This is a genomic window from Nannocystis sp. RBIL2 (genome assembly GCF_026626745.1).
Classification (GTDB): Bacteria; Myxococcota_A; Polyangia; order Nannocystales; family Nannocystaceae; genus Nannocystis.
Genome location: NZ_JAPNJW010000001.1, coordinates 979985 through 1095327, shown reverse-complemented (window position 1 = coordinate 1095327; position 115343 = coordinate 979985). Strand labels below are relative to the sequence as shown.

Genomic DNA, 115343 nt, shown 5'->3' with positions numbered 1-115343 from the left:
GGCGGCGGCGGCGGCGACCCCAGCGAAGGGCGCGAGCAAGCCGACGAAGGCGGGGCCGGCGAAGAAGGCGGCGAAGAAGGCCGCCAAGGTCGCGGGGCCGAAGGCGGCCGCGGGCAAGACCGAGGTCGCGGCGCCGCGCAAGGGCACCACGAAGGCCAAGAAGAGCGCGGCCAAGGGCGCGAAGGGGTCGAAGGGCAAGAAGTCGGGCAAGAGCTCCGACGACTCCAGTAGAAGCCCGGGCGGTTCGACGAAGAGCGGCCCGGTCGAGCGAGGCAGCGCGCCGGCGAAGGGCGCGAAGCAGGCGAAGGCGAAGCAGGCCGGCGGCAAGCCGTCGGCCGGCGGCGGTGATCCGGCCAAGCTGATCGCCACGATCGAGGCGGCCGCGCTCGCGGCCGGGGTCGAGCTGCCCAAGGGCGCCAGCCCGGCTGCGATCGCCCAGCTCGAGCAGACGCTCGGCCAGACGCTGCCCGACGAGGTCAAGGCCTGGTACCTCGCGCACGACGGCGGCGGCAGCCAGTTCGTGGTCGAGAGCCGCGAGCTGCTGTCCCTGGCGCGGATCGCCGACGAGTGGAAGATCTGGAAGGACCTGCTCGACAAGGGCGTGTTCGGCGACAACGCCCACAGCGACCCGGGCCCCGGCGTGCAGCAGAAGTGGTGGATCCCCGAGTGGGTGCCCGTCACCTACGACGGCTCCGGCAACCACGACGTGGTCGACCTGGCGCCCGCGAAGGGCGGCAGGGTCGGGCAGATCCTGTCGTTCTGGCACGACGAGGAGAGCCGCCGCGTGGTCGGCCGCGACTTCCTGTCGTGGCTCGCAAAGCAGCAGTGGGGCAGCGACTGAGCCGCTGGCTCGTGGGTGCCTGACCGAGAGCGCATGTCCTTCGGGGCATGCGCTCTCGAGCATGTCGTGAGGGGCATGCCCGCTCGGGCATGTCCGCTCGGGCATGTCGGTGCGTCAGCGCGAGCGGCGGGGGCGGGGGAGGGCGAGCAGCAGGAGCAGCCAGGCGCTCGTCGGCGCGGCGCTGCGGCAGCCGCAGCCGCCTTCGTCGCCGGACGCGTCGGCGTCGCCCGTGCTCGAGGCGGTGTCGCCGTCGGTGGAGGCGGTGGACGCTCCGGTGGTGCCGGTGTCGCCGGTGGTCTCCGTGCCGCTCGCCGACGGGTCGCCCTCGCTGCCCGTGTCGTCGCCCGTGTCGCTGCCGCTGGAGGTCGGCTCGTCGCCGGTGTCGCCGGTGGTCGGGCTCTCCGGCCCGGCGCAGGCGGGGTGCGGATCGTCGGCGCCGCACTGGTGCTCGTCGAGCAGCCAGACCTCGGGACCTGTCCCCTGGACCAGGATCGGTCGACCTGCCAGCGGCGTGCCTTCCGGCAGGCCGGTGATGGTGTCGGCCGGCATCACCGCGGCGGCGGCCGGATCGAAGCGCCAGGCGCCGACGATCTCGGGGGCGACGAGGCGGCGAAAGCCCTGATCGAGCAGCCACAGCGGGGCGGTGGTGCCCTCGGCGACGGCGAGCTGCGGCGGACCGTCGACGGTGGTGCCGATCGGGGTGCCGGCGATGTCGAGGTCGGCGACCTTCATCAGGTCGAAGTAGGTCGAGAAGTGCCACAGATCGAGGATCGAGGGTCCGGCGATGTGGCGCTTGACGCCGGCGACGACCGGCAGCGGCGGGCAGGCATAGGTGGCGGGCGAGCCCGACAGCTCGAGGTTGGGATCGCCGTTGGTGTCGATGCCGTAGGCGTGGACGATGTGCGGCTGACCGTCGAGACGGCTGAGCGGGAAGGCGCCGTGAAAGCCGTGCTGACACTGCTCGCCGCGACAGCCGACGGCGAGGACCTGGTTGGCGGTGACAGGGACGCCGACGGCGGTCGGGGAGCCGGCGGGGCCGTCGAAGTAGAGGTGGACGTCGATCGTGGTGGCGGGGGCGTCCGGATCCTGGGCCCAGCCGGCCACGCCGGCGCAGTCGGCAGTGACGGCGCCGACGGGCCCGGCGGCGTGGACGGCCGGCGCGAGGCCGACGAGGCCGAGGAGGACGAGGACCGAGCGGGTCATCGCGCTCACAGCAGGACGCCGTCGATCGTGGCGTTGCCGTCGTCGCCGAACACCGCGCCGTCGAAGCCGAAGCTGCCCTCGACGCCGTAGGCCCGGAGCAGCGTGACGTGCAGGTTGGTCAGCGGCGGCTGGGCGTCGACCGGGTAGGCGAGCTTGCGGTTGCCGGTGGCGAGCACGCCGGCGCCGCCGAACAGCATCGGGCAGTTGTGGCCGTGGTCGTGGCCGTTGCCCTCGCCCATGCTGGCGATCCCCAGGACGATGGTCTCGTCGAGCAGGCTGGCGCCGGTGGTGCCCGGGGTGTCGCGCAGCAGCCCGAGCATGGCGCCGAACTGCTGGCACTGCCAGGTCTCGACCTTCTCGAGCCGATCCTTGGCGGCCTGATCGCCGAAGTGCGACAGGGCGTGGTGACCTCCGGGGGCCGCGAGGAAGTCGTGCGAGCGGCAGCTCAGGCCGAACTCGATCATGAAGCTCATGATCCGCGTCTGGTCGCAGAGGAAGGCGAGGCGGATCAATTGGTGGAAGGCGTCGACGCGGCCGGCGTAGTCGAGCCCCGGCACCGGCGGCTGCGGATCGGCGGAGCACTCGGCGCCGCTGCTGGCGAGGCTGAGCTCGAGGTCGCGGAGGGCGTCGAAGTAGGCCTCGAGGGTGGTGCGGTCGACGCTGCCGAGCTGCTGCTGGAGGACGCGCGCGTCGTCGCGGACGAAGTCGATGACCGACTGCTTGGTCTGGCGCCGCAGGTCGGCCGGGGGCCCGGTGAGACCGTCGACGCCGGCGCCGAACAGGCGCTCGAAGGCGGCGCTCGGATCGATGGTGGCGACCAGCGGGGAGCCGGGGCCGGTCCACGAGATGCTCTGGGTGAAGGCGCACGAGGAGCCGCCGACGTCGCACGGGCCGGGCTCGCCGGCGCTCCACTGCAGCGACTTGAAGCGGGTGTCGGGCGCGAGCTGCTGCGCGAGCAGCTGGTCGAGCGAGACCCCGTTCTGACCGTTGCCGCTGAGGTCGACGATGTGCCGGCCGGTCATGATGGTGCCGGTGCCCATGGCGTGCGCGGCCCCGGGGCTGGCGATGGCGGCGTTGTTCGACAGGTTCTCGAACGCGAGGGCGCGGTCGGCGAACGGCTGCAGCGCCGACGACTGGGCCGGGAACACCAGCTGGTTGTCGACGAGCTGCGGCACCCACCACTCGGGCCGGCGACCGTTGGGGAAGTAATAGACGAGCAGGCGCGGCTTGGGCCCGGCGGCGCTGGCAGTGGCGGGGCGGAAGTACTCGAGCACGGGCAGGACGAGGCTCGCGGAGCCGACCCCGAGCAGCCAGCGACGGCGCGAGAATCGATGAGACACGGACATCACTTTTCTCCGAGAGCGGCCGGCGAGCGGAAGGCCGGGGTGTGGACGATGGCGTCGATCAGCTCGCCGAGGTTGTACTCCTCGGCCGTGGCGGTGACGGCGATCTCCTCGAGGAAGTCGGCGTCGTAGAGGGCGCCCGGCCGGCCGGCGGCGTAGGTGAACAGCTTGCGGGTGAGGCAGCCGACGAACACTTCGTTGTCGGCGTAGAGCGCGGCGAGCTCGGCGGCACCTTCGAAGGTGCGACCGTCGGGGAGCTCGCCGAGGTTGTCGAGGTTCGGATCGAAGACCGGCTGGGCGACGCCGTCGTACTCCTCGAGGCCGATGCCGAGGACGTCGAGGAGGGCGTGACAGCCGGCGCAGGTCGGATCGGAGCGGTGCTTCTCGAGGGCCTCGCGCACGGAGCCGGCGCCGCCGAGGTCGGGCGGCTCGAACACGAGGCCGGGCGGCGGCGGAGCGACGGGCGAGCAGAGGAGCTTCTCCGACAACCAGCGGCCGCGGCGGATCGGCGAGGAGTGCTCGGCGTCGGAGGTGGCGGTGAGCCAGGCGCCGAGCGTCAGCAGGCCGCGTCGCTCGTCGTCGCCGACGGGGATGCGCACGAGCTCGCTCGAGCCGACCGGCGGCAGGCCGTAGTGGGTGGCCAGGCGATCGTTGCGGTAGGCGAAGTCGGGATCGAGGAGCGCGGCGACCGGCAGGCCGTTGCTGAAGAAGTCGCCGAAGAACCGCTTGGACTCGGCGGTCATGGCGGCGCGCACGTCGTCGTCGAAGCCGGGGAACTTGTCGGGGCTGGGGCTGAAGCTCTGCAGGTGCCGCGTCGACAGCCACTGCTCGGCGAAGCCGTCGAGCAAGGCGCTGGCCTTGGGATCGTCGAGCATGAAGGCGACCGCCTCGGACAGGCCCTCGTCGGTGGCCAGCCGGCCCTCTGCGGCCATGTCGAACAGCCGCTGGTCGGGCATCGAGCTCCACAGGAAGTAGGACAGGCGGCTGGCGAGCACGTAGTCGTCGAGCCAACCATCGCTGTCGGCGTCGGCGGTGGTGCGGGCGCGGTAGAAGAACCGCGGCGACAGCATGACCGCGCGCATGACCAACCGCAGCGCCTCGTCGGCGGTCTCGCCCTGCTCGCGCAGGCGCGTGAAAAGGTCGACGAGGCCGACCTCGTCGGCGGCGGCGAGCGGGCGCCGCCAGGCGCGGAAGGCGAAGTTCTTGACGATGTGCGCGTAGCAGTCGAGGTCGCCCTCGCCCTGCGGCGCGCACACGTAGACGCGGTCGTGACCTGGCCCCGGGGCCAGCTCGAGCGAGCGCACGCCGAGGGCGGCGACGAAGATGTTATTAAAAGTGTTCTCGGCGGGGAGGTTGACCCAGTTGGTCGGAATGACCTCGATGGTGTGCACGCCGGGAGTGAGGTGGATCGGCTGGACGTGCTCGGCGGGGATCGCCGAGCTGCCCTGGACCGCGAACACCGGCAGCGAGACGCCGTTGACGCGCAGCCGGGCCTCTGCGGCCGGGGCCGGACCGCCGACGCCGGCGCCGGCGCGCAGGACGATCTGGGCCTCGGTGGCCGCGGGCACGCTGACCTGGACGCTGAGGACGTTGCCGCTGAGCGCCCACAGCTCGCCGATCGAGTAGCCGGGGGCGGGGACGGTCAGCGCGTCGCCGGTGAAGTCGGCGGCGAAGGCCGGGCGATCGGCGAGCGCGTCGGCGATGACGTCGCGCGCGGCAGTGTCGTAGGCGTCGAGCAGGGTGGCCGACATGTGCAGCTGGCTGGCCATGTTGTCGAAGCCGTTGGCCTCCGGATCGGGCCCGAAGGCGTCGGCGGGCCGCAGCTTGGTGCCCAGCAGGTCGCGCACGGTGTTGTTGTATTCGAGGCGGTTGAGCCGGTGCAGCGGTTGGACCGGCTGCTCGGGGCCGTCGTCGCCGGCGGTGGTGTCGTCGGTTCCGCTGGTGCTGTCGGCGGCGGTCGACGCGGTGCCGGTGCTGTCGCCGGTGGTGGCCGTGGAGGCCTGCGCGGGGCCGTCGTCGCGGTAACAGCCGATCGTCAGCAGGGCGCCGGACAGGACGCCGGCGAGGAGGATGGGTGGTGAAGGGCTCGCCGACGAACGATCGCGCGCGGGCCAGGACAGCAGAGCGAGTGGTGCAGGCATGGACGGCGCCGATGCGTAAGGATCGACCAGACGCGACCATAGCCAGGCTCTGCACGGGTGAGAAGAGCGAACCGCGGTTCACCCGAAGGACGGCGCGTCGGCGAGACGGTCCGCGGGTGCGGGCGGCGACCCGATCGATCTGCGGCGTGGCAGGAGGACGCGGAAGGGCGAGGTCGCACGGGGAGCGCTCGGCTGTCGTCCCCGACAGACGCGGGTGGCGCGGGACTGCCGCGTTACCGCGGTCTGCGCGGGCGCGGCTGTGGGCCCGCTGGGGGGTGCACGGGATGAGCTGGCCCGACGAACATGCGCGGCGGTGCCGGGCTGCGAGCCGGGAGCGCGGCAGCGGGTCGGTGCGTTCGCGTTCGCCGGTCATTGGCATGAGCTGGCCCGAAGGACATGCGCGGCGGCGCCGGGCCGGCCGCGGGAGCGCGACCGCGGGCGCGGACTCGTTCGCAGGCCGTCTGCGTGAGCTGGCCTGAAAGACATGCGAGGCGGCGCGGGGGAGCGGCGAGCCGATGGCGACCGGGCGCGGGTCCGCGAGAGTCACATGTCCCAGAGGACATGTGTGGATCACGCGGCCGACTTGCCGAGGCGGATCTCGACGTCCACGGGCGGCTCGGGGCGGGGGCGGCGGGCGGCCAGGCGGGCGCGGGCGCGGGCGACCAGCGGCGGGCCGACGACCGAGGCGGCGGTGGCGGTGGTGGCCGAGGCGGCGGCGATCCCGAGGCCGACAGGTCCGAGCGGGCGGCAGCCGAACAGGTGGCTGAGGCCGGGGGTCTCGACGATCGCGAGCATGACCGCGAGCGAGCCCAGGCCGGTGATGACGACCTCGCGACTCAGTTTGCCGGCGACGAGGGTCTGGCCGAGCTGGGTGCCGACGAGGGCGAGCAGGCCCACCGTGGAGGCGCCCCGGCGGCCGCCGGGCAGGAGGTGGGCGGCCATCCACGCCGCTCCGGCGCCGCCGGCGGTGGTGATGGCGCGCAGGGTGATGTCGCGGTCGAGGGCCTCGCCGAGGGCGACTTCTGGCCCTTCGGACAGGAGGTGGCGCAGGCTCTCGGGCGCGGGCGGACGCAAGGCGATCGCCATGGTCGGGGCGACGTCGGTGAGGAGGTTGACGAGGAGGAGCTGGCGGGCGTTGAGCGCGCTGCCGGCGAACAGGCCGGACAGCAGCGAGAAGCCGATCTCTCCGAGGTTGCCGCCGGTGAGGATGGCGACCGCGTCGCGCACCGCCGACCACATGGCCCGGCCCTCGGCGATGGCGTCGACGATGGTGTCGATGCGCTCGTCGACGACCAGCAGATCGGCGGCGTCGCGGGCGGCCAGCGTGGCGCGGGCGCCGAGAGCGATGCCGACGTCGGCCAGGCGGATCGCGGCGGCGTCGTTGGCCCCGTCGCCGGTCATGCCGACCACCCGCCCGGCCCGCTGCAGCGCCTTGACGATCCGCACCTTGTGCGCCGGGGTGGCGCGGGCGATCACGCCGATGTCGGGCAGGGCGGCGTCGAGTGCTTCATCGGACATGTCCTCGAGTTCAGGTCCGGTGAGGACGTCGCGCCCGCCGAGGAGGCCGAGCTGGTCGGCGATCCGGCGGGCGGTCCGCGGGTGATCGCCGGTGATCATGATGAGGTCGACGCGGGCCTCCTGCAGGCGGGTGATCGCCGCGGCCGCGGAGGCGCGCGGGGGATCGCTGAGGAGGATGAAGCCGCTGAAGCGCAGGCGATCGATGCGGGCGTCGTCGAGGTCGCGCTCCTCGCTGGCGGGCCGCTCGGCGATCGCCAGGACCCGCAGGCCCTCGCCCGCGAGCTCCTCGGCGCGCGTGAGCACGGCGTCGCGCTCGGCCCCGTCGAGGTCGCAGCGGCGCAGGACGACCTCGGGCGCGCCCTTGACGGTGAGGCGCAGGCCGGCGTCGGTGGTGCCGAGGACGGCGTGATAACCACGACCTGGCTCGAAGGGCATCTCGTGCAGGCGCTGCCAGCCGGGCACGTCGAGCTCGGGGACGACGCCGACGCCGGTGGCGCCGTCGACGATGGCGCGGTCGGTCGGGTGCGGCAGATGGCCGTTGGTGGGCGGCGAAGAGCGCAAGGCGGCGGCCAGCAAGGCGCGGGCCCAGTCGGGCGGCTCACCGTCGCCGAGGGCGGCGCTGCGCTCGGCGTCGGCGAGGCCGTGGAGGTGGATCTGGCCCTCGGTGAGGGTGCCGGTCTTGTCGGCGCAGAGGACGTCGAGCCGACCCAATGCCTCGACGGTCCGCGGGTTGCGGACGAGGGCGCCGCGCTGCGACAGCCGCCGCGAGGCCGCGAGCTGGGCGACCGTGGCGAGCAGCGGCAGGCCCTCGGGCACCGCGGCGATCGTCATGCTGATGCCGAGGTCGATGAGGCTGTGGATGTCCTGGTGGCGGAACAGGCCGGCGCCGACGAGCAAGGCGCCGCTGAGGCCGGCGATCGGCAAAGTGCTCTCGGTCAGCTTGCGCAGGCGGGCCTCGACGCCGGTCTCGGGGCTGAGCTCGCGCAGGGCGAACAGGCCGCGCCGCGCCTCGGTGTCGGGGCCGGTGGCGACGACGACGGCGCGCGCGACCCCGGCCGCGATCGCGGTGCCCTCGTACAGCATGCTGCTGCGATCGGCGATCGCGGCGGCGTAGGAGGGTGCGGGATCCTTGGCGATCGGCAGCGACTCGCCGGTGAGGCTCGACTCGTCGACCTCGAGGTCGTCGGCGGCGAGGAGGCGGCAGTCGGCCGGGACGACCTCGCCGGCGTGCAGCTCGACGAGGTCGCCCTCGACCAACTCGTCGGCGGCGATCGGGCGCTCGCGGCCGCCGCGGCGGGTGCGGACGGCCGGGCGCTCGCGGTCGGCGAGGGCGGCGATGGCCCCCTCGGCCTGGTAGCGCTCGGCGCCGCCGATGACCGCGTTGAAGCCGAACACCGCGGCGATCAGGCCGGCATCGAGGAACGAGCCGGTGACGGCCGAGAGCGCGGCGCCGGTGACGAGCACGGGGGTGAGCGGGTTGACGATCTCGTGGGCCACGGCGCGGGCGAGTCGGACCGGTCGCGAGGCCAGCCGCGGCGGCTCGTGCCGGCGCTCGGCGGCCAGCGAGTCGGGCAGGCCGGCCTCCTCGCTGGCGCCCAGGCGCGCGAGCACGAGGTCGGGGGCGAGCCGGTGCCAGGGGGTCGGATCGACCGCGGGCGGGGGCGGCCGCCTGGCCAAAAGGACAGCTCGCCGGAGGCCGTTGGCGAGGGCGACCACGCTGGCGGCGTAGGTGGCGAGCATGACCTGCTGCGGGCGGGTCTTCTTGAGCCCGCCGAGCGCGAGCGCGGCCCCCAGCGCGGCGCCGACACCGGCGAGGACGACGCTCTGCTCGGCGACCTGGCGGGCGACGACGCAGGCGTCGACGACGAAGGTGGCGTCGGCGAGGTCGTCGCGCAGGAGGATGTCGGCGGTCCACGGCGGGTGGGCGGGATCGAGGGCGAGGCCGAGGCCGACGTCGGCGGCGCCGAGGGCGACGCGATCGCGGGCCGACAGCACTGCGACGACGCGACCGTGGCGCTGCAGGCCGTCGACGGCGTCGGCCAGGTGCGCAGAGGCGATCCGTTCGTGCGCGGTGAGGACGCGCGCCAGCGCCGGGTCGTCGCAGGCGAGCACGAAGTGCAGGCGCGAGTGACGGATCGCGGCCAGCAGGGCGTCGGCGCCGCGGCGCAGCGCGGGCCGCAGATGGACCACCGCGACCGGCTCGCCGCGGTGCGCGAGCAGCAGGGAGTCGCCGGTCCAGCCGTCGACTGCGGCGCGCAGGGGGCCGCGCCAGTCGAGCGGGGCGAGCGCGGCGGGCGGGCCGATCGACCAGTCCTCATGGACATGTACCGAAGACCAGTCGTCCTCGCTGAACAACATGCCGGCGTGGTGGACGACCGGCTCGCGGGCGACGCCGGGCGCGGGAACGACCGCGGCCATGGTGCGGGCGTCGGTGAGGAGGGCGCCGGCGTCGACGACGAGGGTGTCGACGCGGTCGAGCAGGCGCACCGCGGCGTTGCGCAGGACCAGGCAGCGGCGCCGGCCGAGGGCGACGCCGAGCTCGGCGGCGAAGATCGTGCGGCCGTAGAAGGCGGCTTTCGGCAGGCCGCCGAACAGCGGAGTGAGGGCGGACTCGAGGTTGTGGGTGTCGGCGATGCCGACGACGAAGCCGCCGAGCGAGGCGAACAGGGCGTCGTCGGCGTAGCGCTCGATGATGCTGTCGGGCAGCGGCACCGGCCGCTCGCGCGCGGGCAGGGGAGCGAGCCGCGCGGGCGCGCCCCGGTCGCCGCACAGTTCGTGCTCGCGCTCGGTCCAGGCGGCGCAGCGCGATCGCTCGGCCCGCAGCTTGACGGTCTGCACGACCATGTCGACGAGCAGGCCGATCGGGCCGGCGCCGACGGCCTGGACGACCGCGTTGGTGATGCCGACGCCGACCTCGGTGGCGGCCGGGCCGAGCCGGTCGACCAGGAGCTTGCGCAGCCGCGGGGTGTTGTCGACGACGGTCATCAGCGCGGCGAGGTCGAAGCCGGCCCGGCTCGGGGCGAAGTCGACGAGCCGCAGGGCGCTGCCGAGGACCACGCCGAAGGCGTCGGCCCCGAGGTCGACGGCCTTGCGCAGGAGTGGCTCACGATCGCCGGGGTAGTCGGGGATGGTCTCGGCGAACGGGAGGTCGTGCAGGCCGAGCCGCAGCTCGATGGCGTCGACGATCCGCGCGAGGGTGTCGGGGGTCCACACGCCGGGGTCGTAGTCGACGATCGCGCGGCCGACGAGGCCGTTGATCCGCACGCCCCCGACGCCGCCGAGGCCCTCGAAGGTGGCCTCGACGGCGTCGGCGAACCGCTGGAAGTCGGCCTCGTCGAGCGCGCGCAGCTCGATGTGCGCCCGCACGCCGTCGGTCCAGGTCCGCCGGTGGCGATGACCGAACAGGTTGACCGCGGTGCGCAGCCACGAGGGCGGGCGCAGCGGCGGGATCGAGGCGAGGCGATCGAACAGGCCCACGCGCGAAAGATGGGCCGGGTGCGCGAAGACGCCGGAGAAAATGGCCGCGCGGCGAGGATGGCCGGTGGGTGCCCCGGCGGCGCCGGCGGCCGCGGCTCGCGTTCGCCCCGCGCGCGGCAGGCTCGGCGGGTCGGAGACAGCGAGCTCGAGCGAGGAGTTATCGCATGTCCGAAGGGACATGTCGATGTTCGTGGATTCGGAGGTTCGCTGGATACGAGGATGTCCTCCCGGACAGGTTCCTCGGATGCTGGGATGTCCTCGGGGCCAGGTGCATCTGTCCGCGAGGACATGCGCCGCTGCGGCGCGGGGTGCGAGGCTGACCTTCGGGACAGCCCGGTTCGGCAGTCTCTCGAGGATACGTCTCCAGTCGCGCGCGGCCTCCGGCCCGCGGGTGGGGGTTCAGGGCGACTCGTTGACAGGCCGCAGGGCCGCGGGAAACCATGTTCGCCATGGCGGCGAGACGGGCGCGGGCGAGGATGGCGTGGGTGTTCGGGCTGGCGGCGTGTGGCGGCGATCCGGCCGCGACGACCGACGGGACGACGAGCGAGGCGACGAGCAGCGACACTTCGACGATGACGGAGACGGGCGGCGAGCCGACCTCGACCGACTCGGCGCCGACCAGCGGGAGCTCGCCGGGAACCGGCAGCGAGACGGGCACGACGACGGCGGCGGAGACGACTCCGGACACCGGCGAGCCGACCACCGGGACGTCGACGACCGGCGATCCCGGCGTCGAGCTCGGGCCGCCGGTGCTGCGGATCAACGTCGGCGGCCCGGCCGTCGGCGAGTTCCTGGCCGACGACGGGCCCGAGTCGCCGTACCGCGCCAGCCCGGACACTCAGGTGTTCGCCGCCGACGCGGTGGTCGCCGGGCCGAGCGTGCCGGTCGATCTGCCGCTCGAGGTGCTGGCGACCGGGCGCGTCGAGCCGCCCGAGCTGGCCGGAGGGACAGGTCAGCTGCGCTACAGCGTGCCGGTCGAACCGGGCGCGTATCAGCTGCGGCTGCACTTCTCGGGGCCGTCGCAGGGGCCGGGCACGCGGCTGGCGCAGCTGTGGATCGACGGGGCGACGGTGGGCGAGCCGATCGACGTGTCGGCGCTGACCGCCGGCGACGCGAGCGGGTCGGTGACTGTCGAGATCACTGCCGACGCGTGGCTCGACGTCGAGCTGGTGCGCGTGCCGGGCAGCGAGATGCCGCTGCTGTCGGCGCTCGAGCTGTTCGGCGACGGGGGGCTGCGCGACGGGCCGGCGGGGGCGGTCCGGCACATCACGCCGGACGGCGGCGGCAGCGGCGACAGCGTCGACGACGCGGCCGGGCTCGGCCAGCTGGCGGCGCTGATCGCCGCGTCGGCGCCCGGCGACGAGGTGTGGATCCACGCCGGCGACTACGAGGCCGGGGGCGAAATTTTCATCTCCAGCGGCGGGACCGCGGAGGCGCCGATCGTGGTCCGCGGGGTCGGTACCGACTGGCACTCGCCGGGGCGGCCGCGCATCGTCGGCTCGCGCGCGAACCCGTGGACTGCCGAGGGGGCGATCGGCGGGACCGTGTTCCGCCTGACGGGCGGCGCCGACCACCTGCACTTCGTCAACCTCGGCTTCGCCGACCAGGGCAACGGCTGCTGGCGCGTGGCCCAGCCGATCGCGGGGCTGCGGCTCGACAACATCGTCGCCACCAACGTCCACCGCCTGCTCGAGAACTTCGTCGGCGGCAACGACACCGACGCGTCGATCACCGGCCTGGTGATGAAGGACGTGTCGGTCCGCGGCTACGCCCGCGCGGTGACGCGGCTGCAGTACGAGACGAACGAGGTGCTGCTCGAGGACGTGTTCGGCGACTCGGAGGCGCAGCCGTTCGAATCGTTCTCGACCGGGGTGACGCTGTACGAGACGGCCCACCACGTGACGCTGCGGCGGGCGGTGATGCTGAACCACCATCAAGTCGACGTCGAGGGCTACTGGAACGCCGACGGGTTCTCGACCGAGCGCGACAACCACGCGATCCGCTTCGAGGACACCTACGCGGCCGGCAACACCGACGGCGGCTACGACCTCAAGTCGAGCGACACGACGCTGCTGCGCGCGGTCGCGGTCGACAACAAGCGCAACTTCCGGCTGTGGGGCCAGATCGCCATGGAGCAGTGCGTCGGCCAGGGCCCGCACAAGCGCGGCGGCTCGGGCACGCAGGCGCAGGTCCACGGCAACCCGCAGGGGGTGTTCACGGTCACCGACTCGCGCTTCGTCGACGACGACCCTGTGACGATCGTGTTCGACCTCGACGACGACGCCGCCGGGACGGTGGTCGGCGGCTGCGTCGAGCACCACCCGGACGCGAGCTACCAGACGGTCGAGCCGGCCGCCAGCCTGTTGCTCACGGACGTGGCCGAGGGCTGCTGAGGCGCGGAGCGGCCTGAGCGTTTGGACATGTCCGCGAGGACATGCCCCTCCGGGCATCGACTCAGAGACATGTCCCGAGGGGCAGGCGCGTCAGACCTCGACGATGCGGCCCTGGACCGGGGCGAAGCAGCGCACCTTCAGGGCGTCGGCCTCGGCCCGCGGCTCGGAGGCCAGCGGGGCCTCGGAGATCAGCCAGACCTGGCCTTCGGGGAAGGCGGCGTCGGCGAGGCGCTTGCGGGCGTCGCCGGCGAGGGCGGCGAGCTGGTGGTCGTCGAGCTCGGCCCCGCGAGCGGCGCACAGGACGGCCAGCGCGGGGGCGGAGCGGTCGAGGCGGCGGCCGACGGCGAAGGAGGCGATGCTGAGGCCGCCGAGGGTGTAGCCGGCGATCGCCCGCACCGAGGCTGCCGGCGCAGGCTGACCCTCGGCCTTGGCCGGACGCGCGCCCGCCATCAGCGCCATGGCTGCGGCGAACAGGCCGACCATGCCGCCGAACTTGAGGCCGAGCGCGGCCTTGCGCGGGACCCGGGCGCGCACCTCGTCGACGGCCGGCGCGACGGACTTCGGTTCACCCTCGACTCGGACGCCCGCCTGCGAATAGAGCCACGGGACGCAACGATCGCCGGAGAAGGTCTTGGACATGACAACAGGTCTAGCAGGTGGGAGACGGCAGCTGACCTTTCTTGCGCGATAGCACGTCGCGGGGGCTGACTCGCAGTCGGCGAGCGCAGCGGCCGAGGCTGCTGTGCGGGCAGCGAGGTCCTCGCCGGCCGCCTCCCCGGCGCGAGGTCCCGCGCTTGCCGGCCTCAGCGGCCGGCGAGCGCGTGCTCGATGCTCTGATGACAGCGGACCTCGGACAGGTCGACGCCGGCGTCGACGATCGCGCGGGCCAGCGGCGGGCGCACGCCGCTGAGCGCGGCGGAGACGCCCTGGAGGCGCAGGACGCGGACGATCCGCAGCACCCCGGCGGCGACCTCGGCGTCGTCGACGGCGGCGCCGGTGAGGTCGAGGACGACCCGGTCGACGCGGTCGCGGCCGGTGTGATCGAGCAGGGCGGCGAGGGCGACGTCGGCGCGCTGGCGGTCGAGGGCGCCGATCAGCGGCAAGGCGAGGACGCGGGCGCCGACGCGGACGACGGGCGCGGCCAGGCGCAGCAGGGTGTCGGTCTGCGCGGCGATCTGCTGCCGGTTGCGCTCGAGCTCGGCGAGGTGGGCGCGGCGCTCGGTGATGTCGGTCTGGGTGACGAGCAGCGCGGGCGCGCCGGTGACCGGATCGAGGCTGCGGCGGAGCGCGGTGTCGTACCAGCGCGCGCCGGTGGTGGTGCGCACCGCGACGTCGAGGCGCACGGGCTCGGCCGCGAGGCGACGGCGCAGCTCGGGCGCCTGGGACGGATCGACGAAGCTGGCGGCGAAGGCGTCGCCGTGGCCGACGTCGCCGAGCGCCGCCACTGCCGCGGGGTTGCGCATGAGCACCTCGCCCGCGTCGCCGTAGAGCGAGACGAGCTCGCCGAGGTAGCGCAGCGCTTCGATGCCGCGGCGATCCTGCAGCTCGGCCTCGGCGTCGCCCAGCACGCGGGCCTCGACCAGCATGCCGAGCCGGACCGACTCACCGGGGCCGTCGGCGATCCGGATGGCCTGCTGGCGACACTCGGCGACGAACGGTTTGGCGTGATCGGGGTAGAGGGTCCAGCGATCGACGGCCCGCTCGCCGCGCTCCAAGCGGCGCTGGAGCTGCTCGAGGCGCAGCCGCGAGGTCGGCGACGGGCCCGGTCCTGCCGCGCTGGCGGCCAGCAGCTGCGCGCGGTCGACTGCGCCCCACATCGGCACGCAGGCGAGGTTGGCCCACCACTGGTGGCCGCGCTCGAGATCGACGATCCACACCGGCGTGCTCAGGACGTCGAACAGGGCCAGGTCGTCGAGGAGATAGACGGAGTCGGTGGCCATGCGGCGATGTGCGTGGAGGCTACCGCGTCTGCGACCTGTCGCCCGTCGTCTGCCGGAGCGTACCGGGGGGCTCCCCTGCGGACGCACCGGACAGGCGCGGAGACGATCGCGCGGGTTCCTGGATGCACGCAGGAAGGTCGGCGGACCTCGCATCAATTGCGCAGAGCGCCGCGCGACGTGCAGCGAACGGAGGTCGGGCGCCGGTCGCCGCGGCGATTGGCGTGATACCCTGCGCCGATGCGCTTCTCTTATCATTCGCTCGCAATCGTCTCAGTGCTCGCGGGGGCCGGCTGCGAGGGGCCCGGGGCGACGACTGGCCAGGCCAGCGAGACCGGGGCCGCGACGACGACGACGACCACGAGCGGGACCGGCGAGACGGACGAGACGGCGACGACTGGCGAGACCACGACGACGGGCGAGACCACGACGAGCGGCGAGTCGAGCGGCGAGGCGCCGACGACCACCGATACCTCGACCACGACCGGCGGCGAGCTCGACATCCTCGAGCAGCTGGCGGCGATCGACGGCATGTGGGTGGGCGAGCTGCCGACGCCGATCGCGGGCTATCGCCTGTTCACGATGCTCTACGAGCAGCCGGCCGACCACGACGCGGAGGGCGGGCCGATCTTCAATCAGCGGATGACGCTGCTGCACCGCGACGTCGACGCGCCGATGGTGATCGTGACCGCGGGCTACAATATCAACACCAAGTCGGCGGCCCTGGGCGAGCCGGCGACGATGGTCGCGGCCAATCAGCTGACGGTCGAGCACCGCTTCTTCGACAAGTCGCGGCCGAGCATGCCCGACTGGACCGACCTCGACATCCGCCAGGCCGCCACCGATCACCACCGGATCGCCGCGGCCCTGCAGCCGCTGTACGCGGGCCGCTGGCTGGCGACCGGCGCGAGCAAGGGTGGGCTGGCGGCGCTGTACTTCCGCCGGTTCTTCCCGGCCGACGTCGACGGCACGATCGCCTACGTCGCGCCCTACAGCCACGGGGAGTACGACGCGCGCTACGAGGAGTTCATCGCCACGCTGGGCGACGAGACCTGCCGGCAGGCGCTGCGCGACGTGCAGCGCGAGGTGCTGCTGCGCCGGCCGGCGATGCTGGACCGCATGGCGGGGCAGGCCGCGACGTACGAATTGTTCGGGGCCGACGAGGTGCTCGAGACGGCGGCCCTCGACCTGCCGTTCGCGTTTTGGCAGTACCAGACCGCGAGCCTGTGCGCGTCGGTGCCGACGCCCGTTGCCAGCGACGACGAGGTGTGGGCATTTTTAAAAAAGGTCAGCGAGCCCAACTCGGACGCCGACCTGCTGCGGGTCGAGCCGTACTACTGGCAGTCGGCGACGCAGCTCGGCGGGATCTTCGTCGACGAGGCGGCGGTGGCCGATCTGCTGCTGTTCCCGGGCTTCAACACCGCCCGCAGCTTCATCGTGCCGGGGCCGGGCAAGACCCCCGGGCCGCACGATCCGGCGCCGGCGCAGGACGTCGCCGACTGGCTGGCCACCGAGGGAGAGCGGCTGCTGCTGATCTACGGCGAGAACGATCCGTGGACGGCCGGGGCGTTCGAGCTCGGCGACGCGGCCGATTCGTACCTGTTCCATGCGCCGGGCGGCAACCACGGGGCGCTGATCGCCGACCTCGCCGACGCCGACCGCGAGCAGGCGGTCGCGGCAGTGGAGGCGTGGGCGGGCACGGGGGCGCGCAGCGACGGAATGTTGCGACCGGCGCCGATCCGCGAGACGCTGCGGCAATTCGGCTGGTGACGGGGAGGCGCGTGAGCGAGAGCTGCGAGCGGCCCGGCACTGGGTCATTCGTCGGGCTTACTCGTATGATTTTACCGCGGACGGGATTCGCCGGAGACCCTCGGTATTGTTGCGTGAGGGATACGCCGATTCCCAGAATTTCGTCGGGTGACGGATCCGCCCTCGCGCGAGGTCGTCGCGCGAGGGCAGTAGTCGCCGCGGACGGTCAGGCGCGGCGGCGACGGCGGGCCAGGGCGCCGAGGACCAGCAGGCCGAACGCCCACGGCTGCGGGGTGTCGGAGTCCGAGCGGCAGGCGCATCCGCCCGCGTCGTTCGCGTCATTGCCGGCGGTGCCGGTGGCGCTGCCGGCCGCTCCGCCGCTGCTGCTGCTGTCGGACGAGCCGCCGCTGCTGGGATCGGATTCGGCGCCGCCCGTCGAATCACCGGTGGTGCCGCCGGTGGTCGGGGCCTCGCCGGTCGGGTCTTCGCCGGTGGTGGCGTCGACCTGGCATTCGGGCGAGAGGCTGTCGGGCGGGCACTGCAGATCGTCGAGCTGATAGACCTCGGGCCCGGGGCCCTTGACGAGCACCGGCTTGTCTCGCACCGGCGTGCCGAGCGGGATTGCATAGACCTCGGCGGCCGGGACGGTGACGACTGCGCCGAGGTCGAAGTCCCAGTTGTCGGCGACCTCGGGGCTCGGGACGTGGCGCCGCACGCCGCCGTCCTTGAGGTATACCTCGGGCGTGCCGTCGTCGGCGCGGATCAGCTGCGGCACGGGCTCGATGTCGATCCATTCGGGCAGCGCCAGCAGGGTCGGCTCGTCGACTGTGACGAGGTCCCAGAACACGTCGAACTTCCACGTGGCCAGGACGTCGGGGTGGGGGATGTGACGGCGGTACCCGGTCAAGGGCGGCGGGGCGCAGGTGAACGACAGCGGGCTCTGGCTCAGCTGCGGGTTCTTTTGGCCCTCGATGTCGATGCCGTAGACGTGGACCGGGCGGGTGGTGTTGTCGCGCAGGCTGAGCGGCACGCCGAGCTTGTAGCCGTGCGCGCACGAGCCGAGGGCCATGCACAGGTCTTCGCGGTGCAGGTTGGCGGTGGTCGGCACGCCGATGCCGTTGGGATCGCCGGCCGGTGCGTTGAAGTAGACGTGGACGTCGATCGAGGCGTCGGGCGCGTCGGGGTCCTGGGCCCAGCCGTACACGTTGTCGCAATCGACGGTGTCGAGGTAGCCCGTGGGCGCCAGGCTGATGTCACAGACGCCGCCGCCCGGACCGCCGCCCCACCACTCCCAGTGCCACGGTTCGCCCGGGACGGTCTCGGTGAACCCGTAGTTGCCGCCGTTGGCGTTCAGCCAGTTGTAGACGCCGGGCGTGGCGGTGTTGATGTCGAGCGCGTGACCGCTCTGGTGATTGGAGTAGCCGGGCTTGGCCGCCAGGTTGCAGCTGTTGCAGTTGCAATTGATGTAGCAGCCGTAGAGGTACTCCTGCTCCGACATGGTGCGGAAGCCGCTGTTGATGTGCATGTCGACGCCGGCCGCGGCCGCGGCCTCGCGCATGACCCAGTAGGCGTTGGCGGTGCTCTTCTCGACCGGGCGCCCGTCGATGTGGACGACGGTGATCTCGAACGGGTTGCCGCTGGTGTAGCCGGTGTCCTTGCTCTCGGCGCAGTCGATCGGGGCTGGGTGCTCGCCGATGTCGGGCGGGGCGGTCAATTCACAGACGTCCTGGTATTCGTGCGGCCCGTCAGCCCGGGCGGCGGAATACGGCGCCATCCAAAGCGCGGCGAGAACAGCATGTCGGAGCGAGATCGCGGTGGGCATGGACGCCCACGCTATCACGGGCACGCGGGGACGGGCAGGGCACACGACGGCCTCGCAAGTCCTGCGTCTGTCGCGGGGGCGAAGCTCGGAGGGGTGGGGTCCGCCGGCCACCGACTGGACGGGCCGGCAATCACGCGAACGGGAGTTCATCGATGGCTCCGCGCGTCGTGGCCAGGCGCGAGACTGTGGGGAGGCAGTCGGCGCTCGCAGAGGCCGCGGGGCGCGCATGGCCTGTCTCTTCGACCATGTCGGTGAGAGCGGTGGCGCGACCAGGCCTCGATGCGTCAGGGGGCGCGGGGCCGTGCCGACCGCCGGCGTGTCGCTGCGGGCCGCGCGTCCACGGCCGGGTGAAGCTCATCCGTGCGGCGCTCCGCGAGCGCGGCGATATGGGTTCACTCGTCCGACCGGTCTCGCTCCTTGGTATCGAGCTCCTCGATCGTCTCGGCGACCTCCTCGGAGATCGGAATGAGGCCAGGCGGGCATTCATGGTCCGCGAGCAGCGGCCGCAGCCACGGGATGAGCGAGGCATCGCCGAGCTGGCCGAGCGCGAACACGGCCCAGTAGCGGACCTCGGCGGAGGGATCGTCGAGCACCAGGAGGAGCTCGTCGATGCCCCTCGGGTCGAAGATGCAGGCGAGCGATTCAGCCGCCATGCCGCGGACGTGCGGCGCTTCGCCCGGGCGGTGCAGGGCCGCGCGCAGCGCTTCGAAGGCGCGCTTGTCGGCGATCACGCCGAGAGCGTGCGCCGCGTACATGCGGACGTAGGAATCGGGGTCGCTCTCGAGGCACTGGACGAGCCGCGCGATCGCGTCGTCACCGCCCAGGATGCCGAGCCAGCGCGCGGCCCCGCCGCGAAGTTCGACCGATTCGGCCGCGAGACAGCGGGCGAGCGTCGGGAACGCGCGCTGGTTTCCCAGCCGCGCCAGGTACCAGCACGCGGTCTCTCGCAGGTCCGCCTCATGCTCGCTGCCGGCGAACGCGAGCAGGTCGTCGTACGTCTTGACGCCGGCTTGCCACAGACGATCGAGGTCCTGCTGCGCGCTGGCCCGGCTCTCGGCCAATAACTGCCGGACGATCGCCTCCATCTTCTTGCGGAACTTCGACATGACGTCACGTTCGCCGAGTTCGTATCACAAAAGTCGATGCAGATTCACGCGTCGGGCAGGTCCCGCTCCTTGGTGGAGTGCTCGAGTATGTGGATCGTGTCGGCCACCTCCTGGGAGATCGGAATGAGGCCGGGCGGGCATTCATGGTCCGCGAGCAGCGGCCGCAGCCACGGGATGAGCGAGGCATCGCCGAGCTGACCGAGGGCGAACACGGCCCAGTAACGGACCTCGGCGGAGGGATCGTCGAGCACCAGGAGGAGCTCGTCGATGGCTCTGCGGTCGAAGAGACAGGCGAGCGATTCCGCCGCCATGCCGCGGACGTGCGGGGCTTCGTCCGAGCGGTGCAGGGCGGCGCGCAGGGCTTCGAACGCGCGCTCGTCGGCGAGCACGCCGAGAGCGTGCGCGGCGTACATGCGGACGTAGGAATCGGGGTCGCTCTCGAGGCACTGGACGAGCGGCGCGATCGCGTCGGCGTCGCCCAGGTTGCCGAGGCAGCGCGCAGCCTCGCAGCGAAGTTGGTCTGATTCAGCCACGAGACAGCGGGCGAGCGTCGGGAGCGCGCGTCGGTCTCCCAGTGAAGCCAGGTAGGCGCACGCGATCTCTCGCAGAGTCACCTCATGCTCGCCTTCGGCGACCGCGAGCAGGTCGTCGTACGTCTCGACGCCGGCTTGCCATAGACGCTCGAGGTCCTGCTGCGCGCTGGCCCGAGTCTCGGGCGGAAACTGCCCGACCATCGCCTCCATCTTTTTGCGGAACTTCGCCATGCGTCACTCTCGCGAGCATTTCGTATCGCAGTTGCAGTGACGCTCGAGCATGAGGGCTGCCGTCAGGGCTGGGCCAGGAGCTGCTCGAGGGCGTCCCACATGGCGGCGAAGCGGTCGCTGTAGAGCGCGGCGCGGAAGTCGGGCTGCTCCTGGCGATAGACCGCGAGCATCCTCGACTTGGTGGCGGCGGAGTGGCCGGCGTTGGCGAGGCGGTCGCAGATCTTCACGAAGGTGGCGACGTCGCTGGCGCGGATGCCCTCGTAGTAGCGCGCGTTGGCTCGCTCTTTACGGGTGCGGCCCTTCTCGTTGGTCAGGGCGAAGGCGACCTCGGCCACGGCCTCGTTCGTGGCCTTCTTGACGTCGTTGTAGGTCTGCCGGGCGTCCTCGATGGCGTCGTGGACCCAGGCGCCGGCGAGGGCGATCGGTCGCTGGTCCTCGTCGAGCAAGTGGAGGAACTCGACCGCGCGTTCTACGACCATGCTCAGGTGGCTGGCATACGGCCGGCCGTCGTACAGATGATGGGTGTCCGCGTGGGCGCGAGTGGCGTAGCTCTGGGCCGCCTGCACCAGGGGGTGGACGAGGAGCTGAGTCATGCTCTCCATACGCCCCAACGGTCCACCGATTCAAAGTTCGATGAACGGCCGCGCGCGCGCCAAGAGCCGTGAGGGACCCCTCGCGCTGCTCGTCCGATACGCGGGTTCCGGCGGTTGCTTTCGCGGCGAAAACCGAGGCGCGGCGAGCGGGCGAGGACCGCCATGTCGACGGGGACCGGCAGCGACGGGTGATGAGCGCGGCGCAGGACGCATCGCGGGAGCGCCGAGATGTCAGATGTCTTTTGAGACATGCTGGACGGCGAAGCTCGAATCCAGTCGGACAAAGATGTCTTTTGAGACAGGCTGGGATAGAACTTGGATCGCGCAGGGGACGGCTCGCGGAGCGGCGGATTCGGATGTCTTTTGAGACAGGCTGCGACACGACCCTCCATCGCGTCGCGGCTCGCCGAGTGCCGCGAACAATGCTGTCTTTCGAGACAGGATGAGACGCGGCGCGCCTGCGGACGTGCAGCGGGTGGAGCGCACGGAGGTGCGGACGCTCGACCGGCGGCGAAGAGACCGGCCGGTGAGGCCCGGGCCGCTCCCTCGCGCGCGCCAACGAGCGGGCGCTCCGTGTCATACTGCCGGCCATGATGCGCGGGATCGGCACGCTCTCTCTCGTCACTCTCGTCGCGGTGGGGGCCTGTGCCGGCGGAGAAGGCTCCGACAGCCGCGGCGGCAGTGCCACCGAGACGACGGTCGGGGCGGTGACGGCCACCGACGCGACCGGGACGGCCACCGACGCGTCGACCGGCACCGAGTCAGCCAGTGGCACGACGACCGAGGGGGGCGGGACCGACTCGGCGACGATGGGGACGACTGCGGTGGTGCCGACGACGACCGAGGCGGTCACGACCGAGACACCGACCGGGACCACGAGCTCGACGACCGGCGAGCCGTGCGAGCCGGTGCAGTGCTCCGCCGACTTGAAGGGGCTGGAGTGCGAGGGGCAGCTGGTGTCGCTGTGCGAGGAGGACTCGTACTGCATCGAGGGCGCGTGCACGCCGCTGGAGCCGTGCGAGGCCGCGGCGCTGCTGCAGGGCAGCGAGGGCTGCGAATTCTGGGCGGTGAAGACGCAGACGACCAAGACCGGCGGCTGCTTCGCGGCGTTCGTGGCCAACACCTGGGACGAGCCGGTCCACATCGAGGTCGAGTACGACGGGCAGAGCCTCGACGTCGCCGGCTTCACGCGGATCCCCGAGGGCCAGGGCGAGAACATCGACTACGCGCCCTACGACCCGGTGGCCGGGCTGCCGGTCGGGCAGGTGGCGCTGGTGTTCCTGTCCCGAGGGCCAGGTGACAACCCGGACTGCCCGGCGCCCGCGGGCGTGGCGACGGAGACCGAGGTCGCGGGGACGGGGCGCGGCAAGGGGTTCCGGATCTCGACCGACCGGCCGGTCGCCGCCTACCAGATGCTGCCGTACGGCGGCGGCTCGGTGGCGATCACGTCGGCGACGCTGATGCTGCCGACGAGCGTGTGGGACACCAATTACGTGGTCGTCAACGCTTATGCGCAGAGCGTCGCGGTGCCGGCGGCGCGGCCGCTGTGGGCCGTCGTCGCTGGCGAGGACGGCACCGAGGTGACGATCGATCCGAAGGTAGCGATCGTCGGCGGTCCGGGCGTCACCGCCGGCGCGGCCGGGGTGCCGATCAAGTACAACCTCGCGCGCGGCGAGACGATCCAGTTCGCGCAGTCGGCCGAGCTGACGGGCTCGCCGCTGGTCGCCAACAAGCCGGTCGGGGTGTTCGGCGGGGCGAGCTGCTTCAACGTGCCGGTGGACGCCTCGTACTGCGACGGGGCGCACCAGCAGATCCCGCCGATCAAGGCGCTGGGCAGCGCGTACGTGGCGGTCCGCTACAAGAACCGGCTGGCGATGGGACAGGAGGAGACGCCGCCGTGGCGGCTGGTCGGCACGGTCGACGGGACCACGCTGTCGTGGCAGCCGGCCAAGCCGGCGGGCGCGCCCGACACCTTGTCTTTCGGACAGGTCGTCGAATTCGCGGCGGCGGGGCCGTTCACGGTGCGCAGCCAGGACAGCGAGCACCCGTTCTACCTGGCGGGTTACATGACGGGCGGGCAGCTGCACGACAACCGCGGCGACCCCGAGTGGGTCAACGTGATCCCCTCGGAGCAGTACCTCGACCGCTACGTGTTCTTCACCGACCCGACGTATTCGGAGACCAGCCTGGTGGTGGTGCGGCGCAAGCAGGACGGCGCCTACGCCGACGTGACGCTCGGCTGCGCCGGCGTGCTGGACGGCTGGGCCGCGGTCGACGACGAGCACGAGTACACCCGCGTCGACCTCGTGACCGGCAACTTCGAAGACGTCGGCCAGTGCTCGAACGGCCGCCACGAGATCACGAGCGCCAACCCGATCGGCGTGACGGTGTGGGGCTGGGGCTCGCCGGAGTCGGTCGACTTCTACACGCTGAACGTGTCGTACGCGTACCCGGCGGGGGCGGCGATCCGGCCGATCAACGACGTGATGATCATGCCGCAGTGACCGCGCCGCTCAGTTGAGCAGGCGACCCGGCGGCGGCGGCGGGCCGGGCTCGCCGCGCTTGCGGGCGAACAGGCCGCGGTTGTACAGGGCCATGCGGTAGAGGTGGCCGCGCTCGCAATAGAAGGTGATCGTGCAATAGCCGTCGCCGTGGAGCGAGGCCGGCAGATCGATCCACGACACGTGTATCGGCAGGGCGTCGAGCTCGTCGAGGCGCTCGCGCACGAGCGGGAGGCCCTCGGCCAGCGCGTCGAGGTCGTGCCACACGCCGGGCTCGGCGGCGAACAGGCGGGCCAGCAGCGGCTCGTGGCGCCGTTCGCCGACCAGGTCGGCGGCGAGGTCCTCGAGCAGCAGCTCGGCGTCGGTGGGTTCGTCGGGGTCGTGGTCCGTCAATGGCTCTGCAGGTTGGCCCCCGCGAGGCCGGTCGCGCCTTCGGGGGCCGGGTTGTTGTCCGGATTGCTGTCAGTCGCCCCGCCGAAGCCGGCGGTGCAGCGGTCGATGGTATGGACGAACACGACGCGAGCGGCACGCGCGAGGCGGGCCCGAGGGCTCGCCGCCGGTGCTGTCGGTGCCATCATTCCCGCCGACACCGCCGGTGCTCGAATCGTCGTTGGCCGGGCCGCGGTCGCCGCCGTTGCCATCATTGCCGCGGTTGCCGGTGGTCATCTCGTTGCCCGTGACGGGTGGATGATGCCAGCGTCCTCGCCTGTTTTGACACAGGAGTAATTGCATCTGCATTCGCCGGTGAGGGGCGTCAACGCCGTCGAAGAGGCCGTCGGGCAGCCGAGATCGCGCACCCCGGGGCGGGCGGTCGGGGCGGTCTGGGCATCGGTGGTCGAGGTCGTCGCGTCCGTGGTGGCGGTGCCGGTGGTGGTGGCAGGGCCCGAGGTTGTCGTGGTCGTCAGGTCGGGACCGATGGTGGTGGTCGTCGTCGCGGCCGGGACGGCGGTGGTGATGGTCGTCGTCGTGCCGGTGTCGGTCGACGTCGCGGTCGCCGAAGCTGCGGTCGACAGGCTGGCGGCCAAACGGCGTGCTCCGAGCATTGCGCGGGGAATCTTCGGCAGGAGCGGTGCCTGCTTTCAAGGCATCCGGGCTGCGCCTCGACCCTGTCGCTGGCGTAAGCCGAGATCGGGGGGTCTCGGGTGCGCAGCGGCTCGCACACCGCCTGCCGGATGGCCGCCTTTCGGGTCGTGTGCCGTAATTGGGGGACGTTTTTGTCCGCGGATGTCCCTGGTTGACGAGGCGAACTCGAGGTTATGGTCCGCGCATGCGAGTAAGCAATTGTACGAAGCGGCAGATCCTTGGTTATTTCCTGAGCGCGGCCCCCGTGGTGCTCTTGAGCGCGTGTCCGAGCGGCTCGGTCACGACCACCGACTCGGGGACGGAGACGGACACCGACACGTCCTCAGGGACGGATACGACCGGCTCGATGACGAGCATGCCGGATCCGACCGAGACCGTGCCGACGACCGGCACCACGACCGGCACGACGACCGAGACCACGACCGAGCCGAGCACCGACACCGACACCGACACTGACACCGACACCGGGCCGGCGCCCGTGTGCGGCGACAGCAACATCGACGCGGGTGAGGAGTGCGACAACGGGGCCAACAACGGCGACAGCGCTGCCTGCACCTCGGAGTGCAAGGAGAACGTGTGCGGCGACGGCAAGGTCGGACCAGGCGAGGGCTGTGACGAGGGTCCGGACAATGGCGGCGAGAACTGCAAGGACGACTGCAGCGTGCCGAGCTGCGGCGACGGCGCTGTCGACCTGAACGAGGAGTGCGACGACGCCAACACGGAGGACACCGACGAGTGCACGAACGCGTGCACCAACGCCGCCTGCGGCGACGGCTTCTCGCAGGCGGTCAACATGGAGGAGTGCGACGACGGGGCCGCCAACGGCGCCAACGCGACGTGCACCCCCGAGTGCAAGGCCAACGTCTGCGGCGACGGGTTCGCGTGGACCGACGGCGGCGAGGAGTGCGACTCGGGCAAGGACAACGGCCCGGGCACGAGCTGCCTCGAGAACTGCGTGCTCAACGTCTGCGGCGACGGCGACAAGGGCCCGGGCGAGACCTGCGACGACGGCAACACGATGGCGGACGACGGCTGCAGCGCGACCTGCACGCTCGAGGGCTGCGGCGACGGGGAACCCGACGACGGGGAGGAGTGCGACGACGGCCTCAACGGCGATCAGGACGACGGCTGCACCGATCTGTGCCAGGCGCCGAAGTGCGGCGACGGGTTCGAGCAGTCCAGCCTCACGGAGCAGTGCGACCTCGGGGCCGCGAACAGCAACACCGGCGACTGCACGCTCGAGTGCAAGGACGCCAAGTGCGGCGACGGCTTCATCCAAGAGAACGTCGAGCAGTGCGACGACGGGGCCGGCAACGGCGACGACAAGGCGTGCCTGTCGCTCTGCGTGACCGCCGTGTGCGGCGACGCCAAGGTGCTCGCCGGCGTCGAGCAGTGCGACGACGGCAACGTGAACAACCAGGACGGCTGCACCAACGTGTGCAAGCTGGCCTCCTGCGGCGACGGCTTCATGCAGGGCGGCGAGCAGTGCGACGACGGCAACATGGAGTCGACCGACGCCTGCACCAACGCCTGCAAGACCGCGACCTGCGGCGACGGCTTCACCCAGCAGGGCGTCGAGGAGTGCGACGACGGCAACGCCAACCCGAACGACGGCTGCACCCCCATGTGCAAGGCCAACAAGTGCGGTGACGGCATCCTCAACGTCGGCGTCGAGCAGTGCGAGGACGGCAACGCCGTCAACGGCGACGGTTGCAGCGCGACCTGTCAGTTCGAGCAGCCCAACGAGAAGGTGACCAAGAACGCCCTCGGCCTGGCGATCCCGGACAACACCTACAACGGCACCGTCGCCTCGATGGCGTGCACCACCCTGGTCGTCAACGGCGGCGGCAACGGCACGGTCAAGGACGCGACGCTGCGGATCGGCATCAACCACACCTTCGTCGGCGACCTGGGGATCAAGGTCGTCAACCCGGCCAACCAGGTGGTGACGTTGATGCTCAGCCCGGGCACCGTCGAGACCAACGACGACGGCGGCAACTACATCGGCGACTCGGCGAACCTCGACGCCGCGTTCCCGCTGTTCTTCCGCGACGCCGGGGTCACCGACGCCGAGACGATGGGCGACACCTCCACCAACACCGACCTGGTCATCTGCAAGGACGACTTCCGCTGCGACTACAAGCCGAATCCGGGCAAGGGCCCCGGCCCGAACCTCGCCGCGTTCGCCGGCAGCATGGGCGCGGGCAACTGGCAGGTCTGCGTGGGCGACAACTACGTCGGCGACACCGGCACGCTGCAGAGCGCCGAGCTCACGGTCGTTTTCAACCCGTGATTCGCACGCCGGGGCGGTGACGGCTGACCTCGGCGAAACACGTTCCATGCGATCGGCCGATCGCACGTGAGAGTCGGCCCCACAGAGCGGCGCTCGGGACCCAGGTCCCGGCGCCGCTCTCGTATTCGGGCGAGGAAAGCCGTTCCTGCGGCCGCGCCGTCCCGTCGTCGCGCCGCCGACGGCGCTCGCCCGGCCGGCCCTGCGCCCTCCTCGCCGCTCGCCCGATCGTCGGCTTCGGCTGTGCGCGCCGCGAGAAAGCGCTATGAATTGTCCCGTGACCCGAGCTTGCGTAGCGAGCCTCGCCCTCGTCGGTCTGCTCGGACAGACCGGCTGTTGGATGTCGGTGCCGGTGCTGGAAGCCTCGGCCAGCCCGGGCATGGTGCCCGCAGTGATCGCGCCGGAGTCCGACGCGGCGGTGGCCGCGGCCGACCTCGACGAGGAGATCGACGATGTCGACGGCGGCGACCCGTCGGCGCTGCCGGAGCCGTCGCGCCAGCTCGAGGTCGAGGCAGAGCTGGTCGAGGCCCGCAGCGCCGCGCACTGCGGCAAGAACAAGTTCGTGGTGGTGATGCGCTACGCGGTGAAGCGGGTGCTGTCCGGCAGCTACGACGAGCGCGACCTGTTCGTCGCTCACCAGTGCCCGGAGATGGGCCTGCCGACGTGCCGCGACGGCAAGGGCGCACGTGTCCGCGCGTTCCGGGCCGGCGAGGTGCATCGGCTGCAGCTGGTCCAGGGGACAGGCAGCGGCAAGGTCGTCGACAAGTTCAACACCGGCGCGAGCGCCGAGCTGCCGCGCTACCATTCCCGCTGCGGCGCGGCCGGGACCTGAGGGCGCTCTGCGCCTGGCAGAGGCGGCGGAGCAGGCGCGAGCGCAACGCATGTGGCGGATCGAGCATGCTCGATCGGGCATGTTCCACCGGGCATGGCGCAAGAGACATGCGCCGAAGGACAGGCGTCACGGGACGTGGCCGTGGGCCATCGGCTGGGTGGCGGCGACGCCCCAGCCGTTGCGGTCGACGGCGATGAGGCCGACGTCCCAGCGCGGATCGAACGCGCCGGCGGCCCGGGCCACGGCCTCGCGCGCGGGGGTGCCGGCGGCCAGCGCCTGGTAGACGGTGCGGGCCAGCGCCTGGCGGATGATCTCCTCGCCGTGGCCGGTGCAGGCGACCGCGCCCGCGGGGCCGGCGAACAGGCCGGCGCCGTAGATCGGCACGTCGCCGACGCGGCCGTAGAGGGTGACCGAGGTGCCGCCGGTCGAGAGGGTGGCGGCGAAGCGATGATCGGCGGTGCGGGCGACCGCGCCGACAGTGTCGCCGCCGTAACGCCAGGCGACCATGTCGGGCGGCATCTCGCCGGGGTAGTTCCAGTAGATCCGCCAGTCCGGCTCCTGCGTGCCGGGCGTCTCGATGACCTCGCGCAGGCGCTTCATGCGGGCCGCGTACTTGGCCTCGGCCTGAGGCGAGCGCGGGACCTCGTCGGGCAGGCCGAGCTTGTGGGCGAAGCGGGTCGCGCCCTCGCCGACCAGCAGCACGTGCGGCGAGTCGAGCACCAGGCGGGCGGCGCGGATCGGGTTCTTGACCCGCTCGATCGCCGCGACCGCGGCGAAGCGGCCGTCGTCGGTCATGAGCGAGGCGTCGAGCTGGATCGTCCGGCCGTCGAGGCGGATGTTGGCGCCGGTGCCGGCGTTGTAGCGCGGGTCGTCCTCGAGCACGACCGCGGCGGCGATCGCCGCGTCGAGGGCGCTGCCGCCGGAGGCCAGGACGTCGCCGCCGGCCGCGGCCGCGCGCTCGGCCCCGTCGGCGTCGCTCAGCGGCGAGCCGACGCCGGCGTGGGTGACCACCAGCGGGCCGCTCGGGACTTCGGCGCCGGTGCGGATCGGCAGCTCGCGGGCGGGGCTGTCCGGAGGGGCAATGTCCGGAGGGACAGGTGAGGTGTCCTTCGGGGCATGTGGGCGGCGGCTGTCCGAAGGAACAGGCAAGCTGTCCTTCGGGGCAGGCGGCGGGCCGCAGGCGAGCGCGGCGACGAGGACGACGAGCGGGCGGAGCTGCACGCGCACAGCATGCCGCAGGCGGCCGTCATTTGCCGCGGGGGCAGGCGCCGACGCAGCGGCGGGCGGCCGGATCGCAGGTGCCGAGGAAGCACGGGCCGGCGTCGCCGGGGCCGCCGCCGGGGCCGGGCCGGCAGGGCTCGCCGTAGCCGAGGTCGGGCTGACAGGTGTGCGCGGCGGGGTCGCAATGGTGATAGGGGCCGCAGTCGTTGCGCTCGCTGCAGGCCGCGCCGGTGTCGCCGCGCGGAAGGCAGCGGCCGTCGTCGGCACAGCGCATGCCGAGCGGGCAGCGGGTCTCGGCGGCGGCTGGATCGCAGGTCGCTCCGGCGTCGGCGACGGGTCGGCACGTGCCGGGCGCGGCGAGGGTTGGCTCGCCCGCGCTGCTCGATGGGGCGGCCAGGCGCAGGCCGTCGCAGCGCAGGCCGTCGGCGCAGGCGTCCTGCCAGCTGCAGGCGGCCCCGGCCGGCAAGCGGGCGCGACAGCTCGGCGCGGCGGCGCTGAAGTCACAGAAGTGCTCGGGGGCGCAGTCGTGGCCGAGCGAGACGCGGCGACACGCTCGACCCTCGCCGCGCCGCGCCGCGCACACGCCGAGCTGCTCGCGGCGGTAGGCGTGCGGCTCGCGGCTGGGCGCGACGTAACCCTGGCACACGAGGCCCGGTCGACACGCCTGCCAGTGGTTGTTGCACGCGGCCCCGGGGCCATTGCGCGGGCGGCAGACGTCGCGGTCGCAGTAGAGGTCGGCGCCGCACAGCGTGCGGTCGTCGCAGGGCCCGCCCGCCGCGAGCGTGTGAGCGCGGCACTCCCCGGGGCAGCCGAGCTGACCGCTGCAGTAGCCGTCGATGCACTCCTCCCAGCGCTCGCACTTGCCGCCTGACGGCACGGTGGGCAAGAGGCCGGCCGGGACGGCGCCGGCGAGGCAGCCGTCGGGCATGACGTCGTGATCGACTGCGCAGGCGGCCTCGGCGAGGAGGTGCAGGCAGGCGGCGGCGAGGGCCGGATCGAAGCGATAGCGGCGGGCCTGCAGGCCGCGCTCGACGCCGAGGAGGACGCGGGTGCGCGGCTGCTCGCGCAGGCATCGCTCGCGCTCGGAGGCGCCGATCTCACCGCAGCGGACGGCGCGATCGCAGCGCAGCGGCGCGGCGAGGGCGAAGTACTCGGCCGGGTCGCGCGGGGGCGCTGCGGCCGTGGATTCGCGTGAGGGCGTCGCGGCGGGGTCGGAGGGCGGTGCCGACAATGACGGGTCGGCGGACGCGGGGGGCGATGGTGACGAAGTTGCGGACGCCGCGGGCGAGTCGGGGGGTGATGACAATGGGGCGGCCGGGTCGCTCGCGCTTGCGAGAGAAGAGGGCGCCGGAGCGGACGAGGAACCGGCCGAGCGAGCGGGGGTCGCCGCGCGCTCGTCGGCGTTTCCCGCGGTGCAGGCGATCACGCAGGCCAGCGCGAGCAGGGCCGCACGCATGGGTCCACAATACCACGGCCGTGGGCTGATTGAGATGGTTCTTCGGACATGTCCACAGGGACACGGACGGGCTGGCGCCCGTCTTGCGGCTCGCCCGATCCGAACGGCCTTGACGCTGGCGCGCGGTGGGCGATAGCGTGCCGCATGCGATCTACCTCGCCCGTGTGGCTCGTCGCGCTCGTGCTGGCCTGCAACGACGAGTCCGGCGCGGAAGCGACCGGCGCGGCGGGGACGTATCCGACGACGCTGCCCAACCTGACGCTGTCCGGCGCCCCGGGCGAGACGACCACCGAGGTGGGCAGCGAGTCGCAGGGGTCGACGACGGGCGCGGAGGCGACGTCGGAGGGGGCGGTGACGACGGGCGGCGGGGGCCCGAAGTTCGACCTCGGCGATGACACCGGGCCGAGCACGACGACCGGGCCCGACGACGTGCTGTGCCCGTGCGCGCCCAAGCTCGACCTCATCTACGTGCTGTCCGACGACCGCGAGCTGTGGACCTACGATCCGCTCGGCAACAGCTTCGAGCTGGTCGGTCCGCTCGGCTGTCCGACCACCGACGGCACGTTCTCGATGGGCGTCGGCCGCGACGGCTTCGCGTGGATCCAGACGACCCTCCCGCAGGGTCCCAGCAATTACGTCGGCGACCTGTTCCGCCTCGACGTGACCAATCCGCAGAATTGCGTCGACCCGAACTACGTACCCGGCGCCAACGGGTGGGTCCACTTCGGCATGGCGTTCGTGTCGGCGAGCGCCGACGACCCGTGCGACGCGCTGTACGGCCAGCACTGGAACGGCCAGGCGGGGCTGTGGTCGGAGGGGCCCGGGGCCGGCAAGCTCGGGGTGTTCGACCCGGTGGTGATGCAGATGACCACGATCGGCCCGACCAATTACAACGGCGCCGAATTGACGGGGACCGGCGACGGCCGGCTCTACGCGTTCGGCGGGGTGCCGAACGCCAAGCTGATCCAGTTCGACAAGCAGACGGCGCAGGCGATCGAGACGCTGCCGTTCAACAACCTGCCGCTGACGAACGCGTTCGCGTTCGCGTTCTGGGGCGGCGACTTCTACTTCTTCACCCTCGGCGACCCGAACGGTCAGGCCGACTACAGCAAGGTGACGAAGCTCGACTACGACGACAGCGACAACAGCGGCAAGGCGCTGACGACGGTCCACGCGAACGCGCCGATCCGCGTCGTCGGGGCCGGGGTATCGACCTGCGCGCCGCTCGAGCCGCCGGGTTGAGGCGGGTCGGCGGCATTGCAGCGACATGTCCGCGAGGGCATGTCCTGCGAGACAGGTCGCGGCGCGGAGCTACGCCGCGCCGGCGTCGGGCGGCGTCGATGCGGCGGCGGCCGCGGCGGTGCGGTCGTGGTAGGCCAGCGAGTGGGCGGCCATCTCGGCCATGCGCAGGGCCATGATGCGCTCGGCCATCACGGCGCCGTCGGCTCCGTGGCGCAGGAGGTGCTCGACCTCGCCCTCGGAGTGGCCGCGGGCGATGATGGTCATGTCGGGCTTGGCCTCGCGCAGGCGCGCCACGATCTCGCCGGCCTCGAGGGCCTGCGGGATGGCGAGCAGGGCCAGGCGGGCCTGGGCGAACCCGGTCTCGGCGAGGACGCGGGGGTTGGCCGCGTTGCCGCAGATCGCCGGGATCCCGCGCGCCTGGGCGCGGTCGACGAGATCGGGGTCGGTGTCGACGACCAGCAGCGGCGTGCCCCGTTCGCGCAAGATCTGGGCGATCGAGCTGCCGACCCGGCCGAAGCCGATCAGCAGCACGAACGGGCCCTCGGGGGCCGGCGGGCCGGACGCGATCACGGCCTTCTTCTCGGCCTCGGCCAGGTCGCGGCGGCGCTGCCAGCGGTCGAGGGCGGCGAACAGCAGCGGGTTGCAGAGGATCGAGAGGATAGCGCCGGCGAGGATCAGGTCGCGCGCCCCGGTCGGCATGAGGTCGAGCTCGACGCCGAGGCTGGCGAGGATGAACGAGAACTCGCCGATCTGCGCCAGGCTGACGGAGATGGTCAGGGCGGTGGCGAAGGGGTGACGAAACGCGAGCACCAGCGCCAGGGCGGCGATCGACTTGCCGATGATGATGATCGCGCAGGTGGCGAGCACGAGCAGCGGCTGCTCGATGAGGATCCGCGGGTCGAACAGCATGCCGACGGACACGAAGAACAGCACCGCGAAGGCGTCGCGCAGCGGCAGCGAGTCGCTCGCGGCCTTGTGGCTGAACTCGGACTCGGTCAGCAGCATGCCGGCGAAGAAGGCGCCGAGGGCCAGAGAGACGTTGAACAGGATCGCCGCGCCGAGAGCGACGCCGAGGGCGATCGCCAGCACGCACAGGGTGAACAGCTCGCGCGAGCCGGTGCCGGCGATCTGCTCGAGCATCCACGGGATCGCCCGCCGGCCGACGACGAGCATGAGGGCGAGGAAGCCGGCGACCTTGACCAGGGTGAGGCCCAGCGAGAGCCACAGCTCGCTTCCGTCGCCGCCGGCGGCGATCGCGGGCACGAGCACGAGCGCCAGCACCATCGCCAGGTCCTCGACGATGAGCCAGCCGATGGCGATCTTGCCGCGCGGGCTGTCGAGCAGGCGCCGCTCCTCGAGCGCGCGCAGCAGCACGACGGTGCTGGCGACCGACAGCGCCAGGCCGAACATCAGGCCGGCGCTGGCCGGCCAGTCGAGCACCCACCCCATGCCCGCGCCGAGGCCGGTGGCGAGCGCGATCTGGGCGACCGCGCCGGGGATCGCGATCGACTTGACGTCGAGCAGGTCGCGCAACGAAAAGTGCAGGCCGACGCCGAACATCAGCAGGATCACGCCGATCTCCGACAGCTCGTTGGCCAGCGCCGCGTCGGCGACGAACCCCGGCGTGTGCGGGCCGACGACGACGCCCGCCGCGAGGTAGCCGACGAGCGGCGACATCCGGGCGCGCGTCGCCAATGCGCCGAGCGCGAACGCGAAGACCAGGCCGGCGGCGATCGTGTCGAGCAGGGGGGTGTGATGGAGCATCGCTATGTGCATGCTAACCGCGGCGGTCGGCGCTGCCGGCGAGGGGATACGACAGAAGCCCGGTCATGCCCGCCGCGAATCCGTATTCGGGGCCGACGACCGGCGTGTCGCGCGGCGCGAATCGTCGATCGGCCGAGCGAGCCCGGCGGCAGGCGCCTGTCGCAGGTGGCGCGGCTGCGGGCGGGCGGACGAGCGAGATGTCCTTGCGGACATGTCATGTCGCGGGCGAGGCGGCGCCGCGGCGAGTCGAGCGAGCGGAGGGCCGTCGCGGGCGCCGGGACGGCCGAGCTCGTCGGCGCGCCGGGCGGTGAATGACGAGATGTCCTTGCGGACATGTCATCTCGTGGGTCCGAGGACCGATGGGGCCGGTGAGACGGACGGTCGCGGCGACTTTCGCCGACGTCATGCGCTTCGCGGCCGAGCTCGCTGCCGCGTCCGAAGGCCGGGCGTGGCGCGCTCCGAGGAGCGAGGGCGGGTCGGTGGTATGGTGCGAGGCGTCCCTGGAGGTCGTCGTGGCGTACCTGTTCCTGTCGGCGGCGATCGTTTTCGAAGTGGTCGCCACGTCGTTCCTGCGCTTCACCGCGGGCGAGCGGGCCACGTGGTGGTCGTACCCGATCGTGGTCTGCGGCTACGTGCTGGCGTTCGTCGCGCTCGCGCTCGCGCTCGGCCGCGGGATCCCGCTGGGGATCGCCTACGCGGTGTGGGCGGGCGTCGGCGTGGTGCTGGTGGCGCTGGTGAGCTGGTTCGCGTTCGCCGAGACGCTGACCGGCGCGCAGTTGGTCGGCATCGGCCTGGTGGTCGCGGGGGTGGTCTTGCTCGAGCTCGGCGGCGCACACCCGAGCTGAGGCGCGTAATCACATGGCTTCGAGGACATGTCGATGGGGACATGTCATGATTCGTCGACGGGCGCGTCCTCGCCGGGCGCGCCGTGGGCGAGCGGCAGGGTGAAGGTGAACACTGCGCCGGCGTGGTCGCTGGCGACCGACATGCGGCCGTCGTGGGCGTCGACGATGCTGCGGGCGATCGAGAGGCCGAGGCCGAGGCCCTTCTTGCCGCCGCGCACGGTCGACCAGAACGGTTCGAAGATGTGCGGGAGGTCGGCCTCTTCGATCCCGGGGCCCTGGTCGCGGACGGAGAAGCGGACCTGGCCGTCGACGAGGTCGCCCTCGACGACGACCTCCTGGCCGGAGGCGCTGAACTTGATCGCGTTGTCGAGGAGGTTGCCGAACACCTGGGCGATCCGGGTGCGATCGCAGAACAGCGGGGCCTGAGCCATGCGCAGGCGGGCGACCAGGCGCACGCTCTTCTTGTCGGCGAGCGGCTTCTGCAGGGCGAGCGCGTCCTCGAGGATCTCGCGGGCGTCGGCGACCTCGCGCTCGAGCACGGTGGGACGGCCGGCCTGGGCGCCGGCGAGGTCGAGCAGGTTCTCGGTGAGGCGCTCGATGCGAGCCGCGCTGCGCTGGATGACCGCGACGTTCTCCTCGGCGTCGCGCAGCTTCTTGACCAGGACTGTGGCGCCGAGGGTGATGGCGCTGAGCGGGTTGCGGAGGTCGTGCGAGACGACGGTGAGCACGTCCTCGCGGGCCTGGCTGGCGCGCAGGGCCTCGGCGTGCTCGCGGGCGTTGTCGAGGGCGAGGGCGAGCCGGTCGCCGACGCGGCGCACCAGCTCGAGGTCGTCGTCGTCGAGCCGACGCGCGGCGAGCAGGCGGACGACCCCGAGCGCGCGGCCGCGGGCGAGCAGCGGCGCGAGGATGGCGGTGCGCAGTCCGAGGGCGTGCAGCGGGGGATCGAGCGGGCCGAGGTCGTCTACGAGGCGGGCGCGGCTGTCCTGAAGGACATCCCAGGCGAGGTCCTGCAGCGGGAAGAGGTCGCGCAGCGGCCGCTCGTGCGCGAGCTGGGCCGGATCGGCGTGGGCCAGGCCGAGGAGGCGCAGCTCGTCCTCGTTCTCGAGCAGCGAGACGAGGCAGACGTCGCCGAGCCGCGGGACCAGCAGCTCGGCGCCGAGCTGGGCGACGCGGGCGAGCTCGAGCGACTCGAGAAGGACGCGGCCGGCGTCGTCGAGCAGCTCGGCGGCGGTGAGGCGGCGCCGCTCGGTGGTGAGCTCGGCGAACACTGCGACGGCGGCGAGGATGGCCCCGTCGCCGTCGCGCACCGGCACTGCGCGCGCGCGGAAGCGAGTGACGCGGCCGTCTTCGCCGATGCGCTCGGCCTCCTCGTCGACGACTGCGCCGGCGAGGCAGCGCGCGAGGGGGTGGCGCCGGGGATCGTCGGGAAAGTGGGCGAGGAGGCCGGCGGCAGCGCCGGTGGCGACGACGACGGCCGCGTGCGGCGGGACGGCGACGACGGCGTCGAGGGCGCCGAGGCCGGCGAGCGCGTCGGCGATCCGGCGCGCGACATCGGGGAGGAGAGCGGCAGGCTCGCGCATTCCGGATGCAACGTAGCACCCGCGGCGGTCGCACTCGCCGCCGGTGCGGAACGGCGCACGCGGGGGCTTCGGCGGCGATCCTCGCGGACGCTGCGGAGGGGGCGCCGCTGCGGCGACGTCATCACAAGGCTGCGTGCGGGCGATTGTCCGCGCGCACTTGTCGATGGCCGCGATTGCGACTTCGACTTCGACGCACGCGAGTGCGGGCGTGGCACGGCGGGCGCGCGCGGCGACGATGCGCGGCGACTGGCACGACGGCTGCGCGGGATCGACGGTCGGCGGCTCTGCTCGGCGGCTCAGCGGCTGTCGTCGCAATGCTCGGGGGCGTGCAGGTCGAGGGCTGCGCGCGGGGCGACGGGCGGTGGCTCGTCGGGCAGCGGGGGGTCGTTCATAGCGAACGTAGCGAGCACGTGCGCGGTGGCGCGGGTGTTCTCGAGCAAGGCGTCGCGGCTGTAGTTGTCGCGGTCGTCGCAGGGCGCGTGGTAGCAGGGGTCGTAGGCGACCTCGGCCTCGCCGCCGAACAGCTGGGCCTCGTGGGGGCTCTTGCGGGCCTCGGCGCCGGTGAACAGGCCGCCGGCGGGGATCTCGTGGCGGATGAAGGCCCAATAATCGGAGCGGCCGTCGAACGGGGTCTCGCGGGTAGGCACGTCGAGGGCGGCGAAGTAGTCGGTGAAGGCGGCCTCGATCGCGGCCGAGCCGGCGGGGCCGGCCTTCTGCCACGCCGAGCCGTCGCCGTCGTAGACGAAGCGGACCGGGTTGGGCGAGGCGATCATGTCGAGGTTGAGGTAGAGCGCGATCGCGGACCGTTCGGCCGCGGGCAGCGCTTCCACGTGGAAGCTCGATCCGAGCAGGCCGAGCTCCTCGGCGCCCCAGAAGGCGAAGCGGACCTGATGGCGCAGGTCACAGCGCGGCAGGGCGCCGGCGATGCCGAGCAGCGCGGCGACGCCGGAGCCGTTGTCGTTGACGCCCGGGCCGGCGGGCACCGAGTCGAGGTGGGCGCCGAGCATGACGACGCGGCCGCTGGCGGTCGGCGCGGTGTCGGCGATCACGTTGACGGTCTCGCGCACGACGGCCTCGGCGGCGACGACGAGGCGCAGCTGCAGGTCGGTCTGCTGCGCGAGGGCCTCGCCGAGCACGTACGGCAGGGCGACCACGGGGATCGTGGTGCGGCGGTCGAGGCGCGGCGTGAACAGGGGCGAGCGCTCGGCGATGTCGCCCTGGTTGAAGTAGACGACGGCGGCGGCGCCGGCCGCGACGGCGTTGTCGACCTTCTGCTGGTGGGTGCAGCCGCCGCGCTGCAACAGGGCGATGCTGCTGGGGAAGAAGCCGGCGAAGTCCTCGGCCTGGCAGCCGCTGGTCGAGTCGTTGCCTGGCCCGAGGGACAGGTCGATTGCGATCACGGGCCCGGCCACGTCGCCGCTGGCCGAGAAGGTGGCGACGCGGAAGTCGACGCCGGCGACGTACTCGGGGGCCGCGACGTCGGGCCGGAGCAGGCGCGGAGGGGCCAGGAGGACGAAGTCGACGAAGGTGAACGGCTCGCGGCGGACGCTCAGGCCGGCGGCGGCGAGCTGCTCGGCGACGTAGTCGGCCGAGGCCGAGAAGCCGTCGCTGCCGGCGGCGCGGGTGTCCGCGTGGGCGCGCGCGAGGTCGGCGAGGGCGAGCAGGTGCTGCTCGAGCGCGGCGACGTCCACCGACTCGGCGAGCGGCGCGGGGCAGCCCGTCGGCGAGGCGTCGTGCGGCGCCGTGCAGGCCGACGCCGCCGCGAAGGCGAGCGCGAGGGGCCAGGCTCGACGGATCGGGGGCTCGCGGCGCACGCGATCAAGATACCCGAATCGGCGTCCGCTTCGGCGAGCGGTGGCGCGCGCGGGCTACCGGCCCGCGAGCGCGTGGTCGTCACGCGGCCGCAGCGGCGGCGCGGAGGTGGGGAGGGACGTCCTGGTCCGGTTGCTCGCGGTCTTCGTCGTCCTCGTCGCCGAAGTTGATGAAGATGCAATCGTCGAACGCGAGCGCGGCAGTCGCCAATGCTATGAATAGGCCGAAGGACAATTTCGTGGACATCCGGGTCGTCTCCCTTGCGGGGAAAACCTAGCGGACGGCGGGCGCGCAGCAACGCGTAGCGATGATGTTCACCACACCGCCGGCGAGTGGGGAAGGCACGCAGACCCTGCCCGCGAGCGGCGCGGGTCGGCGCCGACGAGGCGTGAAGCGAGATGCACCTACGGCGTCGCCTGCTCGCGCCGGACGGCGTAGCCGAGGTCGCGCAGGCAGAAGCGCAGCCCCTCCCGCAGGCTGCGGAGGGTGACGACGCCGGGGAGGCCGAGGCCGAGGCCGACGATGATCTGCGCGACCGACGGCTGGATCCCCGTGATCACGCAGCGGGCCCCGAGCAGCTGGACCGCGCGCATGACCCGGAGCAGGTGATCGGCGGTGGCGGTGTCGACGACGTCGACGCCGGTGAGATCGACGATGGCGAACTTGGCCCCGGTGCGGGCCACGGCGGCGAGCAGGGCCGACTTCATGTCGGCCGCGCGCACGCTGTCGACGAGGCCGACCACCGGCATGGTGACGATGTCGTCCCACACCTGAATGATCGGGGTCGAGACCGCGGCGGTGAGGGCTTCGCGGCGGATCTCGCCGAGCCGGATGTCGGCGGCGTCGGCGGCGTCGGGCGTGGCGACGAGGCGGGCGACGGCGCAGATCGGGTCGCCCGGGGCCTGCGGCGCGGTCGAGGCCCACTCGAGCGGGACGTACGAGCCGTCCTTGCGGCGGTAGCGGTTCTCGAAGCGGACGATGTCGCTGCCGCCGGCGAGGCGCGCGGTGGCGGCGAGGGTGGAGTCGCGGTCGGCGGGGTCGACGAAGTCCATGAACGGCGCGCTGCGCAGCTCGTCGAGGGTCCAGCCGAGGATCTGCTCCCACCCGGGGCTGAGGTCGACGAAGTAGCCGCTGCCGCTGTCGGCGGTGCAGAGCAGCTCGGTGCTGAGGTCGAAGAAGCGGCGGTGCAGGTCAGGCATGGCGGCGGGTCCTCCCGGGCTCGGCGAGGCAGGCCTTGAGCGCCTCGCGGAGGTTGGCGAAGGTGCGCACGCCGGACAGGTCGACGCCGAGGTCGACGAGCGTCTGCGCGACCGCGGGGACGATGCCGGACAGCACGCCGTGGGCGCCGAGGAGCTGGACGGCGCGGATGATGCGGACGAAGTTGTCGGCGGTGGCGGCGTCGATGGTCTCGACGCCGGTGACGTCGAGGATGGCGAAGCGCGACTTGCTGTCGATGATGCTGGCGAGCAGCTTCTCCATCAATCGACCGGTCCGCTCGGCGTCGATGGCCCCGACGATCGGGACCGCCAGCACCTCGTCCCATAGTTGTACGATCGGGGTCGAGAGGGCGGCGATGGCGACCCGCTGCTCGGCGATGATGTGGAGCTTGTCCTGCAGCTCCTCGACCATGCGGTCGCGCTCGGCCAGGGCGCGCTCGCGCGTCGCCGCGCTGAGCTTGAGGTCGGCGAGCAGGCGCTGCAGGTCGGCGTTGGTCGCCAGGCCGGCGTCGGCCAGCGCGCCCAGCTCGTCGGTGACGGTGCGCTGCGAGGGCTCGACGATGACTTCGTCCCAGGCGTCGCCGTCGGCGATGAACCGGGTCTGGCGCGGCCAGCAGTTGCAGCCGAACAGCTTCTGACAAAAGCCGGTGAACTTGCCGGCGACCAGGCCGACGCCCCAGTTGAGCGCCGTGGCCCGCTGGATCGCGCCCTCCCAGCCGTTGTGGACGCGGAACACGCCGCGCCGCGCCTCGCGGTCGATGCCGATCAGCTCCCAGCGCCCCCACCCGGCCGTATATGCGTACTTGGCGAGCTCGGCGAAGCCGGCCTCGAAGCTGGAGTGGGCGGCGATGATGTCCCAATCCTCATCGATGCTGCGCTGACCCTCGGCGAGCATCATCAGCGCGAATCGATGCGGTCCGAGTGTGGTCAAAAATCCGACGAGGAGCCGCGCCAGCGTCGAATCACGGAAAAAGGCGACGCCGGCGACGCCGCTGATGGTGAAGCTGCCGCGGGCGAGGTCCCAGCGGTATTCGAGGCCACATACTTCAAGGGTTGGTGTCTCGGGCGGACGGTGGGGGTGCGTATCCATCGTTTAGTTCTCCTCTATCCGGTAACGGGGGGCCCTGAGCCTCGAGGTCGATATCGCGAATGCACGGCTCGACGCCCAGGCGTTCGAGCGCGTCTTCGAGGGTCAGGGCGGTGTGGAGCTGGCGGAAATCGATGCCCATGGTCTGGAGGGTGATGGCGATGGCCCCGCTCATCCCGCACAGGACGGTGGGCGTGCCCATCAGGTGGGCCGCGGCGGCGAGGCCGGCGATGACGTGGCAGAGGTGGCTGTCGATCGTCCACATGCCGGTGACGTCGAGGACGAGGCCGGCGGCCGAGCTGTCGCGGATCCGCCGGAGCACGTCGTCGACGAGCGCCGCCGCGACCTCGTCGGTGATGTCGCCCTGCAGCGGGACGACGAGTCGCCCCCACAGCTGAATAACCGGTGTTCGGTACTCGAAGTGTGCCCTGTCGTCGTCCATCGTCAGCCCACCGCAATCGTCGGTGTCGGCCCGCCGCGCTCGCTAGCGGCCGCACCGGCGAATCATCCAATCTCCAGCAATTTGACAGACGCGCCCGGCTGGCGCAATGGAAATCACCGCTGCACGGACATGGATACGGCGGAGCCTCGGCGCAAAATATACCGCCCTTGCGAGGCGTCGTTCGATGGGAATGCGCGGTGTTCGCAGAGGCGGAACAATGGACAATCACCGTATGCCACTGTCAGGACCACAAGTGCCATTCGGCGAATGTTGCAATCGCTACGAACGTTGAGGGTTGGAGGGGGTGACCGGCCGTCGGCGCGTCCCCCGGATTGGGTGTCGACGGGGCTCAGGCCCGGTCCGATGGCATCGCGCGACGAGGGCAGGCCGCGCGCGTTCGAGCGGGCCCAGCGGCGCGCGAGCGCTGTCCGCGGGCACGAGGAAACGTTGCGAGCCGACGGTCGCGAGGGCGCGCCGGAGGGGCTCGGGAGCCGCGAGGGGCGGGGGCGCCGAGGGCCCGCGGCGGCGCGCTCAGGCGGCCGCGTGGGCGTTCACGGGCCGGCCCACACGTAGCCGGCGACTGCCTCGTATTGATAGCCGTACATCGCCACCGCGCCGTCTCGTTCGGCCTCGCTGGTGGTGTAGAAGTGGTCGCCCGCGCCGTAGAGGCGGAACAGCGGGACGGCGCCGCACTGCGGGTCGGTGGCGATGTGGCCGAGCGGGCCCTCGAGGGTGGCCGCGTTCTCGCAGGTGCCGCTGGTGGTGTAGAAGCGGCGGCCGTTGGGCTTGAGGCAGCGGTAGAACGGCACCACGCCGGCGCCTGCGGCCGAGTACAAATAATAGAAGTTGAGCGACTCGGGCGTGAAATCGCCGGACATCGCCTCGGCGGCGTCGGTCGTGTAGAAGTGGCCGAGAGTCGGGCTCGAGCTGCGGTGGACGCCGACGCGGCAGCCGGGCAGGGCGCCCTCGTCGCACTGGCCGTCGCAGTTGTCGTCGAACAGGTTGCAGGCCTCGGCCTTGTTCGGCTTGCAGACGAGGCCGCACATCTGCCCGGGGGCGAGTTGTTGCTCGCAGCCGTTGTTGGGGTCCTCGTCGCAGTCGAACCAGCCGTCGTCGCACTCGCCGAGGGCGCACTGGCCGACGCTGCACGCCGCGGTGGCCCGCGGGATCACGCAGCTGATGCCGCACTGGCCGCAATTGGCCGGGTCGGTCATGAGGTCGACGCACTGCACGCCGCAGGTGGTCAGCGGGTCGCACACGAGCGGCGGGTCGTCGACGCCGCTGGCGCTGCTGCTGCTGCTGCTGGCGTCGGTGGTGGAGGTCGGCGGGACGTCGCCGGTGTCGGGCTCGGTCGAGGCAGCGCCGGTCGCGTCGGTGCCGGTCGAGGCGGGCTCGGTCTGGCCGCTGCCGGACACGTCGTCGCGGCCGTCGCCGCCGGCGCAGGCCGCGAGCGCGAGCAGGAGCCATGTCCCCCGGGACATGACGCAAGCGCCAGGGTGCAAGGGACAGGTCCTTCGGGGCATGGCGCTCAGGCCAGGATGCCGGTGAGGTGCTCGGTGGTCTCGCCGCCGTTGAAGCCGTAGCTCGGGGTGTCGATGCCGAGCGCGCGCAGGATGGTGACGTGGACCTTGCACAGGTTGCCGCCCGGCTCGCGGTAGTGGTAGCCGCGGACCAGCTTGCCGCCGGCGCCGCCGGCCAGGACCACCGGCATCTCGGCGGTGCTGTGCTTGTAGCCCTCGCCGTACTCGGACACGCCGTAGACGCAGGCGCGGTCGAGGACGCTGACGCCCATCGGGTCGACGGCGGCGGCGAGGTGGTCGAGCAGGCGGGCGAACGCCAGCATCTGGTACTCGGTGATGCTGCGGACGTACTCCCACTGGCCGTCGTGGCAGACCTGGTGCATCCCGTTCGGCACGCCCAGGTTGTTGAACACGTGGGTGGTCGCCGGCGAGCTCAGCATGAACGAGAACACGCGGGTGAGGCCGCAGTTGAGCGCGGCGGCGAGGAGCCCGGCCATGATGTCGGTGCGGGCGACGACGTCGGCCGAGTCGCCGGGGGCGGCGGGGATGACGTCGCATGTCCCGGAGGACAGGTCGAGGCGGCGCTGGACCTCGCGCAGGTGGTCGAGGTGGGCCTCGAGCCGCTGCTTGTCGGTGCCGCCGAGGCGGCCGCGCAGGCCCTCGGCGTCGGCCATGACCGCGTCGATGAGGGTGACCCGGCGGGTCAGCGCCATCAGGTCGGCCGGCACGTCGAACAGCATCGAGTAGAGCTGCGCGGGGTTGTGGATCGCCCCCACCGGCGAGTCGGGGCCGGTGAACGAGATCGCGTTCCAGTGGCCGTAGTCGTGGAAGCGGGCCTCGCTGACGCCGAGGCACAGCGAGCGGAACCGCGACGGCGTGTTGCCGTAGAACTGCTCGTGGGTGGCGACGTACTGGTCGAGCGTCGGCCGCAGGCAGGTCAGGGTGTGCGACGGGTGGTCGAAGCCCTCGGGGCGGATCCGGTCGCCCGTCATCGCCACCATGAAGCCGCGCATGTGGCCGTCGCTCTGGCCGTTGTCGGGCTGCGGGACCTCGGTCTTGGGCTCCAAGCCGGTGGCGACGCTGACCTTGTGGGCGGCGAGCGGGGTGAGCAGCGGCGACGGCGTGAAGTCGGCGCCGATCGTCGGCGGGGTCCAGACGTCGCCGCCGGGGCTGTTGGCGCCCTGATCGGGGCCGTGACCGGCGTGCCACGGGACGCCGTTGGCCCAGTAGAACAGGCCGAAGATCGGGTCGCTGCTCGGATCGGCGGCGCGGGCCTCCTCGGCGAACATCGCCTCGAGCGGCGGCAGGGCGAGGGCCACGGCGGCGCCGCCGATGGCCCCGCGCAGGACGGTGCGACGCGAGATGGGCGGTTTGCGGATCAGGAAGCTCATGCGTCGGTCTCCTCGGCCACGGTGCGGAACGCCTCGCTGACGACGAGGTCGAGCAGCAGCTGCTTGAAGCGGTGGTCGGCCTTGATGAAGCGCTGCTCGAGCGCCTCGAGGGCGGGGTTCTCGGACAGCGCGGGCAGGCGGCCGGTGGCGTGGCGGTACAGCTGGTTGACGATGCAGCGACCGACGCGCGGGTCGGTCTTGAGCGCCTCGGCGAGGTCGCGCGCGCCGTCCAGCGGCTTGCCGTCGAGGTTGCCGCTGGCGTCGACCGGGTAGCCGTTGTCGAGCGTGCGGTAGCCGCCGACCGAGTCGAAGTGCTCGAACAGGAACCCGGGCGGGTCGATGATCGAGTGACAGCCGGCGCACACCGGGTCCTTCTGGTGCTGCTCGAGCTTCTCGCGCACGGTCTGGGCGTCCATGTTCTCGTCGTCGCCGAGGTCGGTGTCGACGTCGCCGGGCGGCGGCGGGATGACCTGGCAGAGGACGCGCTCGCGCACGTACTTGCCGCGGTTGGTCGGCGAGGTGATGGTCTCGTGCGCGTTCATGGTGAGGAAGGCGCCGAGAGTGAGGATGCCGGCGCGCGGGCCGTCCTCGGGCAGCTCGACCGGGACGAAGGTGATCGGCGAGGCGCCCTCGGCGGCGACGTCGTAGAGCGCGGCTAGCTCGGCGTTGACGAAGGTGCGGCGGGTGCTGAACAGCTGGCGGATGTCGCCGTCGTTGCGGTGGATCAGGTCGTCGACGAGGAGCTGCACCTCGGTGCGCATCGAGGCGGTCATGGTCGGGCTGAACATCGGCCAGCGCGCGGGGTCGCGGCTGACGTGGTCGAGGCGCGCGAGGTCGAGGTACTGGGCGAAGAACTCCTGCAGGGCGACGCGGGCGCGCGGGTCATCGAGCAGGCGCTCAGCCTCGGCGTTCAGGCCGGCGTCGGTGTAGAGGTCGCCGCGGCCGGCGGCGTCGAGCAGCAGGTCGTCGGGCGGGCCGTTCCACAGCAGGAAGGACAGGCGCGTGGCCATCTCCCAGCCGGTGAAGCGCAGCCGCGTGGGGTCGCCGGGGTCGGGCTCGCCGAGCTCGACGCGGTAGAGGAAGTGCGGCGACTGCAGGATGCCGGCGACCGCGAACTGCAGGCCGCGCCACGCGTCGCCCTCGGCAAGTTGCGCGGCGACGTCGGTCCAGCGCGCCTGCTCGTCCTGGGTGAGCGGCCGGCGATAGGCGCGGCGGCCGAAGGTGCCGATGAAGTTCTGCACGCAGCCGTCGCCGGGCGCGAGCGGCACGCAGCCGACCAGGGCCTCGCGCCGCGCCTGATCGGCGAACACCGCCCGCGACAGGGCGTCGGCGGCCTCTTCGTACTGCTGCACGCCGAGTTCGGAGATGAAGGTGCTGGTGGCGCCGATGTTGTAGAAGAGATACGGGTTGGTGTCGGGCTCGAGCGGCAAGCCGGGCAAGCCGGGGCCGAGCAGGTGCTCGATGGCGTTACGGTACTGCGTGGCGGTGAGGCGCGGCAGCACCGGCTCGGCCGGCACGAAGGCGTCGGGCGCGTCGCCGCTGTCGCTGTCCGACTCGCCGCCGGTGCCGGTCGGCGCGTCACCGGTCGAGGCGTCGGTGCCGGCCGAGGCGCCGGTGCTGCTCGCGGCCTGGTCGCTGTCCCGGGCGCTGTTGTCGTCGTAGCAGGCGCTGCCGAGCAAAATCAGCGCACCGGCGATTCCGAGCCGTGGGAGCCTCACCATACAGCTGGATGTTCTATCACGGATCGCCGCGGGCTCGCGGGCCTGCGCGTGCGGACGCTGCTGTCCCGGAGGACAGGTCAGAGCCGGGGGCGGGCGGCGACCAGGTCGGCGTGGGCGTGGCGGATGCCGTCCTGCAGGGTGCCGCGGGTGACGAGCCCCATCAGGTCGGTCCCGAGCGCAACCAGGGTGGCGGCGACCTCGGGGCGGATCCCGGTCAGGACCACGCGCGCGCCCAGGAGGCCGACGGCCCGGGCGGTGCGGACCAGCGCGTCGGCGACGACGGCGTCGACGACGGCCACGCCGGTGACGTCGAGGATCACGACCGCCGCGCGGACCCGCTGCACGCCCTCGAGCAGGGTCTGGAGCACGTGCTCGACGCGGCCCCGGTCGAGCCGGCCGACCAGCGGCATGACGACGACCTGGTCGCTGATCGGGATCAGCGGGGTCGAGAGCTGGAGCAGCGCGGCCTCGTGGGCGCGCAGCAGCTCTTGCTGGCGCAGGCTGTCCTGCAGCAGCAGCTCGTTGCGCTTGCGCTCGGTGACGTCGCGGCACACGAGCACGACGGAGTCGTCCGACAGCGGCGAGATGTTGGCGGAGAACCACACCTCGCGCTGCTCGAGCGGCATGCTGTAATCCATGCTGACGACGCTCTGGCGATCGAGCGCCTCGCGGATGTGGGCGAGGAAGAAGTCGGCGGTCTCGCCCGGCATGACTTCGTGCATGCGCTTGCCGATCAGGTCGGACGAGGGCCGGTAGAGCAGGTCGGGCGCAGTGTCGCCGATCCGCAGGTAGCGGCCCTCGCGGCTCATGACCAGGACGACGTCGGTCATGGCCCGGAACATGGCCCGCAGCTCGGCCTCGGACGGCCGCAGCACCGCGAGCTCGGCCTCCAGCTCGGCGACGCGTCGGCGCAGGCGCGCGAGCTCGGCGGTCGGGTCGTCCACGGGTTCGGGCTCGGTCACGCCGCACACTCCCGCATCCCTCGATGCTAGCCAGGCGGTGCTTCGATTCGGGAATTTTCTTGCAGAGGTCGGCGCGCGGCGGCGCGGGCGCCCCGCCGCGTCGGCCGCGTCAGCCGGCGTAGCTGAGGAACTTCGGGTCGACCGCCGGGCCCTTTTGGAGGATCTCGCTGGCATGGTCGACTGCCTCGCGCGAGCCGGCGAGGGTGACGACCTCGCCGAGCGCGAGCTTGTGGCGGGTGATCGGCTGCGGGACCTCGGTGCCGTCGGGGCGATGGATGGTGAGGATGGCGACGCCGGTGCGCAGGCGCAGGTTGAGCTGCGAGATGCTGCGACCGAGGCCGGCGCTGCCCTCGACGATCTGCACGGCGGTCATGCCGGGCAGGCCGGGCAGAATCTCCTCGACCGTGGGCTCGGGCTCGACCATCGCCGGGGAGCCGTGGTGCGACTCGGCGGCGCGGCGGCTCTGGCGTCCGAGCATCTCGACCACCAGCTCGGCGCCGGCGCGGACGTGGCCCTGGAGGTTCTTGATGCTGCGCCAGGCGTTGACCGCGAGGGCGATGATGATGAGGGCGAACACCGCGAAGGTGGAGCCCGGCGGGACGAACGGCTGGGTGATGGCGACCAGCGGCAGGCCGACGGCGAGGCCGAGCGCGAGCTGGAAGACGACGATGATGAGGTTGCGCGGGGCGGCGCCGAGGTCGGGCCGCGGGGTGCCGTCGCTCGGGCGCTCGGGCATGACGATGCGCGCGAGGATGTTGGCGAGGTTGACGCTCTGGCGGATGACGCCGACGAAGAAGATCGCGGCGACGAGCAAAGTGGCGCCGGTGAAGGCGGGCTCGACCAGCCAGGACGGCAAGGTGAAGCGGCCCTCGAGCGCCTCGACCACGCGCCCCCGGACGAGGCGCGCGCCGGCGAGGCTGGCGATCAGCAGGACCGCGTCGACGCCGAGCAGGATGATGGTGCGACGGATCCGCTGCCAGGTGGAGATCGGGCCGCGGGCGGTCTTGAGCTGCTCGATCCACGCCTCGTAGAAGGTGACGAAGGTCTGCAGGCGCGCGGGCAGGCGGCGATCGACGGCGTCGGCGATCCGCTCGGAGTTGCGGACCATCCACGGGGTGGTGAGCGAGGTGAGCAGCGAGACGGCGACCGCGACCGGATAGATGAAGCTTCCGGTGGCGCCGCGGGCGATGCCGAGGCCGGCGATGATGAACGAGAACTCGCCGATCTGCGCCAGGCTCATGCCGGAGCGCACCGAGTGCTTGACGCCGTTGCCGGTGAGGAAGGCGCCGAGGGCGACGCCGACGGTCTTGCCGACGAGGACGAGCACGGTCAGCACGACCACCGGCAGCCAGTGGGTGACGACGTCCATCGGGTTGATCGAGAGGCCGACGGCGATAAAGAAGATGGCGGCGAAGATGTCGCGCAGCGGCTGCACGAGGTGCTCGACCTTGCCGCCCTCGCCCGACTCCGACACCAGCATGCCGGCGAGGAAGGCCCCGAGCGCGACCGAGTAGCCGGCCTCGGCGGCGAGGGTGGCCATGGTGAAGCACACCGCGATGCCGGCGATCAGGGTAGTCTCGCTGCGGCTGAGGCGGACGACGCCGCGGATGAAGCGCGGCACGACGAGCAGGCCGATGGCCAGCAGCGCGATCAGGAAGCCGAGCAGCTTGCCGATCTCGAGCGCGAACTCGCCGGTGGTCAGGCCGCCGCCGGACGACACTGCGGTGAGCACCGCGAGCAGGAGGATGGCGATGATGTCCTCGAACACGAGGACGCCGAACACGACCTCGGCGAAGCCGCCCTTCAGCTTCTGCTCCTCGAAGGCCTTGGCGACCAGCATGGTCGAGGAGATGCCGACGCAGGCGCCGACGAACAGCGACTCGACCGAGTTGAAGCCGAGCACCCGCGCGGCGACGAAGCCGAGCGAGAGCATGAGCCCGACCTCGACGACCGCGGTGAAGCCGGCGACGGGGCCGATCCGGGCGATCTTGCGCAGGTTGAACTCGAGGCCGATGGTGAACATCAGCAGGATGACGCCGAGCTCGGACAGGCTGTGGGTGAGCTCCGAGCCGCCCTCGCCGCCCTCGCCGCCGAGCACGATCCCGGGCACGTGCGGGCCGAGGATGATGCCGGCGAGCAGATACCCCAGCACCGGCGGCTGTTTGAGGCGCTGCGAGATCAGGCTCGTGACGGCGGCGGTGCTGAGGATGATGCTCAGGTCGCGGATGTGGTCGGCGAAGCCGGCGGCGCTCATGATGTGACCGCAAGAATAACCCAGGACGCGGCGGACCTGCGGCGGTCCCGCGCCCGCGTCCGGCGCCGCGGTGGCGGTGCGGGGGGTCGTGGTATGGTCGCAGGCCGGTCGCCTCCATGTCGTCGACACCGGTCCCGCGCCCGACCCGCCGCCTGCAGGCCGCTCGACTCGTGGGTCTCGCGGCCGTCGGGGTGCTCGGCATGATCGTGACCGACGCGCCCCTCGGCCACTTCGGCGGGGCGAGTCAGGTGACCTTGCTCGGGACGATCTACGCCGCGGTGCTGGTCGCGCTGTCGGGCCTGTTCTCCCTTGCGGCGCTGCAAGGTCGGCGATGGGCGTCCTGGGGTTCGCTCATCCTGCTGTCGCTCAACGTCGGCGCGTTCCTGCCGGCGATGATCCACGACTTCCCGGTCGCCGGGGCGGTCATGCTGTGGAGCGTCGTCCACGTCGCCAACGAGTTCTTCGTCGTCGACACCCGCGGCCACCGGGCCCGCCGACAAGAGCAGAGGGTGACGCCGGACTTCGTGTGGGTCCAGCGCTACGGGGCGGCGGCGCGGCACATCCTGACGGTGTCGCTGATCGCCAACCTGTCGATCGTCGGCTTCGAGATCGCAAACTCGCGGGTGGCCGACCTGACGTGCCTGCTGCTCGGACTCGGGGTGGTGGTGCTCACCGGGCCGTTCATGCTGGCGGTGCTGCGGCAGAAGCCGCGCTACCTGATCTGGCTGGCGCTGGTGCTGCTGGGGGTGCCGTGGGGGACGTCGGCGCTGAACGCCGGGCTGGTGGCGCTGTCGCTGTACCAGATCGTGGTGTTCGCGTTCGTGCTGGCGCGCGGGCCGCTGTTCGACGACCTCGTGCAGAGCTTCCTGCACCGCCCGGCGCTGCTGCTGCTGTCGACGTTCGGCACGATGGCGGTGGCCGGGGCGCTGGTGCTGAGCTTCCCGGCGTCGTCGCGCGGCGAGCCGCTGTCGTTCCTCGACGCGTTGTTCACCGCGACCAGCGCGGCCTGCATCACCGGCCTGGCGGTGCTCGACACCGCGACCACGTTCTCGCCGTTCGGCCAGGGGGTGATCCTGATCCTGATCCAGCTCGGCGGGCTCGGGATCATGGTGCTGTCGACGTTCGCGACCATCCTCCTCGGCGGCCGCCTGGCGCTGCGCAGCGAGCAGGCGCTCGAGGAGATCCTCGACATCCAGAGCCCGGGCGCGGCCTACGAGCTGGCGAGCTTCATCGTCGTGGCGACGCTGGCGCTCGAGGCGCTCGGGGCCGGGGTCCTGGCGCTGCGGTTCTCGCAGCACGGGATGCCGCTGCTCGACGCGATCTGGCACGGGGTGTTCCACGCGGTGGGGGCGTTCTGCCACGCCGGCTTCTCGCTGTGGCCCGACTCGCTGATCTCGCAGCAGGAGGACCCGGTGGTGCTCGGCGCGATCATGGCGCTGGTGGTGGTCGGCAGCGTCGGCTTCTCGGTGCTGGCGGCGCTGTGGCTGCGCGCGCGGGGGGTCCACCGCCGCTTCTCGCTGCAGACGCGGGTGGTGCTGTGGATGACGCTGGCGCTGATCGTGCTCGGGACGCTGCTGTACGCGCTGCTCGAGTGGGACGCGACGCTGGCGGGGATGTCGACGTTCGACAAGTGGATGAACGCGGCGTTTCAGTCGATCACGCTGCGCTCGGGCGGGTTCAACACGGTCGACTTCACCAGCGTCGAGCAGGCGACCATCGCCGTGATGATGGTGTGGATGTTCATCGGCGCGGCCCCGGGCGGGACCGGCGGCGGGATCAAGGTGACGACCCTGGCGGTGCTGGCAGCGGCGTTCCCGGCCCTGCTCTACAACCAACCGCGCGCGGTGCTGATGCGCCGCGCGATCCCCAACGAGATCGTGTACCGCGCGGCCACCATCGTCACGGTCGCCGGCCTCATCACGGCGATCTCGGTGGTGATCATGCTGGCGACCCACAACCTGCCCTTCTCCCACGTGGTGTTCGAGGTGGTCAGCGCGGTCGGGACCGTCGGCCTGTCGCTCGGGATCACCGACGACCTGCACGCGATCGGCAAGTGGGTCCTGATCGTGCTGATGTTCATCGGGCGCGTCGGGCCGACGTCGCTGGCGTTGGCCCTCGGGGCGCAGAAGGCCGGGCGGGTGACGTTCCCCGAGGGGCGCCTGATGGTCGGTTAGACATGTGCGAAGGGGCATGCCCTCGCGGGCATGTGCGAAGGGCAGGTAACGTCAGGGCTCGCGGCAGACGCCGAGGTGGGCCCAATCGGGCGGCGGGTCGTCGGCGAACAGCGGCACACACACGTCGCCGACGAGGGGGCAGGAGGGAGCGTCGAGGTCGCAGTAGGCCAGGCAGCAGCGCTCCGACTGATCGGGGTCGCACTCGCCGCCGAACACGGCCTCCTCGCAGGACAGGCCGGCGGCGCACTCGAAGGTGTCGTCGCAGGCCTCGAAGAGGTTGGCCAGGCCGTCGCTGGGCATGGGGAAGCAGACGAAGTTGTCGGGGTCGCTGAAGTTGAGCCGGCAGAGATGTCCGTCGGGACAGGTATTCTCCAGGGGGTCGCACGTCGGCTGGCAGGGGATCAGGACGCCCTGGTTGCCGATGACGCACGCGCTGCCGGCGGGGCACTCGGGGGCCTCCGGGCCGCCCTGGCACAACGGGATGCACGCGGGCTCCTGCGTGTCAGGATCGGTGCCGAGGCAGATCGACTGCTCGTCGCACGTGTCGATCAGCCGGGTCGAATTTTGCTCGATGGTGCAGAGCTCGCCGGCTTGGGCCGGGTCGGGGGCCAGCGGTACGCAGGCGGTGGTGTGCCACACGTCGCCGCCGTCGTTGCTGGCGGGGACGCACTTCTGGCCTTCGGGACAGTTCTGCGACCAGGGGTCGCAGGAGCTGCAGCGTGCTTGCTGTCCTCCGAAGCCGGCGACGCAGCCGCCGCCGTCGGGCGGCGTGATGAAGGTGCCGCCCTCGCTGCTGGCGGACGAGGTGCCCGGGTCCGGATCGACGGTGGTGGTGGTCGGGGACGCGGTGGTGGTGGTCGCCGTCGACGACGTCGTGGAGGGACCGCTGGTGGTCGAGGTCGTGCTGCCGCTGCTGTCCTGGGTGCTGCCGGTGCTGTCGGTGGTCATCGGCACCTGCGGGCCGCAGGCGACGACGAGGAGCGCGAGGGCGAGGCGCAGCGAGAGCGGGTGGCGGTGCGGTGTCACGGCTCGAGCGTACCCGGAGCTTCGAATTAACGGGTTAGAATTTATAGATTTTTGCGAAATATTCGCTTGTCAGCGACTTCGACGGACGGGAGAACGGCAAATAAACGGTGATCCTGTGGAGAGCGATGGCGCGCCGCCGACGAGGCGAGTCGCCGGGCGAGCGTGGTTATGTCTTGAGGGACATGTCCCCGGGGACATGCCGTCAGCGGACGATCCATCTGTCGCCGTCAGGGTCGTGGGCGACGATCGTGCCGTCGTCGAGCTCGACGCCGGCCGGGTCGCCGGGGTGCAGGGTGAGCTCGGCGAAGGCGGTGTACGAGCCGACGCCCTGCGCGCCGGTGGGGGCGCGCTGCTGCAGCTTCGGCCGGCCGGCGACCGGGAAGGTGCCGCGGCTCTGCCACAGGCCGCCGACGAGCGCCTGGACTTGCAAGGTGCCGGGGGCGACGTCGCTGAGGTCCCACAGGGTGGTGGGCGGGAGGTACTCGACGAGGTAGACGACCTCGCCGGGGCGCAACTGGTCGCTCCAGCCCCATACGTAGGTCTGCTGGCTGCCGGTGAGGCCCTGGCCGGTGCGCTCGTCGACGACCTGCATGCCCCACTTGCCGGACGCTTTTTGGTTCTTGGCGAAGCAGCCGTACCAGGCGTCGGCCTTGGCGTCGGTCCAGGTGGGCGGCTGATAGAGGGCGAACTGCTCGTCGAGGCAGAGGTCGACGGGGGCGTCCATGGCGAAGTAGTTGACGAGCAGGACCTCCTTGCCGTCCATGACCGTGCGGCTGTCGCCGAAGCGGTGGATGCAGCCGTCGACCGCGTCGGCGAGGCGGGCGACGTCGGCCATCGGGTCGTCGGCGTAGACGGGGTCGTAGGTCTTGAAGATGGTCGAGGAGAACGAGAAGTAGGTCGACCACGCGAGCTTGCGCGTGGCCGGCTGGCCGGGGCTCGACTCGAGCACCGCGAGGAAGCGGCTGACGTTGCACAGGTCGTCGCCGAAACTGCCGACGGGGGCGCCGCCGACGACGACGAGCCGCTGCTGGCCGTCGCCGCCGACGACGGCGCTGTGGGTGCCGTAGTTGCGCCCGGAGTGGAACCACTTCGGGCTCTGCGGCTCGCTGGCGGCGGCGACGTCGTACTCGAGGTCGCCCACGAGCGCGAGCGTGGCGGCGGAGACGGTGTGCTGGCGGCGGTGGTAGATGAGGTTGATGTCCTCCCAGCCGTCACCGTCGAGGTCCTGCAAGGTGCCGCCGACCTCGCGGAACTCGCCGGGCGCGAGCAGGGTCGAGATGGCCGAAAAGCCAGGTCCGCAGCCTTCCCCCGGAGGGAGGTCGGGCCGGTAGACGCACAGCCGACCCCAGTTGCCCTGCGGGTTGTCGCCGTCGCCGTACGAGGGGGCGAGGAAGGGGTGGCGCAGTCCCTGCGGATCGCGGAGGTCGTCGGTCCAGGCGTTGTCCTGGACGGCAGGGGCGTCGGTGCGGGCGCTGACGGTCGCGGTGGGGAGGGTGATTACGGCCAACGAGGGCGGGCCCTGGACGCCGTCGAAGCGACAGTGACGCGCGGCGATTTCGCTGAGGCCGTCGCCGTCGTGATCGCCGATCAAGGTGATCCGCGGGGCGCCGAACAGGTTGCCGTCGCACTGGTCCGGGAGAGGGCTGAGGCTGACCTCGAGGACAGGGACGAGGTCGCTGTCGACGCGCAGACAGGTGAGGTCGGCGGATCGCGCGCATGGCCCGAGGGACAGGTCGGTGTCGGGCTGGCCGTCGTCGTCGAGGTCGTACTGGCGCAGCGAGTCGGGCGGCTCGCCGGTGGTGGGCTCGTCGGTGGTGGAGGTGCTCGAGCCGGTGGTGGTCGGATCGCCGGTGGTGTCGAAGGTGGTGGAGAAGGTCGTCGAGAAGGTGGTGCTGGTGCTGGTGCTGGTACTCGTGCTCGTGCTCGTGTCGAAGCTGGTGCCGATATCGAGGGTGGCGGTGTCGGGGAAGCCGTCGGCGCAGGCGAGGACGAGGGCGAAGGGGACCGCGAAGGCGAGGCGCACGGAGGGAAAATAGCGTGATCGGCCGGCGTGCCGACGGGCTGGAGCGCGCGGACGCAGGTGCGCACGCGTGCGCGCGGCGGTCGAGGGGCGATGCCCGAGGCTAGCGAGGCCCGGCGCTCGTCGACGCGCAGGAACGGAGCGGGGCGGGCGGTCAGAGATCGGCGGCCGTGGGGGCGCCGCAGGCGAGCCACTCGCCGAGGCGGGCCCGCTCGTCGGCGGGGGGCGGGCCGACCGGGGGCATGCTGGCGTTCTGATCGGCGGCGCGGGCCCAGATCCGTTCGGCCTGGGCGCGAACTTTGACAAGGCTCTCGAAGTCGACGCCGAGCGGGGCGCCCGCGCGCTCGCCGTCCTTCAGGGCGACGTGGTGGCAGCCGGTGCAGTGGGTGAGCATGAACGGGGCGCCGAAGTTCTCGGCGGTGAGGATGCTGTCCTCGGGGCAGGGGCGCTCGTCGAGGCTCGGATAGTCGGCGCCGGTGGTGTCGCCGGTGGTGCTGCTGCCGTCGCCGGTGCTGGTTTCGCCGGTGGCGTCAGCGGTGGTGCTGTCCGATGGGACAGGGTCTTCGGTACATGACGTGAGGGACATGCAGGCGAGCAGCGCGAGGGCCCGCGGGTCAGGCCGAGATGGCATGCAGGGGCTCTCCGGTGGGGATGTGCGCGGACGGGTCGACGCCGACGAGTTCGAGGAGGCCGGCGGCGAGGTCGGCGTAGGCGATCGGGCGACCCTTGGGGTCGATGGCGCCGGTGGTGAAGTCGATCGGGGCGGCGTCGAGGGCGTCGGTGGTGGCACCGACGACCTTGCCGCCGGCCACGCCCGCGCCGAGCACGAGGGTGCTGGTGATCGGCCAGTGGTCCTTGCCCTGGGCGGCGTTGAGCCGCGGGGTGCGGCCCATCTCGGAGGCGACGACGACGGCGGTGTCGTCGAGCAGGCCGGCGGCGGCGAGCGATTGCATGAGGCCGGCGAGGCTCTTGAACAGCGCCTCGTGCTTGGGGCCCTGGGCGTCGTTGCCGGTGTGCGTGTCCCAGTCGCCGCTCTCGATCTGGACCGAGTGGCACAGGCCGCGGCGCAGGGCCTCGACGGCGAGCTTGACCTGGGTGTCGAAGGTGCGGGTCAGCTCGAGCTCGCCGACCTCGCCGAGGTCGCGCAGGAGGTCGCCGCGCGGGAGAGCGTCGAGGAAGTCCTGCACGCGCTTGCTGCCCTTGGCGGCCGCGAGCTCGCGCTCGGCCCGCAGCTCGACGTGGGCGCGGATCAGGGCCTCCTCGCCGTCGCTGGGGACGAGCGGGAGCAGCGGGGCGCCCAGCGCCGGAAAAGTAAGCTGCGGGTCGAGGAGGGTGACGATCTGGTTGACCGAACCTGTCCTCGCGGACAGGGCCCCGTAGGGGCCGCTGTAGGCGGTGCGGCCGAGGATCAGGTAAGGGGCCGGGAGGTCGGGGGCGTGAGTGGCGGCGGCGATGGCGGCGACGTCGGGGGCGGTGTCGTCGAGGACGCCGGTGAGGATCCGGTGCATGCAGTCGGGGTGGGCGACGCTGGCGACCGAGACGCCGCGGACGACCGCGCAGCGGTCGCCCCAGGCGTCGAAGAAGGCGCCGACGGCCGGCCGCGCGGGGTCGGTGAGGACGTCGAGGCCGTGGAACTCCTTCACCGCGCCGGCAGGGCTGTCGACGCCGCCGAGGCCCGGCTTGGGGTCGATCGCGTAGGTGGTGTCCCAGCCGCCCTGGACGAGCACGAGGACCAACCGCCGAGCGGGGCCGGGCTCGGCGGCGGCCAGGCGGCGGCCGCCCGCGAGCGCGCCGGCGGCCGCGACGGCGTAGAAGCCGCGCTTGAGCCAGGTCCTGCGGGACATGTCGCTCGTGACATGTCCCATGAGGCATGAATGTTCGGACATGGCGATCATGACATGTTCCTCAGTAGAAGGCGATGCGGACGTCCTGCAGCAGGGCGGTGAGGGTGATCTTCCACGCCCGCTGGGCGTCGCCGGGGGCGAGGGCGAGGGCGGCCTTGAACAGCTCGAGCGTCTCGGACACCTCGGAGGCGTCGTCGGCGAGGTCGCGGCCGAAGAAGCGGCGGTGGAGCAGGGCGATCTGCGGGCGCAGCTTGGCCTGGCCGGTGTCGACGGCGGACACGAGGGTGAAGAGGCGGCGCGCGGCCTTGTCGGCGACGGCGAAGTCGTCCTCGACGATGTCGTTCGCGGCCTGGCGCGCGAGGGCCCGCAGGACCAGGCTGGTGGTGGCGCTGTAGGTGTAGGAGGCGGTGTTGACGAAGATGGCGTCGAGGCCGCCGGCGAGGACGTGGTAGCCGATCAGGCTGTCGTCCAGGAGGTCGATGACGCCGGCGCCGAAGGCGGTGAGGTCGGTGCGCCAGCGGAAGCCGGTGAGGTCCTCGACGAGCCGCGCGAGCTGGAAGGGACGGGCCCGCTTGCGCCCGAGCTCGCCGTCCGCGCGGGCGAATTCGTCGGCGAGCACGAGCGCCTTGATCATGGCCTTGTAGTCGTCGCTGTCCTGAAGGACAGCTTGTAACCAACCGGCGCGGTCGAGCGGGACGGCGGCGAGGTGGGTCTGATGGAAGTAGGCGTAGGCGCGCCGGGCGGCGCACAGGCTGAAGCGCGGGTCGGCGCGCAGGAGGGCGCCGAGGTCGGCGAGCGAGCCGCCGATGCTGCCGAAGTAGTGCGGATCGCGGCGCGGGACGCCGAGGATGGTGGTGAAGAAGCCCTCGGCGTAGTGGTCCTGCGGGTATGAGGCGAGCAGCGGGACGAACTGCGGCTTGTAGCCCCAGAAGAAGGAGGCGAGCGGGTCGAGGGTCTGATGACAGGCGGCGCAGGTGGCGTTCGCCTGCACTGCGTCGGCGACGGCCTCGGGATCGGCGAGGTTGACGCTGGGGTCGATCTCGAGGTCGCGGTCATTGAAGTCGACGCACAAAAAGGCGCGCGCGACGGCGTTGGCGCGCCCGCGGTTGGCGTTGGTGCGGGTCGAGCCGTGGCGCTGGAACAGCCACGAGTCGGCGAGCACCCCGGCGTTGCGCAGGTCGCTGGGCGGATCCTGGACCTGCCATTCGTCGCCGGCCGGATCGAAGGGGAGGCCCCAGGCGGCCGCGGAAGCGGCGCTGACGAGGGTGTAGTCGGCGGTGACGATGTCGCCGTAGGGGCGGTCGCCGGCGACGACGTGCTCGATGAGCCGCAGCGGGGCCTCCATGATCGCGCGGTTGGCCGCGAAGAGGTCCATGCCGGCGAGGCCGTCCTTGGCGAGGAAGCCGGCCGGTGGGGCGCCGAAGTCGGCGAGCACGAGCAAGGCGTCGTTGTGGAGGTCGCGCACGGTGGCGCCGAAGTCGGGCGAGTCGAGGTAGGCGTCGACGAGCTTCGACATGGCCTTCGGGTCAGCCTCGACGGCGGCGAAGTCCGCGTCGCTCGGTCGCACGCCGCGGAGGGCCATGGAGATCCGCAGCAACCGATCGCGCGGCTCGAGCAGGAGGGGCTCGTCGTCGCCAGGGTCGCCGGTGGTGCCGGCGGTGGGTTCGTCGTCCGTGGTGGCGGCAGTGGTCGAGGTCGCGGGGCCGCCGTCGCTGTCGCTGCCCGCGGGCAGGGTGCCGTCGCCGCAGGCGGCGAGTAAAAAAAGGAGGGGGAGCGCGAGTGCCCGGGTCACGAAGATCCTCCGCTGCTGGCGATTCAAGCGCCATTCCAGGCCGAACGCGAGGGTCGGCGCTTGCACACCGGTCCAGGGCGGAGTGTGGCGAACTGCGACGTGGCGTTGTGCGACAGCGCGAGGAACGAAGCGCGCTCACTCGCCGTCGAGCAGGCCGCGGAGGTCGGGATCGTCGCGGGCGACGGGGCGGATCAGCTGGTCGAGGCGCTCGCGCTTCCACCAGTCCGGGTCGCCGAGCGGGGCGAACCAGTAGCGGTAGACGTCGACGCGGACGAAGGTGGGCGCGCCGCCCGGGAACTGCGGGGGATCGGCGAACAGGCTCAGGACGGTCGGCTCGCCGGCGAGCAGGCGGTCGAGCAGGCTGAAGAGCCATGTCTCTCGGGCCAGGGTGCCGTGGCCGGCGACGTCGAGCGCGGCGAACCACATGAGCCAGTCGAGGCGGCGATGATAAGGGGAGATCCAGCACGGCCGGCGATCGACGGGGCCGGGCTTGCACGGCAAATGATAGGGCCGCCAGACGGCCGAATCGTCGGGGACTGCGGCGTCGGTGCCTTCGATCTGCAGCTCGAGTCGGACTGTGCTGATGCTGCCGAAGGCGCCGTAGGTGTTGACGAGGTGGAGGCGATCGAAGGAGGCGTTCATCTGCTGGCGCCGCCCGGCCAGGTTGGCGACGACGTCGAGGCTGAGCCAGGCGACGACGAGGGCGTAGCTCGCGGCGGCGATGACGGCGGCGCGGGTGGGACGCGTCGTGCCGTCGCCGGCGCGCGCGCGCAGGCGGGCGGGGAGGAGGCGGCGCAGGAAGGCGTCGTCGAGGCAGGCGAGCAGCGGGACGAGGGTGAGCCAGTTGAGGAAGGAGAGGTTGCCGCTGACGATGAGAGTGAACTGAAAGGCGATCATGCCGAGCGCGGCGATGAGCCGCAGCCTTCGTGGTCCGAACACGAACCACGGGAGGACGAGCTCGGCGACATGGTTGAAGACGACGCCGGCGCGCAGCACCGCCGGCGGCAAGTGATGAAAATAGAAGCTGACGGGGTTGGGGAGCGGCTGGGTCTCGAAGTGGCTCTCGAGACAGGTGAGCTCGGTCCAGCACGGGTCGCCGCGCAGCTTGATGAGGCCCGCGCCGAGCATGATACGGAAGGCGAGCCAGCGCAGCAGGACGACGGCGACGTAGGGGGGCGGGCGATCGCCGGCGAGCGGCCGCAGGCGCGCGAGCGGGCCGAGGAAGGCGCACAGGAGGGCCGTCTCGAGCAGCTGGATCTCCCAGCCGAACGCGTACCAGCGGCCGCCGACGTGGACGATCGAGAGGTAGAGGACCCACAGGACGACGAGGAGAAACGCGTTCTCGCAGCCGAGCAGGAGGGCGATCGAGAGGACGAGGCCGATGAGGCTGACGGTCCCCAGGACCGCGTCGGAGGCGCTCCACCAAAAGAGGGTCGGCCGGGCCCAGAAGTCGTCGACCGGCCCCATCGGCGTGATGCCGTGGGCGCCGACGAGAGGGACGAGCTGGGTGACCGCGCTGGCGAACGCGGCGACGAACACGAGGCCGAGGACGCGGAGGACGACGAAGCGGGTGAGGACGTAGTTGCCCGCGGGCCGCTCGCCGACGAAGATGCGATGGAGCCGCGACACGACGCGCTGGCCGGGTGTCTGCAGCTCGCGCGGGTCGGGCTCCATCGCCGCGGAGGGTAGCGCGGGTGGCGGGGACGGGCGCGGACGCGGCGACGCGCGGCCGGAGCGAGACATGCACGCTGCGGCCTCATGCCTGCTCGCTCGCGGCGCGGCGCAGGAGCCGCGGCGTAGCGCAGTTCGCCGTCGATCGAGCGACGGTGACGACATGTCCGAAGGGACATGTCGATGCGCGCGTCCGGGCGGTTCCGCGCGTGCAGACCGATGGCCAAGCGCTGGCGCTTCGGCGTAGGCTGCGGGCAAGAGGGGACGTATGAGACTGAAGGACAAAGTCGCGGTCATCACGGGCGGGAACAGCGGGATCGGTCTGGCGATCGCCAAGGCGTTCGTCCGCGAGGGGGCGAAGGTGGCGATCGCGGGGCGTAGCGCGTCGTCGCTGCACGCGGCGCAGCAGGAGCTCGGCGCGGACGCTCTGACGGTCGAGGCCGACGTCACCCGCGTCGCCGACATCGAGCGGCTGTACGCCGCGGTGAAGGAGAAGTTCGGTCGTGTCGACGTCGTGGTCGCCAACGCCGGCCGCAGCGTGATGGGCCCGGTCGACGTGGTCGACGAGGCGTCGCTCGACATGCTGCTCGACACCAACATCAAGGGCGTGTTCTTCACGGTGCAGAAGGCGCTGCCGCTGATGCCGGCCGGCAGCTCGGTGGTTTTGATCGCGTCGGGGCTGCATCAGAAGGCGACGCCGTTCATGTCGGTGTACGGGGCGACCAAGGCGGCGGTGCGGCAGTTCGCCCGCACCTTCGCGGTCGAGCTGGCGCCGCGGAAGATCCGCGTCAACTCGCTCAGCCCGGGCCTCACCGAGACGCCGATCCTGGTCAACATGGGCCTCGACGAGGCGACCATCGCCCACGTCAAGTCGTCGACCCACGGCGCCTCGCCGCTCGGCCGCAGCGGCACGCCCGACGAGATCGCCAACGCGGCGGTGTTCCTCGCCTCCGACGAGTCGTCGTTCATGACCGCGGCCGACGTCGTGGCCGACGGCGGTTACTCGCTGGTCTGATCGGCAGTCCTCCGGGACAGGTGCGAGGCGGACGGCCGACTGCGGGGCGTCGCCTCGCCCCAATTGAATAGACTGTCCTCGGGGACAGGTGCGGGGGCGGGCGGTCGACTGCGGGGCCGTCGCCTCGTATCAACCGTCCGAAGGTTCGCGCGGCGCGAGCACCTGGGCCTCGAGCGCGCGGCCGATCGGGCCGCGGTGGTCGCCCAGCTCGGCGTCGACCAGGCCGCGGCCGTCGGGTTGCGAGACGTGATGGGTCCGCAGGCGCACGAACTCGCCCTCGAGCGCGCGGTGGAGGTAGATGGTGAGATCGGCGTTGATGAAGGTCCAGCGGGCGAACTCGAGGGCGAAGCCGACGCCGTTGATCGCGTCGGCGGCGACGGCGACCCGCTGGGCCGGGCTCGGCGCCTCGCCGGCGACCAGTCGACCGCGGAGGCGCAGCCACCCGTCCCCGAAGCCAGGTTCCAGAGGACATGTCCCGAGGCGCAGCTCCATCGCGGTGTGGTAGCCGACGGGGTCGGGGAAGAAGTCGAAGGTCCCCTCGGGCAGGCCGCGCGGGTCGAGCGGGTCGTCCGCGGGCGCGAGCGCGGGCGGGACGGGGACGGCGGCGCGGCGGATGAACAAGGCGCTCGCGCGGGCGCACGCGCGGCCGTCGACCGCGAGGGTGCACTGCAGGCCGAGCGCCTGCCGACCGGCGCGCAGCGGCTCGACGACGAGGTCGCAGGCGGCGATCGGGACCGGGCGCAGGAAGTCGGTCGTGACGCGGGCGAGCTCGAAGTCACCGAGCTCGCCCGCGCGGCGCTCCATGGCGCGCAGCATGAGAGCAGTCGGCGGGCCACCGTGCTGCAGCCGCAGGTCCCAGGGGCCGCGGGTCCAGGGGGTGGCGATGAAGCGGGCGGCGCGGTCTGAGTCGCCGTCCGGGAGGTAGAACGCCTCGTCGGGCCGCATGCGCGGCGAACGTTACTTCAAGCGAGGCCGAGGGTCCGCGTGAGGTGGCCGATGAACTGCTCCTCGGTCGCGGTGATCTTGCCGTCGGCGCGGGCGAGCTCGATGAGGTTGACCAGCACCGCGCTGCGCTGCTTCTCGCTCATCTGCTCCTTCATGAGGTGGGCGTAGGTCTCGGCCTGTGCCAGCCGCTCCTCGTCGCTGGCGATGCCGTTGACCCACGCGGCGGTGTCGACGATGACGCGGGAGATCTGGTCGCTGGTGGCGTCCGGCAGCCAGCCGTGCAGCACCCGCGCGATCGTGTCGATCTCCTCATGGCTCAGCTCGCCGTCGGTGACGTGGCTGAAGGTGAGGTACACGAAGGCCAGGATGTGCAGGGCGGACGGGTTCTGCGGCTTCATCGTCGGCGAGAATACCGCAAGCGAGTTCCGGGGACCGGCGGCCGTCCGACCCGCGCGGCGCGAAGATGCGCGGCTCAGTGGTGGTGGTGACCGAACGCGTCGCCGCCCTCGTGAGCGCCCGGCGCGAGCTCCATCGGCCGGTTGTTGCTGCGCGCGAACTGCACCGCCTCGCGCAGGCGCTCGAACAGCTGGCGGTGGTTGGGCAGGCCGTACAGGAGCAGGTTCGGATGGGTCTGGTCGGTGCCGATCAGGGTGATCTTGGCGTTGTCGAAGATCCGGTCGAGGACGCTCTGCTCGTAGCGCACGTCGAGCACGCGCCACAGCTCGAGCGAGTCGAGCCGCCGGGTGATGACGCCCTTCTGGAACTCGACCCGCCGGCGCGAGATCTTGTAGCGCGTGCTGATGTGCTGCAGGTACGACCACAGCAGCATCGGCGTGCCGATCAGCGCCAGCAGCCACATCGGCTTGCCCTGGAGCGCCTCGATCTGCAAGAGGCCGTAGGCGATGCCGCCGCCGAGGATGCACACGCCCACCCACCACAGGTAGGTGCCGATGTTGGCGCTGTGCTTGGCGATGCCCTCGAAGAAGAGCTCTTCGGTGGCCTGCGTCGGCGAGGAGCCGAGCGGCGGCTGCGCTTGCGGAGGCACTCCCGGGGGCGAAAGGTTGGCCTGCGGCTCTTGCATGCGCCAAGGTTGGCACGACGTCCGGGGCCGGCGCAATCGCCCGCCGTCCGCCCGCTCAGCTGGTCTTCGGGGCAGGTTCGAGGTCGAGCGTCGGGTCGAACCGGCGCCCGTCGGCCAGCGTGACGGGCGTGGCCGTGTGGGCCACGCCGTGCTCGCGCAGGGTGTCGTCGACGAGCTGCGCGACCTGGCCGACCAGGGCGGTGCAAAAGGCGTGGCGAGCCGGACCGAGGAACTCGCCGTGCGGGCCGGTGAGGTTGTTGCAGACGAGGTCGGGGCTGGTGCCGCGATCGAGCTCTGCCTCGACCCGCGCGAGATAACGGGTCATGGCGGCGCGCAAGGCCGGGGTGACCTTGCCGGTCGGGTCGGGGTCGCCGAGGAATTCACCGAGCAACAGCTGACCGGCCACGACGGCGCCGCAAGTGCCCTGGCCGGTGATCCCGCCGCGCCGCAGCGATTGATAAGCGGCCGGCGGGCGATCGAAGGCCTCGGCGAGGGCGATCCCGCAGGAGCGGTGGGCGGTGAGCACGCCCTCGTAAAGGACAAGGGCTTTGCTGCGAATCGGGCCGCGAGGCGTGCTGCCGCTCATGGACCCCAGGATGCGCGCGAGCCCGGAGACGGGCAAGCGGTCGCGTCGGCGCGGAGGATGGTCTAGCTTGCCGTCATGTCCTGGACCGACCCGCGCGCCGAGATCGAGGCGCTCACCGAGCGCTTGCGAGAGATCCGCCACGACCTCCATCGCCACCCGGAGCTGGGCTTCGAAGAGGTGCGCACGCAGGCGCTGGTCCGCGCGTGGCTCGAGGAGCGCGGATACCAGCCGCGCGATTGCGCGGAGACGGGGCTGGTGGCCGACCTGCACCCGCACTCGAGCGGGCCGACGATCGCGCTGCGCGCCGACCTCGACTGCCTGCCGATGCACGAGAACACCGACCTGCCGTATCGCTCGATCCACGCCGGGCGCGCGCACAAGTGCGGCCACGACGGCCACACCGCGATCCTGCTCGGGGTCGCCGACATCCTCGCGCGCCACCGCGAGTCAGTGCGCGGGGGCAACATCCGCCTGGTCTTTCAGCCAGCCGAGGAGGGGGTCCGCGGCGGCGGCGCGAAGGTGATGGTGGACGCGGGTGCGCTGGCTGGCGTGCGCGAGATCTACGGGCTGCACAACTGGCCGGCGTACCCGAAAGGCGAGCTGCGCGTGCAGGCCGGGCCGATGCTGGCGCAGGTCCACATGCTTGCGATCACGATCCGCGGCAAGGGCGGGCACGGCAGCCAGCCGCAATTGTGCCGCGACACGATCGTCGCCGGGGCCCACCTCGTGACTGCGCTGCAGACCGTGGTGTCGCGCGGGCTCGGCTACGCCGGCGGCGCGGTGGTGTCCATCACGCAATTCACGGCGGGCACGACGCACAACGTGATCCCCGACGTCGCGCACATGAAGGGCACGATCCGCACGTTCGATCCGAGCACCACCGAGCGGGTGCTGGAGCGCCTGCGCGAGGTGGTGAGCGGCACTGCGGCGACGTTCGCGGTCGACATCGACCTGCAGGTCGAGGTCGGCTACCCGGTGACGATGAACGACGCGACCTGCGTGGACGCGGTGGTCCGCGTCGGCGCCGCCGTGCTCGGCCGCGAACGGGTGTCGAACGCGGGCCTGCCGCTCGCGGGCGGCGAAGACTTCGCTTACTTCGCGCAAGCGGTGCCGGCGGCGTACTTCTTCCTCGGGGCCCGCCGCGGCGACGAGGACACGCCGGTCTGCCACCACCCCGACTTCGACTTCGACGACGACCTCATCCCGACCGGCGTGGCGATGTTCCTCGGGATCGTCCGCGACCGCTTCGCCGCGCTGACATGACGGGGCGCCCGATCGCCATCGTGACGGGGGCCTCGGCGGGGCTCGGCGAGACGTTCGCGCGGGCGATCGCGGCGCACCCGGCGTTCGCCGACCTGGCGCAGATCTGGCTCGTGGCACGCCGCGAGCAGCGCCTGCACGCGATCGCGCGCGAGCTGCCGCGCGGGCTCGGGGTGCCGATCACGGCCGATCTGGCGACGCCGGCCGGGACCGAGGCCGTGCTCGCGCGCGTGCGAGACGAACGACCTGCCGTGCGCTTGTTCGTGGCCAGCGCCGGCGTCGGGCACCTCGGGCTATTCGCCGACCAGGACGCCGAATCGCTGGCGCGCATGCTCGACCTGAACATTCGCGCACTTTCCTTGCTGACACACGGGATTTTGCCCTGGATGCCCCGCGGCTCGCAGCTGGTGCTGGTCGCATCTGCGGCGGGGTATGTGCCTTCGCCCTATTTCGCGGCTTATGCAGCCAGCAAGAGTTTCGTGATCTCTCTGGCGTATGCGCTGCGCGAGGAGCTGCGCCCGCGTGGGATCGATGTGTGCGCAGTGTGTCCAGGGCCGGTGGCGACCGAGTTCTTCGCGCTCGCCGGCGTGCGTGGGCCGATCTCCGAGGCCGCGACGCCGGAGCGGGTGGTGGCCCTAGCGCTGCGCGACGCGCTGGCCGGACGGGCCGTATCGCACGACGGCGTGGCCTCGGCTCTGGTGGCGCTGCTCGCCCGCGTGTTGCCGCGGCGGACGCTCGCCTGGCTCGCCGGTCGTCGCAATGTGCGACGTTCTCCCGCCACTGGTGCCACTCGCGGCGGACGCGAAGGCGCGTAAAATCCGGGGGTCGGGCGAGAAAGCGAGCGGGCGAAATCCCCAGGATTGCCAAGCGCGAGGGCCCGTGCAAAAACCATATCCCCACGGCCCTTCAGGCTGGCAAATCCCTGGCTTTCCCATGTCTTCTCTTCCCCAACTCGACGCGATCGCGACCCTGCTGAACCAGGGCGCCGCGGATTCCGCGGTCCGCTTGTTGCGAAGCTGTTGGGAGCCCGATCTCCCGCCCGACGACCTCGTGCGGATGTACTGCATGTGGGTCCGCGGGCTGTGCGAGACCGGTGAACTCGACCACGCGCTGACGCTGGCCCGCAGGGCCGCGAACGAGTTCCCGCGCGAGCCCGACGTCCTGATCGCGCTGGGCAACGTGCAGGATCTGGTCGGCGATCTCGAGAAGGCCCGCGAGGCGTTCGAATCGGCGATCGATCACGATCCGGGCGGCGGCCTGCAGCACTACAACCTCGGCGCGGTGCTCGAGCGACTCGGGCGCGAGATGGACGCGGAGGTCTGTTATCGCCGGGCCAACGAGTGCGACCCGCACGGCGGGATGTACGAGGCGATCGCGGCGCTCGGGGCGCTGTTGCGGCGCCAGGGTCGGCTCGAAGAGGCCGAACAGATCTACGACCTCTACCTCAGCGACGACTCGATCAACGTCGAGATCCTGGTCGAGCACGGCATCTGTCTGTCCGACCTCGACCGCCTCGACGAGGCGATCGATCGCTTCGACTTCGCGCTGAGCCTCGACCCCGAGAACGCGGGGGCGCAGTACAACAAGGCGATCACGCTCTATCGCCTCGGTCGCTACGAGCAGGCCCTGAACGCGCTCGAGCGGGCGCGCCAGCTCGACAAGGGCAACGCGCTCACGCTGGCGGTGCTCGGCGGTTGGCGGCTGTCGGCCGCCGATTGCGACCTCGACGAGGCGCTCGGCCTGCTCTACGGCGCGCTCGACCTGCTCGAGCGGCGCTACGCCCAGGATCCCGGGCAGCTCGGTTATTGCAGCCTGGTCGCGGAGGAGATCTTCGAAGCGCTGTGGCAGAACGGCCGCCAGGGCGAGGCCCGCGAGGTCGCGCGGCTGGCCGGCCAGCGCGAGTGGATCACGCCGCACATCCTCGACTGTCTCAACGAGGCCGACCACGGGCGCTCGCCGCAGGTCAGCATGTACACGGTGGTCGCCCGCGCGGAGGCCGGTGAGCGGCCCGAGCACTGGCCCGAGAACACCGACGGCTACACCACCGGGCTGACCGTGCTGGCCACCGACGAGAACGAGGCGCGCGAGTTCTGCCTGCAGTACCTGCGTTCGATCGAGCCGTCGCCCGACATCCGCTTCACCCTCGACGTGGTGCCGCCGCAGTCGCCGAGCGACCCGAGCCCGTCGCTCGAGATGATGGCCGAGCTGCGCGGCGCGATGCAGCCGCGGCCGCGCGGCGTCGCGCGAGTCCACGGCCAGCGGGCTTACACCTTCCGCACCTGAGCGCCGCCTATCGGCACGCTGCAACGTGTTGCAGCGGCCCAACGTGGCCTCGGGGCCGCAATGGCCAGTCCCTGGCGGCGCGCGCAGGCGTGTGCGACTCTGCCGTGGTCGACTGTTTGACTTGCGGGAGCCAGAGACCGGTGATGCGAACTTCCCTGTTGTTGTGTGCGGCGCTGGGCGCGGCGTGGAGCCTGGCGATGCCGCAGACGGCCGAGGCGTGCGGCGGCGTGTTCTGCGACGGCGGCCTGCCGAACTCGATGCCCGTCAATCAGGACGGCGAGAACGTGCTCTTCGTCCTCAATCAGAACGAGGTCGAGGTCCACATCCAGATCAGCATCGATCCCAACACCAACGCGCAGAAGTTCGCGTGGCTGATCCCGATCGCCCAGATCCCCGAGTTCGAGGTCGGCTCGCAGCCGCTGTTCGACGCGCTGTTGAACTCGTCGGTGCCGACCTACCAGCTGCAGCAGACCTTCGAGGTGTGCGGCGAGGACGGCATCTCCGGCGGGATCACGACCAACGCGACGGGCACCGGCGCCCCCGGTGACTCGGCCGGCGGCAGCACCAGCGGCGCCGAGAGCGACGGCGGCGAGGATCCGGTGGTGTTCAAGACGACCGCGGGCGCGTTCGAGATCGTGGTGCTGCAAGATCAGACGATCGAGCCGATCAAGCAGTGGCTGATCGACAACGACTATCAGTGGATCGACGGCTCGGAGATGGTGCTGCAGCAGTACCTTGACGAGGGCCAGGTGATCGTCGCGCTCAAGCTGGCGGCCGGGTCCGACGGCGGCGACGTGCACCCGATCGTGCTGCGCTACCCGTCGAACGAGAACTGCTTCCCGCTGCGGCTGACGCGGTTCGCGTCGATCGAGAACATGGACATCCGCGTGTTCGTGCTCGGTGACAACCGCGCGGCGCCGACCAACTACCGCCACGTCCTCGTCAACCCGCTGAAGATCGACTGGCTGCAGTTCGCGGCCAACTACAAGGACGTCATCACCAAGGCGGTCGACGACCTCGAGGCCGAGGGCCTGGCGTTCGTGACCGAGTACGCCGGGCCGTCGAGCGTGGTCCAGCCGTTCGCGTTCAACTTCTACAGCACGTCGTGGAACGAGTCGGCGTTCGTCGGCCTGGCGCCCGAACAGGTCATCAACACGCTCAACGACCAGGGCCTGGCCAACTGCTTCGGCGCCGACTTCTGCTTCTACAACCACCCGCTGGTCGAGAGCCTCCTCAATGACTTCCTGCCGGTGCCCGACGGCCTCTCGGCGGAGGAGTTCTACGCGAACCTGCCGGCCTACGCCGACCAGATCGACGCGATGGCGTGGGGCGACGGCAGCGCGTTCGCGCAGGGGCTCGACAGCCGGATCATCGCGCCCGGCGAGCACGCGCAGGAGCTGGTCGACAGCTACCCGTACCTGACGCGCATGTACACGGTCATCTCGCCCAACGAGATGATCGCGGACCCGATCTTCCACATCAACCCGGACCTGCAGGACGTGCCGAGCTTCCGCTCGGCCACCGAGTACAACCTGTGCGACGGCAACAGCGTGGTCACGCTGCCCGACGAGCGCGAGATCTTCGTGCCCGACGGCGGGCCGTGGCCGGACTTCATCGGCGAGATGTGGTGGGCCGAGGAGGTCCAGCAGGTCGCGCTCAAGGGCAAGCCGATGCACCTGGTCAACAACACTGCCGCGATCAACAAGAAGATCGAGGAGTGGAACCTGGCCCACGGCTGGCCCCGCTTCCCCGAGGGCGCGCCGACTACCAGCGCGAGCGGCAGCGACACCGACACCGACAGCTCGGGCAGCAGCGGGCCCGACTCTGCCACCGGCGGCGGGCAGAACGACGCCAGCGGCTGCGGTTGCCGCAGCGACGGCGGGCCGGGCGGGGCACTGCTGGCGCTCGCGGGGCTCGGGCTGCTGGCGGGCCGTCGACGCCGGCGCTGAGGTAGGCCCTTCGATGCGCCGAAGGGCATGTCCTCACGGACATGCCCTTCTACTCATGGTCTGCGGGACATGTCCCTGCGGACATGCCCGCAGGGGCAGCCTCAGCCGATCGGGGCGTTGGCGAGCCGGTGGACCAGCCAGAACAGGTTCGGGCCGTGGCGGTCGGGCAGCTCGCGCTTGACCGCGCGGAGGCTGTCGCACAGCTGCTCGACGCCGCGGTCGAGGACGGCGGCGCGGCGGGCCTCGAGGCGCTGGCCGACGCCGATCGGCTGCCAGCTGGTGCCCCACGGGATCGACCACGTCAGCACGCGGTCGCCCGGGCGCAGGGCCTGCGACAGGTTGCTGTCGGTGAGGGTGACGGGCTCGTCGCGCAGCAGGTCCTTGCCGCGCACGCGCTGCTTGCCGGGGTTCACGTCGTCGACGGCGACCAGCAGCAGGCGCGCCTGCAGGCAGGCGTCGAGGGCGGCGCGCTGGCGGCCCTCGAGCGGCACGCCGGCGCTGGTGAACATGTCGACCAGGCGGATGCCCTTGGGGTCGCGGTAGCCGTACAGGCAGAACGTCTGGGCGGCGCGGCGCAGGTCGGCGTTGTTCTTCTCGGCCGGCGTGGCGCCGCCGAAGAAGCCGTTCATCACCTGGGCGACGAACGGACCGAACCGCCGGGTGGCGAAGCTGCCCAGCATCGACTCGACGCGCTCGAAGTCGGCGCGCTCGTAGCGGCCGAACTTGGGGGTGAGCGGTCGCTCGTTCGTCAGCGCCGCCGCGGGGGCCGGATTGCGCGCGCGGGCGGCCTCCTGGGCTTGCGCGACCTCCTGCTCGGCGGTGAGGAACGGGCCGGTGCCGCGACGCTTGCGCCGCGAGTCCGAGCGGGGCGTCGACGCGGCGGGCGGGGCTGTAGTGCCGGGTTGTTCGGGTGTGTCGGTCATGGGTCCGTCATTTCGGCGCACGCGCCGTCGAAGGCGATCCGCGGCAGCTCGATGGCCAGGCTCGCGTTCGGAGCGGTCGGCGTCGGGTCGTCGCCGTTGCCGTAGCAGGGCTCGTCGGAGCCGGCGGCGTACGCCTCGATGCGCAGGTACAGCTCCTCGTGGGCCATCGGCGCGTCGTCCCACACCAGGGGCTCGACGGCGCGGATCTTGCCGAGCTCGGCGCAGGGGACGGTGGTGACGCCGTCGAGCACGATCGGCGGGTTCTGGCCGTCACGCAGCGCAGCCGTCGGGACGACCTGGAGGTCGGCGTCGAGGACGGTGATCCGCGCGCGGTCGATCACGAGGCCCGGCTCCGGAGTGCATGTCGTGAAGGGCAGCTCGTCGGGGCCGCTGAGGAGCGCCAGCGAGAACGAGAAGCCGGCCTCGATCGGCGCGAGGAAGCTGGCGATCGTGAAGTCGGCGAGCAGGTCGACGCTCCGGAAGCCCTCCGGCGCCAGAGTGAAGGACGTGACGTCGGCGTCGAGCGCGGGCTCGGCGAGCTTCTTGCCGTTCGCGCCGAGGCCGGCGACCGAGATGGTGTAGTCGCCAGGATCGAGCGACTGGGTGAAGGTCTGGGCGGTGGTCGTGCAGGGGAAGCGGAGCTTCGTGGCCGTCGGCCCGTCGATCGCCACCTCGATGTTGGTGAGCCCGAGACCGCCGCAGTAGGCGCTCGGGTTGCCGCTCATGAGCTCGGGACGGACGACGAGCTGGGCGCCGGCGCTGTCGCCGACCTCGAGGCCGGTGCGGTCGCCCGCGCAGGACGGGTCGGCGAGGTCGGTGTAGCCGTCGCGGTCGTTGTCGATGCCGTCGCTGCACTGCGGGGCGCCGACGATGACGACGTCGAGCGGCTTGCCCTCGCCGGCCGCGCCGATGACGACGTCCTGGGCGGTGGAGGCGAGCACCTTCTTGCAGGAGAAGTCGACCTCGCTGCCGTCGGTGTCGATGACGCTGGTGGGCTCGTCGGCGCAGAATTGGACGTCGCGCCGGCCGAGCGCGGTGACGGTGACGCTGTACGTGCCGGCGCCGACTTCCGGCCCGGGCGCGCGAGCGTCCCGATCTTCGAAGCCGGCGGGGAAGCACGGGAACTCGCGCTCGTCGAGCAGGGCGTTGCCCCCGTCGCGGGTGCTGACGCGGATCCGGCTGATGCCGAGCTCCGTGCACTGATCGACCGAGACGAGCTCGGTGGCCTCGCCGACCTCGGCCTGGTCGAGCGGCTGCAGGCGCCAGCGGACCCAGAAGCTGGGGTCCTCCGCGCAGCCGGCCGCGGCGACGGTCGCGAGCGCGAGGGGAGCGAGGCGGGCGCGGAGCATCAGGGCCGGTCTATCCGTCACAGGCGGGGTTTTCAAGGTCCAGGGCGACCAGGACGGGTGAGTCTTCGATTGTCACGGCCTGCGAGCAGCTGCGGCCGTCGATCTCGAGGTCGAGGCGATAGCGGCCGGGGTCGACGTCGGCGACGCGGTGCGCGCCCTGGAGGCCGGCGCAAGCCTGCTCCTGGCCGCCGAGGCGCAGGCCGCGGTCGCTGCTCAAGTTCTGGCGGTACAGCGCCGGCGGCTCGTCGGCCTCGGCGAGGAACAGGTCGGCCGCGGGGTCGGCGTAGCGCAGCGCGACCACGAGGTCGCTGCAGGCGCCGGTCAACGCGAGGTCGAGCGGCTGCGGGGCGCGCTCCAGCTCGAGGTCGACCGCAGTGATCGCGTGGCTCTCGACCTCGCCGACGGCCGCCGCGGCGACCAGCGGCACCTCCTCGGCGGCCCGGCCGCTGGCCGTCAGGGCGTAGGTGCCAGGGCGGAGGTCGAGGAAGATCTCCGCCGCCTCGACGGCCCGCGCCGCCGGCGACATGTTGCCGGTCTCACACGCGTACGCGAACACGCGGTCGCGCGCGGGGTCCCCGGCGTCGATCACCCGCACGGTCACGCCGGACAGACCCGCACCCTCGCAGGTGCGCACCCGGCGAGCCTCGGGGCCGTCGACCGCGTTGGCCTCGCGCGCGGTCCACGTCAGCTCGAGGCCGGTGGCGCCGCCCGCGGGCAGGACGCACGCCGGCCCCAAGAGCCAGGTCCCTAGGAGCAGCCTTCGCAGCATCCTTCGAGGTCCATGACGGTGCGACCCTGCTCCGGCGGCTCCTGCACGCAGGCGTCGAGGCCCGTGAGCACGAAGAGGTAGACCTGCAGGTCGGTCAGGAGGCCCGGCTCGACCTTGCGGGTGCGCGGGCCGGGGGTCAGGGCGCAGGCGGGGCCGAGCTCGCAGACGCATTGGTCCTCGAACTCGGCGACCAGCGCGACCTCGAAGTCGTAGGGCTCCTCCTCGCGGGCGGCGACGATGGAGAACCCTCGGGCGGCCTCGCAGCCGTAGGTGAGGACGTCGATCTGGCAGGACTCGTCGGTGGCGCAGGCCTCCGGGCAATCCGGCTCGCACAGGCGGAGCTGCGCCCGCAGCCGGTAGGGGCGGCGCGGGCCGTCGACGGTGGTGCGGCCGATGAAGCCGCACAGGTCGCCGAATTTGTCGCCGCCGACGTTGCCCCCGCAGATGTCGTCCAGCTCGCCGGCGGGGAAGATCGAGCGGCCGGCGGCGTCGACGACCGTCCAATTGAGCTCGACCTCGCCTTTGTCGCGCACGCACGCGGCCGCGGTGGCGAGCGCGAGGATCGCTCCCGCCGCCGGGCTCGGGCGCCGCCGCAGGTGCGAGCCCGGCGCGGGCGCGAGCGCTTGGGTGGGGCGAGGCACGGCCGGGAGGATAGCAAAACCGTAACCGTCGGGGGCGGCCCGCGGTTTGACGGGGCCGGGCGGGGGCGTGTAGCCTGCCGGCGTGTTGCTTCCCGCGCCCAGCTTGCTCGCCGAGATCGACATCATCCACCTGCTGTTCGGCGCCAAGGGCCTCGTGCTCGTGGTCGCCATCCTGCTGGTCATCTCGATCTTCACCACGATCTTCGTGATTCTCTACAAGCTGATCCACATCAGCCAGGCGCAGTCGCAGTCGATCACGTTCCTCGACCGGTTCTGGGAGTCGAAGCGCCTCGACGACATCTATCGGGTCGCCGAGCAGCTCAAGTACAGCCCGCTGGCGGCGATGTTCCGCGCCGGCTACATCGAGCTGTCCAAGGTCAAGAAGGGCCAGAACGAGGCCACCGGCTCGATGCACGAGAAGATGGACGGGCTCGAGAACATCGAGCGCGCGCTGGCCCGCGCCAAGGTCAGCGAGACCACCAAGCTCGAGAACCTGATGCCGCTGCTGGCCACCATCGGCTCGGCCGCGCCGTTCGTCGGTCTGCTCGGCACGGTGTGGGGCATCATGGAGGCCTTCTCGGCCATCGCCGCGTCCGGTTCCGCCGACCTCGCCGTCGTCTCGGGCCCGATCGCCGAGGCGCTGGTGGCGACCGCGACGTCGCTGATGAGCGCGATCCCGGCGGTCATGGCGTACAACTACTTCAACCGCCGCATCAAGGTGCTGGGCGCCGAGATGACGACGTTCGGCAGCGACTACACCAACATCGTCAAGCGCCACTTCTTCTAATCGGTCGCCTGCTACGATCACGGTGTACGCATGAGCAGCAAGGTCACAGCAGACGCGATCCAGGGCGAAGGCCCGGTCTCGGCGATCAACGTCACGCCGCTGGTCGACGTGATGTTGTGTCTGCTCATCATCTTCATGGTGTCGACGCCGATGATGGCGCCGAAGCAGCCGCAGAAGATCGACGTGCCGAAGGCCAAGGCGCAGGCGATCGCGCAGGAGCAATTCCTGCTGGCGACCGTCTCGGTCGACGCCAAGGGCGACGTCTTCATGGGCACGGTCGCGCTCTCGCGCGACCCCGCGACCATGGCCAACGAGCTCAGCAGCAACGCGCGCCTCAAGCAGGACGGGGTCGCCTTCATCCAGGGCGACTCGAACATCGACTTCAGCCGGATCGTCGAGGTGCTCGTCGCGTTGCGTACGGCCGGGGTGTCCAAGGTCGGCTTCCTGACCGATCCGAAGGTCCCGCCGCGCACCTGAGAGGGAACGAGCGATGTCCGAGATCAAAGTCCGCACCGTGCCGATGCTGCTGTCGCCGTTCGTCGAGCTGGGCCGCCAGTTCGGCGACATCCTGCGCAACCCGACGGCGTTCTTCGGCAGCCTGCTGGGCTCGGCGTTGCTCACCGGCGGAGTGGCCGCGCTGGTGATGTTCGGGCCGACCTTCGAGGTCTCGGCCGAAGAGGACGACGACGAGCTCGAGATGGAGTTCATGCCCGGCGAGCTGGTGCGGCTCGGGCCCAAGCTCGACCCGACGCAGATCCCGGAGAAGATCATCGTCGAGAAGACGGTCGCGGCCGAGCAAGCCGCCGAGACGACGGTGACCACCGACGACAAGGCGAAGCCGACCACCGAGCCGAAGAAGAACGAGCCGAAGAAGAACGACACCAAGTCGACCGAGAAGCCCGACCCCAACAAGAAGGGCGCCAAGGAGTCCGACAAGAATCAGGACTCCAACACGCCGCACAACGATCTGCCGACGGTCAAGCAGTTGCCCGGCGATCCGTTCGGCTCGGCGGACGGCTGGTCCGACACCCACAAAGAAGGCGACCCGTGGGCCACCGAGGTCATGAAGGTGCTGAACGGCATGAAGGTCGGCACCTTCGGCGCCGAGGGCAAGGACGCGACCTACAAGTTCCGCCTCGAGGTCTGCCCCGATGGCCGGCTGTCGGCCCAGAAGAAGGAAGGCACGGGCGACACCACGCTGGACGCGCGGATCAAGAGCACCATCGACGGCCTCAAGGTCAGCGTGCCCGCGGGCGTGGCCGACTTGCTCAAGGGCAAGTGCAAGAAGATCCAGTACGAGTTCACGTGGCGCGGCAAGGGTGCAGGCGCCGGCGCGGTCAAGTAGGCCAGCGGGCCTAGCCGTGATCCGGCGCCGCCGCGGTTGACATTTTGTCCGCGAGCGGCCGGCTGTGCCGTCGTTCGGCCGGTTGCGGCGGCTGGGCGGTGCAGCGGGCCCCCAGCGAGGTCGTGGCTGAAAGGGCCACAATTGGCCCGCGGGGGGGTTCCCCAGGGCTTGACTGGCGGGTATGGTTGGCACGCTCAGAAGGTGCCATCGCCCATGAAGCGGACCCTGCTCGGAACTTCTTTCCTCGCCACCCTCCTGCTCAGCGCCTCGTTTTACGCGGGCAAACAGCCGGCCCTGGCCAACGCGGCTCCGGCCGCGGGCTCGGAGGTCGACCTCGGCGGCGGGTTCACGCTGCTGCGTCTCGCGGTCCCGGCCGACGGCCGCATCGGCGACATCCTGCGCAAGAACGCGTTGATCTCGAGCGGCTTCGAGGTCATCGACCGGCGCAGCATCCCGGCCGCGCTGATCAAGGCCAACGACTTCGACCAGAAGGGCTGGCAGGACATCGGCGCCCAGGCCGTGATCCTCGCCGACGAGGTCGGCGGTCAGTTCAAGTTCCGCCTGTTCGACATGGGCGCCGGCGGCAAGCCGGTGCTGTCGCGCGGCTACGCGGCCAACGACCCGCTCAAGGCCGCGAACCGGTTCATGAACGACGTGATCGAGCACTACACCAAGATCCCGGGTGTGTTCGGCTCGCGCATCGCGTTCGTCCGCACCAACCGCACGCCGACGGTCACGAAGAACGTCTTCACGGTCGAGATGAACGGCGAGTCGCCGGCCTCGATCACCAACAACCGCTCGCTCAACATCTCGCCGTCGATCGGCCCCGGCGGGCAGGTGCTCTTCACCTCCTACGCCAAGCGCAACCCCGACCTGTGGATGAGCTCGGGCGGCTCGCTGAGCCGGATCAGCACCCAGCGCGGCCTCAACCTCGGCGGCGTGATGAGCCCCGACGGCTCGAGCATCGCGCTGACGCTGTCGAAGGACGGCAACTCCGAGATCTACCTCATCGACACGGGCGGCACGATCAAGGCCCGCCTCACCAACAACGCGGCGATCGACGGCTCGCCGACGTGGAGCCCGGGCTCGAACCAGCTCGCGTTCGTGTCGAGCCGCTCGGGCGGCCCGCAGGTGTTCCGCATGGGCTCCAACGGCGCCGGCGCGACCCGCCTGACCAAGCAGGGCAGCTACAACCAGACGCCCGACTGGAACCCCGGTCAGGGCGCCCGCGCCAACCTCGTCGCCTACGCCGGCCGCGACAACTCCAACCGCTACGACATCTTCTCGATCGACGTCGGCAGCGGCAAGCTGGCGCGCCTGACCCAGAACCCGGGCCGCAACCTCGACCCGAGCTGGTCGCCCGACGGCCGCATGATCGCGTTCCAGTCGACCGTCGGCGGCATCGTCGTCGCCAACGACAAGGGCAACAACCAGCAGGTCATCGCCAAGGCCGGCACCACGCCCGACTGGGGCCCGCGCAACGAGTAGGTCCTTCGGGACATGTCCCCAAACTCAGGTGAGCCTGCGACGCCGCGCGCCGCGGATCCGCAAGGATCCTGGCGCGCGGTCATCGATATCGGGACCAACAGCGTCCTGCTGCTCGTCGCCCGCTGGCGCGGCCAGGACATCGAGATCGCGCTCGACCAGGCGACGATCACCCGCCTTGGCAAGGGCGTGGCCGCGACCGGCGTGCTGGCGCCGGAGTCGATCGCGCGCACGCTCGCGGTGCTGAAGCAGTACCGCGAGACCGCGGCGCAGTACGGCGCGACGCCGCTGGCGGTCACGACCGAGGGCGTGCGCCTGGCCACCAACCGCGACGACTTCCTGCGGCCCGCGGCCGAGGTGCTCGGCGCGCCGGTACGGCTGCTCAGCGGCGCGGAGGAGGCCGAGCTGTCGTTCCGCTCGGTGGCGCAGGAGACCGGCTCGGCCGGGCCGCTGCGCGTGCTCGACATCGGCGGCGGCTCGACCGAGCTGGCCGTGGGCGAGGGCGAGCAGCTGGTCTCGTCGGTGTCGCACCCGATCGGCGCGGTGCGGCTGTACGAGCGGTTCGTGTCGCACGATCCGCCGGAGCCGGCCGAGGTGGCGCAGATCGAGCTCGAAGCGCTGGACACGTTCCGGCGCGGGCAGCCGCTCGAGCCGTACCCGATCCTCACCGGCCTCGCGGGCACCGTCACGACCGCTGCGGCGATGCTGCGCGAGCTGCCGGCCTATGAGCGCGAGGCGGTCGACGCCACCGCGTTCGCCTACGTCCAGGTCCGCGACCTCCGCGACCGCGCGGCGCAGGTGACGGCCGCGGAGCGGTGCCGCCTGTGGCCCGCGCTCGACCCGGCGCGCGCCGACGTGATCGTCGCGGGGCTGACGATCCTGGTGGCGGCGATGCAGCACTGCGGCGCCACCAGCCTGGTCGTGCGCGACCGCGGCCTGCGCTACGCGCTGATCGAGAGGGATTGATGCGCGTCGACCTGCACTGCCACTCGACGTGCTCGGACGGCAGCCTGTCGCCGACCGAGGTGGCGACGCGGGCGCAGGCCGAGGGCGTGCAGCTGTTCTGCCTGACCGACCATGACTCGGTGGCCGGCTACGAGGCGACGGCGGCGGCGCTGCCGAACACCCGGGTGCTGCGCGGGGTCGAGCTGAGCTGCCGCCACGCCGGCAAGACGGTCCACCTGCTGATCTACGGGGTCCGCGAGGGGACCGGGCTGACTGCGCTGCAGGGCAAGCTCGAACATGTCCTCGAGGACAGGCGCACGCGGCTCAAGGCGATCATCGCCCGCCTGCGCCGGCTCGGGGTCAAGCTCGACGGCGAGAAGATCCTGATCGCCACCCACGGCCACACGCCCGGCCGGCCCGACGTGGCCCGCGCGCTGGTCGAGGCCGGGGTGGTCCGCTCGCAGCGCGAGGCGTTCGAGCGCTACCTCCACGACGGCGGCCCGGCCGACGTCGCGCTCGAGCGCGTGTCGCTCGACGACGGCCTCCGCCTCGGCCGCAACTCGGGGGCGAAGATGTCGCTGGCCCATCCGCACACGCTGCGCTCGCCCCAGCTCGTCGACGAGATGTTCGCGCAGTACAGGTCGGCCGGGCTCGAGGGCATCGAGGCCTACTACGGCCGCTACGGGGCGCAGGAGCGCGGGCTGTGGCTGAACGTGGCCAAGCGGCGCGAGCTGGTGGTCACCGGCGGCTCGGACTTCCACGGGGCGGCGGTGCCGGAGATCCGGAATCCCGGCATCGAGCTGCCGGAGCGCCACGCGGAGCGCCTGCAGGCCTGGCTGGCGGAGTGAGCCGGGGCTGCGAGCGCCGCGGTCTGTCTTGACTTTGCGACATGTGTGAAGGGCCAGGTCCGAAGCGACAGGGTCGAAGGGGCAGGTTGAGGTGAGCGCGGGCGGCGGCGAGACCGGGGCGGAGCGGCGGGGCGAGGACCGGCCGGTGCTGCTGCGCGTCGAGGGGCTGACGATCGCGCGGCCCGACGGCGCGCCGCTGGTCGAGGCGCTGACGCTGACGCTGCGGGCCGGCGAGACCGCGGCGGTGTTCGGCGCCAGCGGGGCCGGCAAGTCGACGCTGATGGCGGCGCTGCACGACGCGGACGGCCTGCGAGCGCGCGGCTTCGCGGTCCGGGCGGCCACGTTCACGGCGGCCGGCGCGGTCGGGATCGTGCCGCAGCGCGGGGCGCTGCTCGACCACCTGAGCGCTTCCGGCAACATCGCCCTGGCGCTGCGCAACGCCGAGCAGCCGGTGTCCGCCACGCCGCAGGAGGTCGAGCGCTGGATCGCCGCGCTCGACCTGCCGCGGCGCTGGAGCGACCAGGCGCAGGCGGTCGCGCACGTCAGCGGCGGCGAGGCGCAGCGCCTGGCCGTCGCGCGCACGCTCGCGGGCGGGCGGCGGATCTTGCTGCTCGACGAGCCGTCGGTCGGGCTCGATCCGCTGCGCGTCGATCGCCTCGCAGCGGCCCTGCGCGGGCAGATCGCCGGCCAGAGCGCGGCCGCGCTGGCGATCACCCACGACCTCGAGTTCGCGGCCGGCTTCGCCGATCGCTTCCTCTACCTCGACCCGGCGGCGGGGCGCCTCGTCGAGCTGCCGATCGCGCGCGGCGAGACTGCGGCGGCGACGGTCGCGGCGCTCGGGGCGGCGCTGCGCGAGCTGCTGGCCAAAGAGACAGGTCAGGCGGGCGGGCGACCGCGGCGGCGGCTGGGGGCGCGGCTGCGAGCTGTCCTCGGGGACATGTTGGCGCCGTTCGCGGTGCTGGCCCGGGCTCTGGCGGCCGCCCCGGCGGCGCTGGCTCGCCCGCGCGACTTCGCCGAGGTGGCGCGGGTGACCTTCGCGCAGGGCCTGTGGCGCCCGCTCGGTTTCATCGCCGCGGTGTCGCTGCTGGTCGGCTTCACCCTGCTGTACATCTTCCACCGCGCGTTCTCGGGCGGCGGGGTGCCGGTGCGGCCGGACAAGATCTTCGCGCTGATCGGGTCGATGCACGTGCTGGCTCTGGCGCCGCCGCTGTCGGCGATCCTGTTCGCGGCGACGTCGGGCAGCGCGGTCGCGGCCTGGCTCGGCGGGATGTCGCTGACGCGCCAGACTGCGGCGCTGCGCGGGCTCGGGATCGCCGAAGCGCGCTACTTGTGGCTGCCGGCGGTGCTCGGGCTGGCGCTGGCGTACGTGGTGCTGGCGGGGGTGTTCACCGGCGGGATGGTGCTCGGCGGGCTGCTCTACTTGAAGCTGCAGGTGCCGGCGCTCGCCGACCCGTGGCTGGTCGTCACCGCCGACTTGCTCGATCCGCCGGCCGCGCGCGCGCCGTTCCGCGCGCGCGCGCTGGTGCTCGTCGCGCTCTACGCCGGCGGGATCGCGGCGGACGCGGTGGCGAAGGGGTCGAGCGACAAGGCCAGCGCCGACGCAGTGACCGCGGCGATGGTCCGCAGCGTGATGGCCTGTACGCTGTGGGTGGTGGCGCTCGAGCTGGCGTCGCTGGTCGTGCTGTATGGCGCTCGCGGAGGATAAGTGGCGGCTCGCGTCGATGGCCGGCCTGGCCGGCCTGGCGCTGGCGGGTGCGCTGCTGGCCGCCGGGCGCGGGGCGCTGATCGAGGCGGCCGCCGCCGAGCCTTTCCGCGTCGAGGTCGCAAGCCCGCACGCGCCGGCGGCGGACGGGCGCTGGTCGGGGCGCGGGGTCCCGCCGGAGCTGGCGGCGCGGGCGGTGGTGCGGGTCGACGGGGAGGTCCGCGCCGGTCCTGAAGGACATGCGCAAAAGGACATGTTCGCGGCGCGCGATGATTCGAGAGGACATGCTCTCGCGGACATGCCCCGAGTCGCAGAGGCTGCTGGGCGTGACGACGGGATGAGTGGCAGCGGTCCTGAGGGACATGTTTATGAGAACATGTCGGATGGGACACTCTCGGTCGCGCTGGGCGACGCGCCGGGGCTGCGGCTGATCGAGGTCGAGCTGCCGCGGCAGGGCGGCGCCGAGGTGGCGACCGACGCGGCGCTGGTCGGGCCGTTCCGCGCCCGCTACGACGACTCGCCGGGCTGCGGCGCGGGGGTCCGGGTGGCGGCGAGGGCGATCGATCGGCTGGTGCTGCCGCCGCTGCGTGAGAAGCTGCTGGCGGCGGCGCCGTCGATCGGGCTGCTCGGGCCGGGGACGACGCTCGAGGAGGCGAGCGTGACGCTGCGGGGCGACGCGCTGTGGTTCCGCGTGGCGCTGGCCGGCGAGCACCGGATCGCGGTGTCCGGCGCGCTCGAGGTGCGGGTGGCCGGGCCGCGCCAGCTGGGCGTGCGCCTGGCCTCGCTCGGGCCGGTCGAGTTCACGGGGACGCTGCGCACGCGGGCGACGCTCGGCGCGGCGGGGCTGGGGGCGCTCGTGACGGGGCCGCTGGCGCCGCTCGGGGCGCTGGCCGGCTACGCGCTGGCTGACGGCTACATCGACCGGCGCGCGCGGCAGGAGGTCGAGACGCAGCTGACCGCGGCCCTGGCGGTGGCGAGCGCGATCCCGCTGATCCCCGAGCGCGCCGAGCTGATCGTCGGCGAGCCGCGCTCGCGGGCGACCCTGGCGTTCTGCGCGGTGGCCATCGAGTCGGGCGGGATCGCGGCCCACCTGTCCGTACGGCCAGATAAACCTGACCCGAAGACCAGCCAGGAGGCGAGCCGGGTGCGCACGCGGCTGGCGGCCATCCCGGGGCCGGCGCGGCACGGGCTCGAGCTGCCGCCGCTGCGGCCGGTTGCGCCGACTGCCGACGCGGAGGTCGAGCTGAGCCTCGACACTGTCGACGCGCTGCTCGACGCGTGGACCGCCAACGGGCTGCTCGGCGATTTGATGGGGCGGGCGCAGTGGGTCGAGCGGGTCGACGAGGCGCTCGGCGAGTGGACGACGCTCGGCCTGGCGGAGATCGAGGTCCGGCTGCCGCCGTCGCTGTCCCCGGGGACAGGTGACGGCTGGGCCCTGACTGTCGCCGGGCTGCGGCTGGGGCTGACCGGCAGGGAGGGCGAGGACCCCGGCGAGGTGCTGGTCGCAGGGCGCGGGTTCGTGCGCCCGCACTGGGACGCGGGGCGCGGGCGCCTTGCGCTGGCCGGGACGATCGACCGCCTGCGCCTGTCGTGCGCCCGCGCGGGGGCGCTGTGGCCGTGCTTCGCCGCGCTGCTCGAGATGGGCGACGTCGAGGCCCGGCTCGACGCGCTGCTGGCTCCAGGCGCCGCGGGACTGCCGGGGATCCAGGTGCGGGCGCTGCTCCGCGACGGCACGCGAGCGCTGCGCGACGGGGGGCTGGAGCTGGCCGATCTGGCGATCAGCTACCCGCAGCCGGGAGTGCTGCGGGTGGCGGCCGAGGTGCGCTGAGAGGAGGGCCGCGGAGACGGCCGAGGTCCGGCGCCGCGGCCCGTACGGGAGCGGCGGCGCGGTGAGAAGGGCCCGGGATGGTGTCGTCGAACGGGCGAGCGAGGGCGCAGGGGAAGGCCAGTCTGGCGACGTCCGGCACCTTCGAGTTATCTGCGGATCGGGACATGTCCTTTCAGAAATGTCCGGATGGACATGCTGATTCAAACATGTCCATTTGGACACTCGCTATCAAGTCAATCTTGCCGGGGCGGGTCCTTGCGGTCGAAGCGCTCGCGGGCGCGGGCGATCTCGCCGCGGTGGTCGCCGGCCCAGGCGGCGAGGGCTTGGACCGGGTCGAGCAGGGTGCGGCCGAGCTCGGTCAGCTCGTAGTCGACGCGCGGCGGGACGGAAGGGGTGACGGTGCGGGTGACCAGGCCGTCGCGCTCGAGGCCGCGGAGCGTCAGCGTCAGCATGCGCTGCGAGATGCCCTCGATCGACCGCCGCAGCTCGTTGAAGCGCAGCGGTCGGTCGCTCAGCATGCTGACCACGAGGACGCTCCACTTGTCGCCGACGCGGCTCAGGACGTCGCGCACCGCCACACAGGTCTCTTGCTGATGCATGTCGCGGACTCGGTTCCCTTTCATAACCCAGGCCGCGAGCCGGATGAAGCCGGTCCAGCGTCCCGGCTCACGGCGACAGGCGCGCTGTCATCGCCGGCCAGGCTCGCCGCCCGCATGAGAGACACCCGGCTGACCGGCCGCCAGCATCGCCCGGACTGCGGCCGGGTCGGTGTAGGGGATGGAGGCGCCACAACCGGCGCACACGCGCAGTGCCATCGGCGCGCGCAGAACGTCCGACTCCGAGGGCCGGCTGAGGAAGCCGCGCTCCGGGACGTGGGCGCAGGTCTGCACGGGCTGGGCGTACCAGCCGTTGACGCCGTGCTCGAGGCTGCGCCATGGCGAGAGGAAGAAGAACTCCCGACCGTGGCAGATCGAGCACGGCGCGGTGGCGAGGGCGGACGACGGCATGGGCGAGGAGGAGGTCATGTCGAGGGAGTATGCCGCGGCGACGCCGCGGCGCATCGTGGAGACCCTCGGTATCGGACTCCCGGCGGGCGGGGACGATTGCCGGAACCGCGCGCTGGCGGGCCTGTCCCGGAGGACAGGTGACAAGAAGGTGTCCTTCGAGACATCTCGGAGGCGGGGAGCGCTTGCGGGCGCCGAATTCAGCGGCGCCGGGGTCGCCGGGCGGCGCCGCTGCCGGGCAGCTCCGCGTCGGCCGTGACTGCGTCGAGCCGGCGGCCGATGTCGCTGATGGTGGCAGGGGCGACATCGACCGCCCGCGCCTCGCGAGGCCAGCGCGCGAGAGCGGTCCGCACCTCGTCGACGATCGCTCGCGCGGTCTTCTCGTCGATCGAGGCGCGACGGGCCAGGCGCAGCATGTGCTGCCAGGTCGGGCGCCGGCCCTCGCCGTCGAGCGTCATCGTGTGCTCTCCGCCGGGACCGGCGACGAAGTTGAGGTCGTAGGCGGGCGACAATCGCCAGCCGCCCTCGCGGTCCATGAGGAAGGAGAAGTTCTTGCCGTGGTCGTCGCGGTTGTGCGCGAGCACGTTGAACACCATCTGCCGGAAGGCCCGGCGCACGTCGGGCTGCGCGCGCGTGAGGTGCATGGTGACGCGCAGCAGCATGTCGTAGTCGAGGTTCGGCTCGCGGAAGTCGGCGTCGAGCAGGCCGGCGAGGGTGTGGACGTGGGTGCGCGCGCCGGCCTCGTCGCGGTCGAACCGGCGCACGCCGAAGTAGCGCTGGCCGCTGCTGGCCACGAACAGCCGCGTATCGGGCACCTCGAGCCCGGCGTGGCGCGCGAGGCGGGCGTAGACGTGCTCGATCGCCCCGGCGTCGCGCTGCTCGTCGCCGGCCCAGAATTTGATCAGCCACGGCTCGTGATCCGGCGGCGGCACGGCTGTCCCATAGACCATGCTGTCCCCGCGGACTGCTACCAGCACCTTCGGGCGCGCGCCGCCTGGCGAGCCGCCGGCGTGCTGCAGCACCGGCAACAGCTCCGACGGGTGACCGCGGTAGACGTCCTCGGCGGCGGCTGCCAGCTTGTCGAGGGCGATCGATCGGTCCTCGACGGGCTCCGCGTCGGTGCACGGGTGAAAGGTCAGGGCGCCCATGGTGCGCGCGCCGAGGTGCGCCAGGCGATCGAGCGGCGAGAGCTGATCGGGCACGAGGCCGCGCTTGCGGAACAGCCGGTCCATCAGCAGGAGGCCCCAGCCGTCGGGTAAGGCGTCGGCGAACACCCCGTGCAGGCGTGCGGCGGGAGCCTTGAAGATGCCTGGCTGAAGGGCCAGCTTGAGCGGCGAGATCGAGGGACCGCGAGTCAGCCAGGTCGGCGCGTACTCGAAGTAGATCGACCGCTCGTGCAGCAGGAGGTGGCCGACGACCTCGCGCTCGTCGGCGGCGCGCACGAGCCGGACCTCGAGCTTGCGGGTCGCAGGGTTCATCGCCGGCCTCGCTGACGCGCGGGCGCCTGGCCGCGCTGCTCGAGCTCGGCCAGCGAGCGCGCCGGCGGCGGGGCGAACACCGCCTCGAACTGCTCGAGGCAGCCGAGCGCGAGCGCCAGCTTGAGCAGGTTGTCGAGCGCGATCTGGCCGGTCGTCTCGAACCGCTTGACGGTGCCGGCGCTGATGCCGGCTCGCTCGGCCAGCGTCTCGCGCTTCCAGTCGCGGGCCAGTCGCAGCGCCTTCATGCGCCCGGCCAGGCCCTGGGCGACCTCCTCGGCGGTGAACAGCACAAGGGATATTATGTGTGCTTTTACAGCGCTTGCAACGAGATTAGAGATACCATACAGGCTTTTATTTCAATGGCGGAGCGCGACAAAGCCCGCCGCCTCGAGCGAGGGGGCGGGCTTGGCGGGGCGGCCAGGGCTCAGCCGCGGAGCTTGCCGAGCAGGGCGTCGACGTTCTTCTTGGCGTCGCCGTAGAGCATGCGGGTGTTCTCTTTGTAGAAGAGCGGGTTGTCGACGCCGGCGTAGCCGACGCCCTTGCCGCGCTTCATGACGATCACCGTCTTGGCCTTCCACACCTCGATCACGGGCATGCCGGCGATCGGGCTGGAGGGGTCGTCCTGGGCGCCGGGGTTGACGATGTCGTTGGCGCCGATGACCAGCACGAGGTCGGTGTTCGGGCAGTCGTGGTTGATCTCGTCCATCTCGAGGACGATGTCGTAGGGCACGTTGGCCTCGGCCAGCAGCACGTTCATGTGGCCGGGCAGGCGGCCCGCGACCGGGTGGATGGCGAAGCGGAAGTTGGCGCCGGCCTTGCGCAGGATCTTGGCGATCTCGGCGACCGGGTGCTGCGCCTGCGCGACCGCCATGCCGTAGCCGGGGACGACCATGATGTTGCGAGCGGAGCGCATCAGCTCGACGGTGCCGTCGAGGTCGATCTCGCGGCACTCGCCGACCGGCTGGGCCGCCGCGCCCTTCGGCGCCGGGGCGCCGCCGTCGGAGCCGAAGCCGCCGGCGATGACGCTGAGGAACGAGCGGTTCATCGCCCGGCACATGATGTACGAGAGGATCGCGCCGCTGCTGCCGACCAGCGCGCCGGTGACGATCAGGAGGTCGTTGCTCAGCATGAAGCCGGCGGCCGCGGCGGCCCAGCCGGAGTAGCTGTTGAGCATCGACACCACGACGGGCATGTCGGCGCCGCCGATGGCCATGACCATGTGCACGCCGATGACGCTGGCGATGCCGGTCATGATGAGCAGCGGGGTGAGGCCGTGGTGCGGGTCGGCCAGGAACTGCCAGCCGAGGAACAAGCAGCCGAGCACCATCGCCAGGTTGAGCAGGTGGCGGCCGGGCAGGGTCAGCGGCCTGCCGCCGATGCTGCCGCGCAGCTTGAGGAAGGCGATGATCGAGCCGGTGAAGGTGATCGCGCCGATGAACACGCCGATGTAGACCTCGACGTTGTGGACCGTGTCGGCGTGGCTGGTGGCGCCGAGGTACGACGACAGGCCGACCAGCACCGCGGCGGCGCCGACGAAGCTGTGCAGCACCGCGACGAGCTCGGGCATCGCAGTCATGGCCACGCGCGCGGCCAGGACGGCGCCGATCAGCGCGCCGGGGACGATGGCGGCGGCGAGGATGGCGAAGCCGCTGCCGCTGATGTTCATCAGCTTGTCGGCGTTCATGCCGATGGCGGTGGCGACGACCGCGAGCAGCATGCCGATGATGCCGTAGAGGTTGCCGCGGCGGGCGGTGTCCTGGCGCGAGAGGCCGCCGAGGCTGAGGATGAACAGCGCGCTGGCGGCGATGTAGATGACGGTGAGGAGGCTGTACGACATCGTGGTGGTCCCCGCCGCTTACTTGCGGAACATCTTCAGCATGCGCTGGGTGACGAGGAAGCCGCCGGCGACGTTGATCATCGCCAGCAAGATGGCGGCCGCGCCGAGCAGGGTCGCCGCCGAGGTCGGGGCGCCCGAGATCTGCAACATGCCGCCGATGATGATGATGCCGCTGATCGCGTTGGTGACGCTCATCAGCGGGGTGTGCAGCGCCGGCGAGACGCTCCAGACGACCTGGTAGCCGATGAAGCAGGCCAGCACGAACACGGTGAAGTGGCTGAGGAAGCTCGACTTGTCGTCGACGCCGAGGCCGATGCCGACCAGCGCGAGGCCGGCGAGCACCAGCGGCCACGGGCTCGACTCGCCCGCCGGCGGTCCGTGACCGTGGCCGTGGCTCTTCGGCGGCGGCGACGAGGGGCGCGGCGGCTCGGGGGCGGCGGCGACCGGCGCGGCGGGCTTGGGCGCGGCCGCGGCAGGGGCGGGCGCCTGCGCGGGCGCGGCGGGCCGCGGCGGGGGCCACTTGATCTCGCCCTGGTGGGTGATGAGGCAGCCGCGCACGACCTCGTCGTTCTCGTCGATGCGGAAGCCCGCGGCCTTGCCCATGTCGTCGAGCAGGTGGCACAGGTTGGTGCCGTAGAGCTGGCTCGACTGCGCGGCCATGCGGCTCGGCAGGTCGGTGTAGCCGATGATGGTGACGCCGCCGTGGACGACCTTCTCGCCGGGCGAGGTCAGCTCGCAGTTGCCACCTGTCTCGGCGGCCAGGTCGACGATGACCGAGCCGGGCTTCATGCGCTCGACCATGTCGCGCAGGATCAGCTTGGGCGCCGGCTTGCCGGGGATCAGCGCGGTCGTGACGATGATGTCGACCTCCTCCGCCTGGCGGCGGAACAGGTCCATCTCGGCGGCGATGAAGGCCGGGCTCATCTCCTTGGCGTAGCCGCCGATGCCGGTGCCGTCCTCCTGGAAGTCGAGCTCGAGGAACTCGGCGCCCATGCTCTCGACCTGCTCCTTGACGACGGGGCGGGTGTCGAAGGCGCGGACGATCGCACCGAGGCCGCGGCCGACGCCGATGACGGCGAGGCCGGCCACGCCGGCGCCGATGACCAGCAGCTTGGCCGGCAGGACCTTGCCGGCGGCGGTGATCTGGCCGGTGAAGAAGCGGCCGAACACGTTGGCGGCCTCGATGACGGCGCGGTAACCGGAGATGTTGCCCATCGACGACAGGGCGTCGAGCTTCTGCGCGCGGGAGATCCGCGGCACCGCGTCCATGCCGAGCACTGTGACGCCGCGGCTGCGCAGGCGCTCGACCAGGTCGGGGTTCTGCGCCGGCCAGATGAAGCTGATGAGCACCTGGCCCTCGCGCGCGAGGTCGGCCTCGAAGCTGCTCGGCGCGCGGACCTTGAGGACGATGTCGACCTGTCCCCAAAGACCTTCGGCATCGGCCGCGATCCCGCAACCGACGCTGGCGTAGGCGTCGTCGCCGAACTCGGCGGCCGCGCCCGCGCCAGACTCGACCACCACGGAGAAGCCCTGGCTCTGCAGGCGCTTGGCGGTGTCAGGGGTGGCAGCCACCCGGCGCTCGCCCGGGTAGATCTCCTTCGGAATGCCGATCTTCATAGCTTTGAAGGCGTGCAAGGCGGACCTGGCGAGGCCGCGGCAGCCGGCCCGAGAGATATCACGAGGTCGTTCGCGGCTCTAGCCGTTTCCTCGCGGGATCCGGCAAATCGGGCCACGCGGCGCCCAGCCGCAGGCGTGTGAGCTTGAGCGGGCCCACGGGCGCACGACCTCGCCTCGGCGGGCGCTAGCCTCGGCCATGGCCGAGCCCCTGACCCACTTCGACCCCTCCGGGGCGGCGCGCATGGTCGCCGTGACCGACAAGCCCGAGACGGCGCGCGCCGCGGTGGCGGAGGCCCGCGTGCGCATGGCCCCGGCCACGCTCGAGCGGATCCGCGAGGGCCAGATCGGCAAGGGCGACGTGCTGGCGGTGGCCCGCCTGGCCGCGATCGCGGGCGCGAAGCAGACGCCGCAGCTCATCCCGCTGTGCCACCCGGTGCGGCTGACCGGGATCGACGTCGAGTTCGTGCTCGAGCCCGACCTCCCCGGCGTCCGCGCCACCGTCCGCGTCAGCGCCGTCGACCGCACCGGCCCGGAGATGGAGGCGATGACTGCGGCGGCCGCTGCGGCGCTGACTATCTACGACATGTGCAAGGCGATCGACCGGGCGATGGCGATCGAGTCGGTCTACCTGGTCGAAAAGTCAGGCGGGAAGTCGGGCGTGTGGACCCGCGGGGGCGCACCGTGAGCGAGCCGCGAGTCGAGCGGTTCGCCGGGGCAGCAGGGGAGCTGCGCGGGCTGCTCGGGCGGGCGTTCTGCGACAACCCCGGGATGGTCGCCACGCTCGGCGAGGAGCGCCCGCGGCGGCTGGGGCGGGCGACCCGATTGATGGGCGGGCTGTCCGGGATGGCGCTGGCGAGCGGCACTGTCGAGGTGGTCCGCGCGGGCGGCAAGGTGGCGGCGGCGAGCCTGTCCTATGGGCCAGATCAGAAGCCGCGCGGGCGAGCGCTGCTGCCGATGTACCTCGCGGGCCTCAGCACCGGCCCGCGCTCGCTGGTCCGGCTGCTGCGGCTCGACGAGTTCCTGCGCACGCACCACCCGCGCGCGCCGCACTTCTTCCTCGCGGTGCTGGGGGTCGAGCCGGAGCTGCAAGGGCGCCAGCTCGGCTCGGCGCTGCTGCGCGCGCTGTCGGCCCGCGCCGACGCAGCCAGACTGCCGTGCTACCTCGAGACCGACCGCGAGCCGGCCAAGCGCCTGTACATGCGCCACGGCTACGAGGTCGTCGGCGAGCACGACCTGACGAATCTCGGCGGGGTGCGGTTCTGGCGGATGGAGCGGCCGGCGCGTCGGTGACCGTCGGCGCTCGCGGCAATCACTCGCAGTCGAGGGACGCGGCGAGTGATCGCCGCGGCGAAGTTGGGTCGCGCGGTTACTCGACGGTGACCGACTTGGCGAGGTTGCGCGGCTGGTCGACGTCGGTGCCCTTCAGATCGGCGAAGTGATAGGCGAGCAGCTGCAGCGGGATGCTGGCGAGGATCGGCTGCAGCTCGCCGGCGACGTCGGGCACGAGGATGAGGTCGTCGGCGAGGTCGCCGATGGTGTGGTCGCCGAGGGTGGCGACGGCGATGATCTTGCCGCCGCGGGCGCGCACCTCCTCGAGGTTCGACAGGACCTTGCCGTAGCCGGGGCCGCGCTGGGCCAGGACGACCACCGGCATGGTGTTGTCGACCAGGGCGATAGGTCCGTGCTTCATCTCGCCGCTGGCGTGGCCCTCGGCGTGGATGTAGCTGATCTCCTTGAGCTTGAGCGCGCCCTCGAGGGCCACCGGGTAGCACAGGCCGCGGCCGAGGAAGAGGCAGTCGCGGGCGCCCTGGTGGCGGCGGGCGACGATCCGGATCGCCGCGCTGGCGGCCAGGAGGTTGTCGATGTGGGCCGGCAGGTCCTGCAGGCCGTCGATCAGGGCGCGCGCCCGGTCGGCGGCGAGATGACCGGTGCGGCGTCCGAGGTGGATCGCCAGCAGCAACATCATGGTCAGCTGGGTGGTGAACGCCTTGGTCGAGGCGACGCTGATCTCGGGGCCGGCGTGGGTGTAGAGGACCTTGTCGGCGACGCGGCTGATGCTGGCGCCGAGGACGTTGCAGATCGCCAATGTCTGGGCGCCGCGCTGCTTGGCCTCCTTGAGCGCGGCGATGGTGTCGGCGGTCTCGCCCGACTGCGTGATCGCCAGCGCGAGGTCGGTGGTGCGCACGATCGGGTCGCGGTAGCGGAACTCGCTGGCGATGTCGACCTCGACGGGGATCCGCGCGAGGCCCTCGATCAAGGAGCGACCGATGAGGGCGGCGTGGAAGCTGGTGCCGCAGGCGAGCATGACGATCCGCGCGCACGCGCCGAGGTCGCTGCCGAGCAGGTCGAGGCCGTCGAAGCGGACGTCGTCCTCGACCACGCCGGCGCCGAGCATGGTGTCGCGGATCGCCCGCGGCTGCTCGTGGATCTCCTTGAGCATGTAGTGGCGGAAGCCCTGTTTCTCGGCCGCGGCCGGGCTCCACTCGACGCGCCGGCGCGGGCGCTGGACCGGCTTGCCGTGGGCGTCGACGAGCTCGTAGGTGGTCGGCGTGACGCGGGCGAGGTCGCCGTCCTCGAGGTCGACGACCACGCGCGTGTGCTGCAAGATCGCCGACACGTCGCTGGCGACGAAGTTCTCGGCCGCGCTGCTGTCCTCGCCGACCCCGGGCCCGCCGAGGCCGAGCAGCAGCGGGGCGCTGTGACGCGCGGCGACGATGGTGTCGGGCTGCTTCTGGTGGACGACCGCGATCGCCCACGCGCCCTCGAGCTGGGCCGTGGCGCGCACGACCGCCTGCAGGAGGTCGCCGCCCGCGCGCAGCTCGTGGGCGACGAGGTGAGCGATGACCTCGGTGTCGGTCTCGCTGGAGAACTGGTAGCCGGCCGTCTGCAGGCGCGCGCGCAGCTCGGCGTGGTTCTCGATGATGCCGTTGTGGACGACCGCGACGTCACCGGCGCGGTGCGGGTGGGCGTTGAGCTCGGACGGGCGGCCGTGGGTGGCCCAGCGGGTGTGGCCGATGCCGCACGGGCCGGCGAGCGGGTTCTTCTCGAGCGCCTGCTCGAGCGCGACGATCTTGCCCTGGCAGCGCGCGAGCTGGACGGGGCCGCCGGTGGTCGACGGGACGGCCACGCCCGCCGAGTCGTAGCCGCGGTACTCGAGGCGGCGCAGGCCGCCGAGGAGGAGCGGGACGGCGGAGCGAGCGCCGGTGTAACCGATGATGCCGCACATGATGATTTCTCCTGGCGAGAGGGGGCCGTGAGAGGGGAGTACCCGAGAGGGCCCGATTTAGTCCCGGAGGGCCGTCGAAGCAGCTCGGGCCGCGCGAGGCGCGAGCGAGCCCCGTACGCGCGAAGGGGGCCTCGCGCTTCCGCGGGGCCCCCTTTGGGGTATCACGAGCCGCCGCGGCGGTCGATTACTTGGCCGGGGCGGGCGCGGGCGCCGGCGCGGCACCTGCGGCCGCGAGGGCGTTGTTGGCGGCGCAGAAGGTGGTGTCCTTCTCGAGGCACTTGAGGTCGGTGTCGTAGTGGACGATCGTGGCGTCGGGCAGCGCGTCCTTGATCTGCGACTCGGCCTTGTCGGCGCGGCCGACGACGATCACGACCGGCACGTCGTTCATGAACTTGCGCGCCATGGTCTTCATGTCGGCGATCTGGGCCTTGCGGACCTCGTCGCGGTAGGTCTTGTAGTAGTCGCTCGGCAGGCCGTAGGTGAGGATCGTGCGCACGCGGCCGGCGACCTGGTCGGCGGTCTCGATGCTCAACGGGAAGCTGCCGATCGCCTCACGCGTGACGTCCTCGAACTCCTTGGTCGTGACCTCGGTGTCGCGCATCTTCGTGATGTGGCCGAAGATGGCCTTGAGCATCTCGCCGGTGGTGGCGGTCTTGGTCTTGGTCCAGATCCGCCAGGTGCCCGGGGCGACGCCCGGCTCCATCTTGGTGTAGATGCCGTAGGTGAGGCCCTTCTCCTCGCGCACGTCGAGGAACAAACGCCCGGTCGAGCCGCCGCCGAGGATGTCGAGGCGAGGTCGAGCTTGATCCAGTCGGGGTTCTTGCGCGCGAGCGCGAGGTTGCCGACGCGGATGTCGGACTGGGCCGAATTTGGCCGATTGACCAGGTGGACGATCAGCTTGGGCGGGTGCTTGTAGGCCTTGAAGCCGTTCAGCGGGTTGGCCGGGGCCTGGCCCTCGATCGGCTTCCACTTGGCGAACACCTCGTTGCCGAGCTTCTCCGCCTCGGGCACGGTGATGTCGCCGGAGAGGATCAGGTAGCTGTTGTTCGAGCGGTAGAAGGTGTCGTGGAACTTCTTGACCGCGTCGACGGTGACCGCGTCGATCTGCGCCTCGGTCGGCAGCGGGCGCCCGTACGGGTGGCCCGACGGGTAGGCGGCCATGTCGAACAGCTGGTCGGCGAGCACGTCGGAGTTCGACTTCATCGCCTTGAGGTTGGTCTTGGACTTCTCCTTCAGCTTGTCGAGGGCGGCCGGCGGGAACGCCGGGTTCATGACCTCGTCGGCCATCAGCGTCAGCGCCAGCTTGACGTCGCGCTTGAGCACCTGCGTGTACACGCTGGTGTCGTGGACGCCGGCGCCGGCGCCGAGGCTGCCGCCGACGAACTCGATCTCCTCGTCGATCTTGGCCTTGGTGCGGGTCTTGGTGCCCTCGCCGAGCATGTTGGCCGTCATCTCGGCCAGCTGCTCGTCGTCCATGGTGCCGGCCTTGATCACGAGCTGGGCCGTGACGAGCGGGACCTCGTGGTTCTCGACGACGTAGATCTCGAGGCCGTTCTTGGTCTGGATCTTCTGCAGGTCGGGGAACTGGACCTCACGCGGCTCGGTCGGCGGCGGCGGATCCTGGTAGACCCGCGCGGGCTTGTCGGCGACCGGGGGCCCCTCGACCGGCTTGTTGTCGGTCGGCGGCGTGGTCTCGCCCTTGGGCTTGCCGCAGCCGGGGGCGGCGAGAGCGGCGACGACGAGGGCAGTGGCGAAGGAATTCGTGGTGCGCGTAAACATGGTCGTTGGCTCCTGTCCTTGAGGTCAGCGCTGTCAGCCGGGGCCCATCATCGGCGCGCCGGTCGAACCGGGGTTGATCTCGAGGGTCAGCCAGTTGGCGCCCAGGTACTCGGTGGCGACCCGCTTGATGTCGGCGGGCTTGACCTGCTGGTACTTGTCCAGGTCGGTGAGGATGTGCTTGGGGTCGTTGTGGAACAGGGCGCCCTGGGCGATCTCGCCGGCGCGGCCGGCGTTGGTGGCCAGCGTCTCGACCGTGTCCATGACCTTCTTGTTGATCGCCTTCTGCAGCTCCTTGGCGGTGATGCCGCTCTTCTGGATCTTGGCGACCTCGTCGCGCACGACCTGCTTGATCGCGTCGAACTTGACGTCCTTGTTCGGCAGGGCCTGGACGAACACCAGGCCGACGTCGCGCTGGGCGAAGTGGGTGCCGCCGCTGAAGGCGGTCAGCTTCTTCTCGTCCTGCAGGATCTTCGGGATGCGCGCCGACTCGCCGACCAGCAGGATGTTGCCGAGCAGGTCGAGGGCGTAGCGGTCGGGGTGGTTGGCGCCGACGGTGTGCCAGCCGAGCAGGAACAGCGACTGCTGGGCCAGCGGATCCTCGACGACGGTCTCCATCGGCTTGCTGCGGTCGACCTGGCCGATCGCGGTGGGCGTGCGGTCCGGACCCTTCTTGATGTCGCCGAAGTACTTCTCGACCTTGGTCTTGAGGTCGTTGAACTCGACGTCGCCGACGAACACCAGCACCGCGTTGTTGGGCGCGTAGTACTTGTCGAAGAACGCCTGCACGTCCGGGGTCTTGGCGGCGTTGAGGTCCTCGAGGCTGCCGATGACCTCGTGGCCGTAGCCGGTGCCGGCCCACGCGGCCGACAGCCACTTCTGGACGGCGGCCGAGTACGGCACGTTGTCCATGCGCATGGCCTTCTCTTCCTTCACGGCCGAGCGCTGGTTCTCGAAGTTGGCGTCGGTGATCTCGAGCGAGCGCAGACGATCGGCCTCCAGCCACAACCCGAGCTCGAGGTACTGGCTCGGCAGGTTGTTGTAGTAGAGCGTCATGTCGTAGCTGGTGCCGGCGTTGTTGTTGCCGCCGACGCGCTGCACGAAGGTGAGGTGGCCCATCGGCGGCACGTTCTTGCTGCCCTCGAACATCATGTGCTCGAACAGGTGGGCGAAGCCGGTGCGGCCCTGGACCTCGTCGCGCGAGCCGACGTCGTACAGCAGCGTCATGTTGAAGGCCGGGGTCGAGTGATCCTCGACCACGTAGACGCGCAGGCCGTTGGCGAGCGAGAACTCCTGGATCGGCAGGTCGAAGCCGAGACCGCCCTTGGCCGGCTTCTTGGCCGCGGTCTTGGCAGGCGCAGGATCCGCCGCCGGCGCGGCGTCAGCGGCGATCGGCGAGATCGACAGGCCGCCGCAGAGGGTGAACAGGGCGAGGGTGCGTCCGGCGCGGCCGGCGAGGGCTCGGCGCGATCGTCCGTGAGACTTCAGCGTGGGCGACATGGGAATTGGTCGTCTCCTGCGAGGCCCGCAACCTAGCACACGGGTAAAGGTGGCTGTGGGACAAAGCGGGACCCTCGCACGGGCCCCAGACCCACGATCCCACCCGAGTTGTGCCCCGCTGCCGAGCAAGAGAACTCACGAGATTCGCCGGACGTCCGCGACGCGGGACCGGGCCTCGGACCCCCAATTCACCGCACCATCCGCCGGGCCCTCAGACCAGGTCGTCAGGGGCAGGCGCAGGAGGCGCCAGAAGAGGTGCCGCCGCGAGGTGCCGCCGCGAGACGCCGCCGTGTGACCCGTCCGACGTGGCCCCTGCGCCCGGATGTCGGGTTCGGCGCTGGTGGGACGGTTGACAGCGCCTTTGGGCTAATCCTATAAAGCGCGCGCCCTGGGGGGCGTTCCTGCGATCCCCAGAGCACGGGCAATTCTTCGGGCCCAGTCCTTCGGGCCCAGTCCTTCGGGACCTGCAGGGCCCGGCCTCACCGGGCCGAACAAATTCTGGGGCGTCGGCAAGTGGTAAGCCAGCGGTTTTTGGTTCCGCCATTCGTAGGTTCGAATCCTACCGCCCCAATTCTCTCCGCTGACCTTCGACCGAGGACCCGCGCTTGAACAAGACCTTCACGATCTTCGGCGGCAACTCGAACACGGCCCTCACCGCGGAGCTGTGTGACCACCTCGGCATCTCGCAGGGCAGGGCCCGGGCCGAGCGCTTCTCGGACGGCGAGATCTTCGTCGAGATCGGCGAGAACGTGCGCGGGGTCAACTGCTTCATCATGCAGTCGACCTGCTCGCCGCCGAATCGCAACTTGATGGAGCTCCTCATCATGATCGACGCGCTCAAGCGGGCGAGCGCCGGGTCGATCGTCGCGCTGATGCCGTACTTCGGCTACGCCCGCCAGGACCGCAAGGTCAAGCCGCGCACGCCGATCTCCGCCAAGCTGGTGGCCGACCTGCTGACCGCCGCGGGCGCCGACCGGGTGCTGGCGGTCGACCTGCACGCCGGCCAGATCCAGGGCTTCTTCAACATCCCGTTCGACCACCTGGTGGCGACGCCGGTGTTCCGCGACCTGCTCAAGCTCGAGGGTCTGCGCGGGCAGGAGGTCGTGGTGGTCTCGCCGGACGCCGGCGGCGTCGAGCGGGCCCGGCTGTACTCGAAGCTGCTCGACTGCCCGCTGGCGATCATCGACAAGCGGCGCGACGGGCCCAACGTCAGCCAGGTGATGCACCTCATCGGCGACGTGTCGGGCAAGCGGGCGATCCTCGTCGACGACATCATCGACACCGCCGGCACGCTGTGCAACGCGGCCGAGGCGGTGCTCAAGGCCGGCGCGACCGAGGTCTACGCGGTCGCCACCCACGGGGTGTTCTCGGGCCCGGCGATGGAGCGCATCAACAAGTCCGTCATCAAGCGGATCTGGGTGACCAATAGCTGCCCGCAAGAGGACCGGCTGGCTCGCTGCGACCGCCTGACGGTCGTCAGCCTGGGGCCGCTGCTGGCCGAGGCGGTCAAGCGCATTCACCACGGAGACTCGATCTCGAGCCTGTTCTACTGACGCAGGCCGACGAGCACGACCTCTGCCCAACCGGCGGCGAGCCCGATGGTGTGGCTCCCACCCGGCGGCGAGACAAGGGTCCCGAACAAGGGACCCGACGAGAGAAGCGAGACAATCACCATGAATCAGCAACGCGAAATCACGGTCCAGGTCCGCACGGGCACCGGCAAGGGCGCCGCCCACAAGCTCCGCGCGTCCGGCAAGGTCCCCGGCGTGATCTACGGCCACGGCGGCGAGCACCTGTCGATCGCCATCGACCCGCTGGTCCTGCGCAAGGCCGTCGATCCGGCCCGCAAGCGCAACACCTGGTTTGCCGTCCGTGTCCAGGAAGAGGGCAAGGCCGACCGCGTCGAGTCGTGCATCATCGTCGACCGCCAGCTCGACCTGGTCCGCGACGACGTCCTGCACGTCGACTTCCTGCGCGTCGACCCGAACCGCGAGCTCGAGGTCAAGCTGCCGCTCGAGTTCACGGGCCGCGCGGCCGGCGTGGCCGTCGGCGGTACGCTGAAGACGATCGCCCGGCAGATCCGCGTGGCGGTCAAGCCGGCCGACGTCCCGACCAGCTTCGTCGTCGACGTGACGCCGCTCGAGGGCGGGCAGACGCTGCGCGTGCGCGACGTGAAGTTCCCGGAGGGCCGCCTGCTCGACAACCCGAACATCCCGCTCGTCCTCGTCGAGGCCGCCAAGACCAAGGCGGAAGAGGGCGCCGATGCTGCTGCCGGCAAGAAGCCGGCCGCTGGCAAGGCTGCTCCGGCCAAGGCCGCTCCGGCCAAGGCGGCCGCCGCTCCGGCGAAGGACGCCAAGAAGAAGTGAGCCTCCACCGCCGATGTTGAGGGCGCGCGCAGATGGCCGACCAGGTGCCATGGCTCCTCGTGGGCCTCGGGAACCCCGGGGCCCGGTACGCGCGCACGCGCCACAACATCGGCTTCATGGCGGTCGACGCCTGGTGCGACAAGGCCACGAGCTCGCCGAGCTGGTCCGAGAAGTGGAAGGCGCAAGTCGCCACCATCGGCACCGGCTCTTCGCGCGTCGTGGCCTTGAAGCCGCAGACCTTCATGAACCGGTCCGGCCAGAGCGTCGTCCCGGCCGCTCAGTTCCTGCGCGTGCCGCCGGCGCAGCTCCTCGTCGTCCACGACGAGGTCGACTTTCAGCTCGGTCGCCTCGCAGTGAAGAAGGGCGGGGGTCACGGGGGGCACAATGGCCTGCGTGACATCCTGCAGCTGCTCGGCAACGGCGACTTCCTGCGGATCCGCCTCGGCGTCGGCAGGCCCGTGCACGGCGAGGTCGCCGATCACGTGCTGTCCGACTTCCGGCCCGACGAGGGCCAGGTCGTCGACGACCTGCTCGAGCGCGCCGTGGCGGCGATCACCTGCGTGACCCGTGAAGGCGTGGTCACGGCGATGAACAAGTTCAACACCACCTGACCCTGGCGCCTCGCCAGCTCTCCCATCTCAGTTCCCGGCCCCTTCGGGCCCGAGTAAAGGACTCCCCCCGTGGACATGCCGATCCAAAACTTGCTGTACGCCGTGCCGGCCTGCGGCGCTCTAGCCTTGCTGTACGCGGTCTTCACGACGGCCTGGATCACGAAACAGGACCCCGGCAACGTGCGCATGCAGGGCATCGCGGAGCAGATCTTCCGCGGCGCCATGGCCTTCCTGGCCGCCGAGTACAAGGTCCTGGCGATCTTCGTGGTCATCATCGCCGGCCTCCTGATCCTGACGGCCGATCCGGCGAGCTCGTCGCCGATGATCGGCGTGTCGTTCGTGTCGGGAGCGCTGTGTTCGGCGCTGGCCGGCTTCTTCGGCATGCGCGTGGCGACCCGCGCCAACGTGCGCACCGCCGCGGCGGCGCGCATCGGCCTGTCGCCGGCGCTGTCGGTGGCGTTCCGCGGCGGCGCGGTGATGGGCATGTGCGTGGTCGGCCTCGGTCTGGTCGGCTTCGGCGCCCTGTTCCTGTTCTTCCTCGGCCACTTCGACGCGCTCGCCGACGTCGACGGCGGCGCGGTCGAGCTGACCCGCGTCATCAACCTGCTGGCGGGCTTCTCGATGGGCGCCTCGTCGATCGCGCTGTTCGCCCGCGTGGGCGGCGGCATCTACACCAAGGCGGCCGACGTCGGCGCCGACCTGGTGGGCAAGGTCGAGGCGGGCATCCCCGAGGACCACTTCCTCAACCCGGCGACCATCGCCGACAACGTCGGTGACAACGTCGGCGACGTCGCGGGCATGGGCGCCGACCTGTTCGAGTCGTACATCGGCGCGATCGTCGGCACCATGGTGCTCGGCGCGGTCGCGGTGTCCGGCAAGCTCGAGGCCGCGATCCTGCCGCTGCTCATCGCCGGCGCGGGCATCGTCGTCTCGATCCTCGGCACCTTCTTCGTGCGCACGAAGGAGGGCGGCAACCCGCAGGTGGCGCTCGACACCGGTTCGTTCGGCGCCGCCTTCGTGATGCTGCCGATCTCGTACCTCATCATCGACTACTGCGTGCAGTCGGCCGCGGCCAACGGCACGCCGATGATCCTTGAGCAGGGCGCGGCCCCGATCGCGACCATGGCCCTGATGTGGGCGATCGTCGCGGGCCTGGTGGCCGGCGTCTTCATCGGCCTCATCACCGGTTACTACTGCTCGAAGGGCAAGCGCCCGGTCAACAGCATCGTCGCCCAGTCGAAGACCGGCCCGGCGACCAACATCATCGCCGGCATCGGCGTCGGCTTCGAGTCGACCGCGATCCCGATCTTCCTGATCGCTGGCGCCATCTACGTCGCCAACGACTTCGCCGGCCTGTACGGCGTGGCCCTCGCGGCGCTCGGCATGCTCTCGACCACCGGCATCCAGCTCGCGGTCGACGCCTACGGCCCGATCTCCGACAACGCCGGCGGCATCGCCGAGATGAGCGGCCTCCCGCCGGAGGTGCGCGGGCGCACGGACAACCTCGACGCCGTCGGCAACACCACCGCGGCGATCGGCAAGGGCTTCGCCATCGCCTCGGCCGCGCTGGCCGCCCTGTCGCTGTTCGCGGCCTACCGCAACGTCGCCTTCCGTCCGGGCGAGGAGCTGATGCTCACCAACCCGGAGGTCCTCATCGGCCTGCTGGTCGGCGGCATGCTGCCGTTCCTGTTCTCGGCGATGGCGATGAAGGCAGTCGGTAACGCCGCCATGGACATGATCACCGAGGTTCGGCGGCAGTTCCGCGAGATCCCGGTGCTGCGCGCCGCGCTGACCCTGGTCACCAAGGCCGAGCACGAGGGCCGCGACCTGACCCCCGAGGAGGACCGTCAGGTGATCGAGGCCGGCAGCAAGACCGAGGTCGAGCGCTGCGTCGCCATCAGCACCCAGGCGTCGATCCGCCGCATGATCGCGCCGGGCCTGCTGGCGCTCATCTCGCCGGTGGCCGTCGGTCTGTGGTCGCGCTTCGCGCTCGGCGGCTTGCTCGCCGGCACCCTGGTGTCGGGCGTGATGCTGGCGATCTTCATGTCCAACGCCGGTGGCGCCTGGGACAACGCCAAGAAGCAGGTCGAGGACCAGAAGAAGGACAACTCGCAGGAGGGCAACAGCGGCAAGGGTTCCGACCGCCACAAGGCGGCCGTCATCGGCGACACCGTCGGCGACCCCTTCAAGGACACCGCCGGTCCAAGCCTCAACATCTTGATCAAGCTCATGACCATCGTCGCGGTCGTGATCGCCCCGACCCTGCTCAAGCTGGCCTCGGGCAGCTGATTTAGGCCCCGCGGCCCCCTTGCAGGGGGACGCGTTCGGGGGTACACCTCGCGGCCCGTCCGGATGTTCCGGGCGGGCCGTTCGCTTTTTGTCCCGACAGCCATCCGGCTGCTGGGGGCGGCGGACGGCGAGGCCCTCCGGGGCCTTCTCCTTGCTCCCGTGGTGGGGGCCAGCAAGTCCACAAGGAGACTTACATGTCCGAAAATACAGTCGGCCAGGTCGTCTCGGTCCAGTCGCGCAAGGGTACGAAGCGCGAGTACGAGACCGTCATCATCCTTCGGCCCAACGTCAACAAGACCGGGATCCTCGAGCTCGTCAACAAGATGCAGGGCGTGTTCGAGAAGTACAGCGCGCGCCTGATCAAGATCGAGAACTGGGGCAGCCGTACGCTGGCCTTCCCGATCAAGCGCTCGCCGACCGGCATCTACCTCTACTGGCGCTTCCTCGGCGGCTCCGACATCGTCCACGAGTTCGAGCGCAACCTGCAGATCGCGGAGTCCGTGCTCCGCTACTACACGGTGCGGGTCGAGGACGACGTCGACCCCGACGCGCGGCCCTCGGAGATGACCGAGGACCTGCTGCAGGCGGTGGCCGAGCCGCCGCCGGAGCCGGAGCCGCAGCCCGAGCCGGTGCGCGAGGAAGAGGACCGCGTGTTCTCGGACGACGACGGCGACGACGAAGAGAGGAGGCGCTAAGCCATGAGCGACGAGAAGACTTCATCCCGGCCGAGCAAGGCCAGCCGTGCTTCGCTGCTCGCCAGCGACAAGACCCTGGTCATCGACTACAAGAACCCGCAGCTGCTGCGCGCCTTCCTCACGGATCGCGGCAAGATCGTCCCGGCCCGGATCTCCGGCGTGACGGCCAAGCAGCAGCGCCAGATCACCAAGGCGGTCAAGCGCGCGCGCATGCTGGCGCTGCTGCCGTACACGGTGGCCTGACCTTCGAGGACAGAAAGGTTTTTCGCTCATGTTGGAACTCATCCTCCGCAGCGACGTCCCCGGTCTCGGCCGCGCCGGCGAGGTGGTCAAGGTGCGCCCGGGTTACGGCCGCAACTACCTCATCCCGCGCGGGCTGGCGCTCGCCGCCACCCGCGGCAACATCGCCCAGCTCGAGCACCAGAAGCGCCTGATCGCCGCCGAGCAGGCGCGCGTCCTCGCCGAGCACAAGGCGATGGCGCAGAAGCTCAAGGGCGTGTCGGTCTCGATCGCCCGCAAGAAGGGCGGCGAGGGCAAGCTGTTCGGCTCGGTGTCCACCAAGGACATCGCCGAGGCGCTGGCCAACCAGAACATCACGATCGACCGCAAGCTGATCAAGCTCGACGAGCCGTTCAAGAACATCGGCACCTACGAGGTCCCGGTGCGCTTCAGCGGCGACATCACCGAGACGATCCGCGTCAACGTGGTCGGCGTGTGAACGCCGAGCCGGCCCGTCACGGGTCGGCCGCGTGCGTGTGAATGAAGAGCGAGGGGTCCGCGATGCGGGCCCCTCGTCGCTTTCTTTCGGGCCGCGGACGACCGCGGCGGACGGCTACTCGCCCTGGAGGCGCTGGGCGCTGCAGTCGCCCATGAGGCACTGGGCCGAGTAGACGCCCTTCTGACCGCAGCCGGCGACGTGGTACTTGCCGTAGACCTCGTCGCCGCGGACCTTCAGCTTCTCGGCGTCGCACTTGAAGTCGGCGGCGGCCTGGGTGCGCGTGACTTTCTCCAGCTTGCCGGCGCAGGCGGACAGCGCGAGGGCGGCGAGGGCGACGAGGGCGAGGCGCATGCGGTCACCTTGCCACGATGGGCCGCGGCGTGAAAGGGTGGAGCGGATGGAACGCCGCTACCTCGCCGACTACGACGCGCTCGGTCTGCCGCCGGACGAGGCGATCCGCGCCGTCTTGGCCCGCGCCGACGCCGACCCGCAATTCCGCCTCGACCTCGATCGGGTGTCGTTCCAGCCGATGCCGATGCTCGCCGACGAGCTCGACTGCCACGCGCCGAACTTCATCGTCGTCGCCATGGATGGCGCCGGCAACGCGTTCGGCTTCTACGTCGAACCGAAGGTGCTGCGCACGATCGGCATGCCGTGGGTGCTGTGGGATCACGAGGAGGACGCGCTCCTCCATGTCGCCGACGACACCGGCGAATTCTTCTCGCGGCTGCTCGACGCTCATCTGCAGTGGAAGCCGGACGACCCGAGCGCGCGGCGCGTGCGGGAGGTGCTGACGGAGCTGGGTCTGCAGCTCGGCGCGCCCGGCTCGAGCCCGCCGGGGTTCCGCGACGGCAAGCCCGCCGCGTGGTTGCCGGCGGGCCCGCTGTCGCACTAGGACGGGTCCATCGCGCCGCACGCGTGCTCGACAGGAGGCGCGCGGCTCGGGCATCCTCCGGGGCTGGCCATGGTTGGACGTACTCTCCCGCACAACAGCGAGGCCGAGGCGGCGATCCTCGGCGGCATCATCCTGCGCGGCGATCAGGCGCTGCTCGACGTGCTCGACGTGGTGCGCGAGGAGGACTTCTACGTCCCGTCGCACCAGGCCGTGTTTCGGGCCATGCGGGCGCTGTCGGAGAAGCGCGAGCCGATCGACACGGTCACGCTCGAGGCGCAGCTGCGGGCCAGCGACGAGCTCAAGCTGGTCGGCGGCATCGAGGCGCTGACGCGGCTCGCCGATCGCTACGCGACCAGCCGCAACATCACGCACCACGCGGAGATGGTCCGGCGCCAGGCGACCATCCGCAACCTCGTCGTCGTCACCAAGGAGATCGCCGAAGAGGGGATGGGCGACCTCGAGAGCCCGGACGAGTTCATCGACCAGGCCGAGAAGCGGGTGCTCGAGGTCAACGAGCGCGGGCGCAAGACCGGCTACGTGTCGTCGCGCGACCTGCTGATCCAGGTGTTCAACCAGATCTCGGAGCGGGCCAAGCGGAAGAACCCGATCACCGGCGTGCCCACCGGCTTCACGCAGCTCGACCACATGACCGGCGGGCTGCAGCCGGGCGACCTCGTGATCATCGCGGCGCGCCCGTCGATGGGCAAGACCGCGTTCGTGCTCAACCTGGCGCAGAGCGCCTGCATCATGCCGCAGCGCTTCGACGGCCTGCCCGACGGCGAGAAGCCGGTGATGCACCCGGTGCTGTTCTTCTCGCTCGAGATGGGCGCGAGCCAGCTGGTCGAGCGCGTGCTGTGTGCCGAGGCCCGCGTCGACGCGGGCAAGCTGCGCACCGGCAACTATCTCGAGGAAGAGTGGATCCGCATGACCAGCGCGGCGTCGCGGATGGCCCAGAGCAAGTTCTACATCGACGACCAGGCGGCGCCGTCGATCCTCGAGATGCGCGCGCGTGCGCGCCGCTTCAAGGACGACAAGAGCATTTTCCCTGGCATCGAGGGCCAATTCGGGATGATCATCGTCGACTACCTGCAGCTCGCGCGCGGCGGCAAGTCCCGCTACGACTCGCGCGAGCAGGAGATCAGCGAGATCTCGCGCGGCCTCAAGGCGATGGCCAAAGAGCTGCGGATGCCCGTCCTGGCGCTGTCCCAGCTCAACCGCGCGGTCGACACCCGCGCCGATCACCGGCCCCAGCTGTCGGACCTGCGCGAGTCCGGCGCCATCGAGCAGGATGCGGACGTCATCATGTTCATCTACCGCGCCGAGCGCTACGCCGCGACCGAGGACGAGAAGAAGAAGGTCGAGAACCAGGCCGAGATCATCATCGGCAAGCAGCGCAACGGGCCGATCGGCGAGGTCCCGCTGATGTTCATCAAGCACATGACGCGGTTCGAAAACCCGGCCGAGCCGGGCTTTCATCGCGACTGAGGCGCGCGGCCGCGGCCGACGGGCGGACTCCTCCGGCCATGGGGGCTCGCGTGGGTCCGTGAGGGTCCTCGCCGGGTGTTCGCGCCGGTGCCTGCGCCGTCGCCGAGAGGTGGCCGCGGCGCCCGCAGGATCGCCTGGAAGGCCTGCAGCGGCCGTTTGGTCGCAACGTAGCGGCGCCGGCGCGGTCCGTGCTAGGTTCTGAGGGCGATGTCGTCGGTTCCGACCCAGATCGGCCCCTACAAGGTCAAAGGCCTCGTCGGCAAAGGGGCCATGGGGGAGGTCTATGAGGGCGTCGACGCCGGTCTCGGCCGGCGGGTGGCGATCAAGATCCTCGGCAAGAAGCACCGCGAGTCCGAGGAGTTCAAGACGCGGTTCCTCCGCGAGGGCAAGGCCCTGGCGCAGATGAATCACCCCAACGTGGTGGCGGTGTACTTCATCGGCGAGCACGAGGACCGGCCCTTCCTGGCGATGGAGTTCCTCGACGGCGAGGACATCGGCGCGATGCTCAAGAAGCGGGGCGCGCTGCACCCGGGCGACGCGGCGGAGGTCATCCGCCAGGCGGCGATCGGGCTCGCCGAGACCCAGCGCGTGGGCGTCGTACACCGCGACGTGAAGCCGTCGAACCTGGTGGTGACGTCGACGGGCATCGTCAAGGTGACCGACTTCGGCCTGGCCAAGGCGCTGCAAGAGGACCTGTCGATCACCGCCACCGGCGTGTTCGTCGGCACGCCCGACTACCTCGCGCCCGAGCAGGCGATGGGCAAGGAGGTCGACGCGCGCGCCGACGTCTATGCGCTCGGCTGCTCGCTGTTTCACATGTGCAGCGGTCACCCGCCGTTCCGCAAGGGCGGCCAGGACGACCACTACACCGCGGTGGTGCGCCGCCACCTGCGTTCGGAGCGGCCCGAGCTCAAGTACGAGATCAAGGGCTTCGACGAGGCGCTGTCCGACCTGTGCCGGCGCATGATGAGCCGCCGACCCGACGTGCGCCCGTCGTTCGAGGAGCTCAAGGTCGGCCTCACCGAGATCTCGAAGCGCCTCGGCGGGCAGGTGCCCCCGCGTCACGCCGACGTGGAGCTGCGCTCGCCCGAGGAGATCAGCGAGAAGATCCGGCAGGAGCAGAAGAAGACGCCGCCCGGCACGACGCCCGGCTCGCCGCCGAGCGGGGCGACGCGGACGACGATGATCGCGGTCGGCATCGGCGTGACGATCGGCATCGCCCTCGGCGTTGTGCTGGCCGTGATGAGCCTGTAGAGCTTGGCTCTGCATGCTGCTCCACTCGGAAGACCCGCACTACCACCGCGCCGCCGAACACCTGCGTGAACGCCTCGAGGGCGCCAAGATCGACTGGGTCGTGGTGTCCGGCTCCGGCTTCGTCGGCATGGCCGGCGACGGGCCCGACGGGCTCGGGATGGCGGTGGAGGGCTCGATCCCGCTGCGCGGCCTCGGCCTGCCGGTGCCCACGGTGGCCGGCCACGGCACGGCGCTGGTGTTCGGCACCGTCGGCAAGCTGCGCGTGTGCGTGCAGACCGGCCGGATCCACCCGTACGAGGGTCACCCGATCAACGTCGTCACCGCGCCGCTGTGGGCCATGCTGGCCAACGGCGCCCGCGGGGTGTGCCTGACCTGCGCCGTCGGCGGGCTCGACCCGGCGCTGCGCACCGGCCAGGTGGTGCTGCTCAAGGACCAGATGAACCTGTTCGGCCCGACCCCGCTGGTCGGCGCCCGCTTCATCGACATGAGCCAGCTGTACAGCCCGCACCTGCGCGCGCGCCTGCAGGCGATCGACCCCGGGCTCGGCGCGAGCAAGCTGGCCGAGGTGGTCTATGCCCACGCCCGCGGCCCGCAGTACGAGACCCCGGCCGAGACGGCGGCCCTGCGCTCGCTCGGCGGCCAGGTCGTCGGCATGTCGACGACCTACGAGGCGATCCTCGCCGCCGCCCACGGCGCGGCGGTCTGCGGCGTCGGCGTGGTCACCAACGCGGCCAGCCAGGTCGGCCTGAACCACGAAGAGGTCCAGGAGCGCACGCGCGCGGCCAAGCCCCAGGTGGCCAGCCTGCTGCGCGGGCTGCTGGCGCAGTCGCCTGTCGCTTGAGGCATGTCCTGATAGGCATGCTCGAAAGGGCATGCTCGAAGGGGCATGGCCGTTAGAGCATGTCTGGATGAACAGGCTGCGGAACGGCTCTATCGCCTGCTCGAGCACCTGAACGCGTTCGCCCACAACCCGATGCACTGGCGCGACCCGCAGGAGGTCGACACGTGGATCACCCCCGAGGTCTACGCGGAGCTGAGGCACGCCTGTCACGAGGTCGCGGGCGCATGGTTCCCTGTCGATCCGGAGACCGGCGAGGTCGTGGGGCCGAAGGGGACGTAGATCGGCGCAGGCGAGCGCGTCCGCGAGCCCGCACGTGCCCCTGGGCATGGTATGACCGGGCGTCGTGAGCCTGAAGCCCGAGCGGATCGCGGCCGCAGCGCGGGCCCGGCAGGTGGCCTTGCTGGGGCTCCTGGCGGCGCGGGCCGACGCGATCGGCGAGTCGCTGGCGCGCACCCACGGGATGGTCGCGTGGGATCGGCACAAGACGATCGGCAAGTTGCAGCGCGGGCTGTGGGCGCTCCGTGAGCAGCGCTTCCACGGGCTCGGGGGGCCGCCCGCGCGGGTGTGCGAGCGCAAGGACCAGCCGCTCGAGAGCCTGCTGATCGTCAGCACGCTGCTGCGCCAGGGCCGACGCGTGCACCTCGAGGTCGAGGCGGGCGCGAGCGCGGTGGTGCCGGAGCTGCTGGCCGAGCTGCGCGACGAGCTGTCGCGCGAGCAGGCCGGCGAGGCGCTGACGATCGGGGCGGCCGGCGAGGCGGCTCCGGACGAGGTGCTCGCGTGGGAGCGAGTCGGGGTGACGCCGGCGCGGCCGCGGGTGGCGGCGGTGCACGCGGACGCGGACCGCGAGCTGGCCGCGTACGCGCTGGCGCTGTCGGGGCTGCGCCGCGGCGGGGCCGATCCGCGGCGCATCGTGCAGGCGTTCGTGGCGGGGCCGCTCGAGCGCCTCGAGCGGCACCTGCACCGGCTGTGGGTCGGCGCGGCGTTCGGGCCGCCGGATGACCCGGAGATGTTCGCGGGGCCGGTCGAGCCGGCCCTGGCCGAGGTGTACCGCGCCGCCCTGGCCGCGTGGTCGGCTGTCCCCGGGGCCAGGGTGCTCTGTCCCGGAGGACAGCTCGAGCGCCCGGGCGATCCGCGGACCTACCTCGCGCCGGCGCTGCTGCGCGCGCCGCCGATCGAGCCGCCCCCCGCCCACGCTGGGGCGATAGGTCCGCTGGTGGTGCTGCACCCGTGCGAGCCGGCCACGCTCGACGCGGCGCTGGCGGCCTGTCGCGCCCGCGGAGACGTGATCCAGCCGCTCGGGCCGGAGGCGTGGCGCCAGCGCGTCGGCACCCCGCCGATGGCGCCGCTGCAGCCGCTCGCGCTGGGCCGCCTGCCGCCCGGTCTGCCCGAGCCGCGGCCGACGTGATCGCGAGCGTGTCGAGCGGGGTGGTGACGGGTCGGGGCGTCGTCATCGCGCATTACCTGCCCGCGTCGACGCGCTCGCGTCCGTCTCGCAGTCCATCCAGGCCGTGGACGACCGGAGGTGCGGAGGCACGTAGCTCGAAGACGCGTGTCTCGGCGACGGGGCTGACGCGGGCCTCGAAGCAAAGCGGGCCTCGAAGCAAATCGGGGCGCTGACCTTTCGAGTCGGTCAGGAAAGGCGGCGTCGAGTTCGCGGGTCGCGGGAGCAGACCGGTCCTCGCGCGGGCTCGGGAGTCACGGGCGAATCGGGGTCGTGGGCGCGGAGGTTGCGGGCGCCCCGCCGGGCCTGTTGCGGGCGCTCTGCGGCCCCGGAGGGGCGAGGCGGCTGACAGCGCAGCCCGGTCGTGCTAGGCGACCGCCCCGTGCGAGCTCTCCTCGATGCAGTGCGCGCCGCGTGCAGCCCCCGCGATTGGTCTCGCGGGGTCGAGCTCGCGCGCGCGGGGGCCGTCGCGGGGGTGCGGCGCGAGCGCGACGAGGTGGTCCTGCGGGTCGCGATCAAGGGCGCGGGCAAGAGCCCGACGGTCGCGCTGTACCCCGGCGACGCCGAGTGGAGCTGCGACTGCGACGACGCCGGCGAGTGCTGCTTCCACGTGGCGGCGGCGACGATCGCCCTCCAGCGCGCGGTCGAGGCCGGTGAGGCGATGCCGCGCGGCAGCGAGCGCGCGGGTCGGGTCGGGTATCGCTTGCGCCGGGCCGAGGGCGCGCTCGAGCTGGTGCGGGTGCGTGTGTCCGAAGGGACAGGTCCCGAGAGCAAGGAGACGCCGCTCGGTTACAGCCTGGCGGCGATCACCGGCGGCAAGGTCGAGGGGCCGGGGATCGTGGCGACCGCGGCCGACTTCGAGGTCGAGGGGGCGCTGGGGATCTACAAGCGCGGTCCGCTGGCGCCGGTGATCACGCGCAAGCTGCTGCCGGCGCTGGCCGGCTGCGAGGACATCACGCTCGACGGCAAGAGGATCAAGGCCGGGGCCGAGCCGGCCGGCTACCACGGGCGGGTGGCGGCGTTCGAGGGCGGCAAGGGCTTCCGCCTGTACATCGTCCGCGACCCGACGATCACCGAGGTGTTCGCGGCCAGCGGGGTAGTGCTGTGCGGCGACGTGCTGCGCTGCTTCGACAACGGCGGCATCGGGCCCAAGGAGGCGGCCGAGCTGCGCGTGGGGCTGCAGTTCTCGCCCGAGCGCGCGGGCGAGCTGGTGGCCGAGGCCATCCCGGCCCTGCGCGCGCGGGTCAAGGCCTTCAAGGAGAAGACCGACCGCCTGCCGGTGCTGTCCGACGCGCGACCGCGGGTGCTGTTCGAAGTCGGGCGCGCGGGCACGGGCATGTCTGTCCTTCCGGTCCTGGTCTACGGGACACCCGAGGCGGCGCGGGTCGAGGCCGGGCGGCTGGTGATCCGCGGGCGCGAGGTGCCGCGCCGCGACGCGCTCGCCGAGGCGTCGCTGGTGCGCCGGCTGAGCGAGCTCGGGCTGCAGTTCGGGCGCACCACCAGCGCCGTCGGGCCGCTGGCGGTCGGCCTGGCCGAGGCGCTGCGCGGGTTCGAGGGCGGCGAGATCGCCGGCGAGTCGCACCGCGAGTTCGTGCGCAAGGGGCCGCTGGCGGCCCGCATGATCGCCGGCGAGGGTGGCCGATTGGGCATTGCCTTCGAGACAGGTTCTTCGGGACATGTCTCGCAGGCGGACGCGCGCCGGGTGCTCGAGGCGTGGCAGGCGGGCGCGACCGAGGTGGTGCTCGACGACGGCGGGGTCGCGCCGCTGCCGGTCGACTGGCTGTCGCGGTTCGGCTCGGAGGTGACGCTGCTGCTGGCGGCGCGCGAGCAGGGCGGCGAGCCGGCGACGTGGGCCCGGCCGGCGCTGGCCGAGCTGTGCCGCGCGCTCGACCACCCGCCGCCGCCCGAGCTGGCGGGGCTGGCGGCGCTGGTCGAGGGCTTCGAGGCGATCCCCGAGACGCGTCTGCCGGCCGACCTGCAGGTCGAGCTGCGGCCGTACCAGCGGCGCGGCGTCGACTGGCTGGCGTTCTTGCGCGAGGCCGGGCTCGGCGCGCTGCTGGCCGACGACATGGGCCTCGGCAAGACGCTGCAGGCGCTGTGCGCGGTGCGAGGCCGGACTCTGGTGGTCGCGCCGACCAGCGTGATCCACAACTGGGCGGCGGAGGCGGAGAAGTTCCGACCTGGCCTTCGGGTCAGCGTGTATCACGGGCCGAAGCGACGCCTCGATCCGCAGGCCGACCTCACGCTCACCAGCTACGCGCTGCTGCGGCTCGACGCCGAGGCGCTGGCCGGCGAGCGCTGGGACGCGGTGATCCTGGACGAGGCGCAGGCGATCAAGAACCCCGAGAGCCAGGTCGCGCGGGCGGCGTTCGGGCTGCAGGCCGACTGGCGGCTGGCGATGACGGGCACGCCGGTGGAGAACCGCCTCGACGAGCTGTGGAGCCAGATCCACTTCATCAACCCGGGGCTGCTCGGCGGGCGCGCGGACTTCCAGGAGCGCTTCGGCCGGCCGATCGGCGACGGCGACCAGGCGGCGGCGCGGGCGTTGCGGCGGCGGATCGCGCCGTTCGTGCTGCGCCGGCGCAAGCAAGAGGTGGCGCGCGAGCTGCCGCCGCGCACCGAGGTGGTGCTGCGCTGCACGCTCGACGCGCGCGAGCGGGCCGTCTACGACGCGGTGCGGGCGGCCACGCACGAGGAAGTGGTGGCCCAGCTGCAGGCCGGCGGCGGGGTGCTCGCGGCCCTCGAGGCGCTGCTGCGCCTGCGCCAGGCGGCCTGCCACGCGGCGCTGGTGCCGGGCCAGTCGGCCACGCGCTCGTCGAAGCTCGAGCTGCTGCTCGAGACCCTGACCGAGGCGATCGCCGAGGGCCACAAGGCGCTGGTGTTCTCGCAGTGGACCAGCCTGCTCGACCTGTGCGAGCCGGGGCTGCAGGCGGCGGGGCTGCCGTTCTGCCGCCTCGACGGCTCGACCCGCGATCGCGCCGGGGTGGTGAACCGGTTCCAGGACCCGGACGGGCCGCCGGTGATGCTGATCTCGCTCAAGGCCGGCGGCACGGGCCTCAACCTGACGGCGGCCGACCACGTGTTCCTGCTCGACCCGTGGTGGAACCCCGCGGTCGAAGACCAGGCGGCCGACCGCGCCCACCGCATCGGCCAGGAGCGCCCGGTGATCGTGCACCGGCTGGTGGCCGAGGAGACGGTGGAGGAGCGGATCCTGTCCCTGCAGGCGCGCAAGCGGGCGATCGCCGAGGCGGCGCTCGAAGACGCGGCGGGGGCGGCGGCGATCACCCGCAGCGACCTGCTGGCGCTGCTCGAGTGAACTCGAGGGCATGTCGATGGGGACATGTCGATTCGGGCATGTCTCTATCGACATGCCCTGTCCGACATGTCCTTTCGCGTGGCGAGCGGGTTCGGACGATTGCGCGCAGAGACGGGAGCCGCCCTACAGGTCGACGGCTTCGCGGTCACCCGCTGACCCCGTCCACCGCGGCGCGGTCGACTTCGACGTCGGCGACTTCGACGGGGATGGCGCCCGCGCCCGAGTTCCGTGAGCCGCGGGCGCGCGCGACCAGCAGGTCCGACGCGGGTCCGAGCGCACGGACCTCGAGCTCCATGACATGTCTTTATGAGTATGTCATAAAAGACATGTATTTATGGACATGACTGTGAGTCACCCGCGGTTGTAGGCGATCGCGACCGCGGCGCTCTCCACGCCGGTGGCGACGACGTCGGGGATGCCGTCGCCCTCGAAGTCGGCGATGTGGAGCGCGTCGCCCTCGTTCAGGACGTCGAGGCCGATCTGCATGTGCTGGGGGAAGCCGCCCTGGCCGTCGCCGCGGCGGAGCGAGCCCATGAAATCGACGCCGCCGGTGACGATGTCGGGGACGCCGTCGTTGTCGAGGTCGCCGGCGGCGAGCAGACGGGCGCCGCAGTTGACCGGGTAGCGAGCGGTGAGCGGGAAGTCGCCGTTCTTCTGCAGGAAGACCACGAGCTCGCTGGTCTCGAACTGGGTGTTGGTGGCGACGCCGGCGATGTCGCCGAAGCCGTCGCCGTCGAAGTCGGCGATCACGAAGTCGTGGAACCACAGCTCGGCCGGCATGCTCGGGGCGGAGGTCGTCTGGAGGTTGCCGTTGTGGCGGACGATCGTGCCGCTGCCGCTCTGGGTGAACACGAAGTCGTCGGCGCGGCCGTCGCCGTGGAGGGCGCCGAGGACGTAGCCCGGCGTGGCCAGCTCGATGGCCGGCCCGACGCTCTCCGTGAAGTCGCCGGTGCCGTCGCCGAGCAGGATGACGAGGCCGTCGAGGGCTTCGGTGTGGGCGAGGGTGATGATGTCGAGGTGGCCGTCGTCGTTCCAGTCGACTGCGTCGAGGGTCACGACGTTCTCCGCGAGGTGGACGATCTGGTCGTCGGCGAGGCCCCCCTCGCCGTCGAGGAAGAGGGCGTGGACGCTGACGCCGTCGGGGCCGAGCGAGTGAGCGAGGACGTCGATGACGCCGTCCTCGTCGAAGTCGCCGGTGGCCCGCAAGACGGGCTGCTCGCCGATCGATTGCGGCCACAGCTTCGTGTCGGTGGTCAGCGGCGCGAACAGCTCGCCCCGGATGGTGTGGTCGCTCAGGGTCAAGAGCAGATCGGCGCCGTGGAGGTCGTCGAGCGGGAGGGCCACGCTCGAGGTGACCGGAAAGTTCCCGAAGCCGAAGGTGCCGAAGAAGCACAGCTCACCGAGCTCGTACTGGCCGTCGCCGCAGGTGGCAGGCAGGGCGTCGTGGACGACGTCGCAGGTGCCGAGCTCGCCGCCGGTGTCGGTGGGATCGATGCCGGTGTCGGTGTCGGGCTCGCCGGAGTCGCTCGTGGGCGCGCCCGAGTCGGTGGAGGGCTCGTCGGTGGTGTCGCCGGGTCCCTCGGAGGTGTTGCCGGATCCGCCGCCGGACGCGTGCTCGCAGTCGCCGATGCAGTGCTTGATATCGAGGTCACAGGCGGGGAGGAGAGAGAGGAGGATAGGGAGGGTCGAGATCGCTGGGATACGCATGGTGGCCTTTCAGCGAGTGAGTGCCTCGGGGCCCGAGGTTCCGTTCGCCGATCTTCGCGCCTTCGATGCGGCGGTGGGCGAGGTCTTCGCGCGCGTCACGGCGTGCTCGCCGGCGCGAGGTGGCGATGTCGACGCTGGACGTCTCTGCAGCGCTTCGTCCCTTCGCCGCGGAGGCGGCGGCAGCAGCGACCGTGCCTGTCCGCAGGGACATGCAAGGCGAGGTCGCGTGGCGCCGGTCGTGGGATGAGATGTCTGGAGGGACGGGTGTCCCTTCAGACATGATATGAATGGACAGGTCGCAAGGGACAGGTCGGCCGAGACCGCGTCGCGGGCCACGGAGCGCCGCGCTCACGAGCGGCACAACGCGGACACCCGCGGGGCCAGGGCGGAGGCGGGCCAGCGGGCGACGAACGCGGCGGCGTCGCGGCGGGCGCGGTCGTGGTCGCCGAGGCGGCAGCGGGCCTCGATGGCGGCGGCGGCGGTCTCCTGGGCGAACACGCCGGCGGGGAAGCGCCGCTGGTGGCGGGCGACCAGCTCGAGGGTGGTGCGGTGGTCGGCGGCGAGCAGGGCGGCGCGGATCGACTCGACGAGGGTGAGCTCGGCGGCCAGCGAGGGCTCCTCGCCGCGAGGGGTCGAGCGTCGCGCGGGCGCGGGGGGAGCGGCCGTGGCGGAGGCGGGCGGGATCGGTGCGGCTGCGGCCGCGAGCGCGACCGACTGCGGTGGCGAGTGCGACTGAGCGGGCGCGGGCTCGTGGGCCGCGGCGACGACCGACTGCGGCGGCTCGGGTGCAGGGCGGCCGAACGCCAGCACTGCGAAGAGGCCGGCGCTGGCGACCGAGAGGCCGACGACCGGGCTGCCGCCGGCGATCGCGGCCGGCGTTGCGACATGGCTTATCGACCATGTCTTTGCGAGCATGTCCCCGACGACAGCCGGATCGCGCGCGGCGGCCAGGCGCCACGGCGGCGGCCAGGGCGGGCCGACCACGACCAGGGCGGCGAGCACGTGGGCGCCCTGGCGCGGCCGGGCCCGGCGGTCGCGGGCGTCGAGGCGGCGGACCATGCGGTCGAGCTCGCGGCGAGCGGCGCGCAGGCGCGAGTAGACGGTGTTGAGGTTGACGCCGAGCTCGGCGGCGATCTCGGGGGCCTGCCACTGCTCGAGCTCGGTCATGACGAAGACGACGGCCTGATCGCGGTCGAGGCCGTCGAGGAAGCCCTGGAGGAGCGCGGCGGCCTCGGCCTGCTCCACGGGGGCCTCGACCGCGGGGGCGAGGACCTCGGCCTCGCTCAAAGCGCAGCGGCGCGGCTCCTCGCGCGCGGCGCTGCGCCGGTAACGGCTGGCGATGCGCCGCGCGATCTCGAACAACCAGGTGCGCACCGCGGCACGCCCGGCGAACTCGGGCAGGCGGCGGTAGACGACCAGGAAGGTGTCCTGGACCGCGTCGTCGACCCGCGCCAGATCGACGCCGAGGTGCCGGATGGTGCGCCAGACGAAGCCGTAGTTCGCGCGGTAGACGGCGGCGAAGTCGGGGAGTGCTTCCTGGGGGAGCGGCACGATCGGGTCTGTCTCCGCGGGTCAGCGATTCCGTGGCCCGAATTGCAGGTCGAGGCCGAAAGTGGTGCGCAGGCCCGCGCGGCCGCCGCGGTACACCTCTTCAGCGCCGACGGTGAAGATCGGGCGGTTGACGGCCACGAGGCCCTCGACGGCCAGCCACAGGCCGAGCGGGCCGGCGACCCGCCAGCGCAGCGCGGGGCCGAGGAAGAAGCTGGCCCACGGGGCCCAGCGCGGGCTCGGGACGCTGACGTCGCGGGCGACGCCGTGGAGCGCGCCGACCTCGAAGCCGGCGCACAGCAGGACGGCGAGCGCCGGGCGCGGGAGCCAGGTCGGACAGATCCGCACGACCCCGCCGAGGCGGTCGAAGCGGCCGCCGGGGCGGTCGCTGAGGCCGGGGAGGATCCGGCCAGGCGCGCCGACGAGGCCGGCCTCGAGGCGCAGGCGCGGCAAGGTGACGCCGCCGAACAGGCCGACGAGGCCCCCGGCGCCAGGGAGGACGCCGACGTCGAGGCCGCCTTCGAGGCGGAGGTGGCCGAGCACGCGCGGCGGTGCGGCTGGCCGGGGCGTTCGCGCGGCGGTGAACTCTGCTGTCTCTTCGGACATGTCCTCGGGGGCGAGCGGGCGCGACGGGCCGGCGGGCGGTCGCGGGGGCGCGGGCGAGGCGAGCCGACCTGCGGGGGAGGGAGGCGGGGCTGGCCGGAAGGACAGGTCGGGAGCGGCGGGGATCGAGGGGGCGCGAGACGGGTCGGACGCGAGCGGGTCAGGCGGCAGGACCGGCCGCGCGGGTAGCTCGGACGGCGGAGCGCTGGATGTCCGCGAGGACAGGTCGGTGGGCGGGGCCGTACCGGACGCGGAGGTCGTGGATGTCCGCGAGGACAGGTCGGCGGGCGGGGCCGTACCGGACGCGGAGGTCGCAGATGTCCGCGGGGACAGATCGGAGGGGCCCGGCGGTGGGATCGTGGCTGTCCCCGGGGACAGGTCGGGCGGCAGGGCCGGGGGCGCGGGCGGGACGACGGCGGGCGCGGGCAAACCGCGAGCGACGGCCAGGGGGTCGAGGTGGATGGCGATCAGGAGGGCGGCGGCGCGCGCGAGGATCGGGCAGCTCTCGGCACGGACGGTGCGACGGTAGTCGCTGCCCCGCCCGCGCAGCACGAGCCGCAGCTCCCATGCCGCGCCGGCGCGGGTGATGAGCCCGCGGGCGCCGGGGCGACCTGGCGCGTCGTCGCCGGTCGGCTGACGCAGCAGGCCGGCGACCATGAGCAGGACGTCGTCGCCGTCGGGGCACTCGCGCGGGGCCTGCCAGGTCAGGTCGACCGGCGGCGCGGCGACCGGCGGCGCGGCGGACGAGAGGCGAACGAACACCAGCGCGGCGAGGGCGAGCAAGCGAGAGTCCTGGCCCGGGTGATCGTGTCCGGGCAGGCGGGGGTCGTCAACTGCCGGCCGGCGAAGGTCGCGGCCGCGCGGGCCGGCGTGTGGACGAGGGGGTCGCGCGGCCGCGTGGGCGGGGCGGCGGGCTCGAAGCTGTCCCTGAGGACAGGTCGTGCGGCAAGGCCCGGGGCGGGACGACGGCGGCCGCGGGCAAACCGCGGATGACGGCCAGGGGGTCGAGGTGGATGGCGATCAGGAGGGCGGCGGCGCGCGCGAGGATCTGGCAGCTCTCGGCGTGGACAACGATCGGGCATGTCTTTAAAGAAATGTCCTGCAGGACATGTCGCTCGGAGCATGCCCGAAGGGTCCGGCGGCTACTTCGCCGGCTTGCGGCCGATCTCGAGGTTGTAGGCGGTGGCCGGGTCGACGGCGCCGGCCTTCAGGAGGCCGAGGTCGACGAGCTGATCGGCGAGCGTCTTCCAGCGGGCCGGGTCGATCGCGCCGATCGTGCCGCCTTCGGGGGCCGCCAGCGGCTTGAGGGCGGCGGCGCCCTTGGCCAGGATCTCGGGGCTGAGCTCGGTGTTGCGGGCGCGGATCTCGGCGTTGGCGGCGCTCGGGTCGCGCAGGTACTGCTCCCACCCGCGCAGGGTCGCGTCGACGACGCGGGCGACCAGCTCGGGGCGGCTCGCCAGCAGCGACTCGGAGGTGACGAGGACGCTGGCGTAGGGGTTGAAGCCGAGGTCGGCGACGAGGATGCAGCGGACCTTGGCGCCCTGCGACTCGGCGATGATCGGCTCGCTGAAGACGTAGGCCTGCTGGACGGCCTTGGGGTCGAGCAGGAACGGGGCGACGCTGCCGCTGTAGGGGACGACCTGGACCGCCTCGGGCCAGCGATACTCGGCGCGCAGGAAGCTGGCGAACGGCTCGCGCACGCTCAGCTGCACGCTGCCGGTCTGGAGGTCGTTGAGGTCGGTGATGCCCGAGGCCTCGTGGACCATCATGCAGCGCGGGCTCTTCTGCAGGCCGGGGACGAGCGCGACCACCGGGGCGCCCTGGGCCCGCGCGAGCAGGATCTCGCTGGCGTCGGCGATGCCGAACTGGACGCGACCCGCGGCCACCTGCGGCAGGACCGGGGCGTCGGGCCGCCCGGGCACGAGCTCGACGTCGAGGCCCTCTTCCTTGTAGTAGCCGTGGACGAGGGCGGCGAAGTAGCCGCCGTGCTCGACCTCGGGGAACCAGTTGAGGGCGATCCGCACCTGCTGCGAGTCCTGCTGGCGGCCGCAGGTGACGAGCAGCAAGCCGAGGCAGGCGACGAGCAGGCGGACGAGGGCGCCGAACCGCGGGCGCGGCGGGACCGGTCGGAGCGGAGCGCGCATGCCGGAAGCGTACACCCGAGCGCCACGGACGCACCAGCGGCCTCGACCGTGCCACGGGGCGCATCCATGGGGGCATGGTCTCGAGGACATGAATAAAAGAGCATGTCCTCGGGGACATGTGAAGTGTGGCGTCCGGCGGGCAGTGCGAGGCAGAAGCTCGCGGGCTCGCGCGGCGGAGCTCCGCGAAGACGGTCTCTCGCGGCGTGGTGCGCTTCCCCGCAGGTGAGTGCGACCCGACCGGAGCGCGGCACGTGGGCTCCGCCCGCCGGTTCAGGCGACGGGGATCGGCGGCGGGACGATGCTGTCGGGCTGGCCGCCGGCGATCCGCGGGCGGCTGCTCTCGACCTGCTGGTGCGGGGTGCCGAGGGCGATCGCGCTGGCGGCGTCGAGGCGGGCGAGCTGGGCCGGCGCGAGCTCGAGGGTGAGCGCGGCGAGGGCGGCGTCGAGATGTGGGCGGGTGCGCGGGCCGAGGATGGGGATCCGCGCGGTCGTGGAGCGATCGGCGTGGGCCAGCGACCAGGCGAGGGCGACCTGGGTCGGGGCGACGCCGGCCTCGTCGGCGACTGCGACCACGGCGTCGAGGATGGCGGTCTCGCGCGCGGTCTTCTCGGTGTGGA

General features: G+C 71.8%; 96 protein-coding genes and 1 tRNA gene (2 of these 97 running past the window's edge). 39 read left to right on the top strand and 58 right to left on the bottom strand.

All coding sequences use genetic code 11. The features are described from left to right. On the top strand, nt 1-841 hold the 3' end of the coding sequence (locus OV090_RS04390) for an SMI1/KNR4 family protein (protein WP_267702204.1). Its footprint begins 965 nt before the window's first position; only the last 841 of its 1806 coding nucleotides appear in the window; its start codon lies off the left edge, out of view; the stop codon is at nt 839-841. 114 nt (nt 842-955) lie between these two features. On the opposite strand, the gene OV090_RS04385 is transcribed toward OV090_RS04390, so the two are convergent. The 4 genes from OV090_RS04385 to OV090_RS04370 all read right to left on the bottom strand — a co-directional run bounded on the left by OV090_RS04385 (nt 956) and on the right by OV090_RS04370 (nt 10523). Next, the gene (locus OV090_RS04385) at nt 956-2044 is read right to left on the bottom strand and encodes a hypothetical protein (protein WP_267702203.1); all 1089 of its coding nucleotides are present in this window, start codon (nt 2042-2044) and stop codon (nt 956-958) included. A 5-nt stretch (nt 2045-2049) separates the two neighbouring features. Beyond that, nucleotides 2050-3390, bottom strand: a complete 1341-nt coding sequence (locus OV090_RS04380) for a DUF1552 domain-containing protein (RefSeq protein WP_267702202.1) — start codon at nt 3388-3390, stop codon at nt 2050-2052. Continuing rightward, nucleotides 3390-5528 carry a DUF1592 domain-containing protein gene (locus OV090_RS04375; RefSeq protein ID WP_267702201.1) on the bottom strand — a complete coding sequence of 713 codons (2139 nt, stop codon included), beginning with the start codon at nt 5526-5528 and terminating at the stop codon, nt 3390-3392. The genes OV090_RS04380 and OV090_RS04375 overlap by 1 nt, the downstream gene beginning before the upstream one ends. A gap of 570 nt (nt 5529-6098) precedes the next feature. Beyond that, on the bottom strand, nt 6099-10523 hold the full coding sequence (locus OV090_RS04370; protein ID WP_267702200.1) for a cation-translocating P-type ATPase: 4425 nt from the start codon (nt 10521-10523) through the stop codon (nt 6099-6101). 449 nt (nt 10524-10972) lie between these two features. On the opposite strand from OV090_RS04370, the gene OV090_RS04365 reads away from it, so the two are divergent. Then, complete coding sequence (locus OV090_RS04365; protein ID WP_267702199.1) at nt 10973-12916, top strand: hypothetical protein; 1944 nt, start codon at nt 10973-10975, stop codon at nt 12914-12916. 90 nt (nt 12917-13006) lie between these two features. On the opposite strand, the gene OV090_RS04360 is transcribed toward OV090_RS04365, so the two are convergent. Together OV090_RS04360 and OV090_RS04355 are read right to left on the bottom strand one after the other, a co-directional pair. Further along, the gene (locus tag OV090_RS04360; protein ID WP_267702198.1) at nt 13007-13555 is read right to left on the bottom strand and encodes a hypothetical protein; all 549 of its coding nucleotides are present in this window, start codon (nt 13553-13555) and stop codon (nt 13007-13009) included. 164 nt (nt 13556-13719) lie between these two features. Continuing rightward, nucleotides 13720-14856: an STAS domain-containing protein gene (locus OV090_RS04355; RefSeq protein WP_267702197.1), complete on the bottom strand. Its 1137-nt coding sequence runs from the start codon at nt 14854-14856 to the stop codon at nt 13720-13722. A gap of 237 nt (nt 14857-15093) precedes the next feature. On the opposite strand from OV090_RS04355, the gene OV090_RS04350 reads away from it, so the two are divergent. After that, nucleotides 15094-16623 carry a S28 family serine protease gene (locus OV090_RS04350; RefSeq protein WP_267702196.1) on the top strand — a complete coding sequence of 510 codons (1530 nt, stop codon included), beginning with the start codon at nt 15094-15096 and terminating at the stop codon, nt 16621-16623. 205 nt (nt 16624-16828) lie between these two features. Here OV090_RS04350 and OV090_RS04345 read toward each other — a convergent pair whose 3' ends face one another. From OV090_RS04345 to OV090_RS04330, 4 genes are all read right to left on the bottom strand, one after another. Next, on the bottom strand, nt 16829-18424 hold the full coding sequence (locus OV090_RS04345; protein ID WP_267702195.1) for a D-alanyl-D-alanine carboxypeptidase family protein: 1596 nt from the start codon (nt 18422-18424) through the stop codon (nt 16829-16831). A 392-nt stretch (nt 18425-18816) separates the two neighbouring features. Then, a complete protein-coding gene (locus OV090_RS04340; protein WP_267702194.1) occupies nt 18817-19530 on the bottom strand; it encodes a HEAT repeat domain-containing protein in 714 nt (237 codons plus the stop codon). Between the two features lie 44 nt (nt 19531-19574). Continuing rightward, on the bottom strand, nt 19575-20294 hold the full coding sequence (locus tag OV090_RS04335; protein ID WP_267702193.1) for a HEAT repeat domain-containing protein: 720 nt from the start codon (nt 20292-20294) through the stop codon (nt 19575-19577). A 62-nt stretch (nt 20295-20356) separates the two neighbouring features. After that, nucleotides 20357-20887, bottom strand: coding sequence for a hypothetical protein (locus tag OV090_RS04330; protein ID WP_267702192.1), 531 nt, complete (start codon nt 20885-20887; stop codon nt 20357-20359). A gap of 590 nt (nt 20888-21477) precedes the next feature. On the opposite strand from OV090_RS04330, the gene OV090_RS04325 reads away from it, so the two are divergent. Next, nucleotides 21478-23391 carry an IgGFc-binding protein gene (locus OV090_RS04325; protein ID WP_267702191.1) on the top strand — a complete coding sequence of 638 codons (1914 nt, stop codon included), beginning with the start codon at nt 21478-21480 and terminating at the stop codon, nt 23389-23391. Nucleotides 23392-23400: 9 nt separating this feature from the next. On the opposite strand, the gene OV090_RS04320 is transcribed toward OV090_RS04325, so the two are convergent. From OV090_RS04320 to OV090_RS04310, 3 genes are all read right to left on the bottom strand, one after another. Beyond that, nucleotides 23401-23781: a hypothetical protein gene (locus OV090_RS04320; RefSeq protein WP_267702190.1), complete on the bottom strand. Its 381-nt coding sequence runs from the start codon at nt 23779-23781 to the stop codon at nt 23401-23403. Continuing rightward, the gene (locus OV090_RS04315; RefSeq protein WP_267702189.1) at nt 23778-23903 is read right to left on the bottom strand and encodes a hypothetical protein; all 126 of its coding nucleotides are present in this window, start codon (nt 23901-23903) and stop codon (nt 23778-23780) included. Before OV090_RS04315 ends, OV090_RS04320 begins: the two co-directional genes overlap by 4 nt. Before the next feature lie 147 nt (nt 23904-24050). After that, nucleotides 24051-24431, bottom strand: coding sequence for a hypothetical protein (locus OV090_RS04310; protein WP_267702188.1), 381 nt, complete (start codon nt 24429-24431; stop codon nt 24051-24053). Between the two features lie 224 nt (nt 24432-24655). Here OV090_RS04310 and OV090_RS04305 point away from each other — a divergent pair, with 224 nt between their 5' ends. Together OV090_RS04305 and OV090_RS04300 are read left to right on the top strand one after the other, a co-directional pair. Continuing rightward, on the top strand, nt 24656-26764 hold the full coding sequence (locus OV090_RS04305; RefSeq protein ID WP_267702187.1) for a DUF4215 domain-containing protein: 2109 nt from the start codon (nt 24656-24658) through the stop codon (nt 26762-26764). A gap of 274 nt (nt 26765-27038) precedes the next feature. Further along, nucleotides 27039-27593: a hypothetical protein gene (locus tag OV090_RS04300; protein ID WP_267702186.1), complete on the top strand. Its 555-nt coding sequence runs from the start codon at nt 27039-27041 to the stop codon at nt 27591-27593. 126 nt (nt 27594-27719) lie between these two features. Here the strand turns inward: OV090_RS04300 and OV090_RS04295 are convergent, their stop codons facing one another. Both OV090_RS04295 and OV090_RS04290 read right to left on the bottom strand, forming a co-directional pair. After that, on the bottom strand, nt 27720-28814 hold the full coding sequence (locus OV090_RS04295; RefSeq protein ID WP_267702185.1) for an isoaspartyl peptidase/L-asparaginase: 1095 nt from the start codon (nt 28812-28814) through the stop codon (nt 27720-27722). A gap of 25 nt (nt 28815-28839) precedes the next feature. Next, complete coding sequence (locus OV090_RS04290; protein ID WP_267702184.1) at nt 28840-30045, bottom strand: hypothetical protein; 1206 nt, start codon at nt 30043-30045, stop codon at nt 28840-28842. A 369-nt stretch (nt 30046-30414) separates the two neighbouring features. Here OV090_RS04290 and OV090_RS04285 point away from each other — a divergent pair, with 369 nt between their 5' ends. After that, on the top strand, nt 30415-31512 hold the full coding sequence (locus OV090_RS04285) for a hypothetical protein (RefSeq protein ID WP_267702183.1): 1098 nt from the start codon (nt 30415-30417) through the stop codon (nt 31510-31512). A gap of 69 nt (nt 31513-31581) precedes the next feature. Here OV090_RS04285 and ybaL read toward each other — a convergent pair whose 3' ends face one another. Further along, the gene (gene ybaL / locus OV090_RS04280; RefSeq protein ID WP_267702182.1) at nt 31582-33276 is read right to left on the bottom strand and encodes a YbaL family putative K(+) efflux transporter; all 1695 of its coding nucleotides are present in this window, start codon (nt 33274-33276) and stop codon (nt 31582-31584) included. A gap of 512 nt (nt 33277-33788) precedes the next feature. Here ybaL and OV090_RS04275 point away from each other — a divergent pair. Next, the gene (locus tag OV090_RS04275) at nt 33789-34121 is read left to right on the top strand and encodes an SMR family transporter (RefSeq protein WP_267702181.1); all 333 of its coding nucleotides are present in this window, start codon (nt 33789-33791) and stop codon (nt 34119-34121) included. A gap of 44 nt (nt 34122-34165) precedes the next feature. On the opposite strand, the gene OV090_RS04270 is transcribed toward OV090_RS04275, so the two are convergent. The 11 genes from OV090_RS04270 to OV090_RS04220 all read right to left on the bottom strand — a co-directional run bounded on the left by OV090_RS04270 (nt 34166) and on the right by OV090_RS04220 (nt 48107). Further along, the gene (locus OV090_RS04270; RefSeq protein WP_267702180.1) at nt 34166-35701 is read right to left on the bottom strand and encodes a HAMP domain-containing sensor histidine kinase; all 1536 of its coding nucleotides are present in this window, start codon (nt 35699-35701) and stop codon (nt 34166-34168) included. A 296-nt stretch (nt 35702-35997) separates the two neighbouring features. After that, the gene (locus OV090_RS04265) at nt 35998-37515 is read right to left on the bottom strand and encodes a M20/M25/M40 family metallo-hydrolase (RefSeq protein WP_267702179.1); all 1518 of its coding nucleotides are present in this window, start codon (nt 37513-37515) and stop codon (nt 35998-36000) included. 79 nt (nt 37516-37594) lie between these two features. After that, nucleotides 37595-37759: a hypothetical protein gene (locus tag OV090_RS04260; protein ID WP_267702178.1), complete on the bottom strand. Its 165-nt coding sequence runs from the start codon at nt 37757-37759 to the stop codon at nt 37595-37597. A 158-nt stretch (nt 37760-37917) separates the two neighbouring features. Then, entirely contained in the window at nt 37918-38712 is a 795-nt protein-coding gene (locus tag OV090_RS04255; RefSeq protein WP_267702177.1) for an STAS domain-containing protein, read from the bottom strand. Beyond that, nucleotides 38705-39820, bottom strand: a complete 1116-nt coding sequence (locus OV090_RS04250; protein ID WP_267702176.1) for an STAS domain-containing protein — start codon at nt 39818-39820, stop codon at nt 38705-38707. The genes OV090_RS04255 and OV090_RS04250 overlap by 8 nt, the downstream gene beginning before the upstream one ends. After that, entirely contained in the window at nt 39777-40259 is a 483-nt protein-coding gene (locus tag OV090_RS04245) for an STAS domain-containing protein (RefSeq protein ID WP_267702175.1), read from the bottom strand. Before OV090_RS04245 ends, OV090_RS04250 begins: the two co-directional genes overlap by 44 nt. A gap of 551 nt (nt 40260-40810) precedes the next feature. Next, nucleotides 40811-41740, bottom strand: a complete 930-nt coding sequence (locus OV090_RS04240) for a hypothetical protein (protein ID WP_267702174.1) — start codon at nt 41738-41740, stop codon at nt 40811-40813. Between the two features lie 47 nt (nt 41741-41787). Then, complete coding sequence (locus OV090_RS04235; RefSeq protein ID WP_267702173.1) at nt 41788-43170, bottom strand: DUF1552 domain-containing protein; 1383 nt, start codon at nt 43168-43170, stop codon at nt 41788-41790. Beyond that, complete coding sequence (locus tag OV090_RS04230; RefSeq protein ID WP_267702172.1) at nt 43167-44891, bottom strand: DUF1592 domain-containing protein; 1725 nt, start codon at nt 44889-44891, stop codon at nt 43167-43169. Before OV090_RS04230 ends, OV090_RS04235 begins: the two co-directional genes overlap by 4 nt. A gap of 77 nt (nt 44892-44968) precedes the next feature. Beyond that, complete coding sequence (locus tag OV090_RS04225; protein ID WP_267702171.1) at nt 44969-45853, bottom strand: PAS domain-containing protein; 885 nt, start codon at nt 45851-45853, stop codon at nt 44969-44971. Between the two features lie 109 nt (nt 45854-45962). After that, nucleotides 45963-48107: a cation:proton antiporter gene (locus OV090_RS04220; RefSeq protein ID WP_267702170.1), complete on the bottom strand. Its 2145-nt coding sequence runs from the start codon at nt 48105-48107 to the stop codon at nt 45963-45965. Between the two features lie 116 nt (nt 48108-48223). Here OV090_RS04220 and OV090_RS04215 point away from each other — a divergent pair, with 116 nt between their 5' ends. Then, nucleotides 48224-50281, top strand: coding sequence for a potassium transporter TrkG (locus OV090_RS04215; protein ID WP_267702169.1), 2058 nt, complete (start codon nt 48224-48226; stop codon nt 50279-50281). Nucleotides 50282-50332: 51 nt separating this feature from the next. Here OV090_RS04215 and OV090_RS04210 read toward each other — a convergent pair whose 3' ends face one another. The 6 genes from OV090_RS04210 to OV090_RS04185 all read right to left on the bottom strand — a co-directional run bounded on the left by OV090_RS04210 (nt 50333) and on the right by OV090_RS04185 (nt 58637). Next, on the bottom strand, nt 50333-51307 hold the full coding sequence (locus OV090_RS04210; RefSeq protein WP_267702168.1) for a hypothetical protein: 975 nt from the start codon (nt 51305-51307) through the stop codon (nt 50333-50335). Nucleotides 51308-51509: 202 nt separating this feature from the next. Next, nucleotides 51510-53330: a hypothetical protein gene (locus tag OV090_RS04205; RefSeq protein WP_267702167.1), complete on the bottom strand. Its 1821-nt coding sequence runs from the start codon at nt 53328-53330 to the stop codon at nt 51510-51512. A 151-nt stretch (nt 53331-53481) separates the two neighbouring features. Next, the gene (locus tag OV090_RS04200) at nt 53482-53958 is read right to left on the bottom strand and encodes a hypothetical protein (protein ID WP_267702166.1); all 477 of its coding nucleotides are present in this window, start codon (nt 53956-53958) and stop codon (nt 53482-53484) included. Then, on the bottom strand, nt 53942-55213 hold the full coding sequence (locus tag OV090_RS04195) for a DUF1501 domain-containing protein (protein WP_267702165.1): 1272 nt from the start codon (nt 55211-55213) through the stop codon (nt 53942-53944). The genes OV090_RS04200 and OV090_RS04195 overlap by 17 nt, the downstream gene beginning before the upstream one ends. Before the next feature lie 19 nt (nt 55214-55232). After that, nucleotides 55233-56963 (bottom strand): hypothetical protein, encoded by a 1731-nt coding sequence (locus OV090_RS04190; protein WP_267702164.1) that lies wholly within the window; start codon nt 56961-56963, stop codon nt 55233-55235. 135 nt (nt 56964-57098) lie between these two features. Next, a complete protein-coding gene (locus OV090_RS04185; RefSeq protein ID WP_267702163.1) occupies nt 57099-58637 on the bottom strand; it encodes a lipase maturation factor family protein in 1539 nt (512 codons plus the stop codon). A 265-nt stretch (nt 58638-58902) separates the two neighbouring features. Here OV090_RS04185 and OV090_RS04180 point away from each other — a divergent pair, with 265 nt between their 5' ends. Next, complete coding sequence (locus OV090_RS04180; protein ID WP_267702162.1) at nt 58903-59649, top strand: glucose 1-dehydrogenase; 747 nt, start codon at nt 58903-58905, stop codon at nt 59647-59649. Between the two features lie 129 nt (nt 59650-59778). Here the strand turns inward: OV090_RS04180 and OV090_RS04175 are convergent, their stop codons facing one another. From OV090_RS04175 to OV090_RS04160, 4 genes are all read right to left on the bottom strand, one after another. Continuing rightward, on the bottom strand, nt 59779-60594 hold the full coding sequence (locus OV090_RS04175; protein WP_267702161.1) for a thioesterase family protein: 816 nt from the start codon (nt 60592-60594) through the stop codon (nt 59779-59781). A 17-nt stretch (nt 60595-60611) separates the two neighbouring features. Further along, nucleotides 60612-60992: a TerB family tellurite resistance protein gene (locus OV090_RS04170; RefSeq protein WP_267702160.1), complete on the bottom strand. Its 381-nt coding sequence runs from the start codon at nt 60990-60992 to the stop codon at nt 60612-60614. Nucleotides 60993-61066: 74 nt separating this feature from the next. Continuing rightward, nucleotides 61067-61675: a PH domain-containing protein gene (locus OV090_RS04165; protein ID WP_267702159.1), complete on the bottom strand. Its 609-nt coding sequence runs from the start codon at nt 61673-61675 to the stop codon at nt 61067-61069. A gap of 55 nt (nt 61676-61730) precedes the next feature. Next, on the bottom strand, nt 61731-62261 hold the full coding sequence (locus OV090_RS04160) for a C-GCAxxG-C-C family protein (protein WP_267702158.1): 531 nt from the start codon (nt 62259-62261) through the stop codon (nt 61731-61733). Between the two features lie 75 nt (nt 62262-62336). Here OV090_RS04160 and OV090_RS04155 point away from each other — a divergent pair, with 75 nt between their 5' ends. The 4 genes from OV090_RS04155 to OV090_RS04140 all read left to right on the top strand — a co-directional run bounded on the left by OV090_RS04155 (nt 62337) and on the right by OV090_RS04140 (nt 67753). After that, nucleotides 62337-63524, top strand: a complete 1188-nt coding sequence (locus OV090_RS04155) for an amidohydrolase (protein ID WP_267702157.1) — start codon at nt 62337-62339, stop codon at nt 63522-63524. Further along, nucleotides 63521-64336: an SDR family NAD(P)-dependent oxidoreductase gene (locus OV090_RS04150; RefSeq protein ID WP_267702156.1), complete on the top strand. Its 816-nt coding sequence runs from the start codon at nt 63521-63523 to the stop codon at nt 64334-64336. The genes OV090_RS04155 and OV090_RS04150 overlap by 4 nt, the downstream gene beginning before the upstream one ends. A gap of 118 nt (nt 64337-64454) precedes the next feature. Beyond that, on the top strand, nt 64455-65804 hold the full coding sequence (locus tag OV090_RS04145; protein ID WP_267702155.1) for a tetratricopeptide repeat protein: 1350 nt from the start codon (nt 64455-64457) through the stop codon (nt 65802-65804). Between the two features lie 143 nt (nt 65805-65947). Then, on the top strand, nt 65948-67753 hold the full coding sequence (locus OV090_RS04140) for a DUF2330 domain-containing protein (RefSeq protein ID WP_267702154.1): 1806 nt from the start codon (nt 65948-65950) through the stop codon (nt 67751-67753). Between the two features lie 101 nt (nt 67754-67854). On the opposite strand, the gene OV090_RS04135 is transcribed toward OV090_RS04140, so the two are convergent. Genes OV090_RS04135 through OV090_RS04120 form a run of 4 tightly spaced genes read right to left on the bottom strand, consistent with a single transcriptional unit; the run spans nt 67855 to nt 71435 of the window. After that, on the bottom strand, nt 67855-68676 hold the full coding sequence (locus tag OV090_RS04135) for a hypothetical protein (RefSeq protein WP_267702153.1): 822 nt from the start codon (nt 68674-68676) through the stop codon (nt 67855-67857). Further along, nucleotides 68673-70025 carry a hypothetical protein gene (locus OV090_RS04130; protein ID WP_267702152.1) on the bottom strand — a complete coding sequence of 451 codons (1353 nt, stop codon included), beginning with the start codon at nt 70023-70025 and terminating at the stop codon, nt 68673-68675. Before OV090_RS04130 ends, OV090_RS04135 begins: the two co-directional genes overlap by 4 nt. A gap of 10 nt (nt 70026-70035) precedes the next feature. After that, a complete protein-coding gene (locus tag OV090_RS04125; protein WP_267702151.1) occupies nt 70036-70794 on the bottom strand; it encodes a hypothetical protein in 759 nt (252 codons plus the stop codon). Further along, entirely contained in the window at nt 70773-71435 is a 663-nt protein-coding gene (locus OV090_RS04120; protein WP_267702150.1) for a hypothetical protein, read from the bottom strand. The genes OV090_RS04125 and OV090_RS04120 overlap by 22 nt, the downstream gene beginning before the upstream one ends. An 82-nt stretch (nt 71436-71517) precedes the next feature. Between OV090_RS04120 and OV090_RS04115 the strand changes: the two genes are divergently transcribed. The 8 genes from OV090_RS04115 to OV090_RS04080 all read left to right on the top strand — a co-directional run bounded on the left by OV090_RS04115 (nt 71518) and on the right by OV090_RS04080 (nt 80375). Beyond that, a complete protein-coding gene (locus tag OV090_RS04115; protein ID WP_267702149.1) occupies nt 71518-72222 on the top strand; it encodes a MotA/TolQ/ExbB proton channel family protein in 705 nt (234 codons plus the stop codon). 30 nt (nt 72223-72252) lie between these two features. After that, nucleotides 72253-72699 carry a biopolymer transporter ExbD gene (locus OV090_RS04110; RefSeq protein ID WP_267702148.1) on the top strand — a complete coding sequence of 149 codons (447 nt, stop codon included), beginning with the start codon at nt 72253-72255 and terminating at the stop codon, nt 72697-72699. A 13-nt stretch (nt 72700-72712) separates the two neighbouring features. Beyond that, complete coding sequence (locus tag OV090_RS04105; protein ID WP_267702147.1) at nt 72713-73567, top strand: hypothetical protein; 855 nt, start codon at nt 72713-72715, stop codon at nt 73565-73567. A gap of 213 nt (nt 73568-73780) precedes the next feature. After that, a complete protein-coding gene (locus OV090_RS04100) occupies nt 73781-75055 on the top strand; it encodes a hypothetical protein (RefSeq protein WP_267702146.1) in 1275 nt (424 codons plus the stop codon). Nucleotides 75056-75067: 12 nt separating this feature from the next. After that, a complete protein-coding gene (locus OV090_RS04095) occupies nt 75068-76018 on the top strand; it encodes a Ppx/GppA family phosphatase (protein ID WP_267702145.1) in 951 nt (316 codons plus the stop codon). Further along, the gene (locus OV090_RS04090; RefSeq protein ID WP_267702144.1) at nt 76018-76845 is read left to right on the top strand and encodes a PHP domain-containing protein; all 828 of its coding nucleotides are present in this window, start codon (nt 76018-76020) and stop codon (nt 76843-76845) included. Before OV090_RS04095 ends, OV090_RS04090 begins: the two co-directional genes overlap by 1 nt. A 91-nt stretch (nt 76846-76936) precedes the next feature. Then, complete coding sequence (locus OV090_RS04085) at nt 76937-78550, top strand: ATP-binding cassette domain-containing protein (RefSeq protein WP_267702143.1); 1614 nt, start codon at nt 76937-76939, stop codon at nt 78548-78550. A gap of 16 nt (nt 78551-78566) precedes the next feature. Beyond that, nucleotides 78567-80375, top strand: a complete 1809-nt coding sequence (locus OV090_RS04080) for a hypothetical protein (protein ID WP_267702142.1) — start codon at nt 78567-78569, stop codon at nt 80373-80375. A 233-nt stretch (nt 80376-80608) separates the two neighbouring features. Here OV090_RS04080 and OV090_RS04075 read toward each other — a convergent pair whose 3' ends face one another. From OV090_RS04075 to pntA, 6 genes are all read right to left on the bottom strand, one after another. After that, a complete protein-coding gene (locus OV090_RS04075; RefSeq protein WP_267702141.1) occupies nt 80609-80974 on the bottom strand; it encodes a helix-turn-helix domain-containing protein in 366 nt (121 codons plus the stop codon). Between the two features lie 87 nt (nt 80975-81061). Further along, nucleotides 81062-81400: a hypothetical protein gene (locus OV090_RS04070; protein WP_267702140.1), complete on the bottom strand. Its 339-nt coding sequence runs from the start codon at nt 81398-81400 to the stop codon at nt 81062-81064. A 179-nt stretch (nt 81401-81579) separates the two neighbouring features. Then, the gene (locus OV090_RS04065; protein ID WP_267702139.1) at nt 81580-82857 is read right to left on the bottom strand and encodes a type II toxin-antitoxin system HipA family toxin; all 1278 of its coding nucleotides are present in this window, start codon (nt 82855-82857) and stop codon (nt 81580-81582) included. Next, the gene (locus OV090_RS04060) at nt 82854-83147 is read right to left on the bottom strand and encodes a helix-turn-helix transcriptional regulator (protein ID WP_267702138.1); all 294 of its coding nucleotides are present in this window, start codon (nt 83145-83147) and stop codon (nt 82854-82856) included. Before OV090_RS04060 ends, OV090_RS04065 begins: the two co-directional genes overlap by 4 nt. Before the next feature lie 134 nt (nt 83148-83281). Beyond that, entirely contained in the window at nt 83282-84694 is a 1413-nt protein-coding gene (locus OV090_RS04055; RefSeq protein ID WP_267702137.1) for an NAD(P)(+) transhydrogenase (Re/Si-specific) subunit beta, read from the bottom strand. 18 nt (nt 84695-84712) lie between these two features. After that, nucleotides 84713-86311 carry a Re/Si-specific NAD(P)(+) transhydrogenase subunit alpha gene (pntA, locus tag OV090_RS04050; RefSeq protein WP_267702136.1) on the bottom strand — a complete coding sequence of 533 codons (1599 nt, stop codon included), beginning with the start codon at nt 86309-86311 and terminating at the stop codon, nt 84713-84715. 196 nt (nt 86312-86507) lie between these two features. Here pntA and moaC point away from each other — a divergent pair, with 196 nt between their 5' ends. Both moaC and OV090_RS50455 read left to right on the top strand, forming a co-directional pair. Beyond that, on the top strand, nt 86508-86996 hold the full coding sequence (moaC, locus tag OV090_RS04045) for a cyclic pyranopterin monophosphate synthase MoaC (protein ID WP_267702135.1): 489 nt from the start codon (nt 86508-86510) through the stop codon (nt 86994-86996). Further along, nucleotides 86993-87601, top strand: a complete 609-nt coding sequence (locus OV090_RS50455) for a GNAT family N-acetyltransferase (protein ID WP_267702134.1) — start codon at nt 86993-86995, stop codon at nt 87599-87601. Before moaC ends, OV090_RS50455 begins: the two co-directional genes overlap by 4 nt. 76 nt (nt 87602-87677) lie before the next feature. On the opposite strand, the gene glmS is transcribed toward OV090_RS50455, so the two are convergent. From glmS to OV090_RS04020, 4 genes are all read right to left on the bottom strand, one after another. Next, nucleotides 87678-89537 carry a glutamine--fructose-6-phosphate transaminase (isomerizing) gene (gene glmS / locus OV090_RS04035; protein WP_267702133.1) on the bottom strand — a complete coding sequence of 620 codons (1860 nt, stop codon included), beginning with the start codon at nt 89535-89537 and terminating at the stop codon, nt 87678-87680. Between the two features lie 184 nt (nt 89538-89721). Next, nucleotides 89722-90138 (bottom strand): hypothetical protein, encoded by a 417-nt coding sequence (locus tag OV090_RS04030; RefSeq protein WP_267702132.1) that lies wholly within the window; start codon nt 90136-90138, stop codon nt 89722-89724. After that, on the bottom strand, nt 90066-91316 hold the full coding sequence (locus tag OV090_RS04025; RefSeq protein ID WP_267702131.1) for a pitrilysin family protein: 1251 nt from the start codon (nt 91314-91316) through the stop codon (nt 90066-90068). The genes OV090_RS04030 and OV090_RS04025 overlap by 73 nt, the downstream gene beginning before the upstream one ends. A gap of 33 nt (nt 91317-91349) precedes the next feature. Then, the gene (locus OV090_RS04020; RefSeq protein WP_267702130.1) at nt 91350-92813 is read right to left on the bottom strand and encodes a pitrilysin family protein; all 1464 of its coding nucleotides are present in this window, start codon (nt 92811-92813) and stop codon (nt 91350-91352) included. 499 nt (nt 92814-93312) lie between these two features. Here OV090_RS04020 and OV090_RS04015 point away from each other — a divergent pair. The 8 genes from OV090_RS04015 (at nt 93313) to rplI (ending at nt 99492) form a co-directional block, all read left to right on the top strand. Continuing rightward, nucleotides 93313-93384: transfer RNA gene (locus tag OV090_RS04015), tRNA-Gln, on the top strand. Between the two features lie 34 nt (nt 93385-93418). After that, nucleotides 93419-94366 carry a ribose-phosphate pyrophosphokinase gene (locus OV090_RS04010; RefSeq protein WP_224193268.1) on the top strand — a complete coding sequence of 316 codons (948 nt, stop codon included), beginning with the start codon at nt 93419-93421 and terminating at the stop codon, nt 94364-94366. 120 nt (nt 94367-94486) lie between these two features. Further along, nucleotides 94487-95179 carry a 50S ribosomal protein L25 gene (locus OV090_RS04005; protein WP_267702129.1) on the top strand — a complete coding sequence of 231 codons (693 nt, stop codon included), beginning with the start codon at nt 94487-94489 and terminating at the stop codon, nt 95177-95179. Between the two features lie 44 nt (nt 95180-95223). Further along, the gene (gene pth / locus OV090_RS04000) at nt 95224-95790 is read left to right on the top strand and encodes an aminoacyl-tRNA hydrolase (protein WP_267702128.1); all 567 of its coding nucleotides are present in this window, start codon (nt 95224-95226) and stop codon (nt 95788-95790) included. Nucleotides 95791-95865: 75 nt separating this feature from the next. Next, nucleotides 95866-98079 carry a sodium-translocating pyrophosphatase gene (locus tag OV090_RS03995; RefSeq protein WP_267707066.1) on the top strand — a complete coding sequence of 738 codons (2214 nt, stop codon included), beginning with the start codon at nt 95866-95868 and terminating at the stop codon, nt 98077-98079. Between the two features lie 194 nt (nt 98080-98273). Then, a complete protein-coding gene (gene rpsF, locus OV090_RS03990; protein ID WP_267702127.1) occupies nt 98274-98774 on the top strand; it encodes a 30S ribosomal protein S6 in 501 nt (166 codons plus the stop codon). A gap of 3 nt (nt 98775-98777) precedes the next feature. After that, nucleotides 98778-99017 carry a 30S ribosomal protein S18 gene (gene rpsR, locus OV090_RS03985; protein ID WP_096332290.1) on the top strand — a complete coding sequence of 80 codons (240 nt, stop codon included), beginning with the start codon at nt 98778-98780 and terminating at the stop codon, nt 99015-99017. A gap of 31 nt (nt 99018-99048) precedes the next feature. Continuing rightward, complete coding sequence (gene rplI, locus OV090_RS03980; RefSeq protein WP_346660381.1) at nt 99049-99492, top strand: 50S ribosomal protein L9; 444 nt, start codon at nt 99049-99051, stop codon at nt 99490-99492. 114 nt (nt 99493-99606) lie between these two features. Here the strand turns inward: rplI and OV090_RS03975 are convergent, their stop codons facing one another. After that, nucleotides 99607-99843: a hypothetical protein gene (locus tag OV090_RS03975; RefSeq protein WP_267702125.1), complete on the bottom strand. Its 237-nt coding sequence runs from the start codon at nt 99841-99843 to the stop codon at nt 99607-99609. A gap of 46 nt (nt 99844-99889) precedes the next feature. On the opposite strand from OV090_RS03975, the gene OV090_RS03970 reads away from it, so the two are divergent. The 7 genes from OV090_RS03970 to OV090_RS50450 all read left to right on the top strand — a co-directional run bounded on the left by OV090_RS03970 (nt 99890) and on the right by OV090_RS50450 (nt 108724). Then, entirely contained in the window at nt 99890-100387 is a 498-nt protein-coding gene (locus OV090_RS03970; protein ID WP_267702124.1) for a hypothetical protein, read from the top strand. A gap of 69 nt (nt 100388-100456) precedes the next feature. Further along, entirely contained in the window at nt 100457-101872 is a 1416-nt protein-coding gene (dnaB, locus tag OV090_RS03965) for a replicative DNA helicase (protein ID WP_267702123.1), read from the top strand. A 207-nt stretch (nt 101873-102079) separates the two neighbouring features. Continuing rightward, entirely contained in the window at nt 102080-103126 is a 1047-nt protein-coding gene (locus OV090_RS03960) for a serine/threonine-protein kinase (RefSeq protein WP_267702122.1), read from the top strand. Nucleotides 103127-103139: 13 nt separating this feature from the next. Next, nucleotides 103140-103967: a purine-nucleoside phosphorylase gene (locus OV090_RS03955; protein WP_267702121.1), complete on the top strand. Its 828-nt coding sequence runs from the start codon at nt 103140-103142 to the stop codon at nt 103965-103967. Between the two features lie 45 nt (nt 103968-104012). Further along, a complete protein-coding gene (locus tag OV090_RS03950) occupies nt 104013-104246 on the top strand; it encodes a hypothetical protein (protein ID WP_267702120.1) in 234 nt (77 codons plus the stop codon). A gap of 64 nt (nt 104247-104310) precedes the next feature. Next, nucleotides 104311-105372, top strand: coding sequence for a hypothetical protein (locus OV090_RS03945; RefSeq protein ID WP_267702119.1), 1062 nt, complete (start codon nt 104311-104313; stop codon nt 105370-105372). A gap of 418 nt (nt 105373-105790) precedes the next feature. Continuing rightward, on the top strand, nt 105791-108724 hold the full coding sequence (locus OV090_RS50450) for a DEAD/DEAH box helicase (RefSeq protein WP_267702118.1): 2934 nt from the start codon (nt 105791-105793) through the stop codon (nt 108722-108724). A 145-nt stretch (nt 108725-108869) separates the two neighbouring features. Here OV090_RS50450 and OV090_RS03935 read toward each other — a convergent pair whose 3' ends face one another. The 6 genes from OV090_RS03935 to OV090_RS03910 all read right to left on the bottom strand — a co-directional run. Then, entirely contained in the window at nt 108870-109019 is a 150-nt protein-coding gene (locus OV090_RS03935; RefSeq protein ID WP_267702117.1) for a hypothetical protein, read from the bottom strand. Nucleotides 109020-109075: 56 nt separating this feature from the next. Then, a complete protein-coding gene (locus OV090_RS03930; protein ID WP_267702116.1) occupies nt 109076-110431 on the bottom strand; it encodes a VCBS repeat-containing protein in 1356 nt (451 codons plus the stop codon). A 348-nt stretch (nt 110432-110779) separates the two neighbouring features. After that, nucleotides 110780-111982, bottom strand: a complete 1203-nt coding sequence (locus OV090_RS03925; RefSeq protein WP_267702115.1) for a sigma-70 family RNA polymerase sigma factor — start codon at nt 111980-111982, stop codon at nt 110780-110782. 21 nt (nt 111983-112003) lie between these two features. Beyond that, on the bottom strand, nt 112004-113365 hold the full coding sequence (locus tag OV090_RS03920) for a hypothetical protein (protein WP_267702114.1): 1362 nt from the start codon (nt 113363-113365) through the stop codon (nt 112004-112006). Between the two features lie 359 nt (nt 113366-113724). Then, nucleotides 113725-114726, bottom strand: coding sequence for an ABC transporter substrate-binding protein (locus OV090_RS03915; protein ID WP_267702113.1), 1002 nt, complete (start codon nt 114724-114726; stop codon nt 113725-113727). A 270-nt stretch (nt 114727-114996) separates the two neighbouring features. Next, nucleotides 114997-115343, bottom strand: the final stretch of a protein-coding gene (locus tag OV090_RS03910) for an aldo/keto reductase (RefSeq protein WP_267702112.1). Its footprint extends 703 nt past the window's final position; the window shows 347 of its 1050 coding nt (coding positions 704-1050); the start codon falls outside the window, past its right edge; its stop codon occupies nt 114997-114999.

Excerpts from the sequence above, each read along its gene's own strand:
- rpsR (WP_096332290.1), top strand. The coding sequence starts at position 98,778 with ATGAGCGACGAGAAGACTTCATCCCGGCCGAGCAAGGCCAGCCGTGCT.
- OV090_RS04285 (WP_267702183.1), top strand. The coding sequence starts at position 30,415 with ATGCGATCTACCTCGCCCGTGTGGCTCGTCGCGCTCGTGCTGGCCTGC.
- OV090_RS04145 (WP_267702155.1), top strand. The coding sequence starts at position 64,455 with ATGTCTTCTCTTCCCCAACTCGACGCGATCGCGACCCTGCTGAACCAG.
- OV090_RS03975 (WP_267702125.1), bottom strand. The coding sequence starts at position 99,843 with ATGCGCCTCGCCCTCGTCGCCCTCGCCGCCCTCGCGCTGTCCGCCTGC.
- OV090_RS04075 (WP_267702141.1), bottom strand. The coding sequence starts at position 80,974 with ATGCATCAGCAAGAGACCTGTGTGGCGGTGCGCGACGTCCTGAGCCGC.
- OV090_RS03995 (WP_267707066.1), top strand. The coding sequence starts at position 95,866 with ATGCCGATCCAAAACTTGCTGTACGCCGTGCCGGCCTGCGGCGCTCTA.
- OV090_RS03915 (WP_267702113.1), bottom strand. The coding sequence starts at position 114,726 with ATGCGCGCTCCGCTCCGACCGGTCCCGCCGCGCCCGCGGTTCGGCGCC.
- OV090_RS04365 (WP_267702199.1), top strand. The coding sequence starts at position 10,973 with ATGGCGGCGAGACGGGCGCGGGCGAGGATGGCGTGGGTGTTCGGGCTG.
- OV090_RS04135 (WP_267702153.1), bottom strand. The coding sequence starts at position 68,676 with ATGACCGACACACCCGAACAACCCGGCACTACAGCCCCGCCCGCCGCG.
- OV090_RS04165 (WP_267702159.1), bottom strand. The coding sequence starts at position 61,675 with ATGCAAGAGCCGCAGGCCAACCTTTCGCCCCCGGGAGTGCCTCCGCAA.
- OV090_RS04200 (WP_267702166.1), bottom strand. The coding sequence starts at position 53,958 with ATGCCATCTCGGCCTGACCCGCGGGCCCTCGCGCTGCTCGCCTGCATG.
- OV090_RS04070 (WP_267702140.1), bottom strand. The coding sequence starts at position 81,400 with ATGACCTCCTCCTCGCCCATGCCGTCGTCCGCCCTCGCCACCGCGCCG.
- OV090_RS04260 (WP_267702178.1), bottom strand. The coding sequence starts at position 37,759 with ATGTCCACGAAATTGTCCTTCGGCCTATTCATAGCATTGGCGACTGCC.
- OV090_RS04055 (WP_267702137.1), bottom strand. The coding sequence starts at position 84,694 with ATGTCGTACAGCCTCCTCACCGTCATCTACATCGCCGCCAGCGCGCTG.
- OV090_RS04150 (WP_267702156.1), top strand. The coding sequence starts at position 63,521 with ATGACGGGGCGCCCGATCGCCATCGTGACGGGGGCCTCGGCGGGGCTC.
- OV090_RS04330 (WP_267702192.1), bottom strand. The coding sequence starts at position 20,887 with ATGACTCAGCTCCTCGTCCACCCCCTGGTGCAGGCGGCCCAGAGCTAC.
- OV090_RS04110 (WP_267702148.1), top strand. The coding sequence starts at position 72,253 with ATGAGCAGCAAGGTCACAGCAGACGCGATCCAGGGCGAAGGCCCGGTC.
- OV090_RS03930 (WP_267702116.1), bottom strand. The coding sequence starts at position 110,431 with ATGCGTATCCCAGCGATCTCGACCCTCCCTATCCTCCTCTCTCTCCTC.
- OV090_RS04345 (WP_267702195.1), bottom strand. The coding sequence starts at position 18,424 with ATGCCCACCGCGATCTCGCTCCGACATGCTGTTCTCGCCGCGCTTTGG.
- ybaL (WP_267702182.1), bottom strand. The coding sequence starts at position 33,276 with ATGCTCCATCACACCCCCCTGCTCGACACGATCGCCGCCGGCCTGGTC.
- rpsF (WP_267702127.1), top strand. The coding sequence starts at position 98,274 with ATGTCCGAAAATACAGTCGGCCAGGTCGTCTCGGTCCAGTCGCGCAAG.
- OV090_RS03960 (WP_267702122.1), top strand. The coding sequence starts at position 102,080 with ATGTCGTCGGTTCCGACCCAGATCGGCCCCTACAAGGTCAAAGGCCTC.
- OV090_RS04360 (WP_267702198.1), bottom strand. The coding sequence starts at position 13,555 with ATGTCCAAGACCTTCTCCGGCGATCGTTGCGTCCCGTGGCTCTATTCG.
- OV090_RS04325 (WP_267702191.1), top strand. The coding sequence starts at position 21,478 with ATGATGCGCGGGATCGGCACGCTCTCTCTCGTCACTCTCGTCGCGGTG.
- OV090_RS04240 (WP_267702174.1), bottom strand. The coding sequence starts at position 41,740 with ATGTCCCGGGGGACATGGCTCCTGCTCGCGCTCGCGGCCTGCGCCGGC.
- OV090_RS04095 (WP_267702145.1), top strand. The coding sequence starts at position 75,068 with ATGTCCCCAAACTCAGGTGAGCCTGCGACGCCGCGCGCCGCGGATCCG.
- glmS (WP_267702133.1), bottom strand. The coding sequence starts at position 89,537 with ATGTGCGGCATCATCGGTTACACCGGCGCTCGCTCCGCCGTCCCGCTC.
- OV090_RS04140 (WP_267702154.1), top strand. The coding sequence starts at position 65,948 with ATGCGAACTTCCCTGTTGTTGTGTGCGGCGCTGGGCGCGGCGTGGAGC.
- OV090_RS04080 (WP_267702142.1), top strand. The coding sequence starts at position 78,567 with ATGGCCGGCCTGGCCGGCCTGGCGCTGGCGGGTGCGCTGCTGGCCGCC.
- OV090_RS04130 (WP_267702152.1), bottom strand. The coding sequence starts at position 70,025 with ATGCTCCGCGCCCGCCTCGCTCCCCTCGCGCTCGCGACCGTCGCCGCG.
- moaC (WP_267702135.1), top strand. The coding sequence starts at position 86,508 with ATGGCCGAGCCCCTGACCCACTTCGACCCCTCCGGGGCGGCGCGCATG.
- OV090_RS04105 (WP_267702147.1), top strand. The coding sequence starts at position 72,713 with ATGTCCGAGATCAAAGTCCGCACCGTGCCGATGCTGCTGTCGCCGTTC.
- OV090_RS04155 (WP_267702157.1), top strand. The coding sequence starts at position 62,337 with ATGTCCTGGACCGACCCGCGCGCCGAGATCGAGGCGCTCACCGAGCGC.
- OV090_RS04380 (WP_267702202.1), bottom strand. The coding sequence starts at position 3,390 with ATGTCCGTGTCTCATCGATTCTCGCGCCGTCGCTGGCTGCTCGGGGTC.
- OV090_RS04030 (WP_267702132.1), bottom strand. The coding sequence starts at position 90,138 with ATGCGCGACACCGAGGTCACGACCAAGGAGTTCGAGGACGTCACGCGT.
- OV090_RS04255 (WP_267702177.1), bottom strand. The coding sequence starts at position 38,712 with ATGCCTGACCTGCACCGCCGCTTCTTCGACCTCAGCACCGAGCTGCTC.
- OV090_RS04100 (WP_267702146.1), top strand. The coding sequence starts at position 73,781 with ATGAAGCGGACCCTGCTCGGAACTTCTTTCCTCGCCACCCTCCTGCTC.
- OV090_RS04375 (WP_267702201.1), bottom strand. The coding sequence starts at position 5,528 with ATGCCTGCACCACTCGCTCTGCTGTCCTGGCCCGCGCGCGATCGTTCG.
- OV090_RS04125 (WP_267702151.1), bottom strand. The coding sequence starts at position 70,794 with ATGCTGCGAAGGCTGCTCCTAGGGACCTGGCTCTTGGGGCCGGCGTGC.
- OV090_RS04250 (WP_267702176.1), bottom strand. The coding sequence starts at position 39,820 with ATGGATACGCACCCCCACCGTCCGCCCGAGACACCAACCCTTGAAGTA.
- OV090_RS04270 (WP_267702180.1), bottom strand. The coding sequence starts at position 35,701 with ATGCGCGAGCCTGCCGCTCTCCTCCCCGATGTCGCGCGCCGGATCGCC.
- OV090_RS04235 (WP_267702173.1), bottom strand. The coding sequence starts at position 43,170 with ATGAGCTTCCTGATCCGCAAACCGCCCATCTCGCGTCGCACCGTCCTG.
- OV090_RS04220 (WP_267702170.1), bottom strand. The coding sequence starts at position 48,107 with ATGAGCGCCGCCGGCTTCGCCGACCACATCCGCGACCTGAGCATCATC.
- OV090_RS04340 (WP_267702194.1), bottom strand. The coding sequence starts at position 19,530 with ATGTCGAAGTTCCGCAAGAAGATGGAGGCGATCGTCCGGCAGTTATTG.
- dnaB (WP_267702123.1), top strand. The coding sequence starts at position 100,457 with ATGGTTGGACGTACTCTCCCGCACAACAGCGAGGCCGAGGCGGCGATC.
- OV090_RS04025 (WP_267702131.1), bottom strand. The coding sequence starts at position 91,316 with ATGTTTACGCGCACCACGAATTCCTTCGCCACTGCCCTCGTCGTCGCC.
- OV090_RS04175 (WP_267702161.1), bottom strand. The coding sequence starts at position 60,594 with ATGCGGCCCGACGAGGCGTTCTACCTCCCGGACGGCGACTCAGACCGC.
- OV090_RS04185 (WP_267702163.1), bottom strand. The coding sequence starts at position 58,637 with ATGGAGCCCGACCCGCGCGAGCTGCAGACACCCGGCCAGCGCGTCGTG.
- OV090_RS04020 (WP_267702130.1), bottom strand. The coding sequence starts at position 92,813 with ATGTCGCCCACGCTGAAGTCTCACGGACGATCGCGCCGAGCCCTCGCC.
- OV090_RS04195 (WP_267702165.1), bottom strand. The coding sequence starts at position 55,213 with ATGTCCGAACATTCATGCCTCATGGGACATGTCACGAGCGACATGTCC.
- OV090_RS04230 (WP_267702172.1), bottom strand. The coding sequence starts at position 44,891 with ATGGTGAGGCTCCCACGGCTCGGAATCGCCGGTGCGCTGATTTTGCTC.
- OV090_RS04005 (WP_267702129.1), top strand. The coding sequence starts at position 94,487 with ATGAATCAGCAACGCGAAATCACGGTCCAGGTCCGCACGGGCACCGGC.
- OV090_RS04355 (WP_267702197.1), bottom strand. The coding sequence starts at position 14,856 with ATGGCCACCGACTCCGTCTATCTCCTCGACGACCTGGCCCTGTTCGAC.
- OV090_RS04310 (WP_267702188.1), bottom strand. The coding sequence starts at position 24,431 with ATGCTCGGAGCACGCCGTTTGGCCGCCAGCCTGTCGACCGCAGCTTCG.
- OV090_RS04350 (WP_267702196.1), top strand. The coding sequence starts at position 15,094 with ATGCGCTTCTCTTATCATTCGCTCGCAATCGTCTCAGTGCTCGCGGGG.
- OV090_RS04065 (WP_267702139.1), bottom strand. The coding sequence starts at position 82,857 with ATGAACCCTGCGACCCGCAAGCTCGAGGTCCGGCTCGTGCGCGCCGCC.
- OV090_RS04385 (WP_267702203.1), bottom strand. The coding sequence starts at position 2,044 with ATGACCCGCTCGGTCCTCGTCCTCCTCGGCCTCGTCGGCCTCGCGCCG.
- OV090_RS03970 (WP_267702124.1), top strand. The coding sequence starts at position 99,890 with ATGGAACGCCGCTACCTCGCCGACTACGACGCGCTCGGTCTGCCGCCG.
- OV090_RS03950 (WP_267702120.1), top strand. The coding sequence starts at position 104,013 with ATGGCCGTTAGAGCATGTCTGGATGAACAGGCTGCGGAACGGCTCTAT.
- OV090_RS03955 (WP_267702121.1), top strand. The coding sequence starts at position 103,140 with ATGCTGCTCCACTCGGAAGACCCGCACTACCACCGCGCCGCCGAACAC.
- OV090_RS04160 (WP_267702158.1), bottom strand. The coding sequence starts at position 62,261 with ATGAGCGGCAGCACGCCTCGCGGCCCGATTCGCAGCAAAGCCCTTGTC.
- OV090_RS04170 (WP_267702160.1), bottom strand. The coding sequence starts at position 60,992 with ATGAAGCCGCAGAACCCGTCCGCCCTGCACATCCTGGCCTTCGTGTAC.
- OV090_RS03935 (WP_267702117.1), bottom strand. The coding sequence starts at position 109,019 with ATGGAGCTCGAGGTCCGTGCGCTCGGACCCGCGTCGGACCTGCTGGTC.
- OV090_RS04245 (WP_267702175.1), bottom strand. The coding sequence starts at position 40,259 with ATGGACGACGACAGGGCACACTTCGAGTACCGAACACCGGTTATTCAG.
- pntA (WP_267702136.1), bottom strand. The coding sequence starts at position 86,311 with ATGAAGATCGGCATTCCGAAGGAGATCTACCCGGGCGAGCGCCGGGTG.
- OV090_RS04305 (WP_267702187.1), top strand. The coding sequence starts at position 24,656 with ATGCGAGTAAGCAATTGTACGAAGCGGCAGATCCTTGGTTATTTCCTG.
- OV090_RS04335 (WP_267702193.1), bottom strand. The coding sequence starts at position 20,294 with ATGGCGAAGTTCCGCAAAAAGATGGAGGCGATGGTCGGGCAGTTTCCG.
- OV090_RS04090 (WP_267702144.1), top strand. The coding sequence starts at position 76,018 with ATGCGCGTCGACCTGCACTGCCACTCGACGTGCTCGGACGGCAGCCTG.
- OV090_RS04215 (WP_267702169.1), top strand. The coding sequence starts at position 48,224 with ATGTCGTCGACACCGGTCCCGCGCCCGACCCGCCGCCTGCAGGCCGCT.
- OV090_RS04180 (WP_267702162.1), top strand. The coding sequence starts at position 58,903 with ATGAGACTGAAGGACAAAGTCGCGGTCATCACGGGCGGGAACAGCGGG.